At 65.0% G+C, this 107,792-nt stretch carries 119 protein-coding genes, 3 tRNA genes and 1 pseudogene (1 of these 123 running past the window's edge); 76 read left to right on the forward strand and 47 right to left on the reverse strand.

Going from position 1 to position 107,792, the window contains the following annotated elements:
• The 33 genes and pseudogenes from ACUTR7_RS24820 to ACUTR7_RS24980 all read left to right on the forward strand — a co-directional run.
• Nucleotides 1-291, forward strand: a pseudogene (locus ACUTR7_RS24820) (hypothetical protein); the annotation flags it as partial.
• Entirely contained in the window at nt 288-839 is a 552-nt protein-coding gene (locus tag ACUTR7_RS24825; RefSeq protein ID WP_445610047.1) for a hypothetical protein, read from the forward strand. The pseudogene ACUTR7_RS24820 and the gene ACUTR7_RS24825, both read left to right, overlap by 4 nt.
• On the forward strand, nt 836-1,822 hold the full coding sequence (locus ACUTR7_RS24830) for a hypothetical protein (protein ID WP_445610048.1): 987 nt from the start codon (nt 836-838) through the stop codon (nt 1,820-1,822). The genes ACUTR7_RS24825 and ACUTR7_RS24830 overlap by 4 nt, the downstream gene beginning before the upstream one ends.
• Nucleotides 1,819-2,181 carry a head-tail connector protein gene (locus tag ACUTR7_RS24835; protein ID WP_445610049.1) on the forward strand — a complete coding sequence of 121 codons (363 nt, stop codon included), beginning with the start codon at nt 1,819-1,821 and terminating at the stop codon, nt 2,179-2,181. Before ACUTR7_RS24830 ends, ACUTR7_RS24835 begins: the two co-directional genes overlap by 4 nt.
• The gene (locus ACUTR7_RS24840) at nt 2,181-2,561 is read left to right on the forward strand and encodes a phage head closure protein (protein ID WP_445610050.1); all 381 of its coding nucleotides are present in this window, start codon (nt 2,181-2,183) and stop codon (nt 2,559-2,561) included. The genes ACUTR7_RS24835 and ACUTR7_RS24840 overlap by 1 nt, the downstream gene beginning before the upstream one ends.
• Nucleotides 2,558-3,097, forward strand: coding sequence for a hypothetical protein (locus ACUTR7_RS24845; protein WP_445610051.1), 540 nt, complete (start codon nt 2,558-2,560; stop codon nt 3,095-3,097). Before ACUTR7_RS24840 ends, ACUTR7_RS24845 begins: the two co-directional genes overlap by 4 nt.
• A gap of 439 nt (nt 3,098-3,536) precedes the next feature.
• Nucleotides 3,537-3,761: a hypothetical protein gene (locus ACUTR7_RS24850; RefSeq protein WP_445610052.1), complete on the forward strand. Its 225-nt coding sequence runs from the start codon at nt 3,537-3,539 to the stop codon at nt 3,759-3,761.
• A complete protein-coding gene (locus tag ACUTR7_RS24855; RefSeq protein WP_445610053.1) occupies nt 3,758-4,597 on the forward strand; it encodes a hypothetical protein in 840 nt (279 codons plus the stop codon). Before ACUTR7_RS24850 ends, ACUTR7_RS24855 begins: the two co-directional genes overlap by 4 nt.
• Complete coding sequence (locus ACUTR7_RS24860) at nt 4,579-5,343, forward strand: hypothetical protein (RefSeq protein WP_445610054.1); 765 nt, start codon at nt 4,579-4,581, stop codon at nt 5,341-5,343. The genes ACUTR7_RS24855 and ACUTR7_RS24860 overlap by 19 nt, the downstream gene beginning before the upstream one ends.
• Complete coding sequence (locus ACUTR7_RS24865) at nt 5,313-5,840, forward strand: class I SAM-dependent methyltransferase (RefSeq protein ID WP_445610055.1); 528 nt, start codon at nt 5,313-5,315, stop codon at nt 5,838-5,840. The genes ACUTR7_RS24860 and ACUTR7_RS24865 overlap by 31 nt, the downstream gene beginning before the upstream one ends.
• Entirely contained in the window at nt 5,837-6,511 is a 675-nt protein-coding gene (locus ACUTR7_RS24870; protein WP_445610056.1) for a glycosyltransferase, read from the forward strand. Before ACUTR7_RS24865 ends, ACUTR7_RS24870 begins: the two co-directional genes overlap by 4 nt.
• The gene (locus ACUTR7_RS24875) at nt 6,501-6,977 is read left to right on the forward strand and encodes an HK97-gp10 family putative phage morphogenesis protein (protein WP_445610057.1); all 477 of its coding nucleotides are present in this window, start codon (nt 6,501-6,503) and stop codon (nt 6,975-6,977) included. Before ACUTR7_RS24870 ends, ACUTR7_RS24875 begins: the two co-directional genes overlap by 11 nt.
• Nucleotides 6,974-7,354, forward strand: coding sequence for a DUF3168 domain-containing protein (locus ACUTR7_RS24880; RefSeq protein WP_445610058.1), 381 nt, complete (start codon nt 6,974-6,976; stop codon nt 7,352-7,354). The genes ACUTR7_RS24875 and ACUTR7_RS24880 overlap by 4 nt, the downstream gene beginning before the upstream one ends.
• A gap of 170 nt (nt 7,355-7,524) precedes the next feature.
• Nucleotides 7,525-8,298, forward strand: coding sequence for a KilA-N domain-containing protein (locus ACUTR7_RS24885; RefSeq protein WP_445610059.1), 774 nt, complete (start codon nt 7,525-7,527; stop codon nt 8,296-8,298).
• A complete protein-coding gene (locus ACUTR7_RS24890) occupies nt 8,298-8,570 on the forward strand; it encodes a hypothetical protein (protein ID WP_445610060.1) in 273 nt (90 codons plus the stop codon). Before ACUTR7_RS24885 ends, ACUTR7_RS24890 begins: the two co-directional genes overlap by 1 nt.
• Nucleotides 8,571-8,656: 86 nt before the next feature.
• A complete protein-coding gene (locus ACUTR7_RS24895; protein ID WP_445610061.1) occupies nt 8,657-9,151 on the forward strand; it encodes a phage tail tube protein in 495 nt (164 codons plus the stop codon).
• 3 nt (nt 9,152-9,154) lie between these two features.
• Entirely contained in the window at nt 9,155-9,577 is a 423-nt protein-coding gene (locus ACUTR7_RS24900; protein ID WP_445610062.1) for a phage tail assembly chaperone family protein, TAC, read from the forward strand.
• 86 nt (nt 9,578-9,663) lie between these two features.
• Nucleotides 9,664-9,876, forward strand: coding sequence for a hypothetical protein (locus ACUTR7_RS24905; RefSeq protein WP_445610063.1), 213 nt, complete (start codon nt 9,664-9,666; stop codon nt 9,874-9,876).
• Nucleotides 9,877-9,915: 39 nt separating this feature from the next.
• The gene (locus ACUTR7_RS24910; protein WP_445610064.1) at nt 9,916-12,525 is read left to right on the forward strand and encodes a phage tail length tape measure family protein; all 2,610 of its coding nucleotides are present in this window, start codon (nt 9,916-9,918) and stop codon (nt 12,523-12,525) included.
• On the forward strand, nt 12,525-13,145 hold the full coding sequence (locus ACUTR7_RS24915; RefSeq protein ID WP_445610065.1) for a DUF2460 domain-containing protein: 621 nt from the start codon (nt 12,525-12,527) through the stop codon (nt 13,143-13,145). Before ACUTR7_RS24910 ends, ACUTR7_RS24915 begins: the two co-directional genes overlap by 1 nt.
• Nucleotides 13,145-14,092, forward strand: a complete 948-nt coding sequence (locus tag ACUTR7_RS24920) for a DUF2163 domain-containing protein (protein WP_445610066.1) — start codon at nt 13,145-13,147, stop codon at nt 14,090-14,092. The genes ACUTR7_RS24915 and ACUTR7_RS24920 overlap by 1 nt, the downstream gene beginning before the upstream one ends.
• A complete protein-coding gene (locus ACUTR7_RS24925; RefSeq protein WP_445610067.1) occupies nt 14,089-14,499 on the forward strand; it encodes a C40 family peptidase in 411 nt (136 codons plus the stop codon). The genes ACUTR7_RS24920 and ACUTR7_RS24925 overlap by 4 nt, the downstream gene beginning before the upstream one ends.
• Nucleotides 14,499-18,599: a phage tail protein gene (locus tag ACUTR7_RS24930; protein ID WP_445610068.1), complete on the forward strand. Its 4,101-nt coding sequence runs from the start codon at nt 14,499-14,501 to the stop codon at nt 18,597-18,599. Before ACUTR7_RS24925 ends, ACUTR7_RS24930 begins: the two co-directional genes overlap by 1 nt.
• The gene (locus ACUTR7_RS24935; RefSeq protein WP_445610069.1) at nt 18,596-19,297 is read left to right on the forward strand and encodes a DUF2793 domain-containing protein; all 702 of its coding nucleotides are present in this window, start codon (nt 18,596-18,598) and stop codon (nt 19,295-19,297) included. Before ACUTR7_RS24930 ends, ACUTR7_RS24935 begins: the two co-directional genes overlap by 4 nt.
• Nucleotides 19,294-19,980, forward strand: a complete 687-nt coding sequence (locus tag ACUTR7_RS24940) for a LamG-like jellyroll fold domain-containing protein (RefSeq protein WP_445610070.1) — start codon at nt 19,294-19,296, stop codon at nt 19,978-19,980. The genes ACUTR7_RS24935 and ACUTR7_RS24940 overlap by 4 nt, the downstream gene beginning before the upstream one ends.
• A gap of 75 nt (nt 19,981-20,055) precedes the next feature.
• Nucleotides 20,056-20,376, forward strand: a complete 321-nt coding sequence (locus ACUTR7_RS24945) for a hypothetical protein (RefSeq protein ID WP_445610071.1) — start codon at nt 20,056-20,058, stop codon at nt 20,374-20,376.
• A complete protein-coding gene (locus ACUTR7_RS24950; protein WP_445610072.1) occupies nt 20,373-20,843 on the forward strand; it encodes a lysozyme in 471 nt (156 codons plus the stop codon). The genes ACUTR7_RS24945 and ACUTR7_RS24950 overlap by 4 nt, the downstream gene beginning before the upstream one ends.
• Nucleotides 20,840-21,088, forward strand: coding sequence for a hypothetical protein (locus ACUTR7_RS24955; RefSeq protein WP_445610073.1), 249 nt, complete (start codon nt 20,840-20,842; stop codon nt 21,086-21,088). The genes ACUTR7_RS24950 and ACUTR7_RS24955 overlap by 4 nt, the downstream gene beginning before the upstream one ends.
• A complete protein-coding gene (locus ACUTR7_RS24960; RefSeq protein ID WP_445610074.1) occupies nt 21,085-21,594 on the forward strand; it encodes a hypothetical protein in 510 nt (169 codons plus the stop codon). The genes ACUTR7_RS24955 and ACUTR7_RS24960 overlap by 4 nt, the downstream gene beginning before the upstream one ends.
• A 98-nt stretch (nt 21,595-21,692) precedes the next feature.
• Nucleotides 21,693-21,947: a hypothetical protein gene (locus tag ACUTR7_RS24965; protein ID WP_445610075.1), complete on the forward strand. Its 255-nt coding sequence runs from the start codon at nt 21,693-21,695 to the stop codon at nt 21,945-21,947.
• A gap of 156 nt (nt 21,948-22,103) precedes the next feature.
• Nucleotides 22,104-22,739: a hypothetical protein gene (locus tag ACUTR7_RS24970; RefSeq protein ID WP_445610076.1), complete on the forward strand. Its 636-nt coding sequence runs from the start codon at nt 22,104-22,106 to the stop codon at nt 22,737-22,739.
• Nucleotides 22,736-23,176 carry a hypothetical protein gene (locus tag ACUTR7_RS24975; protein WP_445610077.1) on the forward strand — a complete coding sequence of 147 codons (441 nt, stop codon included), beginning with the start codon at nt 22,736-22,738 and terminating at the stop codon, nt 23,174-23,176. Before ACUTR7_RS24970 ends, ACUTR7_RS24975 begins: the two co-directional genes overlap by 4 nt.
• Nucleotides 23,176-23,382 carry a hypothetical protein gene (locus ACUTR7_RS24980; protein WP_445610078.1) on the forward strand — a complete coding sequence of 69 codons (207 nt, stop codon included), beginning with the start codon at nt 23,176-23,178 and terminating at the stop codon, nt 23,380-23,382. Before ACUTR7_RS24975 ends, ACUTR7_RS24980 begins: the two co-directional genes overlap by 1 nt.
• A gap of 291 nt (nt 23,383-23,673) precedes the next feature.
• On the opposite strand, the gene ACUTR7_RS24985 is transcribed toward ACUTR7_RS24980, so the two are convergent.
• Both ACUTR7_RS24985 and ACUTR7_RS24990 read right to left on the reverse strand, forming a co-directional pair.
• On the reverse strand, nt 23,674-23,892 hold the full coding sequence (locus ACUTR7_RS24985; RefSeq protein WP_013801634.1) for a hypothetical protein: 219 nt from the start codon (nt 23,890-23,892) through the stop codon (nt 23,674-23,676).
• 97 nt (nt 23,893-23,989) lie between these two features.
• Nucleotides 23,990-24,286 (reverse strand): H-NS histone family protein, encoded by a 297-nt coding sequence (locus ACUTR7_RS24990; RefSeq protein ID WP_065345049.1) that lies wholly within the window; start codon nt 24,284-24,286, stop codon nt 23,990-23,992.
• Between the two features lie 457 nt (nt 24,287-24,743).
• On the opposite strand from ACUTR7_RS24990, the gene ACUTR7_RS24995 reads away from it, so the two are divergent.
• Both ACUTR7_RS24995 and ACUTR7_RS25000 read left to right on the forward strand, forming a co-directional pair.
• Nucleotides 24,744-28,562 carry an ExeM/NucH family extracellular endonuclease gene (locus ACUTR7_RS24995; protein WP_445610079.1) on the forward strand — a complete coding sequence of 1,273 codons (3,819 nt, stop codon included), beginning with the start codon at nt 24,744-24,746 and terminating at the stop codon, nt 28,560-28,562.
• Between the two features lie 986 nt (nt 28,563-29,548).
• The gene (locus ACUTR7_RS25000; RefSeq protein ID WP_445610080.1) at nt 29,549-29,875 is read left to right on the forward strand and encodes a tetratricopeptide repeat protein; all 327 of its coding nucleotides are present in this window, start codon (nt 29,549-29,551) and stop codon (nt 29,873-29,875) included.
• Between the two features lie 55 nt (nt 29,876-29,930).
• On the opposite strand, the gene ACUTR7_RS25005 is transcribed toward ACUTR7_RS25000, so the two are convergent.
• Nucleotides 29,931-30,395 (reverse strand): ribonuclease HI family protein, encoded by a 465-nt coding sequence (locus ACUTR7_RS25005; RefSeq protein WP_445610081.1) that lies wholly within the window; start codon nt 30,393-30,395, stop codon nt 29,931-29,933.
• Nucleotides 30,396-30,496: 101 nt separating this feature from the next.
• Here ACUTR7_RS25005 and ACUTR7_RS25010 point away from each other — a divergent pair, with 101 nt between their 5' ends.
• Nucleotides 30,497-31,120: a glutathione S-transferase family protein gene (locus ACUTR7_RS25010; protein ID WP_445610153.1), complete on the forward strand. Its 624-nt coding sequence runs from the start codon at nt 30,497-30,499 to the stop codon at nt 31,118-31,120.
• A gap of 71 nt (nt 31,121-31,191) precedes the next feature.
• On the opposite strand, the gene ACUTR7_RS25015 is transcribed toward ACUTR7_RS25010, so the two are convergent.
• From ACUTR7_RS25015 to infA, 3 genes are all read right to left on the reverse strand, one after another.
• Nucleotides 31,192-31,626 (reverse strand): YbaY family lipoprotein, encoded by a 435-nt coding sequence (locus tag ACUTR7_RS25015; RefSeq protein WP_123695798.1) that lies wholly within the window; start codon nt 31,624-31,626, stop codon nt 31,192-31,194.
• A 258-nt stretch (nt 31,627-31,884) separates the two neighbouring features.
• A tRNA-Pro gene (locus ACUTR7_RS25020) sits at nt 31,885-31,961 on the reverse strand.
• Nucleotides 31,962-32,021: 60 nt separating this feature from the next.
• Nucleotides 32,022-32,270 (reverse strand): translation initiation factor IF-1, encoded by a 249-nt coding sequence (gene infA, locus ACUTR7_RS25025; RefSeq protein ID WP_012206460.1) that lies wholly within the window; start codon nt 32,268-32,270, stop codon nt 32,022-32,024.
• A 450-nt stretch (nt 32,271-32,720) separates the two neighbouring features.
• Here infA and asd point away from each other — a divergent pair, with 450 nt between their 5' ends.
• Nucleotides 32,721-33,575, forward strand: coding sequence for an archaetidylserine decarboxylase (asd, locus tag ACUTR7_RS25030; RefSeq protein ID WP_065345055.1), 855 nt, complete (start codon nt 32,721-32,723; stop codon nt 33,573-33,575).
• 45 nt (nt 33,576-33,620) lie between these two features.
• Here the strand turns inward: asd and ACUTR7_RS25035 are convergent, their stop codons facing one another.
• The 8 genes from ACUTR7_RS25035 to ACUTR7_RS25070 form a co-directional block, all read right to left on the reverse strand.
• Nucleotides 33,621-33,893 (reverse strand): hypothetical protein, encoded by a 273-nt coding sequence (locus ACUTR7_RS25035; RefSeq protein WP_224986237.1) that lies wholly within the window; start codon nt 33,891-33,893, stop codon nt 33,621-33,623.
• Between the two features lie 87 nt (nt 33,894-33,980).
• On the reverse strand, nt 33,981-35,033 hold the full coding sequence (locus tag ACUTR7_RS25040) for an NAD(P)/FAD-dependent oxidoreductase (protein WP_445610082.1): 1,053 nt from the start codon (nt 35,031-35,033) through the stop codon (nt 33,981-33,983).
• A gap of 13 nt (nt 35,034-35,046) precedes the next feature.
• Nucleotides 35,047-35,376 (reverse strand): ferredoxin FdxA, encoded by a 330-nt coding sequence (fdxA, locus tag ACUTR7_RS25045; protein ID WP_013801644.1) that lies wholly within the window; start codon nt 35,374-35,376, stop codon nt 35,047-35,049.
• A 164-nt stretch (nt 35,377-35,540) separates the two neighbouring features.
• Nucleotides 35,541-36,932, reverse strand: coding sequence for a sulfate adenylyltransferase subunit 1 (locus tag ACUTR7_RS25050; protein ID WP_012206455.1), 1,392 nt, complete (start codon nt 36,930-36,932; stop codon nt 35,541-35,543).
• Nucleotides 36,932-37,864 carry a sulfate adenylyltransferase subunit CysD gene (cysD, locus tag ACUTR7_RS25055; protein WP_013801646.1) on the reverse strand — a complete coding sequence of 311 codons (933 nt, stop codon included), beginning with the start codon at nt 37,862-37,864 and terminating at the stop codon, nt 36,932-36,934. The genes ACUTR7_RS25050 and cysD overlap by 1 nt, the downstream gene beginning before the upstream one ends.
• Before the next feature lie 41 nt (nt 37,865-37,905).
• Complete coding sequence (locus ACUTR7_RS25060; protein ID WP_013801647.1) at nt 37,906-38,664, reverse strand: phosphoadenylyl-sulfate reductase; 759 nt, start codon at nt 38,662-38,664, stop codon at nt 37,906-37,908.
• 1 nt (nt 38,665) lies between these two features.
• Nucleotides 38,666-39,049, reverse strand: coding sequence for a DUF934 domain-containing protein (locus ACUTR7_RS25065; RefSeq protein WP_012206452.1), 384 nt, complete (start codon nt 39,047-39,049; stop codon nt 38,666-38,668).
• A 28-nt stretch (nt 39,050-39,077) separates the two neighbouring features.
• On the reverse strand, nt 39,078-40,910 hold the full coding sequence (locus ACUTR7_RS25070) for a nitrite/sulfite reductase (protein ID WP_013801649.1): 1,833 nt from the start codon (nt 40,908-40,910) through the stop codon (nt 39,078-39,080).
• 450 nt (nt 40,911-41,360) lie between these two features.
• On the opposite strand from ACUTR7_RS25070, the gene ACUTR7_RS25075 reads away from it, so the two are divergent.
• A complete protein-coding gene (locus tag ACUTR7_RS25075; RefSeq protein ID WP_445610083.1) occupies nt 41,361-42,218 on the forward strand; it encodes a hypothetical protein in 858 nt (285 codons plus the stop codon).
• Here ACUTR7_RS25075 and ACUTR7_RS25080 read toward each other — a convergent pair.
• The 9 genes from ACUTR7_RS25080 to ACUTR7_RS25120 all read right to left on the reverse strand — a co-directional run bounded on the left by ACUTR7_RS25080 (nt 42,215) and on the right by ACUTR7_RS25120 (nt 51,916).
• On the reverse strand, nt 42,215-43,000 hold the full coding sequence (locus ACUTR7_RS25080; protein WP_198820246.1) for an ABC transporter ATP-binding protein: 786 nt from the start codon (nt 42,998-43,000) through the stop codon (nt 42,215-42,217). The genes ACUTR7_RS25075 and ACUTR7_RS25080 overlap by 4 nt on opposite strands.
• Before the next feature lies 1 nt (nt 43,001).
• On the reverse strand, nt 43,002-44,015 hold the full coding sequence (locus tag ACUTR7_RS25085) for a FecCD family ABC transporter permease (RefSeq protein WP_445610084.1): 1,014 nt from the start codon (nt 44,013-44,015) through the stop codon (nt 43,002-43,004).
• Nucleotides 44,015-45,076, reverse strand: a complete 1,062-nt coding sequence (locus ACUTR7_RS25090; protein ID WP_313236161.1) for an iron ABC transporter substrate-binding protein — start codon at nt 45,074-45,076, stop codon at nt 44,015-44,017. Before ACUTR7_RS25090 ends, ACUTR7_RS25085 begins: the two co-directional genes overlap by 1 nt.
• A 5-nt stretch (nt 45,077-45,081) precedes the next feature.
• Nucleotides 45,082-45,630 (reverse strand): DUF2478 domain-containing protein, encoded by a 549-nt coding sequence (locus tag ACUTR7_RS25095; RefSeq protein ID WP_034395316.1) that lies wholly within the window; start codon nt 45,628-45,630, stop codon nt 45,082-45,084.
• A 33-nt stretch (nt 45,631-45,663) separates the two neighbouring features.
• Nucleotides 45,664-46,551, reverse strand: a complete 888-nt coding sequence (locus ACUTR7_RS25100; RefSeq protein ID WP_445610085.1) for a tungsten ABC transporter permease — start codon at nt 46,549-46,551, stop codon at nt 45,664-45,666.
• Nucleotides 46,552-46,573: 22 nt separating this feature from the next.
• Complete coding sequence (locus ACUTR7_RS25105; protein ID WP_445610086.1) at nt 46,574-48,655, reverse strand: TonB-dependent receptor plug domain-containing protein; 2,082 nt, start codon at nt 48,653-48,655, stop codon at nt 46,574-46,576.
• 191 nt (nt 48,656-48,846) lie between these two features.
• Nucleotides 48,847-50,787, reverse strand: coding sequence for an FAD-dependent 5-carboxymethylaminomethyl-2-thiouridine(34) oxidoreductase MnmC (gene mnmC, locus ACUTR7_RS25110; protein ID WP_445610087.1), 1,941 nt, complete (start codon nt 50,785-50,787; stop codon nt 48,847-48,849).
• Nucleotides 50,788-50,802: 15 nt separating this feature from the next.
• Nucleotides 50,803-51,471: a trimeric intracellular cation channel family protein gene (locus ACUTR7_RS25115; protein ID WP_063325758.1), complete on the reverse strand. Its 669-nt coding sequence runs from the start codon at nt 51,469-51,471 to the stop codon at nt 50,803-50,805.
• Between the two features lie 172 nt (nt 51,472-51,643).
• Nucleotides 51,644-51,916: an oxidative damage protection protein gene (locus ACUTR7_RS25120; protein ID WP_012206441.1), complete on the reverse strand. Its 273-nt coding sequence runs from the start codon at nt 51,914-51,916 to the stop codon at nt 51,644-51,646.
• 144 nt (nt 51,917-52,060) lie between these two features.
• On the opposite strand from ACUTR7_RS25120, the gene ACUTR7_RS25125 reads away from it, so the two are divergent.
• The 8 genes from ACUTR7_RS25125 (at nt 52,061) to ACUTR7_RS25160 (ending at nt 58,909) form a co-directional block, all read left to right on the forward strand.
• Nucleotides 52,061-53,083 carry a sulfate ABC transporter substrate-binding protein gene (locus ACUTR7_RS25125; RefSeq protein WP_013801660.1) on the forward strand — a complete coding sequence of 341 codons (1,023 nt, stop codon included), beginning with the start codon at nt 52,061-52,063 and terminating at the stop codon, nt 53,081-53,083.
• Between the two features lie 81 nt (nt 53,084-53,164).
• Nucleotides 53,165-53,344: a hypothetical protein gene (locus ACUTR7_RS25130; protein ID WP_445610088.1), complete on the forward strand. Its 180-nt coding sequence runs from the start codon at nt 53,165-53,167 to the stop codon at nt 53,342-53,344.
• Between the two features lie 156 nt (nt 53,345-53,500).
• On the forward strand, nt 53,501-54,502 hold the full coding sequence (locus ACUTR7_RS25135) for a sulfonate ABC transporter substrate-binding protein (protein ID WP_016448337.1): 1,002 nt from the start codon (nt 53,501-53,503) through the stop codon (nt 54,500-54,502).
• 23 nt (nt 54,503-54,525) lie between these two features.
• Nucleotides 54,526-55,581, forward strand: a complete 1,056-nt coding sequence (locus tag ACUTR7_RS25140) for an aliphatic sulfonate ABC transporter substrate-binding protein (protein ID WP_034395332.1) — start codon at nt 54,526-54,528, stop codon at nt 55,579-55,581.
• Nucleotides 55,582-55,619: 38 nt separating this feature from the next.
• Entirely contained in the window at nt 55,620-56,780 is a 1,161-nt protein-coding gene (ssuD, locus tag ACUTR7_RS25145) for an FMNH2-dependent alkanesulfonate monooxygenase (protein WP_445610089.1), read from the forward strand.
• 11 nt (nt 56,781-56,791) lie between these two features.
• Nucleotides 56,792-57,643 carry an aliphatic sulfonate ABC transporter permease SsuC gene (gene ssuC / locus ACUTR7_RS25150; RefSeq protein WP_047218080.1) on the forward strand — a complete coding sequence of 284 codons (852 nt, stop codon included), beginning with the start codon at nt 56,792-56,794 and terminating at the stop codon, nt 57,641-57,643.
• Between the two features lie 15 nt (nt 57,644-57,658).
• Nucleotides 57,659-58,639, forward strand: coding sequence for an ATP-binding cassette domain-containing protein (locus ACUTR7_RS25155; RefSeq protein ID WP_012206435.1), 981 nt, complete (start codon nt 57,659-57,661; stop codon nt 58,637-58,639).
• Between the two features lie 54 nt (nt 58,640-58,693).
• A complete protein-coding gene (locus ACUTR7_RS25160) occupies nt 58,694-58,909 on the forward strand; it encodes a TOBE domain-containing protein (protein ID WP_012206434.1) in 216 nt (71 codons plus the stop codon).
• Nucleotides 58,910-58,937: 28 nt separating this feature from the next.
• Here ACUTR7_RS25160 and ACUTR7_RS25165 read toward each other — a convergent pair whose 3' ends face one another.
• The 4 genes from ACUTR7_RS25165 to ACUTR7_RS25180 are packed head-to-tail and all read right to left on the reverse strand — an operon-like array spanning nt 58,938 to nt 61,273.
• The gene (locus tag ACUTR7_RS25165; protein ID WP_012206433.1) at nt 58,938-59,417 is read right to left on the reverse strand and encodes a DUF2269 family protein; all 480 of its coding nucleotides are present in this window, start codon (nt 59,415-59,417) and stop codon (nt 58,938-58,940) included.
• Nucleotides 59,414-59,818 (reverse strand): DoxX-like family protein, encoded by a 405-nt coding sequence (locus ACUTR7_RS25170; RefSeq protein ID WP_353176026.1) that lies wholly within the window; start codon nt 59,816-59,818, stop codon nt 59,414-59,416. The genes ACUTR7_RS25165 and ACUTR7_RS25170 overlap by 4 nt, the downstream gene beginning before the upstream one ends.
• A complete protein-coding gene (locus tag ACUTR7_RS25175) occupies nt 59,811-60,680 on the reverse strand; it encodes an NAD-dependent epimerase/dehydratase family protein (protein ID WP_353176028.1) in 870 nt (289 codons plus the stop codon). Before ACUTR7_RS25175 ends, ACUTR7_RS25170 begins: the two co-directional genes overlap by 8 nt.
• A 32-nt stretch (nt 60,681-60,712) precedes the next feature.
• The gene (locus ACUTR7_RS25180; RefSeq protein ID WP_445610090.1) at nt 60,713-61,273 is read right to left on the reverse strand and encodes a GbsR/MarR family transcriptional regulator; all 561 of its coding nucleotides are present in this window, start codon (nt 61,271-61,273) and stop codon (nt 60,713-60,715) included.
• Between the two features lie 187 nt (nt 61,274-61,460).
• On the opposite strand from ACUTR7_RS25180, the gene ACUTR7_RS25185 reads away from it, so the two are divergent.
• On the forward strand, nt 61,461-61,778 hold the full coding sequence (locus ACUTR7_RS25185; protein WP_013801667.1) for a hypothetical protein: 318 nt from the start codon (nt 61,461-61,463) through the stop codon (nt 61,776-61,778).
• 76 nt (nt 61,779-61,854) lie between these two features.
• Nucleotides 61,855-63,327, forward strand: a complete 1,473-nt coding sequence (gene rlmD, locus ACUTR7_RS25190) for a 23S rRNA (uracil(1939)-C(5))-methyltransferase RlmD (protein WP_445610091.1) — start codon at nt 61,855-61,857, stop codon at nt 63,325-63,327.
• Nucleotides 63,328-63,428: 101 nt separating this feature from the next.
• Here rlmD and ACUTR7_RS25195 read toward each other — a convergent pair whose 3' ends face one another.
• Complete coding sequence (locus tag ACUTR7_RS25195; protein ID WP_012206427.1) at nt 63,429-63,857, reverse strand: hypothetical protein; 429 nt, start codon at nt 63,855-63,857, stop codon at nt 63,429-63,431.
• A gap of 66 nt (nt 63,858-63,923) precedes the next feature.
• The gene (locus ACUTR7_RS25200) at nt 63,924-64,616 is read right to left on the reverse strand and encodes a Bax inhibitor-1/YccA family protein (RefSeq protein ID WP_012206426.1); all 693 of its coding nucleotides are present in this window, start codon (nt 64,614-64,616) and stop codon (nt 63,924-63,926) included.
• A 190-nt stretch (nt 64,617-64,806) separates the two neighbouring features.
• Between ACUTR7_RS25200 and ACUTR7_RS25205 the strand changes: the two genes are divergently transcribed.
• On the forward strand, nt 64,807-65,214 hold the full coding sequence (locus ACUTR7_RS25205; protein ID WP_063325750.1) for a GlcG/HbpS family heme-binding protein: 408 nt from the start codon (nt 64,807-64,809) through the stop codon (nt 65,212-65,214).
• Nucleotides 65,215-65,475: 261 nt separating this feature from the next.
• Here the strand turns inward: ACUTR7_RS25205 and hemP are convergent, their stop codons facing one another.
• From hemP to ACUTR7_RS25245, 8 genes are all read right to left on the reverse strand, one after another.
• The gene (hemP, locus tag ACUTR7_RS25210) at nt 65,476-65,697 is read right to left on the reverse strand and encodes a hemin uptake protein HemP (protein WP_012206424.1); all 222 of its coding nucleotides are present in this window, start codon (nt 65,695-65,697) and stop codon (nt 65,476-65,478) included.
• A gap of 200 nt (nt 65,698-65,897) precedes the next feature.
• Nucleotides 65,898-66,311 carry an ExbD/TolR family protein gene (locus tag ACUTR7_RS25215; RefSeq protein ID WP_013801671.1) on the reverse strand — a complete coding sequence of 138 codons (414 nt, stop codon included), beginning with the start codon at nt 66,309-66,311 and terminating at the stop codon, nt 65,898-65,900.
• Between the two features lie 3 nt (nt 66,312-66,314).
• Nucleotides 66,315-67,037, reverse strand: coding sequence for a MotA/TolQ/ExbB proton channel family protein (locus ACUTR7_RS25220; RefSeq protein ID WP_012206422.1), 723 nt, complete (start codon nt 67,035-67,037; stop codon nt 66,315-66,317).
• A gap of 15 nt (nt 67,038-67,052) precedes the next feature.
• Nucleotides 67,053-67,754, reverse strand: a complete 702-nt coding sequence (locus tag ACUTR7_RS25225; protein ID WP_013801672.1) for an energy transducer TonB — start codon at nt 67,752-67,754, stop codon at nt 67,053-67,055.
• 101 nt (nt 67,755-67,855) lie between these two features.
• Entirely contained in the window at nt 67,856-68,128 is a 273-nt protein-coding gene (locus ACUTR7_RS25230; RefSeq protein ID WP_012206420.1) for a (2Fe-2S)-binding protein, read from the reverse strand.
• Nucleotides 68,129-68,234: 106 nt separating this feature from the next.
• On the reverse strand, nt 68,235-69,362 hold the full coding sequence (locus ACUTR7_RS25235; RefSeq protein ID WP_445610092.1) for an alpha-hydroxy acid oxidase: 1,128 nt from the start codon (nt 69,360-69,362) through the stop codon (nt 68,235-68,237).
• Nucleotides 69,363-69,479: 117 nt separating this feature from the next.
• Complete coding sequence (locus ACUTR7_RS25240; protein ID WP_012206418.1) at nt 69,480-69,779, reverse strand: SWIB/MDM2 domain-containing protein; 300 nt, start codon at nt 69,777-69,779, stop codon at nt 69,480-69,482.
• A gap of 216 nt (nt 69,780-69,995) precedes the next feature.
• The gene (locus ACUTR7_RS25245; RefSeq protein WP_445610093.1) at nt 69,996-70,946 is read right to left on the reverse strand and encodes a DMT family transporter; all 951 of its coding nucleotides are present in this window, start codon (nt 70,944-70,946) and stop codon (nt 69,996-69,998) included.
• A 362-nt stretch (nt 70,947-71,308) separates the two neighbouring features.
• On the opposite strand from ACUTR7_RS25245, the gene aceA reads away from it, so the two are divergent.
• The 10 genes from aceA (at nt 71,309) to ACUTR7_RS25295 (ending at nt 81,129) form a co-directional block, all read left to right on the forward strand.
• Nucleotides 71,309-72,640 carry an isocitrate lyase gene (aceA, locus tag ACUTR7_RS25250; protein WP_013801675.1) on the forward strand — a complete coding sequence of 444 codons (1,332 nt, stop codon included), beginning with the start codon at nt 71,309-71,311 and terminating at the stop codon, nt 72,638-72,640.
• Between the two features lie 308 nt (nt 72,641-72,948).
• Nucleotides 72,949-74,880 (forward strand): threonine--tRNA ligase, encoded by a 1,932-nt coding sequence (thrS, locus tag ACUTR7_RS25255; RefSeq protein ID WP_034395367.1) that lies wholly within the window; start codon nt 72,949-72,951, stop codon nt 74,878-74,880.
• A gap of 80 nt (nt 74,881-74,960) precedes the next feature.
• Entirely contained in the window at nt 74,961-75,578 is a 618-nt protein-coding gene (infC, locus tag ACUTR7_RS25260; protein ID WP_012206414.1) for a translation initiation factor IF-3, read from the forward strand.
• A 203-nt stretch (nt 75,579-75,781) separates the two neighbouring features.
• Nucleotides 75,782-75,985 carry a 50S ribosomal protein L35 gene (gene rpmI / locus ACUTR7_RS25265; RefSeq protein ID WP_012206413.1) on the forward strand — a complete coding sequence of 68 codons (204 nt, stop codon included), beginning with the start codon at nt 75,782-75,784 and terminating at the stop codon, nt 75,983-75,985.
• 26 nt (nt 75,986-76,011) lie between these two features.
• Nucleotides 76,012-76,371 (forward strand): 50S ribosomal protein L20, encoded by a 360-nt coding sequence (gene rplT, locus ACUTR7_RS25270; protein ID WP_012206412.1) that lies wholly within the window; start codon nt 76,012-76,014, stop codon nt 76,369-76,371.
• Nucleotides 76,372-76,481: 110 nt separating this feature from the next.
• Entirely contained in the window at nt 76,482-77,534 is a 1,053-nt protein-coding gene (pheS, locus tag ACUTR7_RS25275; RefSeq protein ID WP_012206411.1) for a phenylalanine--tRNA ligase subunit alpha, read from the forward strand.
• Nucleotides 77,535-77,609: 75 nt separating this feature from the next.
• The gene (gene pheT / locus ACUTR7_RS25280) at nt 77,610-80,057 is read left to right on the forward strand and encodes a phenylalanine--tRNA ligase subunit beta (RefSeq protein WP_445610094.1); all 2,448 of its coding nucleotides are present in this window, start codon (nt 77,610-77,612) and stop codon (nt 80,055-80,057) included.
• A gap of 33 nt (nt 80,058-80,090) precedes the next feature.
• Nucleotides 80,091-80,423 (forward strand): integration host factor subunit alpha, encoded by a 333-nt coding sequence (locus tag ACUTR7_RS25285; RefSeq protein ID WP_012206409.1) that lies wholly within the window; start codon nt 80,091-80,093, stop codon nt 80,421-80,423.
• A gap of 188 nt (nt 80,424-80,611) precedes the next feature.
• Nucleotides 80,612-81,022, forward strand: coding sequence for a MerR family transcriptional regulator (locus ACUTR7_RS25290; protein WP_013801679.1), 411 nt, complete (start codon nt 80,612-80,614; stop codon nt 81,020-81,022).
• Nucleotides 81,023-81,052: 30 nt separating this feature from the next.
• Nucleotides 81,053-81,129, forward strand: a tRNA-Pro gene (locus ACUTR7_RS25295).
• A 90-nt stretch (nt 81,130-81,219) separates the two neighbouring features.
• On the opposite strand, the gene ACUTR7_RS25300 is transcribed toward ACUTR7_RS25295, so the two are convergent.
• Nucleotides 81,220-82,218 (reverse strand): LysR substrate-binding domain-containing protein, encoded by a 999-nt coding sequence (locus ACUTR7_RS25300; protein WP_313236102.1) that lies wholly within the window; start codon nt 82,216-82,218, stop codon nt 81,220-81,222.
• A 53-nt stretch (nt 82,219-82,271) separates the two neighbouring features.
• Here ACUTR7_RS25300 and ydiJ point away from each other — a divergent pair, with 53 nt between their 5' ends.
• From ydiJ to ACUTR7_RS25320, 4 genes are all read left to right on the forward strand, one after another.
• Nucleotides 82,272-85,325 carry a D-2-hydroxyglutarate dehydrogenase YdiJ gene (gene ydiJ / locus ACUTR7_RS25305; protein ID WP_445610095.1) on the forward strand — a complete coding sequence of 1,018 codons (3,054 nt, stop codon included), beginning with the start codon at nt 82,272-82,274 and terminating at the stop codon, nt 85,323-85,325.
• A gap of 107 nt (nt 85,326-85,432) precedes the next feature.
• A tRNA-Pro gene (locus ACUTR7_RS25310) sits at nt 85,433-85,509 on the forward strand.
• Nucleotides 85,510-85,739: 230 nt separating this feature from the next.
• On the forward strand, nt 85,740-86,090 hold the full coding sequence (locus ACUTR7_RS25315; RefSeq protein WP_012206405.1) for a single-stranded DNA-binding protein: 351 nt from the start codon (nt 85,740-85,742) through the stop codon (nt 86,088-86,090).
• 134 nt (nt 86,091-86,224) lie between these two features.
• On the forward strand, nt 86,225-87,043 hold the full coding sequence (locus ACUTR7_RS25320; RefSeq protein WP_123695209.1) for a MetQ/NlpA family ABC transporter substrate-binding protein: 819 nt from the start codon (nt 86,225-86,227) through the stop codon (nt 87,041-87,043).
• 183 nt (nt 87,044-87,226) lie between these two features.
• Here ACUTR7_RS25320 and ACUTR7_RS25325 read toward each other — a convergent pair whose 3' ends face one another.
• The 6 genes from ACUTR7_RS25325 to ACUTR7_RS25350 all read right to left on the reverse strand — a co-directional run bounded on the left by ACUTR7_RS25325 (nt 87,227) and on the right by ACUTR7_RS25350 (nt 92,675).
• Nucleotides 87,227-87,952: a nitroreductase gene (locus ACUTR7_RS25325; protein WP_445610096.1), complete on the reverse strand. Its 726-nt coding sequence runs from the start codon at nt 87,950-87,952 to the stop codon at nt 87,227-87,229.
• 4 nt (nt 87,953-87,956) lie between these two features.
• Entirely contained in the window at nt 87,957-89,156 is a 1,200-nt protein-coding gene (locus ACUTR7_RS25330; RefSeq protein WP_445610097.1) for a thiolase family protein, read from the reverse strand.
• Nucleotides 89,153-90,667, reverse strand: a complete 1,515-nt coding sequence (locus ACUTR7_RS25335) for an AMP-binding protein (RefSeq protein ID WP_445610098.1) — start codon at nt 90,665-90,667, stop codon at nt 89,153-89,155. The genes ACUTR7_RS25330 and ACUTR7_RS25335 overlap by 4 nt, the downstream gene beginning before the upstream one ends.
• Nucleotides 90,660-91,253 carry a biotin transporter BioY gene (locus ACUTR7_RS25340; protein ID WP_013801685.1) on the reverse strand — a complete coding sequence of 198 codons (594 nt, stop codon included), beginning with the start codon at nt 91,251-91,253 and terminating at the stop codon, nt 90,660-90,662. Before ACUTR7_RS25340 ends, ACUTR7_RS25335 begins: the two co-directional genes overlap by 8 nt.
• Nucleotides 91,254-91,323: 70 nt before the next feature.
• Nucleotides 91,324-91,917: an energy-coupling factor transporter transmembrane component T family protein gene (locus tag ACUTR7_RS25345; protein WP_043820550.1), complete on the reverse strand. Its 594-nt coding sequence runs from the start codon at nt 91,915-91,917 to the stop codon at nt 91,324-91,326.
• Between the two features lie 17 nt (nt 91,918-91,934).
• Nucleotides 91,935-92,675, reverse strand: coding sequence for an energy-coupling factor ABC transporter ATP-binding protein (locus tag ACUTR7_RS25350; RefSeq protein WP_428145709.1), 741 nt, complete (start codon nt 92,673-92,675; stop codon nt 91,935-91,937).
• Between the two features lie 386 nt (nt 92,676-93,061).
• Here ACUTR7_RS25350 and ACUTR7_RS25355 point away from each other — a divergent pair, with 386 nt between their 5' ends.
• From ACUTR7_RS25355 to ACUTR7_RS25370, 4 genes are all read left to right on the forward strand, one after another.
• Nucleotides 93,062-93,943, forward strand: coding sequence for a methionine ABC transporter ATP-binding protein (locus ACUTR7_RS25355; RefSeq protein WP_034395395.1), 882 nt, complete (start codon nt 93,062-93,064; stop codon nt 93,941-93,943).
• A 51-nt stretch (nt 93,944-93,994) separates the two neighbouring features.
• Nucleotides 93,995-94,660 (forward strand): methionine ABC transporter permease, encoded by a 666-nt coding sequence (locus ACUTR7_RS25360; RefSeq protein ID WP_012206396.1) that lies wholly within the window; start codon nt 93,995-93,997, stop codon nt 94,658-94,660.
• 62 nt (nt 94,661-94,722) lie between these two features.
• Nucleotides 94,723-95,553: a MetQ/NlpA family ABC transporter substrate-binding protein gene (locus ACUTR7_RS25365; protein WP_013801689.1), complete on the forward strand. Its 831-nt coding sequence runs from the start codon at nt 94,723-94,725 to the stop codon at nt 95,551-95,553.
• 95 nt (nt 95,554-95,648) lie between these two features.
• The gene (locus tag ACUTR7_RS25370) at nt 95,649-96,197 is read left to right on the forward strand and encodes an NADPH-dependent FMN reductase (protein ID WP_012206394.1); all 549 of its coding nucleotides are present in this window, start codon (nt 95,649-95,651) and stop codon (nt 96,195-96,197) included.
• Nucleotides 96,198-96,297: 100 nt separating this feature from the next.
• Here ACUTR7_RS25370 and ACUTR7_RS25375 read toward each other — a convergent pair whose 3' ends face one another.
• Nucleotides 96,298-96,780, reverse strand: coding sequence for a hypothetical protein (locus tag ACUTR7_RS25375; protein ID WP_445610099.1), 483 nt, complete (start codon nt 96,778-96,780; stop codon nt 96,298-96,300).
• 336 nt (nt 96,781-97,116) lie between these two features.
• The gene (locus tag ACUTR7_RS25380; protein WP_012206392.1) at nt 97,117-97,755 is read right to left on the reverse strand and encodes an FMN-dependent NADH-azoreductase; all 639 of its coding nucleotides are present in this window, start codon (nt 97,753-97,755) and stop codon (nt 97,117-97,119) included.
• A gap of 176 nt (nt 97,756-97,931) precedes the next feature.
• Here ACUTR7_RS25380 and ACUTR7_RS25385 point away from each other — a divergent pair, with 176 nt between their 5' ends.
• The 7 genes from ACUTR7_RS25385 to ACUTR7_RS25415 all read left to right on the forward strand — a co-directional run bounded on the left by ACUTR7_RS25385 (nt 97,932) and on the right by ACUTR7_RS25415 (nt 104,564).
• The gene (locus ACUTR7_RS25385; RefSeq protein ID WP_445610100.1) at nt 97,932-98,861 is read left to right on the forward strand and encodes a LysR family transcriptional regulator; all 930 of its coding nucleotides are present in this window, start codon (nt 97,932-97,934) and stop codon (nt 98,859-98,861) included.
• A 115-nt stretch (nt 98,862-98,976) separates the two neighbouring features.
• A complete protein-coding gene (locus tag ACUTR7_RS25390; RefSeq protein ID WP_445610101.1) occupies nt 98,977-99,636 on the forward strand; it encodes an RBBP9/YdeN family alpha/beta hydrolase in 660 nt (219 codons plus the stop codon).
• Nucleotides 99,637-99,794: 158 nt separating this feature from the next.
• Nucleotides 99,795-100,796 carry a sulfate ABC transporter substrate-binding protein gene (locus ACUTR7_RS25395; RefSeq protein WP_013801695.1) on the forward strand — a complete coding sequence of 334 codons (1,002 nt, stop codon included), beginning with the start codon at nt 99,795-99,797 and terminating at the stop codon, nt 100,794-100,796.
• Nucleotides 100,797-100,870: 74 nt separating this feature from the next.
• Nucleotides 100,871-101,776 carry a sulfate ABC transporter permease subunit CysT gene (gene cysT, locus ACUTR7_RS25400; protein WP_013801696.1) on the forward strand — a complete coding sequence of 302 codons (906 nt, stop codon included), beginning with the start codon at nt 100,871-100,873 and terminating at the stop codon, nt 101,774-101,776.
• A 1-nt stretch (nt 101,777) separates the two neighbouring features.
• Nucleotides 101,778-102,794 carry a sulfate ABC transporter permease subunit CysW gene (gene cysW, locus ACUTR7_RS25405; protein WP_445610102.1) on the forward strand — a complete coding sequence of 339 codons (1,017 nt, stop codon included), beginning with the start codon at nt 101,778-101,780 and terminating at the stop codon, nt 102,792-102,794.
• A 37-nt stretch (nt 102,795-102,831) separates the two neighbouring features.
• Complete coding sequence (locus ACUTR7_RS25410; protein WP_013801698.1) at nt 102,832-103,959, forward strand: sulfate/molybdate ABC transporter ATP-binding protein; 1,128 nt, start codon at nt 102,832-102,834, stop codon at nt 103,957-103,959.
• A gap of 98 nt (nt 103,960-104,057) precedes the next feature.
• On the forward strand, nt 104,058-104,564 hold the full coding sequence (locus tag ACUTR7_RS25415) for a disulfide bond formation protein B (protein WP_445610103.1): 507 nt from the start codon (nt 104,058-104,060) through the stop codon (nt 104,562-104,564).
• Between the two features lie 3 nt (nt 104,565-104,567).
• On the opposite strand, the gene dhaL is transcribed toward ACUTR7_RS25415, so the two are convergent.
• Complete coding sequence (gene dhaL / locus ACUTR7_RS25420; RefSeq protein ID WP_445610104.1) at nt 104,568-106,364, reverse strand: dihydroxyacetone kinase subunit DhaL; 1,797 nt, start codon at nt 106,362-106,364, stop codon at nt 104,568-104,570.
• 294 nt (nt 106,365-106,658) lie between these two features.
• Here dhaL and rpiB point away from each other — a divergent pair, with 294 nt between their 5' ends.
• Nucleotides 106,659-107,132 carry a ribose 5-phosphate isomerase B gene (rpiB, locus tag ACUTR7_RS25425; RefSeq protein ID WP_012206383.1) on the forward strand — a complete coding sequence of 158 codons (474 nt, stop codon included), beginning with the start codon at nt 106,659-106,661 and terminating at the stop codon, nt 107,130-107,132.
• Nucleotides 107,133-107,134: 2 nt separating this feature from the next.
• On the forward strand, nt 107,135-107,792 hold the beginning of the coding sequence (locus ACUTR7_RS25430) for a sugar ABC transporter ATP-binding protein (RefSeq protein ID WP_445610154.1). 839 nt of this gene lie beyond the right edge of the window; the window shows 658 of its 1,497 coding nt (coding positions 1-658); its start codon is at nt 107,135-107,137; the stop codon falls past the right edge of the window.

A 107,792-nucleotide genomic window follows, 5' to 3' on the forward strand; every position in this document is an offset into this window, starting at 1 on the left:
ACGGCGCAAATCATTGGCAACGCCCCATCCTTTGCAAACCTCGATAACGGATACCTCGACATCACACTTGTGGCGTTCACTCTTACTGGGTCGCGAACTTTTTCGTCGGCGTTTATCTACGCTGGATCTCTTAGCTACGCACGTGTCGTTCTCCCAACATTCACGGGTTCCGCAACCGGTTCACGTTTCGCCACTGTGGGCAATTCGATGATCAACGTGAATGGCGCGGGGGACAGCTTCCTACCAGGCAATGCGGCGGGGACTAGGGCCAGCGGGGGTGAATACGCATGATCAGCTACCAGTTGTCGAGCGAAGCGGGGCACGTATTTCGCTGGCGCGATGGCGTGCGAGCAACCATCCCATTGGTCGATGCCCCAGGACTGCCGTCCAATCCCGATGCCGTCGAATACCGCGCCTGGCTCGCAGCCGGAGGCGTGCCGCTACCTGCCGAGCTGTGGTCGGCAGCCGAGATCGCGGCGGGAATGCGCGGGGCTCTGGCCGCAGAGTACCGGCGCCGCATGCAAGTCATCGCCGCAGGTTACCCGCTGAGCGAGCGCGAATCATGGTCTGTGCAGACGGAAGAGGCGAGGGAACTGGAAGCTGATACGGCGGCGTCCACGCCCTGGATCAATGCAGCCGCTGCCGCGCGTGGGCTTGACCGCCTGGTGCTGGCCAAGCGCATCCTGGCGAAAGACGCGAAGTATCGCCAGATCCACGGAGAACTCACAGGAACACGCCAGCGCATCGAAGACCAGATAGATGCTCTCGCTGGGGATGCGGAAGCACTTTCAAAAATTGACGTGACGGTCGGATGGCCGTCATTTGAGGAAGACGCATGAACATCAAAGCCGTCACAGACGCACTGTTGGAGGTCTTGAGGCCATTTTCCGATCGCATCAAGGCTCTCGAAGATGCCAAGCCACGCGATGGAGTGGATGGGAAAGATGGCGTGGATGGATTGCCTGGCCGTGACGGAGCAGACGGAGCTCCCGGCCGCGATGGCGCAGATGGCAAGGATGGCGCTCCTGGTGCAGATGGCAGAGATGGAGCGCCCGGGGAAAAGGGTGCCGATGGCCGCGACGGAATTGATGGTGCACCGGGTAAAGATGGCGAGCGCGGCGTAGATGGCGCCAATGGCGTTGACGGCGCACCCGGGAGAGACGGGGTAGATGGCGCTCCTGGCCGAGACGGGCAAGACGGGGCGCCTGGGAAGGATGGAGAGCGCGGACCTGAAGGCCCCCTGGGAAAAGATGGCGTCAATGGTCGAGACGGCGTCGATGGAAAAGACGGCAAGGACGGAATCGACGGGAAAGATGGGGAACCAGGGCGTGATGGCCGTGATGGGATGAAGGGTGATCCGGGGCGAGACGCTCTACAACTGGAGATCAACCCCGCGATTGACCCTGAAAAATCCTATCCGCGCGGCACCTACGCCAAGCACCTGGGCGGCCTGTGGCGCAGCTTCGAGGCTACGACCGGCATGAAGGGCTGGGAATGCATCGTGGAAGGCGTGGCGGGCATGGAAGTCAATCATGACGGGCGCAAGTTTGCCGTCACTACTCGCCTGTCCAGCGGCGTGCAATTCATCAAGGAAGTCTCGCTGCCTGTGGTCATCGACAAGGGCATCTTCCGCGATGGAGAAGCCTACGAGGCTGGAGACGGCGTAACTTGGGCGGGATCGTTCTGGATCGCCCAGAAGGATTCCAAGGCCAAGCCGGACACTTCAGACAGCGGCTGGCGCCTTGCAGTCAAGCGTGGGCGTGATGGCAAGGATGGGCGCAACGGCATCGACAAGACCGCACCAGTGAGGATCCAAGCATGATGCTCGTCACGCTGGCGCAGGCGCGCGACCACATCCGCAGCGACACCGATGCGGACGATGCGGATCTGACGCTGAAGATCGAGGCTGCGAGCTCCATGGTCGTCAGCTACCTAGGCTCATTTCTGGAACTTGACTCTGAGGGAGAACCATTCCAGGACAGCCAGGGAGAACTCATAGGTTTGAAGGATCGCCACAAGAGGCGCTTGCAGATGGCGACGTTGCTGCAAGTGGCATTCTTGTACCGGGAACGTGATGGATCTCAGGAGCATGCAGTGCCATCTCAGTATGGCTACGGGTATGGGCTTTGCCTTGGCGCCCTTACTCAGCTCTACGATCTCAGAAAGCCAACGGTGGCCTGATGGCGCTCGAATCTGGAAAGCTGCGGCATCGTATCCGCATTGAGGCATATGCCGAGCAACGCGACAGCAATGGAGAGGTGATCCAGAACCAGGAGACTGGTGAAGTGCTGATGGCCTGGCAGGAGCTGGCTACTGTCTGGGCGGCAGTCGAGCCACTGTCAGCGCGCGAATTCATCCAGTCGTCTGCCACGCAATCCCAGGTCACGGCGCGGATCACCATCCGCCAGCGCGATGACCTGCTGCCTTCGATGAGGTTGGTCCATGTGCGCAGTGCGCGCCCAGAAGTGTTCTACAACCCGCATGCATTCCTTGAAGACAAGGAATCTGGCCTGGAATACATGACGATCCCTTGCTCGCGTGGGGTCGGCGAAGGGCAATGACCTGGGTGGTACTGGCAACAGGCCCGAGCATGTCTCAGGAATTGGCCGAGTCGGTGCGTGGCCGCGGCTTTGTGGTTGCAGTGAGCGACGCCTACAGGCTTGCGCCGTGGGCTGATGCCGTGGTTTCTACCGATGCGGCATGGTGGGCGCATCACCCTGGAGCAAAAGAGCTGGCAGGGCGGAAATTCACAGCTGCGCCGGCGCACCAGAAGATCGAAGGCGTGGAACGCTTGACGGTGGCCAGCAGCACGAATTCTGGGCTTCTGGGGGTCATGGCGGCGGTGCACATGGGGGCAAAGCGAGTCCTGCTGTGCGGCTTCGACATGCGCGCGCCAGGCCAACATTTTTTCGGGCTCCATCCGAGGCCGCTGAAGACGACAACAACGGAGCGGATGGAGATATTCAAGAAGCAGTTTCGAGCCTATCGGCCGGCAGGGGTGGAGATCATCAACTGCACGTCAGGCTCACATCTGCTGGCATATCCGTTCGGCGACCTTGAAGACTGCTTGGCTCAATCTCCGGTACTCGATACCTGAACGCATCCAGGCGTTTCGACTGGGCCTGGAGCGGCATGGATACGAGGTCCGCCACGGGATCAGCCAGAACCCAGGCGCGCGCGATGTGCTTGTGACCTGGAACAGGGTTGGTCAGGTTGACCAGATTGCTTGCAGATATGGTCAGGTTCTGGTTGCTGAGAACGCGGCGTGGGGCAACGGCCTAGCCGGCAGACGATGGATGTCCCTAGCGCGCGACAGGCACAACACTGCTGGGATGTTCCCGCTGGGTGGCGCCGAGCGGTGGGATTCGCTGGGGGTTGAGCTACAGCCCTGGCGATCAGAAGGTGAAACAGTCCTGCTTCCGCAGCGTGGCATCGGTAGCGCTCCGACCGCTATGCCGCGAGATTGGCTGGTTGGCGCTCAGGCGAGGTTCCCGGGCCGCGTGCGACGTCACCCAGGGCGTGGCGCTGCGAAGCCTTTGGAAGAGGATCTGGCGCATTGCGGTCGTGTTGTGACCTGGGGTAGCGGAGCCGCTGTGCAGGCGCTGATGTGGGGTATCCCGGTGGTTTCCGAAATGCCTAACTGGATCGGCGCTCAGGACAACACGGACGCTGGTCGGCTGGAGATGTTCAGGCAGATCGCGTGGGCGCAGTGGACATTGGAAGAGGTCGCGGCCGGCGTGCCGTTCGAAAGGCTGCTGTGAGGATTCTGTTCACCGGCAAGGGCACATCGGGCAGCTGGCAAATCCGAGGCGTCCAGATGGCCCAGGCTCTGGGTGCAGTGGCCACGCCGTTGGCGACGCTGGAGCAGTGTGCTGCAGCGGATGTGATCGTGGCCGTGAAACGCATCCCCGACCAGTTGCTGGCGACGATCCGCAGAAGCGCTAAGCCGTGGGCCTGGGACTGTGTGGATGCCTACCCTCAACCTGCATGCTCAGGCTGGGGTCGAGAACAGTCCATGCGCTGGCTGCGTGCCGAGGTGGAGCGGCTCAAGCCTGATCTGGTGATCTGGCCGAACGCGCGCATGCAAGAGGATGCGGGGCATGGCGAGGTGATCTACCACCATCATCGTCCTGGCATCGAGATCAACCCCATCCGTGATCGGATCGAGGTGATCGGATACGAGGGAAGCGAGAAATTCGTTCAGAGCTGGCGCCCGGCCATTGAAGCCGAGTGCCGGCGCATCGGCGCGCGGTTCGTGGTCAACCCGCCGCAGCTTGCTGATGTGGATGTGGTACTGGCACTGCGCGGAGACGGCTGGAACGGCTACCCGCAGGCCAGATGGAAGTCGAATGTGAAGCTTGCCAATGCCCACGGCTCGGGAGCGCCATTCATCGGCGCGCCAGAGGATGGCTACACCGAGACAGCTTGTGGCGCCGAGTACTGGGCCACCAATGTGGAGCAACTGAGGATGTCCCTGGAATGGCTGGCGCCGAGAGAAACGCGGGCAGAGGTGCAGAGCAGATTCCTGCGCGCCGCGTTGCCCATCGAGAAAGCCGTGAAACGATATGAAGAGGTGCTGTGCGCGCTGAGATCCTGACCGACCCGAGCATGTGCGCAATGGGCGCCAGGATGCTGCAGGCGATGATCGCCGCGGCTCCTATCCCGATAACGATCGGAACGGTATACCGAGGCGACTCGGATCTCCTGATGACCTACGGCATGGGCCACTTGGTGCGGCGCAAATGGTGGATGGAGCACCTGCGAAAAGGGGGCCATTGCATCGGCTGGGATCTGGGGTACTGGGGTAGAGCACACGGCGCTATGCGTGTGAGCATTGACCATGACCACCCCCAGGCGTGGCTCCGGAGCGAGTCGGCCGAGCGCTGGGATTCCCAGGGCATCCAGCTGCGAAGCGATGCGCGAAAGGGACCTGTGCTTGTAGTCGGCCTGGGTTTGAAAAGCTCCAAGGCCCTAGGCCTGCGACACGGCGACTGGGAGCGCCAGACCATCCAGAAGCTGCGCCGAGAAGGGCGTGCAGTGCTGTTCCGGCCGAAGAAAGAGCGCGATGCCATCGGTGGCGTCAAGACTTCAACCGGGCCGATTGAAAAGGCGCTGCAGGGCATCTCTCTGGTGGTCTGCAGACACTCGAACGTTGCTGTGGACGCCTGCATCGCTGGAGTGCCTGTGCGCTGCGAAGACGGGGCAGCCATGGCGCTCTACCAGAACAACCCCAACCCGACAGAACACGAACGGCGCCAATTTCTCAGGTCTCTGGCCTGGTGGAACTGGCGCCCTGATGAAGCGAGTGAAGCATGGAAATACCTTCTGGGCAGATTAAGCTGAACATCGGTTGCGGCGGGCGCAAGCTCCCTGGCTATCTCGGGGTGGACGCGGTTGCAGATCGCACGGCTGCGGACATCGTGGCGCGTGCCGATGTGATTGATATGGCTGATGGCACGGTCTCGGAGATCATCGCTATCCACCTGTTCGAGCACTTCTACCGCTTCGAGTGCGACGCCGTGATCAAGGAATGGTGGCGACTGCTCGTCAAAGGTGGTCGCCTGGTGCTGGAGCTGCCCGACCTCAAGAAGTGCTGCGAGAACATCCTGAATGGCCGCCATGTTCCGGGTAAGGACCCCGACCAGTTGGGCATGTGGGGACTTTTCGGCGATCCGCGTGGCGGTGACCCGTTCATGGCTCACCGCTGGGGCTGGACTCCTGAGAGCCTGACGGCATTTCTGAAGGAGCATGGCTTCATCAAGATCAAGCAGGCGCCCACGCAATTTCATCCTGCCGGGCGCGCACACCGAGACATGCGGATTGAGGCGGTGAAAGCATGATCCATCTTTTTTGCGGGTTTGACCCGCGCGAATCGGTAGGTTTCCACACATTCGTGTCCAGCGTGCTCAAGCGCGCCAGTCAGCCGGTATCCATCGTCCCTCTGTCCACCATGGGGCTGCCAGAGGGAACCAACAATTTCACGATCTCTCGCTTCCTCGTGCCACACCTCATGGGCTATGCGGGCCGCGCGATCTTCGTGGACGCCTGCGACATGATCTGCCTGGGCGATGTGGCCGAGCTGGACGCTGAATTCGATGAGACGAAGGCTGTGCAGGTCGTCAAGCACCCCGTCTACCAGAGCCAACACGCCCGAAAGTATGTCGGCACCGATATGGAGTGCGACCAGTCGAACTACCCACGCAAGAACTGGGCAAGCGTGATGCTCTTCAACTGTGGGCATGCTGCTTGGTGGCATACCACGCCGGCCGCTCTCGCAAAAGCGTCGGCGCTGGAACTGCTGACGTTCGCGGACCTGGATGATGCCGACATCGGGGAGTTGCCGGCCGAGTGGAACGTGATGGTGGACGAAGGCCAGGACGATGCCGGCGCAAAGATCCTCCACTGGACAGCGGGCATCCCAACGTTCCGCCACTACCGCAACGCGCGCCGCTCCATCGACTGGTTCGAGGAGCACAAAGCGATCAGCAGGGGGATGCAAGATGGTCGTTGAGTTCTCCATCCTAGGCCTGGACCCCATTCTGGAAAAGATGCGGTCTATCCCTGTGGAGCTTCGCAAGAAGCCCGGCCGCTCGGCGTTGGGATCTGCGGCGCGTGTGGTTGCCAATGCGGCTAAGCAAAACGCCCTCTCCATTGACGATGCAGAGACTGGCCGCAGGATCGCGGACAACGTGACGCAGCGCTTCCGGTCGAGGTATTTCAAGCAGACCGGGGATCTGAAGATCAGCGTCGGTGTCGGGACTGAGAAGGGCCGGATTCCAAAGGGCAACCCGGACACAGGAGCCAAGGGCAACACCCCGCACTGGCACCTTGTCGAGCTTGGCACGGAAAAGATGCGCGCCGAGCCCTACCTGCAGCCGGCGCTTGAGCAGAACATCGGAAAGGCCACAGACACCTTTGTGACCCAACTCGATTTGCAACTGGACAAGATCATCAAGAAGCAGGGTGGAGCAACATGACACCGCCTATCTTCTCTGCCGTCAATGTCCCGCCTGTGCAGGCGCTCCTGAAGTCTGGGGCAGGCCCGCTGCGCTTCTACCTGTTCGGCATGGCGCCTCAGGACGTGACCTATCCCTATGCCGTCTGGCGGCAGGTTTCCGGCACGCCAGAGAACTACATCAGCGACCGTCCAGATGTGGACAGCTTCACTCTTCAGGTCGAGGTCTACGCGAATCCATCGCAGGGATCTGCAGTGACCCGAAGCATTGCGAACGCTCTGGCCACGGCCATCGAAGGCCACGCGCACGTCACGGCCTGGCTCGGAGAGAGCCGAGACCCGGACACCAAAAATTACGTCTCCCGATTCCAGCTTGACTGGTGGGTGAACAGGACCTAGCAGGCACAGACCTGCAACCAACTAGACCGCCCGAGAGGCGGTTTTCTTTTGCCCATAGCCCGCTGGTCGCGGGCCTTTGTGTTTCTGCACCAGCTAGGCTGATCCCCGAAAAGTGGCGTAACTGACCCCTAGCGCCGCCTGCTGGTGCCCCTTAAAACTAGGGGTGGGGTATGACGATGAACAGCATCATCAAGCAAGATTTCGAAGGCCATCTTTACAGCTTCAACGAAGCTGGATGGTTCAATGCCACCGAGGCGGCAAAGCGTTTCAACCGCAAGCCTTCCCATTGGCTGGAGTTGCCCGGCACGGCCGGCTACATAGCCGCCCTGGCCAAGGCGCTTGGGTTTGATGCCGGAAAATCCGGCATCAAAGGCGACAGGGAGCGCGGAGAGCTTGTGCGCACGTCCAAGGTACGCGGACAGGCCGGAACGTGGCTACATCCGAAACTGGCCGTGGCCTTTGCGCGCTGGCTGTCGGATGACTTCGGCGTCTGGTGCGACCTTCAGATCGACGCCATCATCCGCAGCGGTATCCGCGCCGAGGGCAATGCCAATCTGCTGCCGCTGCTCCTGCGTGACTCAGCCGGCGTCTGGGAGCTGCGCTTCAAGCCTGAGTACTACCAGGCCCTGGCCAAGCTCACTGGCACGATCTACACCGGCCACGCCGGTGGTACTTGCCCGCTCTACGGCCAGATCACTGACCGCTGGGTCTACGGTTGCCTGCTGCCCGAAGAGGTCCACGCCGAACTCAAGGCTCGACGCAGCGAGTCCCAGAAGATGCACCAGTGGCTTACGGAAGGCGGTCAGACCCTGCTGGACCAGCAGATCAACCTGGTGCAGAGCATCGCCAACACCTCCGCTGACCGGCGCGACTTCGAGGCGCGAATGATGCTCATCTCTGGCCGGCGCGGCCAACTCGGCTTCGTCTACCCGAAGGCCGCCTGATGCGCGCCGACATGGAAGCTGTGGCTGCAGCAGCCATCGCCTGGAACCGCGCGCGCCTGCAGCGCATCACCGCGGCAAAGGCTGTGCCGGCCGGCGCCCTCTGCTACACGGCTGAGGAACACACGATGAGGCTGGCCAAGCAGGCCGAAGCCAGGGCAAAAGCCCAACTGCGCAAGATGTGCGCGAAGGCAGATCCCACCTGTGTGGTGCTGGAAACCGAGGCTCGTTCTCCAAAGCCGCGCCTGCCTTCAGCTGACATCATCGATATCTGAGCCCGCCCAGAGCGGGCTTTTTTTATTCCCGATTCCCCACCAACCGGCCGCTCTGCGGCTTTTTTTTCGTCCGAAAGGAAATCAAGATGAGCGTTAAGACCCAGGGGACCGACCTGTTCGGAATTGACCCCGAAACCAATGCAATCCTGGATGTCGGCTGTGTCACTGCTATCGATGGCGTGGATTCCACCCGGGACCAGATCGAGACCACGTGTCTGAACAGTGGAGACCGTGAATATGAGGCCGGCCTTGGAACGCCTGGCACGGCGACGTTCACCATCAACATCGATCCCAGCAACCCTGTGCATGTGCGTCTGTACGAGCTCAAGCAGAAGGGCCTGACCATGAAGTGGGCCATTGGCTGGGGCGACGGCCCGCGCAACGCTGATGGCACCATCACCATGCCGCCGACCGGCGTGGACAGCGATGGCGACTTCATCCTGCCAGATGGCCGCTCCTGGCTCACCTTCCAAGGATACCTGTCGAGTTTCCCATTCAGCTTCGCGCTGAACGCCGTGGTGACCTCTGCCGTCGGCATCCAGATCAGCGGATCTCAGGTCCTGATCCCGAAGGTCGCGTAATCCATGGCCGAAAAGCTGAAAGGACTGGCGGCCCTGAAAGCCGCTGGAGCGATCCGCTCCAACGAGCCGGTGGCGGAAGTGGTGAAGTGGACGAATCGCGCAGGCGAGGAGTTCGAGTTCGAGGTGCACTTTGCGCAACTCGACTTCGGCACGGCCATGGACATGCAATCCGACGAGAACCAGGACCGCAAGGCCGCCTTCATTGGCCGCGTGGTGCTGGTTGAGGACGAGGCCGGCGCGCTGGTGCCGCTGGGCGCCGAGAACGCGCGCCGGCTCGATCCGCGACTCGGGTTCGCCCTGGTGAGCGCATTCAACCGCTTGAACTCGGTTGAGCCAAAAAACTCACAGCCGCCGACGAGTTCCTCTGCGAACTCGTCCGAGGAGGAATCGGCGGCGACTCCCTCGCAGAAGCCAGAGGGCGCCTGAGCGTCAACGAGGTTGGCGTCTGGTCCGCGTACCGCCAGTTGCGCGGTCCGCTGGATCTTGGCATGCGCCTGGAGTATCTGTTCGCCATGTCCGACTACCGCATGCACGGGTTGATTCGGATGCTGGCGCAGGTGCTTGGAGGCAAGCCGGAAGAGATGCCGCCTTTCTCTCAATTCATCAGGTTCCACGACATCCAAGAGCCCGCAGCGGAGCTTGAGGCAATCGCCAAAAAGCTCGGTGTGCCCTATGAGGTGCGTGAGAACAAGCACAGCAAGCGGGCCAGGCCCAAGGCAAGTTGACCAGCCACCTCCGGGTGGCTTTTTCATGGGTAACGCACTATGGCATCACGCAGCCTGGGCACACTTACGCTCGACCTGATTGCGAAAATCGGCGGCTTCACGGCCGGCCTGACGCAAGCCGAGCGCGAGGCCGACAAAAAGGCCAAAGCCATCGCCGCGAAGGCGAAGCAGATCCAAAAGGAATGGGATGCTGTCGGCAAGGCCATCGGCGGCGCCATTGCTGCCATCGGCATTGGCAGCATCTTCGCGAAGTTCATCGATGAGTCGCGCAACGCTCAGAACGAGCAGGCGCAGCTAGCGGCAGTCATCAAGTCAACAGGCCAGGCTGCCGGCTACTCTGCCCAACAACTGAACGACATGGCCGCGGCCATTGCCGGGAAGAGCATCTTCGCCGAAGGTGACATCAATCGTGCCCAGACGCGCCTGCTGAGCTACACCAACGTCGTCGGCGAGCAGTTCCCAGAGGCTTTGCAGGCCGCCATTGACATGGCAACGCGCCTGGGCATGACGGTGGAGCAGGCCGCCGAGACGGTGGGTAAGGCTCTGGACGTTCCGGCCGAGGGTCTGACCGCTCTATCCAAGCAGGGATTCAGGTTCACTGAAGACCAGAAGAAGCTGGTGGCCAGCCTGCAAGACACGGGTCGCACGGCAGAGGCCCAGAAGATCATCCTGGACTCGCTGAAGTCTTCCTATGGCGGCGCTGCAGAGGCTGCGCGCAACACATTCGGCGGCGCAATTGCTGGTCTGCAAAACCAGCTCAACTCGCTCATGACGGGCGACGATGGCAGCCTGGAAGGCGCAACCAAGGCCATCAACGATTTGACTGATGTGCTGGGCTCCAGCGAGACCAAGCAGGCCTTCGCAACGTTCCTCACAGGCCTTGCAAACATCATAAAGCTGCTGGCCGAAGGTACTACGGCTTTCATCAATTTCGGCAAATTTGCTGGTGAGTCGATTGGTCGCGCGCTACACGGATCAGATGACACCATAGAGAGGACAGACGCGCGCATCAAGGAGCTTACGACAGATATAGATAATCTGAATAAGGAAATAGCAAAGCCTAGGAACTTCAAATCAGGCAATGGCTACTCAAGTGTTGATGATCTTAAATCGGAGCGCGATAAGCTAAAAAAAGAGCTAAACATCCTGATTGCAGACAGAAACAGCATTGTGGATATGAGGCTCAACCCAGGAGCAACACCCACATCTACGAGCACCCTGCCCAAGCCCGGGCGCGTAGCCGTCAAGAAAACTGGAAGCGACGACGACACCAAGAAACTGCTTGAAAACGAGTTGAAGGAATTCCAGCGCATCATCACGGCGCAGACGGGCCTTATGGCAGACCGCAACCGGATGCTGGACCTGTACAACAGCCAGGGCCTCATCTCGATAAAGGATTACTACGACGCTCAGCGCGCGATCATTGATGAGTCCACGGACGCCCAGGTCAAGGCCTATGACGCCCAGATCAAGGCCCTTAGGGACTACCAGGCCAACGCATCCAAGAAGACTGACCGTGCAGAAGCCGAATGGAAGATCAACGACCTTTTGGACAAGCGCAGGAAGCTGCTCCAGGACTCTGGCCTTGCCCAGATCGAGCTGGACATCAAGCAGGAGCAGTCCGCAAAGGATCTTGAGGACTCGCTGAAAAAGGTCAACGCTCAGTTGTTGGAGTTGCGCGGACAGACCGCAGAGGCTGCCGCCATCAACTTCGATATGGCGAACGAGAAACTTCAGGACTTGTTCAAAGCAAATAACAGCGAAGAGGGGCAAAAAGCGCTGGCAACACTGAGAGAAAGTGTCATAGCTCAAGCTCAGTTGAACAAAGTTACCGGGGATTTCGCTCGGATCATGGGCGACCTGCAAATTGCAGAGCAGAGAATAAATATAGATCGTGAATCTGGCGTATTTGGTGAAATTGGTGCATTGCAGAGAATTGGCGAGGCTAGGCGAGAGAAGCTTGTGCTTTTGGATGAAGAGCTTAAGAAGCTAGAATCCCTTCGGACAATGGTTGTTCTTACTCCTGAGCAAGAGCAAGCAATTGAACGCCTTAAAGTTCAAATTAAGGACCTAAGAGCATCTGCTGATCCAATAGCAAATAAAGTTAATTCAGAGATATCTGATGCGACTGGTCGGTTTTTCTCAGATATAGCCAGTGGAGCAAAAAGCGCAAAGGATGCTTTTAAGGACTTGGGAGATTCTATCTTTCAAACATTCAACAAAATAATCGCACAGAAGTTGGGAGAATCCCTTTTCGAATCTCTTTTCACCAGTTCTTCATCTGGCGGAAGCATAGGTAGTTGGTTTTCCGGTTTGATAGGAACTAATGGAGGAAAGTCGTCCGGAGGCGGATTCCTCGACTTTCTCGGCGGCCTGTTCGGCGGCTTCCGCGCCAACGGCGGCCCCGTCCAGGCCGGCAAGTTCTACGAAGTGAACGAGAACGAAAACGAGCTTTTCACCCAGGGTGGCCGGACCTTCCTGATGTCGTCCGGTGGGGGGCGCGTGGACCCGATTCGCGGCGGCATGGGCGGCGGCTTCAACCAGGTCAATAACTTCACAGTGCAGGGGCGAATGGACCGTAGGACGCAGAACCAACTGGCCGATGAGACCAGGCGCCGCACAAACACTGCAGTAGCGAGGCTTAGCTGATGGCATACCTTGACGCATACCTTCAGCCGTGCCCTGGCTTTGGCTGGCAGGGCGGTCCTGAGTTCAACACTCGGATCGTTGATCTGGCCAGCGGGCGGGAGCGGCGCAATGCGGAATGGGCGCAAGCTCGCCACAAGTACGAGGCTCCGTTCAACAACATCTCGCGCGATGCGTATCGGAACGTGAAGCAGATGCACCTGGTCTGCAAAGGCCGGCTGCACTGCTTCCGCTTCCGCGACGAGTTGGACTACTCGGCGGCCAATGACGTGTTCGGCTTCGGTGATGGCGTTGCCACAGATTTCCAGTTGGGCAAGGTCTCGACCATCGACGGTATCAGCTACGACCGCGAGTGCTTTGCCATCTTGGCCGGTGCATCCGTGACGGTCGATGGCGCGGCTTCATCGCCCGCTATTGACCTGCTGCGCGGCATCGTGACCTTCGCATCTGCGCCGGCCGATGGAGCAGTGCTGCGCTGGTCTGGAGAGTTCGACGTGTGGGTGCGCTTTGACCAGGACTACCTGCCGTTCAGCATTGACAACAGTGATGGCGGAGACCGGCGCTATATCAACGGAAGCATCACGCTGCTGGAAGTGCCGCCACCAGAGCCGGAGGGAACCTGATGCCCCGAGTGATACCCATTGCCCTCCAGCAGCATCTGGACCAAGACGCCACTACCGTCTGCCTTTGCGTCCGCATTGAACCAGCCGCACCAGGCTATGCGCCGGTCGGCGTGACAACGCTGGACCGAGACCTGATCGTAGAACTGGACGGCGACAGCAACGGCTCAGGGCTGCTGACCTACCGCGCTGCCATTGGCCTGAACTCCAGCGCGCGCGTCTCGTCCAGTGATATGTCCGTGGACAACGCCGAGGGCACAAGCCTTGTGCCGGAGTTCGACGTGCCGGTGAGCGAAAGCGAATTGATCGCCGGCGCCTACGACTATGCCAAGTGGACGAGCTACCTGGTCAACTTCGAAGACACCACGCAGTTCGTGGAGTTGGCGCGCGGAGAGCTGGGCCAGGTGCGCGTGCTGCAGGGCATGTCGTTCACCTTCGAGATGCTCGGCATGACCAAGCGTCTCAAGCAGACTATCGTAGAGAAGGACTCCCTACGCTGCCGCGCGATCTTTGGCAGCCAGCCGCTGGGCACGCCGGGCGCGGAGGTCACGCAGCGGTTTCCCTGCGGTCGCGAGGTTGCAGGCCTGTTTGTTGGCTCACATGTTGTTGAGCCGGGCGAGGAAAACACCGTCAGCTTCAGCACTGCGCTGTCGGAGCCGGACGGCTATTTCAAGCCCGGCATGCTGAGGTGGGTGACTGGCGCCAACGCTGGCCGCGTGTACGAGGTCGAGGAGCACAAGGATGGCGTGCTGTCGCTCACCTTTGCCTCCATGTTCCCGGTCCAGGCCGGCGATCAGTTCTTTGTGCGTCCCGACTGCACGAAGTGGAAGGACGGCCCCAACGGCTGCAAGACCTGGTTTGGTGCGAACTGGGTTTTGCACTACCGGGGCGAGCCCTACATCCCGGTCGGCGACACCGGCCAGGTCAACGCACCAGGGGCCAGCATATGAGCGCGCTCGTTGACTCTGCCCGCAAGTACCTGGGCGTGCCATTCCGCCATCGCGGCCGCACGGCATCAGGCCTGGATTGCGCCGGTCTCGGATGGATCGCATACCGCGACCTCGGCATTGAGCTGCCCGACGTGCGGGCATATGGCCGCGAACCGTTCAAGAACGGGCTCATGGAAGGCCTGCGCGCGGCCCTGGGAGATCCCGTTGAAGACGGCCCACTGCCTGGCGATGTAGTCGTCATGCGCTTTGACAAAGACCCGCACCATGTCGCCCTGATCGCCAAGGCGCCGTATGCGGACGAATTGACCCTGATCCACGCCGACAGCATGCATGGCCGTGTCGTAGAGCACCGTCTGTCTGATGACTGGCGCGCGCGGATCGTCGCTGTGTACCGGAGGACGGTGTAATGGCACGTCTTGCATTGGCCGTTGGCGGCGCTGTTGCCGGCTTTATTGTTGGCGGCCCCGCAGGCGCTCAGGTCGGATGGATGGCCGGCAGCATCGCAGGCAGTCTCATCCCGCAGACAGTGCGCGGCCCAAGCATCGAGGAAGCCGGCACCCAAACAACCGCTGAGGGTGCTCCGCGCGCCATCGTGTACGGCACGGCAATGGTCTCGGGCAACGTCATCGACGCCGGCCGCACGCGCAAGATCACGCGCAAGGAGCGCCAGGGTAAAGGCGGGGCCTCCGTTGAGACCGAGGCGCTGCTGCGTACCTACGCCGTGCGGATCTGCGAAGGCCCCATCGCGGCCGTGTTGATGGCAAAGAAGGACGGGAAGATCGTCTACGACATTCGCCCAGGAGCAGACTTCGAGGCCGATAGCACCAAATTTCTGACCGGCTGCCGCATCTATCTGGGCGACGAGGAACAAATGCCCGACCCGGACCTGGAAGCCATCAGGGGTGTGGGCGAAGTGCCGGCGCACCGGGGCAGCGCGTACATCGTGTTCATTGATGACGATGTGACAGACCGGCGCGGCTCTGTCCCTCAGTACGAGTTCGTCGTGGCGCGCAAAGTGTCGCAATCGGGTGGAAGTCTGGTGGCTGGGCCTGAGCTGGCGTCGCCAACGACCTGGATTGACGTGGATGCTGACGGCCTGCCCTATGCAATAACGGGCCGGGAGCAGCTGATACCTGGCCTGGACGAGGTGCGCGTGGGCGGCGCGCTCACGATCACGAAATGGGAGAAGGAGTTCAGCGACCCAACGGAATTCAGTTGGGTAAATGCCGGGGACTCCGCGGGCTCTGACCGGCTGTGGGTCATGGCTGCCAGAGACAATGGAATTGCCGTATCGTACGACGGCAATAACGGGCTGCTGAAGCTCATCAACAATGGAGGAATCTTGGGCTATGTCGCGCCAGATGCCTCCGCACCGCCGCCGTGGTACTTCAACGAGCCTGGCTACTCATCCCCAGACCGTCGCGGCGCTATGGTCTGGATGACGGACTCAGCCTGGTACATCGGGATTCGGCAGACATCGGTGGCCCGCTGGAATCGGGTCTGCAAATTTGGCTATGAGCCCAGCACCGAGGAGGCCCGGAGCCTGCCATCCGCAACGATCTTTGACGTCAATGCCGATCCGGAAGCGGACGAAGACTTTGCCCTCCACCTGAGCCGTCAGGGCAAGCTGCGCATCCTGAACCGCGCCCCATCCCTGCGCCGCTACTCGCAAAACTTGGTGTGGGAGGCCGACGAAATCGTGCCTGCAGAAGTTGCGGGCATCACTGCGCTGGCATTTGGCGCTGATGATGAGCGTGACTTGCTGCTGGTGCTCACGGCCGCCACTCCAACTGCATCCCTGCTCAGGATGTTCCGGTTGTCTTCCGGCGAGCTGCTGGCGACACATGAGGTTGCGGGAGCGCCAACGGCATTCAGTCGCATCGTTTTTTCCTCTACGGACGCATACATCCAGTACGGGCTGAGCCTCTACCGCCTTGGGCTGGGGTCGAGCCAGGGTGAACCTGAGCTGCTGTCGGAGATCGTGGCCGATATCCACGCGCGCTGCGGTATCCCGGCCGCCGACTATGACGTGACAGAGTTGACCGACAGCGTGGACGGACTGGTGTTGGCCAGCGCGGGCTACTCTGGCGCAGACGCCATCGGAACTCTGCGTGTGCCGTACTTTTTCGACCTGGCGGAATGGGGCGGCAAGATGCGCTACATCAAGCGCGGCAAGCCTTCCGTGGCCACCATCGTGCTGGATGACCTGGTGGAGGAGCCAGACGAAAGCGAGCGGCAGGCCCAGATCGAGTACCCGCGCAAGATGCACCTGACGTACCAGTCGGCGGCCGTCAACTACGAGACGGCCCAGGCGACGAGCGAGCGCGGATCTCCGGATGTACGCGTCACGGGCGAAGCCTCTCTGCAGGTCCCCGTTGTGCTCACGCCGGCGCGTGCTGCAGAGATGACGGCCATGCTGCACAAAGTCAGTTGGACAGAGGCAGATGGGGAGGTCAAATTTGCCGTTCCCGACAGCTGGCTGCGGCTGGTGCCATCCGACTGCGTGGCGTTGCAGCTGCGCGGCACCTCGCGCCGGCTGCGGATTGACGGCATCGAGATGTCGGGCGGCATCATGCAGCTCACCACCCATGTGGACCGGCAGAGCGCATATGCATCGACAACAGGATATGTGCCGCTGCCCACGCCAACGCCCCCGGCGTCCGGTGTTGTGGGAGACAGCGTGCTTGCGGTGCTCGACGTGCCCACACTGCGAGACGATGACGATGCGCTCTACTACTACGCTGCCGCCACGGGCGAGCGCGATGCATGGCGCGGTGCGCAACTGCAGCGCAGCATGGACGGAGGTGCGTCGTATGTCGATGCGCTGGGGCTGGACTTTGCTGCGACTCTGGGGCGCCTCGCATCGGCCGTGCCCGCTGCGTCACCTTGGTACACCGACCGCACCAATGTCATCGAGGTAGACCTGATCCGCCCAGGGGACAGCCTGGACAGCGTGACCGATGCGCAGTTTTTGCAGCGTGCTGGCGCCATCGCCTTGCAGCTGCCGGATGGATCGTGGGAGGTTGCGCAGTACCGGGATGCCGTGCACGTCAGCGGCGCGCGCTGGCAGCTGTCAACGCTGCACCGTGGCCAGCTCAACACGCCTGCAGCCGAGCATGCGGCTGGCGCGCTGCTGGTGTTGCTGGATGACGTGAGCCGCGTAACTGCGCAGTCTGCGTGGCTGCAGCGCGTGCTCACGCATCGCGCGCCGAGCTACGGGGGCACTGTTGAGAGTGCTGTTCCCCAGATGATGACCTACGCGGGCCGCGCACAAAGGGAGTGGCCTGTGGCGTCGTTGCGCCTTGTCGCCAGTGGCGGTCCGGTGGGCGGCAGCATCGTTGCCAGCTGGGCGCCTCGGCACCGGCTTGGCACCGATGTTTCGCCAGTGGCCAGCCAGCATTTCCGGGGCTTCCGGGTGTACGCGACCGACATTGGTGGCCAGTCGATGACAGCCGATGTGACGGCTCAGACACACACCCTGCAGCTGAGCGCGATGACCTGGCCGATACGGGTGCATGTCGCGGCCGTCAATGCGGTCACGGGCACAGGCCCCTGGCGCTGGGTCAGCACGGACGGAACAGCAGGGGACGGCGACGGCCCGCCAGAGGAAGAGCAGCCGGGTGGCGAGACACCCATCGGCGATGGCACGTTCCAGCGTGGAATTGCGATGTACGGCGCGGCGCGTGCCGGGGCCTATGGCCAGTTGATGGGCGGCGACTTGTTTGCAGCACAGAACTCGGGAGCAAGCTGGCAGCTATTCAAGCTCCGTGCGGACACTCTTGAGGTGGTGAGGGCGGCCTATGCCGGACCATTCCTCTTCACGCTCATCAACGATGGGACGAGTCTCTACGGCGGAAGCGACGGGCTGGTGCGCAAATGGGACGCGGACCTCAATGAAGTGGCTCAAATGCGCGTGGGTGGTACAGGTGATGCCCAGGGATTGGCGCTGTCAGGCGGCAGCCTATGGGTTTCAGTGCCATATGAGCCGGCTCTCAAAAAACTGGAACCAGCCACGCTGGCTGTGCAGGCAACAGTGACCGGCCTGCGGATCAACAGCCTGGTGTCCGATGGCTCATATCTGTACGGTGCGAGTCGGGCAGACAACTGCATATACAAGCTCGATGGGTCTACTGGAGCGCTTGTGGCGACCTTCCCGACTGCAGGCTACCCGGCGGATCTCGTGTTCCACGGCGGCAAGCTCTGGGTAATTTGCCTTCACGACCTGCCGGTGCGTCTCTACAAGCACGACGCCGGCACGGGTGCGAAAGAGGCATTTGAGCTGGAAGTGACATCGACGCCAGGTCGGCTGGCTATTGCGGGCGATGTTTTGGGTGTTGGCGGCCGCGTGAGCTTCGCAATCGACACCCTGACGGATTCCGTGATCGGCAGTTTCTCGATACCGCTGGACAACCCAAATCAGGTGCAGCCACCCACTGCATCGCTCATCACGCCCACGCGATTCGTCGCGGGGGGACTTGACTGGACTGCTTACTACGACTTGATATGAGCACACCTATCTTGCCTTTCGCCGTGTGGGAGGCTGGCACCAACCAGGCCTCCATACCAGCCAACGACAATGCCCTGCGTTCCGAGATCCTCGCGGGCCGGATCATCAGCAAGACAACGACCGCCCAGCCGGCCGGCGTGGAGGGCGCGATCTACATCATCCCGGCCGGAGCTACGGGGGCGATGTGGGCCACCTTCACTGCCGGCGATCTCGCCCTCTTTCGCGGCGGCACCTGGTACGCGTTCGCACCCGTGACGGGCCTCGTCGTGCACATGCTCGGCAGTCTGCAGCAGTGGACCGGCTCGGCCTGGGAAGAGATGGCCGGCGGCGGTGGTGGGGCGCTGCAGAGCATCTGTGTTGCAGCCAGCGACGAGACCACCGCGCTGACCGTGGGTGCTGGGAAAGTGACGTTCCGCATGCCCTACGCATTCGCGCTTTCCGGCGTGCGCGCATCGCTGACCACGGCCCAGGCCAGCGGCTCGTTGCTCACTGTGGATATCAACGAGTCAGGGGCGTCGATCCTCTCGACAAAGCTGACCATCGACAACACCGAAAAGACCAGCACCACCGCCGCCGCGCCCCCGGTCATCAGCGACGTCAACCTTGCGGATGATGCCGAGATCACGATCGACATCGACCAGGTGGGAGACGGTAGCGCAAAAGGCCTGAAGGTCTACCTGATCGGAGAGCCGGCATGAAACGCCATCTTCAGCGCGGGTTCTTGCTCAACCCATACCGATTCGGTGGCGGGGGCGGCGGCACGGACCCGCTTTATTCGCATGTCGCGCTGCATGTCGTCGGCAACGGCGTGAGCATCAGCGACGTGTCGCAAAACGGCATTGCTCTGGACGTTGGCGCTGGCGTTGGCCAGTCCAGCGCGGATCTGCCTGGGGGCATGGTTTTCAACGGCGCGGCCGATTCCCGCATCAAGACGCCTGCGTCCGCGCTGCTGTCGCTCGGCTCGGGGGATTTTTGCATTGATGGTTTTCTGCGCACAACGGTTACCGGGTCGCACCAGACGATCCTTGATACACGCGGCAGCAGCGTGCAGGGGATCGGGCTCTATGCCGGTGAGACAGGGAAATTTCTGTACACGAATAACTCGATCTCGCTCATCGACAGCAGTGTCAATTTCCCGCTGACTGCATTTCATTGGGCTGTGGAGCGAGTGAGTGGAGTCGTGACGGTCTATCTCAACGGCGCGGCCCGAGGCTCTGCTACAGACTCGCGAACGCTCGGTGCGTTGCCCGAATATGTGATCGGCCAGAACTACATCGGCAGTCAGCCACTGACCGGAACGGCATCCGACATACGGGTGACGCTGGTGGCGCGGTTCATGGGGAACTTCACCCCGCCCACGCCGCCTCTGCCGACATCTTGATTGCGGCGGCAAGCTGCACCACAACAACCCGCTTCGGCGGGTTTTCTTTTTGCAAAACAGCCTGGAGGATGGCGAATGAAAAGAATGCTGCTCGCAATGATCGGCGTGCATGAAGGACTCAGCGCGCAACAGAAGCAGGACCTTGTCGGAGCTGCGATTCACACGGCCCCGGGGGCGTCGGCAGGAGGCGCTTTCAAACTGTCGGACATGCCACTGAGTGAATGGCTCGTGGTCGCATCGATCGCCTTTGTGATCCTGCAGGCCTTGTACCTGATCTGGAAGTGGCGCCGCGACTACAAGCGTCAGCTACAGCGTGAAGAGGACCGAGCTTTGCTGCATGGCAAGGAGAGATATCAGCATTCCCATCAGCCGGATACCGATCTGGGGGCGCTATGAGCAATAAAGCAAAACTGATCGCCGCCATCGGCGCCGCCGTGGCTGCCCTGGCCGTGCCCCTGGTTGCCAAGTACGAGGGAACGGTGCAGACCACATACCGCGACCCCGTGGGCATCGTGACCGCATGCACAGGCCACACAGGGCCAGAGCTGCAGATGGGCCAGGCATTCACGCGCGAGCAGTGCGAAGACATTCTCTACAGCGATCTACTCAAGCACACGGCCGCGCTGGAGTGCGTAAGAGCGCCCATGACGGACGGGCAGAAGGCCGCATTCCTGAGTTTCGCATTCAACGTTGGAAACGCGGCATTTTGCTCCAGCACGCTGGCGCGCAAGGCGAACGCGGGCGACATGCTTGGCGCCTGCGCGGAGCTGAGCCGCTGGACCTATGCCGGTGGCAAGCAGCTGCCGGGCTTGGTCAACCGGCGCGCGGCTGAGCGGCAACTGTGCGAAAAGGGTCTGTCATGAAATCTCTTTTGATTGCCGCAGCCGTCGCGCTTGTCGGCTGCACCGTGGTCCCGGCTGACACCGCGTACCAAGCCTGCCGCGTGATCGAAGTCGCAGCAGCCGAGGCCGAGATGGCGCCGGCCTGGTACATCAGCGCCGGGAAAGTGCTGGACCGCTGCGGCGTTTCTGAGGCCCGCGAGCGCGCAGAGGAATCCGCATGCGCGGCCCATCGCCGCAATGGCTACCAGTGCGAGGGCCAGCAATGATCTCCGCGCTCTACACCCATCTGGCCGCCGCCAGCGCAGCCCTGGCCATCGGAGCGGGCGGCGCCTGGTGGGCCCAGGGCCAGCGCTACGGCCTGCAGATCGAGCAGCTGCAGCACCAACAAACCAGCGCTGCACTGGTAAGCACGCAACAGGCCGTCAGGGACATGGCCGGATTCCAGAAAGGACTGACCGATGCACTCGCCAATTTCCAGGCCACGGGCCAGCGCAACCAGGCCGCGCAGCAGGATATGGACCGCAGCCTGCGTGAGCTGCGCACTGCTACTGCAGGCCTGCGGGGCGACTTTGCCGGCCTCCCCGAGCGCATCGCTGGAGCTGCCCAGCCCGCCCTCGCTCAGTACGCCTCAACCTGCACAGCCGTACTCCAAGAGCTGGCAGACCGAGGTGGACGCATGGCAGAGCGCGGTGCAGACATCGCGCGAGCGGCTGATGGCCACGCCGCTGACGCCGCGCTGATGCGGGATGCGTGGCCAAAGGTTGTGCGCTAAAAAAGGTGTTGACGAAGTACGGAATCCGTACTACATTAATACCCATGGCAGCAAATTGCGGCCACCCGCACCGCAGGGCATAGTGGTAGGAGATAAAAATGAATGCTCGCAATGAGTTCAAGGCAGCTTGGAAATTCATCCGCGCCAACCGCATTGCTGCCACCGCAATCATTGACAAGTTCTGGAACTCGGAGGACTACGTCACAGAAGATGCCGCATACCGGAGTCTGGGCTGCGCAAGCTCGATGCTGTGGCCTGCCATCCGTTCCGTGCGCATGAGAGAGCATGTTGCACCTTCACTGGCCAAGCGGCTGGAAGCACGCACCGACCGCGATGTGTACAACTACAACTGAACGGGGAAATTCTTCGTGGCCGGACCTGTTCTTCCTCGAAACCATCCCTTGTTTTTGCACATCATGATGGGCGGTAAGCCATGGGCTCCAAGGGAGACTAGCAGCATCACGCGAGTCTATTTTGAGGCGAGCCACATCAGGGGCGGCGATTGGTGGATGCTGTCGAGCGACTGGAAGCGACAAGGGCCGGCTCAGTTCCGCGAACTTACGGACTCGCAACGCCTATTTTTCCCTATTGGCTACTGGGATGTGGCTACCCAGGCGTGGGTACTCGACCCGCGCCAAAAAATGCAAGTGGAGCGCGGATGGACGCCTCAGGCGTATTCCGACTTCATGTCCGCCGCGCTGAAGCGGCGCACGTTCGCCCCTATGCGTCCTCCTGCGGAAGTTCTGACGCTAGACGGGTTCATCATGGAAGAAAACCTGGAAGTCATGTTTGTTGGGGGGAAAGTTTTGCACCGACATCACTGGGACACAAGAAGGTTGCTTGGCCGAAAAATGATCGCTTGGCATAGATTTGGATCGTGGCATCTCCGCGGCAATTCAATGATGAGCTATGGAGACGGATACATCAAAGTTCTTGAGCATGGCCCTCACTCCACCCCGTTGGCCTGGTGTGTCGTGCCAGATGATGAAGATGATCCTTTTCTCATCGAGGGACGAAGTTTCGTTTCGGAGTTCAGCTACCTCTACATAGAAGATCCTGGCATCTCCCTAATGACAATTGACGGGCGGCGGATATCTCCTGTCCGCCGTCCTGCCCCGCAAACAGAACTACCAGTATCAGCATGAGCCATCTGCTCTATATCGCCCTCAATGACCAGCTCCGTGAACGCGTGCAGCCAGAAGACTGTGACGCCGTGGAGCAGGCCGGTATTATCGACCGCACACTGCTGCCAGTGCTTCATGCCGGGCAGGGATGGGCAAACAGCCGCAAGAGCGGGTACACCGTGCGCGGCGAGATCCACGCTAACGCGGCCAGTTTCGAGCTGCTGGACGAGGGGGTTTCTATCGCCGTGCTGGCTGTCGCGCTGCACTCCAAGACCAGCGGCCGTATGTGGAGCTGGTTGCATGAGCACTCGCCGCGACCGTTGCCAGAAAATGGCGAGGCACCGCCTCCGGCATGGGTGGCGTTGCGCTATGACGTTCCCGAGGTGGCGCTGCCAGACTGGATCGATTGGTGGGCGAAGCATGTGGGATATGCATTGCTGATGAGGGAGGGGTGGTGATGACTGCAAGCGACCTCCGAGCCTGGCAGGCCCGCCACAGTTACACCTACAACACTGCGGCCGAGGCGCTCGGGATGGGCCGCACCACGTTCGCAGAGTACCTCAAGCGCGAGGGCCAGTTGCCGCGCTGGCTGGCGTTGGCCTGCGCTGCGGTAGATGCCGGCTTGCTCCCGGTTGGCGATTCTGCCTCAGCATCGGCCGCGTGAGGCCAACGGAAAAGCCCCTCGGCAGCCAACAAGGCGCCGAGGGGCTTTTCCGTTTCCAGACCACGAGAATGCACGGATAGTGCACGGATTCTGCTAACTCTTTGTCATCTCACGATCTGACGCGGGTTCAATTCCCGCCAGCTCCACCATCCAAGACACCGCCACACACTGATGACCTCAGCGTGTGGCGGTTTTTTTTGCCTTCAAGTGTCCTGCGGTGTCGTCGGAATCGCGCGGATTTCGCACGGGCTGCGGGAACGGGTTCGGCAAGGAGGCTGGCCCAGGGTTGATTCAGCTACTGCCCATGTCTGGCATGGGCTGTTGCGACAATTCCTGGATCAGCGTGAGGCGGAAATGCGCCAGGGCCTTGGCGCCATGCTGTATGTGGTGCAGGTCTGCCACCCCGCCGATGCCCGAGACCAACAGCTCTGGTTTGTTGGACAGGATGACTTCTATGAAGTGGTCAGCCAGTTCTGCTGCCAACAGGGTTTCTGTGCTCTGTTTGCTCATGTGCGTTTCCTCCTTGTGTTGGAAATCGCATGGTATGGCAACGCGGCGAAATAGGGGGCGCCGACTGGGGGGTATGGCCGGCGCCCGGTGTCGATTCTCAGATGGCGAGGCTTGCGCGGTCCTTGCCTTCTATCCACTTGGGCGGCTTGCCGCGGCCTGTCCAGGTGGCGCCGGTTTCTGGGTTGCGGAATTTGGGCTCTCCCACGCTGTGCTTGCTGGCCTTGCCGGATTTGCTCTTGGCGGAGGGGAAGACATCCTCCTTCGTCAAACCATATTGCTGCACCATCGCCTTTGCTTCAGCGATCGCATCGGTTTTCGCATTCTGGATGAGGGCGTCGATTTTTTTCTCAAGCTCGGCTTTTTGTTGCAGCAGGGCCTTGTAGTCGGATGTCATGGCAATGATGATTTTCAGTGGGAGATGCGCGTGTATATCACGGGTATGAATATTTTGTAAGTTATCAGTAAGAAAAAGAGTGTGCAGATGCAGGAACGGTCACCAGCGACGTGGCGCGTTAAGAACAGGTGATGGGGATGGTTTGGGCGACGAGGTGCGCCCAAGAAAAAGGCCAGCGGCTTGCGCTGGCCTGGGAAGAAAGAGCCGGTGCTTTTTGAAAGCTTCCTGGGGGAATGAGAGGGAGGGAGGAGGAAATGCCCCAGACCCGGCAATGAAACGGTGCAGAAACTGAAGGCGATGATGCCTGCCTTGCGCAGGCCGGCCGATGGGTGAGAGGCGAGTCTGCTCGTAGGACGGGGGAGCATCTGCCGAGTCACAGGCTGGTCATCTCCATGCGCGATAAACCGGGAGTTGCGCAACCATGGGGGGGAGCGCATTGTTTTTTTATTGCGCATCCATGTCCATTGCTGCCACGCTGATTCCATTTGTTTTCAACCCGGCCAATCCGATGAGTGCGCCATTGCAGCGCCATCGTTGGCGCCTGTATGGTGCGGGCCTGCTTCTTTCGGCGTCTGCCGGGGTATGGGCGCAGGTTCCCTTCAACGGCACCTACACGCAGAATTTCGACACCCTGTCCGCGTCCGGGGCGGGGCTGGCCTGGGCCAATAACAGCACCTTGCCGGGCTGGTTTCTCTTCAACAAGAACCTGGCATCCATCACCTCTTACGTCGCTGGCAATGGTGCCTCCAACACCGGCAGCTTCTACAGCCTGGGGCTGAGCGCGGACCGTGCCTTGGGGGGCGTGGCATCAGGCGGGGCCTACTTTGGCAGCCCGGCCCAGGGGGCTGTAGCGGGTTGGATTGCGCTGGCAGTGCGCAATGACACGGGTGGCTCGGTCGATGGCATCACCTTGCGATTCAACGGCGAGCAATGGCGCAACGGTGGCAATACGGAACGGCAGCCCATGGTGCTGGAGTACGGCATGGGAGCCACCTTTGCCGACGTGCCTGAATGGCTGCCTGCCGGCGCGAACTTCAATTGGCAATCGCCTGTTGCCACCGGCACTGCTGCCGCCGTGGACGGCAATGTGGCCGGGCGGGTGAACAATGTGGGCGGGGATCTGCGCGGCCTGGGCTGGGCGCCAGGTGCCACGCTGTGGCTGCGTTGGGTAGAGCTCAATGATGTGGGCAACGACCACGGCCTGGCCATTGATGACGTCTCCATCACCCTGGCGCTGCCGGACACCACGGCGCCCACGCTGCAGGCAAGCATTCCCGCGGCGGCGGCGACCGGGGTGGCGCTGAATCCCGAAATCAAGCTGAGTTTCGATGAGGCGGTGAAGCCCGGTAGCGGCAGCTTCGAACTGCGCCAGGGCACCACGGTCGTGGCAACGCTGCAGGCTGGCGATGCAGCGCAGGTGAAATTCAGTGGCTCGACCATCACGCTCAACGCGGGTGTGCGGCTGGCGGTCAATACGCCCTACAGCCTGGTTTCCGTGGGCGAGCCGGTGTTGGATACCTCGGGCAATGCGTGGACCGGCACGACGCTGGGCTTCACGACGGGAGACGAGCCTCCGGTCACCAGGATTTCTGCTGTCCAGGGCTCTGGCGATCAGTCTCCGCTGGTGGGGCAGAAGGTGACGGTGAGTGCCGTGGTGACGGCCTATATGCCTGGACTGAGCGGCTTCTTCGTGCAGGAAGAGGCGGCAGACTCCGATGGCGATGCTGCTACCTCGGAAGGCATCTTTGTCTACTACGGCAACGCCAATCCTGGCGTGGACGAGAGCACGGTGGGCAAGCTGGTGCAGATTTCCGCCTCGGTGAGCGAGTTCCGCAATCAGACCCAGCTCAGCGCCATCACGGACTTCGTGGTCCGCGGCGCGGCGGCCTTGCCGGAGCCGGTGCGCATCGCACTGCCTGTCAGCGACATGGGGCAATGGGAGCGTCTGGAAGGCATGCGTGTGGAGGTGGCATCCGCCACCGCAGGCGGCAAGCTGGTGGTGAGCGATAACCGCACGCTGGGCCGCTACGGCAATGTCACGCTGTCTGCCGATACGCCGTTGGCGCAGTACACCGAAGTCAACGCTCCCAGCGTGGCGGGCTATGCAGCCTACGTGCAGACGCTGCAGCGCAGCCAGATCATTCTCGATGATCGCTCCGGGGCCCAGAATCCCGAGTTCGTGCCGGGTCGTGGCGGCTTGCCGCTGTCGGCGTCCAACACGCTGCGGGCTGGCGATGGCGTGGACCGCGTCATCGGCGTGCTCGACCAGTTCTTTGATGCTGCCGCCAGCGAGCCCTATCTGACCAGCTACCGCGTGCAGCCCACGCAGACGCCGCAGTTCACGGGGGCCGCGCGACCTTCAGCTGCTGAATTGCAGCAGGCCGTGGGAGCGGCTACGCTCAAGATCGCATCGGCCAACGTTCTCAATTTCTTCAACCTGACCGGAGCCACAAGCGGCTCTTCCCAGGTGATGTTCAACACGCCGCTGGGCAACCAGCAGGGCATTCGCGGTGCCAACAGCATTGCCGAGCTGGACAGGCAGCGCGCCAAGATCGTGGCCAATCTGCTGGGGCTGGGCGCCGATGTGTACGGCCTGATGGAGGTACAGAACAATGGCTTTGGCCCGGGCAGTGCCATCCAGGATCTGGCCGACGCCTTGAACGCGAGTGCGGACAAGCCTGCCGGCGCCGTGTATGCGGTGGTCAAGGCACCCTTCAGTGAGGCTGCAGGCACGGTGCCAGGCGCGGGCACGGATGCCATTACCGTGGCCATCCTCTATCGCAGCGACCGCGTCACGCCGGTGGGCAGCGCAGCGGCACCCAATGTCTCTACCTACGATGCCTTCAACGGAAGCATCGGCGGAGCCCGGGTGCCGATTGCGCAGACCTTTGCCGTGGGCGGCAGCACGGAGCAATTCACCCTGGTGGTGAACCATTTCAAATCCAAGGGCAGCGTGCTCGGTGGCGCGGGCAATGCGGACGTGCTCGACGGCCAGGGCGCCAACAACGCGGCGCGCGTGAAGACGGCCCAGCAACTGAGCAGTTGGCTGGCAACCCGGCCCACAGGCGCGACCAGCCCCCACGTGGTGCTGGTGGGCGATTTCAACGCCTATGCAAAGGAAGACCCCATCACCACGCTGGAGACCGGCGGCTATGTCAAGGTCTCCCAGGGTCTGTCCTATGCATTCGACGGAATGTGGGGTTCGCTGGACCATGTGCTGGTGAGCACCAGTCTGCAGCCCAGCGTGGGGCGTGCGGTCAAGTGGGCCATCAATGCCGAGGAGCCCGAGGTGCTCGACTACAACGTCGAGTTCAAGTCGCTGGATCAGCAGGCCAGCTTCTATGCGCCCACTGCTTATCGTTCCAGTGACCACAACCCCATCCTCCTGGGCCTGAATTTCGGTGGCCGGGCGCCCTCGTTCAGTGGCGTGCCTGCCAATGCGCAGGCCGTGGTGGTGGGGCAGGCGGCCGATCTGGCGGACGTGGTGGTGGCCGATGCCGACAGCCCCGTCGTCACACTGTCCATCGTCGCCAGCGGCGGACAGGTGCTGGGCCTGGAGGATGCAGATGCTGCACAGCCCGGCATACAACTGCGCGGCAGCCCCGAACAGGTGTCGCAGCAATTGCGCGCCGCCATGTACATGGCTTCGGTGGCCGGCCCGGCCAGCCTGCAACTGAGCGTGAGCGATGGTGTCCATGCGGCTGTGACGGCCAGCTATCCGCTGATGGCGACCGCAGCGGGCGCGGTGGACCCGGCCAATCGATTCAACATCACCGGAGCAAGCCAGATTGCGGTTGCGGGCGAGGTCGTGGGCGGTGGTGCCAACTGCCGCCTGACCGAGCCGCCGCAGGTCGTGGCGGCACCGGGTACTCCACGTCCTGGGGCCGTGGTGCCACACGGGCTGCTGAAGCTCAATACCGATGGCTGTGATGCGGGTGCGCTCGTGACGGTCAGGCTGACCTATCCGAACGATTTGCCCAGTGGTGCTGAATACTGGAAGTGGGGCCGCACGGCAGATAACACCACGCAGCACTGGTACCGCATACCTGCAACGCTGCAGGGGCGCGTCGTCTCCTTCGTGCTGCGCGATGGCGGCCTGGGCGATGACGATCTTCTGGCCAATGGCCGTGTGGAAGACCCTTCGGCCCTGGTGCTGCCTGCAGCGGTCGGTGGCGGTACGCCAGCGGCGATTCCGTCACTGAGCGAGTGGGCGGTCGCGCTGCTGAGTCTGATGATGGGTGGGCTGGCCATCCGTCTGCGCCGCCGCAACCCTTGATGCTGCCGTGAAAAAAGCCCGGTCTGCACCACGTGCAGGCCGGGCTTTTTGCATTGGGGCAGGGGAAACTGCGGACAGGCATTTGCCCGACTGCGTGCAAGAGGGATAGGTGGGAGAGGATCTTGGTGTGCAACCGCAGGCCGATGCTTGATGATGGCCGGGTTGGGTGCGAAAGTGGCGCGTCTGCTGCTGCGGGCGCCGTCTCGGTGCGAGGAATGAGAGAGATATCCAGAAACGATCGTGCTTGAAAAAGAGCCTGGCTAACCGGCATACCGCTGGCTGGCAAAAACGACTGCAGGCTGAACTGGCCTGACGAGTCGCCCCACGATGAAACTGAACTGCTGCAACACCACGAATGCTGCAGCATGGGTTGAATGATATACGCAAACAAGAATCATTCTCAAATAAACCCAGAACTTTCTCTGGAATTAGAAAAAGCTTGTGTTTTGCGGTTTTCGCCTGCTGGGCTGGTATCTGACGTGGTATCGCTCAAGAAAAAACGCCCCGGCTGCGGAGGCGGCCGGGGCGCTGAATGGAGCGTTCCATGCGATCAATCCAGGAAGGACACATGCTAGGGGTTTTGAATGAGAGCGCTTGCGTCTGCGTCTCCGGTCCTTCCTGGTTGTCAAGTGTAAATTGAAACAAGGTGCTTGATGGGGTCAAAGCAGCCGAAGTTGCATGCATCTGAGCCGTAACGCTGTTTTTTTGTATTCCGATGCAACCGCCTCAAGCCAAATGCGCCGTGCAATGCAAAAAGCCCGCTGTGGAGCGGGCTTTTTTCTGGGAATGTGGACGATGGCTCTTACGCGACCATCGTTTTACGGCAGAACGTCTCTGCGGCTGTCACCGTTGTTTTTTTCGTCGTAGTGCACGACGCGCCGGCGTGAGATACAGCATTGCCTGCGCAGACAACCACGGGATTATAGCAGAGGCAGAATTTGCCGCTGGAGCCATGGGCCTGTGTTGCCGCTGAAAGGGGTTTGAAGATGAATGAAATGACGCAAAGGCTTGAGGGCCTGCTCGCATCCGGCAAGGACTCGGCCCTGTTGCGCTGTACCTTGGGCAAGACCTATCTTGAAAACGAGGCGCCTGAGGTGGCCCATTCACACCTGGAGCGGGCCATTGAGCTTGATCCCGGCTATTCGGTGGCGTGGAAGCTGCTGGGCCGGGCATTGCTGGCGCTGGGCGACGCTGCTGGAGCGCGGCGGGCGTGGAATACGGGATTGGCCTGCGCGCAGCAGAAGGGGGATGCCCAGGTCGTAAAGGAGATTGGGGTGTTCCTCAAGCGCCTGGACAGGCAGCAGGCGGGCTGAGTCGAGATCCTGCGAAAGGGTGTGTGTGGGTACGGGTGCGGGTGCGGAGCGGGATTCACGCCTGCAAAAGAGCTTCCCTGGCCAGGGCGTCGGCCTCGGTGTTGCGGTGGCGGGGTATCCAGCGCAGTTGCACGTGCTCGAATCCCGCCAGCATGGTGCGGGCCTCATCAAAGAGGTCTGCCAGGCGCACGATGGGCTTGATGGGGCGTGGCGATGGAGTCAACTGCTCCACCAGGATGCTGCTGTCCGTGAAGATGTTCAGGCGGCGCGCCTGCAGGACTTGCAGGGCCTGCAGCGCGGCCATCAGGGCGCGCAGTTCGGCTTCGTTGTTGCAGCCTCGCTCGGGGCAGGGCTCGGACAGAAGGTGGCGGCGTCCGTCGGGTGCGGTGATGACGGCGCCCATGGCCATGCGTCCGGGGTTGGGTACGGCGCTTGCATCGATGTAGGCAGTCCAGAGGTCGGCATCTGAGAGCGCGGGGTCGCAGGCGCTTGGGCGTGATGGGGGCTTTTCCAGAGGCATGCCTGCATCATGCGGCAGCGGTGGAGGTTCGGTCGCATTTCTTGTCGGATGGCGCGGGACAATGCAGGTCTGCAAATCACCGAAACCGAAGAAGGCAGCGAATGATCAGGATTCTGGGCAAGTCATCGTCCATCAATGTGCGCAAGGTGCTGTGGCTTTGCGTGGAGTTGGGAATTTCTTTCGACCAGGAGGAATGGGGTTCAGGCCATCGATCGACGCAAGAGCCGGGATTTCTGGCGCTCAATCCGAATGCGATGGTTCCGGTGCTGCTTGATGGACCGCTGGTGCTGTGGGAGTCCAATACCATCTGCCGCTACCTGGCGGCCCGCCATGACCGGCAGGACCTGCTGCCGGCAGCGCCCGCCGAGCGCGCGCTTGTCGAGCAGTGGATGGATTGGCAGGCCACCGAGCTGAACAATGCCTGGCGCTATGCCTTCATGGGATTGGTGAGAAAAAGTCCGGAGCATCAGGACCCCGCGCAACTGGCTGGCAGCATGGCGAACTGGCATCGCCACATGCGCATTCTGGAAGACCAGTTGTCGCGCACCGGCGCCTTTGCTGCTGGCACGCAATTGAGCCTGGCCGATATCGTGCTGGGTCTGTCCACGCACCGCTGGATGTCGGCGCCCATGGAGCGCCCTGAATTGCCTGCAGTCCGCGCCTACTACGAACGGCTTTGCGAGCGGCCGGGCTTTCGCCTGCATGGCGCCAACGGCATGCCTTGACGGCGGTCTGGCGCCCTGCGTGACAAAGCCCGCCAAGTTTCCTGCGGGCTTTGGTTGTTGAAAGCGTGGGGTCAGGGGGCGACGCGCACCAGCATCATGTCGGCCTTCGAGCCTGCACCACGGGTCAGGACCGGGTGGACGGTGTCATTGATGAAGATGAGTTGGTTACCCTGGGTAATGCGTGAGGTGACCGTGTACTGCGAGGCAGGATTCAGGCGGCTGGGCTCGACGGGCAGCTTGAAGCTGTAGGGCGGCTTGAGGCCTTCTAGCCGCATGGACTGCTGGGATATCACCGGGGCGGGAGCATCGGCGCGCGAGGTGTCCTGCAATTCGACGACCAGCACGGCATCGGGCGCAAGCGGAGCGGGCTCCCTCAGGTCAACCGTTCCCATGACCGCAGTGACGGGCGCATTGGGCGCCGGCTGGGTCTGGGCGCATGCACCCAGCAGTGCTGCGGACATCACGAGGGCCAGGGTTGTGCGGCGCTGAAGGCTGTTGGAATTCATTGGAGCTCCTTCTTGATTTGGGAGACCCAGTCTGGCCTGACGCGGCTTGAGGGGCTGTAGGAGCAGACTCAACGCAAGCTGCTGCCATTTCCCAAAGTCTCATGGGCCGATCTGCTGGCTGGTTGCCAGTCTTGGAGGCAAGGGTGTGAAAGGTTTGTGCCCGTGCTGCGGGCGCTGCGCTGGCGACGCTCGATTGAACACTTGCGATCTGGACAGACAAAAGCCCCTGGCTCTTTCGAACCAGGGGCTTGAATCATTTGGTCGGAGCGGCGGGATTCGAACTCGCGACCCTCTGCTCCCAAAGCAGATGCGCTACCAGGCTGCGCTACGCTCCGACTAAAACGCTATTGTAGCGTCAAAAAAATGGGTATTTTCGCAATGGGCGAATTTTTTGCTTAACGCGAGCCAGGTCCCGGGCCGCGGTTGGCCAGGTGGCGGAAGGTGATGCGGCCCTTGGTCAGGTCGTAGGGCGACATCTCCAGCGACACCTTGTCGCCAGCCAGGATGCGGATGTGGTGCTTGCGCATCTTGCCGCCGGTGTAGGCGATCAGCTGGTGTCCGTTTTCCAGCGTCACACGAAAGCGAGAGTCAGGCAGGACTTCCGTGACGGAACCCTGCATTTCAATCAGTTCTTCTTTGGCCATGTGTTCAATCTCTCAGGTCTGGGTCGGTTGCGGCACTCACTTGTCGGAACCACGAAGGCCTTGCCTGGCCCACAGAACATGGGGTACGTGGGCCGAGGCTGAAAAAGCAGTGGATGTTCTGCGCAAGAGGCGCAGACCGAACGGAAGGCCAGGTCACAATGGTGTCGCAAAGGCAAAGCCCGGCAACAGCTAAACCTCCCAATTCTACAGCGTTGCATTCCCGCGCGTGTGCGGCCCAATGCGGTCGTCGCACGCAAAACACAGGTTGGATTTTTGCTGGAACGGTGCTGCCTTTGTCATCTGCGTTTCATCCGCGGCCTCCGGAAAGCGTGCGCTTGGCTTCGAGGCGGGCGTGACAAGTGCTGAAAGCGGCGGGAGGAGTTGAGGGCGAGGGGTGTGGGTTGGCTAGAATCCGCCCACAACTTCTATTACTTTCATAGCAAAACCTCGATGTCTGATCGACTTGCCGTTCTCTCCCAGTATCTTTTGCCCAAGCAGGCGCTGACTGCCGTCATGGGGCGCCTGGCCCAGGCGCGTGCTGGCGACCTGACCACGGCAGTCATCCGGCGCTTCATTGCACGCTATGGCGTGGACATGTCGGAGGCGGCCGATTCCGATCCTGCGGCCTATGCCAGCTTCAACGAGTTCTTCACGCGGGCGCTCAAGCCCGGTGTGCGGCCGCTGGCTTCGGCTGACTGGGTCTGTCCGGTGGATGGGGCCATCAGCCAGATCGGCGCCATCGAGGGCGAGCAGATCTTCCAGGCCAAGGGGCACAGCTACAGCGCCACGGCGCTGGTCGGCGGCGATGCGCAGTTGGCACGGCAGTTCGACAACGGGCATTTCGCCACCATCTACCTGAGCCCGCGCGACTACCACCGCATCCACATGCCCTGTGCAGGCCGGCTGCGGCGCATGATCTATGTGCCGGGCGAACTGTTCTCGGTCAACCCGGTCACGGCGCGCGGCGTGCCGGGCCTGTTTGCGCGCAACGAGCGCGTGGTCTGCGTTTTCGATACCGACCATGGCCCCATGGTGCTGGTGCTGGTGGGGGCCACCATCGTGGGCAGCATGGGAACGGTGTGGCACGGCATCGTCAATCCGCCCCGTCCCGGACGCATCCAGGACTGGCGCTATGACGACCAGTCCATCGTCCTGGGCCAGGGCGAGGAAATGGGGCGCTTCCAGCTGGGCTCCACCGTCGTCATGCTGTTTCCCGCATCGGCAGGGCTTCGCTTCAACGAGCAGTGGACGCATGCTGCGCCCGTGCGCCTGGGCCAGAAGATGGCCGGGCGCAACGAGGCCTGAGCCTGGATGGATGATCGATGAAACCGGGCCCAGGCCCGGTTTCTTTCAAAGGATCCAGCTCAGGGCTTCAGGGCGCCGCTGTGTGGTGAACATCGAAGGCGTGATGCTCAGCCGTTCAGGCCTGACGGGGTCTTCATGGCCGACCAGGTAGACCATCAGTTCGCGGCGACGCAGTATCACGTGGCTGACCTTCTCGGCCTTGCCGTTTTGCGTGACATGCGTGCCGGGGCGAAACAGCGGCATCTGGAAGGTGAAGCTGCGCGGATCGGCCGGTGGCGCGATCGCGGTGCTGGGAGGGGCTTCGAGTGTGGCAACCATAGGCTTGATGTGCATGAGTGGACGCTGCCAACACTATCGACACTGCCGCGCCAAACTGTAGGGCCGCCGGGGTGCGGCCACGAGCAATCATGCCTGCGGGTGGGAAACGCCGAGGATGGCGTGCAGACGTGCGCTGGTCGTCGTGTACTGCAGCAGCGGTTTTTCGCCCTGCAGATACTCGGCGGCGGCAAAGGCCGCCATGGTGGCTTCATGGAAGCCGCACAGGATCAGCTTGTGCTTGCCCGGGTAGCTGACGATGTCGCCAATCGCATAGATGCCTGGCGCATCGGTGGCCTGGGTTGCAGGGTTCACCAGCAGCTGCTTGCGTTCCATGGCCAGGCCCCATTCGGCGACCGGGCCCAGGCGGGGGGAGATACCCAGGCAGACGACCAGTTGCTGCGCCGCCAGTTCGTGCTCCTGGCCTTCGCCATCCATCCATTGGACGGCGCGCAGTTGGCCTGCATCGGCATGCAGTTGCGTGATCTGGCCGATCACCACGCGGATGGCGCCGCTGTCGCGCAGCTCCTGCAGGCGCTCCAGCAGTGCGGCCGAAGCCTGGAAGGCGTCGCGGCGGTAGAGCAGGTAGGTGGCCTGGGCCTTGTCGGCGCAGGCAATGGCCGCGGCCACGGCCTCTTCGTCGCCACCGTGGACGATGGCGGTCCGGCCGCGCACCATTTCCAGATCGGCAGGATGGTAGTGAAGCTGGCCTGCAGCCAGCAGCTCCACGCCGGGCACCTTCAGCGCCTTGGGCACAAAGGCGCCCACGCCAGCTGCAATGAAGACGCTGCGCGCATGTAGTTCAAGGCCGTGCGTGGTCTGCGCCAGCCAGCGGCCATCGTCCATGCGCTGCAGCTGGGAGACCTGCTGGGAAAGGTGCAGCTGCGCGTCCATGGGCGCGACCTGCCGCTGCAGCAGCTGGACCAGTTCATGGCCTGTGCATACCGGAATGCCGGGAATGTCGTAGATGGGCTTGTCGCCGTACAGCTGCGCGCACTGCCCGCCCACATGGGGCAGGGCATCGACGACATGGCAGCGAATGCCTTGCAGGCCCAGCTGGAACACCTGGAACAGGCCCGCCGGGCCCGCGCCTATGACGAGGGCATCGGTCTGGATCGGTTGCGTGCCGGAGGTGTCTTGCATGGGCTGCGCGGCTTCAGCGTTCGAGCTGGTCGATCTTGCCGGGCTTGCCGTTCCAGTCGTCGGCGTCGGGCAGCGAGGCCTTGCGCTTGGTGATGCTCTTCCAGCCCTTTTCCAGCGACAGCTCGGCATTGAGCTTGATGAAGGCCAGTTGGTCGGCGGGGACGTCTTCCTCGGCAAAGATGGCATTGGCCGGGCATTCGGGAATGCACACGGCGCAGTCGATGCACTCGTCAGGATCGATCACGAGGAAGTTGGGGCCTTCGCGGAAGCAGTCCACGGGGCAGACATCCACACAATCTGTGTATTTGCACTTGATGCAGTTTTCGGTGACGACGTGAGTCATGGGAGTCTTTTATGGCAGTGTGAATGTCGGTATCAACCCGGGATTCTAAAATTTTTCAGGAGCCAGTCCCGCACATGGCAAGGATTCTGGCGCGGACTGCTGCGGTTTTCCGAAAGCCCACGAGCCGGCATGTGCCGGCTCGCGAAGCGGGACTGTCCAGTTGCTCAATCCAGCAGTGCAGCGCCTGCGGTAGCGTGGCTGGCCGTGTCCACAAGGATCAGCGCACCCAGCTGGCGGGCCTGGGCGAAGGGCGCTGCGGGAATGCTTTCCTGCAGCAGCAGCTCCACGCGGCCGATGGCGTTGGGCTCCAGCTGGGTGGCCTCTTCCTGGGCCAGCGTGTGGATGTTCAGGCGGTGCACCACGCGGCGGGCCTTGGCCTTGATCCAGCGGTGACCATGCAGCGCCAGGTAGGTGCGGCCGGGGACCAGCGGCTGCTCGTCCATCCAGGCCACGGTGGCGGTCAGCTCGCGCTTGCTGGGCCATGCGGGCTGCGCTTGCGGGGCGTCGAAGTCGTCATCGGCAGCGGCCGCTGCAGCCGCAGGGGCTGCGACGAGCCAGTCGCCGCGCGAGACGTCGACCTCGCGGTCCAGCGTGATGCCGGCCGACAGGCCTGCGTCGATGGAGCCGGGAACGCGGGCATGGTCCAGCACCTGGGCAATCACGGCCTGCTGGCCGCTGGGCAGGATCTGCACCGCGTCGCCCACGCGTGCGCGGCCTGCGGCCACGCGGCCCCAGAACACGCGGCGGCCCTGGCTGGTATCGGCCGAGGACGAGAATTTCTCCACCCATTGCACGGGAAAGGCCAGCGCCAGGCCGGTGTCGGTCGGCGTGTTGGGCAACTGCTCCAGCAGTTGCAGCAGGCTGGGGCCGTCGTAGCCGGCCCAGCCGGGCTCGGCGTTGACCACATTGAAGCCCTTGAGGGCCGAGACGGGCACGGTGGCTGCGGAGGCAATGCCGGCCTCGGCCGTGAAGCGCTCCAGCGCGCCGCGGATGTGGACGAAGGCCTGTTGCGGGTCTTCGACGGCGTCGAGCTTGTTGACGGCAAACACCAGCGAGTGCACGCGCAGCAGGTGGGCCAGCAGGCTGTGGCGGCGTGTCTGCGGCAGCAGGGTGAGCTGCGGGTTCTTCCAGTCGAGCTTGGTGGCATCGACCAGCACCACGGCGGCGTCGGCGCTGCTGGCGGCGGTGACCATGTTGCGCGTGTACTGCTCATGGCCCGGCGCGTCGCCGATGATGAACTTGCGGCTTTCGGTGGCGAAGTAGCGGTAGGCCACGTCGATGGTGATGCCCTGCTCGCGCTCGGCCGACAGGCCGTCGGTCAGCAGCGCCAGGTCGGTCTCGCCGCTCTTGGTGACGCCGGCCAGCTGGTCCTGCAGCACGGCGCGCGTGTCCACCAGCAGGCGGCCGATCAGCGTGCTCTTGCCGTCATCGACGGAGCCGCAGGTGATGAAGCGCAAGGCCGAGGCGTTGGCGGCGGTCTGCTGTGTGGCCTGGCTGGCCTGGGTGGCCGTGGAATCCGCGACGGCTGCGTCGGCGGCAATGCTTGCGGTGGTCATCAGAAATATCCGTCCTTCTTGCGCTTTTCCATGGAGGCGTCGCTGGTCTTGTCGTCCATGCGCGTGGCGCCGCGTTCGCTGACTTCGGCGGCCAGGGTTTCGAGCACGATGTCGGCTGCCGTGGCGGCTTCGCTTTCCACGGGGCAGGTGCAGGTGATGTCGCCCACGGTGCGAAAGCGCACGTCGCGCACCACGACTTCCTCGCCGTCGCGCGGGGGCGTGAGTTCGGTCACGGGCACCAGCAGGCCGCGGCGCTCCACCACTTCGCGCTTGTGCGTGTAGTAGATGCTGGGCAGGGCGATCTGCTCGCGCTCGATGTATTGCCAGACATCGAGTTCAGTCCAGTTGCTGATGGGGAACACGCGGAAGTGCTCGCCGGGGGCCAGACGCGTGTTGAACAGCGTCCACAGCTCGGGGCGCTGGGCCTTGGGCTGCCATTGGCCGAAGCTGTCGCGGTGGCTGAAGATGCGTTCCTTGGCGCGGGCCTTTTCCTCGTCGCGGCGGGCTCCGCCGATCAGGGCGTCGAAGCGGAATTCATCGATGGCCTCCAGCAGTGTTACCGACTGGTGGACGTTGCGGCTTTCGCCCGGATGGGCCAGGCGCACTGTGCCGCGTGCCATGGAGTCCTCGACGCTGCGCACGATGAGTTCGGCGCCGAGCTCCTTGGCGCGCAGGTCGCGGAAATCGGTCACTTCCGGGAAGTTGTGGCCAGTGTCGATCATCAGCAGCGGATAGGGGATGCGGCCCTTGCCGAAGGCCTTTTCGGCGCAGCGCAGCATGACCAGCGAGTCCTTGCCGCCCGAAAACAGCAGGGTGGGGCGCTCGAAGGCGGCGGCCACTTCGCGCAGCACGAAGATGGTTTCCTCTTCAAGGGCGTCGAGGTGGCGGTTGCTGAGATGGCTCAGCACGGAGGTGTCCACACGGGCATTCATTTCTTGGTTTCCAATCAGATCGGTGTCAAACCCTGCAGGCTTCACTTCTTGGCATGCAGGCCGCATTCCTTGGCCGCTTCATCCTCCCACCACCAGCGGCCGGCGCGGAAGTCCTCGCCAAGGCTGACGGCGCGCGTGCAGGGTGCGCAGCCGATGCTGGGATAGAACTGGTCGTGCAGGGGGTTGTAGTCCACGCCGTGGCTGGCGATGTAGTGCCAGACATCGCCCTGGGTCCAGTCGGTCAGCGGGTTGAACTTGGTCAGGCCCTTGGTCTCGACCTCGCTGCGGTCCACGGCGGGCACGTCGGCGCGGGCATTGGACTGCTCGCGGCGCAGGCCCGTGATCCAGGCGCTCTTGCCGGCCAGCGCACGCGCCAGCGGCTCCATCTTGCGCACGCCGCAGCAGGCCTTGCGCAGCTCGATGCTGCGGTACATGGCGTCCTGGCCGTTGTCGCGGATGAAGTGGATCACCGATTCGAGCTGCGGCCGGTAGACCTTGACGCTCAGGCCGGGCAGCGACTGGGTGCGCTCCAGCAGGGCCAGGGTCTCGGTGTGCAGCGCGCCGGTGTCCAGCACGAAGACGGGGATGTCCAGGCCCAGGCGGTGGATGATGTCGGTGATCACCACATCCTCGGCGCCCAGGCTGGAGGCCTGCGTCACGGCCTCGGCGCCCAGCGCCGCAGCCTCGCGCAGCAAGGCCTCGGTGGCGGCCAGCTTGTCGGCAAAGCCGCTGCTGGCACGGCCGTTGACCTCGGTGGCCTTGGCCGATGCCTGTCGCGACAGAAAGCTTTGCGCACCCATGTCAGGCCGCCTTGACGAAGTGGGGCTCGGGATGCACGGCATCACCCTGGTAGAAGCCGTGGAAGCGGTCGAGCTGGCGCTGGGCGTCGGCGATGTCCACGCCTTCGCGCAGCACGGCCACGTCGAAGCCGCAGCGCTGCATCTGCACCAGCTGGTCGATCAGCACGTCGCCCGTGGCGCGGATCTCGCCCTGGAAGCCCAGGCGCTTGCGCAGCAGGCGGGCCTGGCTGAAGGCGCGGCCATCGGTGAACTTGGGAAAGTTGAGGTCGATGCGCTGCACGCCGGTCAGATCCAGCGTGAAGGGATCGGCGTCATTGGCCGGGGCGATGATGGTCTGCTGGCCTTCGGCCGGGCTTTGGTGCTCTTGGGCGGCGATGATTTTCATGGGGATCTCCTGCGGCTCTCACCTGGGGTTAGGCGGCCGCTTCCTCGGTGTGCTTGGCGGGGTGGCGGGCGGCATTGCCGGCGGCCTTGAACGGGTCGATGCCCACGCGGCGCACGGTGGCGATGAAGGTCTCGAAACGGCCGCCTTCGCTTTGGCGCTGCTCGCGGTAGGTGGCCAGCAGGGCTTCGATCACGCCGGGCACTTCGGCGGCGCTGAACGAGGGGCCGATGATCTTGCCGGGCGTGGCCGGGCCGGACAGGTGGGAGCCGTCGGCGCCGCCCAGCGTGATCTGGTACCACTCCTTGCCGTCCTTGTCCACGCCCAGGATGCCGATGTGGCCGCTGTGGTGGTGGCCGCAGCTGTTGATGCAGCCGCTGATGTGCAGGTCGATCTCGCCCAGGTCCCACAGCTCGTCCAGGTCCTGGTAGCGCTCGGTGATGGCCTCGGCAATGGGCAGGGAGCGTGCATTGGCCAGCGAGCAGAAGTCGCCGCCGGGGCAGGCGATCATGTCGGTCAGCAGGCCGATGTTGGGCTTGGCCAGGCCCAGGGCCTTGGCCGCCTTGTACAGCTGGGGCAGCTGGTCGCGGCGCACCCAGGGCAGCAGCAGGTTCTGCTCATGGGTGACGCGCATCTCGCCGGCCGAGAACTGGTCGGCCAGCGCGGCGGCGGCATCCATCTGGTCGGCCGTGGCGTCGCCGGGCGCGTAGCCCAGGCGCTTGAACGACAGCAGCACGGCGCGCAGTTGCGGGTGGCGGTGCGGGCGCACGTTGCTGATCAGCCAGCGGCCGAAGTCCTTGTCTTCCTCGGCGGCCGTGCGCAGCAGGGCCAGGGTCTCGGCCTCGGCATTGGCGGGCGACAGGTCCAGCTCGGGCTCGCGGAAATTGGCGGCCACCCGGTCGTACTCGGCTTGCGTGATGGTGTGGGGACCACCCTCGACCTCGACGATCTGGCGGAATTCCTCATCGACCTGGTCGATGAAATTCTGTCCTTCGGACTTCACGAGGATCTTGATGCGCGCCTTCCAGGCGTTGTCGCGGCGGCCGTAGCGGTTGTAGACGCGGATCACGGCTTCCAGGTAGTTCATCAGCTGGTTCCAGGGCAGGAACTCGCGCAGCACCGGGCTGATGGTGGGCGTGCGGCCCATGCCGCCGCCCACGCGCACCTTGAAGCCCAGCTCGCCAGCCTCGTTCTTGAGCAACTGCAGGCCCACGTCGTACCAGCCCAGCGCGGCGCGGTCTTCCTCGGCGCCGCTGATGGAGACCTTGAACTTGCGCGGCAGGAAGCTGAACTCGGGGTGCAGCGTGCTCCACTGGCGCAGGATTTCGGTGAAGGGGCGGGGGTCGGCGATCTCGTCGATGGCAATGCCCGCCAGCGCGTCGCTGTTGATGTTGCGGATGCAGTTGCCGCTGGTCTGGATGCCGTGCAGGTTCACGCTGGCCAGCAGGTCCATCACGTCGGCGGCCTTGGACAGCGGAATCCAGTTGTATTGGACGTTGGTGCGCGTGGTGAAGTGGCCGTAGCCGAACTTCAGGTCGGAGCCGATGCGGCGGCCGTCGTGCAGCGGGATGTCGCCCAGCCGGTCCTGGGTGGCGCGGGCCTCGGCCAGCAGGGCGGCGTCGGGCTGGTCGTACTCGCGGGCCACGCGGGCCAGCACGCGCAACTGGGCGCTGGACAGTTCGCCGTAAGGCACGGCCACGCGCAGCATGGGCGCGTAGCGCTGCACATACCAGCCGTTTTGCAGGCGCAGGGGCTTGAACTCATCCTCCGAGAGCTTGCCGGCCTGCCAGCGTTCGAGCTGGTCACGGAACTGCTCGGCGCGCAGGCGGATGAACTGTTTGTCGAATTCGGTGTATTGGTACATGGCGCTTCGGATGTGGGGTCTTCGACTGCCGCCAGTGGCGGCGGTGCAGGGGTTCATTGCGTGGCACCGAGGCACTTGCGGGAAACGCGCGCAGAACCCTGCATGGACGGAAATGTAAGCAATGGCCTTATAGAAGCAAACGATTGTTTTGTCCTGCAAGTATGTGGATATGGATATAAGTGAATGGCAGCAGGCTTTGTGGGGCTGGGCATGTCAAACGCATGGGCGGTCGATATGCTTTCCGGCCAGAGGGAGGATTTCAGAATGCGAAACCGTTGTGCTGCCATCGGGCTGGCCTTGGCATTGGCAACCGCTGCTCAGGCGCAGGTCCAGAAGCCGGCACAGCCGCCGTCCCCGTTGTCAGCAGCGCACACAGCTGACACGCCTGAACCCGACGAATCCGCACGGGAATCAGCCTGGGATGCGTATCTGCATCGCGTGGCGGCGCAGTTGGCCGGTTCTGGCAGCGGGCGCGATCTGGCCTTTGCGGCCATCCTGATCAATCTGTCGGTCCCACCCTTCCTGCAAGAGGATGCCGACAGCCGAGCCCCGCAATGGCGCCAGGCCGCCTTGGAGCGGGCCGGGCAGGACGTGCTGGCCTACCAACTGCTGGCTGCCAGGGCGCCTGAACGTGAAGGCGAGTTGCGGTCGCAGGCTGCGCGCCGCTGGCTGGCGCTGGAACCCAGCAATCTCACTGCGCTGATGTGGCAGGCGCTGGGGCCGCAGGAGTTGCTGACTGCCGCGCGCGACAGCCGCTATGCGGACCTGCACATGTATGAGGGCGTGCGCTGGATGCAGTCGGTGCTGCTGAAACACCCGCCCACGGCCGAGGAGTTGCAGGCGTTTGGAGGTGGGCAGCCCTACCGCCCCGAGGAAGGCGCTGCCATCACGGCCATGGGCATCTGGGCGGCCTTTGAACTGCCCGGCTACCGGACCTTGATCGATGCCTGCAAGCCCGAAAAGCGGGGCGATGCCCCGGCGCGAGATGCCGACTGCCTGCATGTGGCGCACCTGATGACGGAACGCTCGTCCACCGTGCTGGATGAGGCCTTTGGGCTGGCGATACGGCGCTGGCTTGCCAGAACCCCGGCCGAGCGCGCAGCAGTGCAATCCCGGCGGCATCAGCTGGACTGGCTGATGCACGAGTCCAACCCACTGAGCATGCAGGCGGGTGGCGATCCGTTTGTCCGGCTGTTGTCCGATTCCTCCATCCACAGCGAACAGCAACTGCTGGAGCGCATGCTCAAGGACGCAGGCCGCCCGCTGCAGCCCCCGCCTGGCTGGAGGCTGCCCGTTCCCAAGCACTAGATGCCAACGCTGCGCCTGTCCAGGTCTGCGGGCAGCCGCGCCGCCACCGCCGCCTCGCTCACCCCATAGAGCGCAGCCAGCGCGGCCGGTGTCGCCACTTGCGCCGCCGCACCGCAGGCCTGCAGGCCGCCGCGGCCCAGTAGGGCGATGCGGTCGGCCACCTGCAGCGCATGCTCGGGCTGGTGGGTGGACAGCAGCACGGCCATGCCGCGTGCACGCAGCGCGGCAATCTGGTCCAGCACGCGGATCTGGTTGCCGAAGTCCAGGCTGGCCGTGGGCTCGTCCATGACCAGCAGCGCGGGCTCCTGGGCCAGGGCGCGTGCGATCAGCACCAGCTGGCGCTCGCCGCCGCTCAGCTCGGTATAGGGGCGCAGCGCCAGATGGGCGATGCCCAACTGCTCCAGGCAGCCCAGCGCCAGGGCACGGTCGGCACTTGAAGGCCGGGCCAGCGCAGGCAGGCGCGCGGCACGGCCCATGAGCACCATGTCCAGCGCTTCGAAGCCGAAGACGCCGGCTTGAGCCTGGGGCACATAGCCCACGCGCCGCGCAAACTCGGCACGCGGCCAGCTGTGCACGGGCTGGCCCTGCACGCGCACCTCTCCGGCCAGCGGCGCCAGCAGGCCCAGCACGGTGCGGAACAACGTGGTCTTGCCGCAGCCGTTGGGGCCCAGCAGGCACAGCACCTCGCCTGCGGCAATGGCCAGGTCCAGCCCCTGGCTGACGCGCCGCCGCCCATGGCCCGTAGCCAGGGCCAGCGTCTGCAGCACGGGCGCCGTCGGCATTTCAGTCATTGCGGCCCGTGCGCGACAGCAGGTAGAGAAAGAAGGGCGCGCCGACCAGGGCCGTGAGAATGCCCAGCGGCAGCTCGATGCGCGTCGCGCTGCGCGCCAGGGTGTCGGCCGCAACCACGAAGCCCGCGCCCAGCAGCGCCGAGGCCGGCAGCAGGCGCACGAAATTGGGGCCGACCAGCAGGCGCGCCACATGCGGCACCACCAGCCCCACCCAGCCGACGATGCCGGCCAGCGACACGGCCGCCGCCGTGCCCAGCGTGGCACAGGCCACCAGCAGCAGGCGCAGGCGTGCCACGGGCACGCCCAGGGCCAGCGCCTCCTCGTCAGGCAGGCCCAGCAGGTTGATGCGCCAGCGCAGCAGCATCAGGGGCAGCAGGGCGCACAGCATCACGGGTGCCGTGGCACCCAGCTCGGGCAGGGTCACGGCGCTCAGGCCGCCCATGAGCCAGAAGGTGATGGATGGCAGCTGCGTATTGGGGTCGGCCAGCGTCTTGACCAGGGCGATGCCCGCGCCCAGCAGCGCGCCCAGCGCAATGCCGGCCAGCACCAGGACCAGCACCGGGTCATGGCGGCGCACGCTGGCGCTGATGGCCACCACCACGGCCACGGCGGCCAGCCCGCCGCCAAAGGCCAGGGCCTGCACGGCCGCCATGGTCCAGCCCAGGAAGATGCCCAGCACCGCGCCCAGGCCGGCACCGGCCGAGACGCCCAGGATGTCGGGCGAGACCAGCGGGTTGCGGAACATGCCCTGGTAGGCCGCACCCGCCGCCGCCAGCGTGGCGCCCACGGCCAGGCCTGCGGCGATGCGTGGCAGGCGGATGTTCCAGAGCACGGTCTCGGCGCTGGCGGACAAGGGCGAGGCAGTGCCCATTGCGCGCGCCAGCAGCGACTGCCACAGCTGCTGCGGCGCGATGGAGAACTGACCTGCCGCCAGCGCCCACAGCAGCACGGCGGCCAGCAAGGCCAGCGCGAGCACCCACCCCATGCGGCCGCCTGTGGCAGGCATCAACGCGCAGTCTCCATCAGCCTGCCCAGCGCTGCGGGCGACAGGTCGGCGCCGTAGAACAGGCGGTAGAAGTCGCGCACCTCGCGTTCCAACGGCGGCAGTCCCTGCAGGGCCGGCGCCTGTGGGTGGAGTTTTTCCAGCAGCCAGCGCACACCGATCAGCCGGTTGACGCCGGGCGGCCCGTCCAGCCAGCCGAAGGGCCAGACCGGCGCGCAGTGCACGCGGCCCGAGCGCACGGCGGCCACGCCGCGCCACAGCGGGTCCTGGCGCATGCGCTCGGCAAGACCGGGTTCCTGCGTGACGATGACCTGCGGGTCCCAGGCCAGGATCTGCTCCATGGACACGCGCGTCAGTCCGCCGCGCCCTGCATCGGCGGCCACATTGCGCCCGCCCGCATATTCGACGGCTTCCACATTGATGGAGCCCGCCAGCCCTGTCTCCAGGCCATTGGCGCTGCGCGCGAAGTACACGCGCGGCCGGTCGGCAGGGCGCATGTTCAGAGTGGCACGCTGCGCCAGCGCCGCCACGGCATCGGCATGGCGGGCCAGGGTTTCGCCGCGTGCGGCCTCGCCCAGCAAGGCGCCGACCTCGCGCAACTGGCGTGCGTGGTCGGCCAGCGAGCCCTGGATCAGCACGCAGGGCAGGCCGGTCTGGCGCGCCAGCCGCTCGGTGGCCGAGATATAGGTGGCATCGGCCGTGCCGGCGTCCAGCACCAGGTCGGGCTGCAGCTTCAGCAGCGACTCCAGCGGCATGGTGCTGCCGCGCCCGGACAGGCGGCCCAGGTGCGGCAGCGCCTGCAGTGTGGGCCCCAGATAGGCGCGCGAGACATCGTCCAGCTGCTGGGGCCAGCCCAGCAGCTTGTGCGGTGCCAGCGTGGCCACCAGCACGCCTGCGGGCGGTCCGGCCGCGAATACGCGGCGCAGCCTGGCGGGGTCCGGCATCTGTCCCATGCGGGCGGCAATCGTGGTTGCCTGGGCATGGCCGGGAACAAGAGCCGATGAGGCCAGTGCCGCCATGGCCTGGCCCAGCCAGCGGCGGCGGGTGAACAGAAGATCGGTCATGAAAATCAGGGGATGGGGCTGGCGCAGCCACGGCGCTCAAGCTGTGCCTGGCACCATTGCTCTATCTGCACCTCATCGGCTGCCAGCTCGGCATGCAGGCTGCCGGTGTACCTGCGCCAGTCTTCAAGATGGCGGGCTGCGACGGCCGTGAGCACGGGCGTGCCGGCCTCGACAAAGGCCGCGAATTCGGCGGCAAAGCCTTGCCCCGAGGCCTCGACGATGCCGAAGCGGTTGATCACCACCAGATCCACGCCATCGTCCAGCGCCTGGCGCAGCACGGCGCTGGCCTGGGCCAGGGCCTGGGGGTTGAGGCTGCAGGCGCGCGAGGCACAGCCCAGGTCCTGGGACAGCTCGAATTGGCGGTCACTGCGCAGGTCGAACAGCTGCATGCGCTTGTTGCCGTTGGCATAGCGGTCCTGGCGATGCACCAGCCCGCCCACCCGCCAGCCCGCTCCTTGCAGGCGGCGTGCCACGCGTTCGAGCAGCAGCTCCATTGCATGTTCGTCGTCGGGATGGACCAGGGCGGCCAGGGGCAGGGTGGCAGGTGAGTTCATGGCATGCGGTGCTTGTGGGATCCAGGCAGGTTTTTACTCCTGGCCGCCGCCGGTGTCGTTGACCAGGGGCATGCTGTCGCGCCCGAAGATCCAGGGACCTCCGGCTGCCACATTGGCCAGCGCCAGTTCCTGCTGGCCCGGTGCGGACAGCAGATGCTCGGCCAGCCGTTGCGCGCTGCGGCGCTGGCCAGCGTTGGCCGGGTGGCGCGGCCCGGGCGTGAGCAGCACATAGGGCCGGCGCATCAGCGGGTCGCCGTGCAGCAGCAGCTCGATGCCGGGCGCGCCCATCTTGCCGAAATGCAGCGGGATATGGCCGACCACGGCATAGGCCTGGAGCTCGGCCGCCAACTGCAGCACGGCCTGGGGGCGCGGCCCGGTATCGGCGCGCAGCCAGCGGGCGTCCGGCCGTATGCCGGCGCGGCGCCACAGCCGCTGGACCACGGTATAGCTGCCGGGGTCGCGCAGCGCGATGAAGGGCGAGCCGCTGGCAACGATGCGGCGCATGGGCTGCACCCCATCGGCCGCACTACGCACCCCGGCCGGATCATGCGCTGGGCCGGCGAACACATGCTCGTTCCAGCCCCAGACCCGCGCGGCCGATGCCAGGCCGGCAGCCTCCAGCGACATGGCTTCGTCGCTGGCGTGGATGAGCAGCAGCTGGGCGCGGCCCTGGGCCATGGCGGGGATCACGCCCTCCTTGGGCGCGGCAACGGCGGTGCGCACGGACAGGCCCAGGCTGCGGCCCGCCGCGTCGGCCAGGCGCGGCCACACACCGCACAGCGACAGGCCGCCGACCACGGCCACGTTCACGCTGGCAGGTTCGGCCGGCTGGGCGGCGCAGCCGCTCAGGGCGGCCAGCGCGGGCAGGGCGCCCAGCAGGCGGCGGCGAGGGTGGCAGATCGGTTCCATGGAATCGGGCACGGGCACAGTCTCCGACCCGGCTTCAGAAGCGATAGCCCAGGTTGACATACCAGCTGCGGCCCGGCATGGGCAGGCCGTCATCGAACTGGTACCACTTGTCGCCGATATTGGCCACGCCAAAGTCCACGGTGATGTCGCTGCGCGGCTTGTAGCGTGCGCGCAGGTTGGCAATGCCGTAGCCGGGCAGCTTGAGCGTCTGCAACTGGCCGCTGCCCGACAGCGGCACGTAGCGGCCCTTCTCGGTCTCGACCTCGGCATTGAATTCCCACTGCGCCAGCGGACGCCACTGGACACCGGCCAGCAGGCGGTGGCGCGGCGTGTTGGTCAGCGTGATGCTGGAGTCGCTGGTGTTGCGGCGGTTCAGGTAGGTGTAGCCGGCGTTCACGCCCCATTGCGCGGACAGTTGCTGGGCCAGGGACAGCTCCATGCCGATGTTGCGCGTGCGCCCCACGTTCTGCGCCTGGTTGCAGGTGGTGCCGCCGCATTCGGCCGAGGCCACGACCACGGTCTGGATCTGGTTGCGCACGCGGCTGTAGAACAGCGCGGCCTGGCCCTGGCCGCCCTGCCAGGGCGAGCCGCTGACGCCCAGCTCCAGGTGGTTGGCGGTCTCGGGCTGCAGGTCGGGGTTGGCCAGGGCCGTGCCCATGCGTGCCGAGTAGCGGTCCTTGATGGTAGGAAAGCGCGTCTTGTGCGAGGCGATGAAATACGCCTCGCTGCCGCCGCCCAGCGCATAGCCGAGCTTGGCCACGCCATTGGTGGCGCTGGCGGAGCCCGTGGGCCACTGGTAGACCTCGCGCGCATCGCGCTGGTCGTGGCTGAGCGCCAGGTTCAGGCTCCAGCGCTCGGCCAGGGAGATCGTGTCCTCGACGACCAGGGAGCGCGTCACGTCGCGGTAGTGCTTGCTGGGGTCCTTGGCCGAGGCAGCATCGGTGTGCTCGTCGATCTTGTAGTGCGCGCCCAGGCGCAGCGCATGGCCCTTGAAGCTGTAGTTGGCCCACTCGACGCTGGCGCCCTGGCTCACGTCCTTGTAGCTGCTGGTGGGGTCATGGCGCGTGTAGCTCGCGTCCGTGTACATGTCCAGGCCGTTTTGGTAGGTGTCGTGGTAGATGCGCGTCTTGAGCAGGTTGTCGGCATTGATGCGCGTGGTGCTCAGGAAGTACACGCTGTCTTTGTCCCAGTAGGGCCAGCGCCAGTAGCGGATGACGTTCTTGCCCGTGGCGCTGCCGGTATACACGGGGTTGCCCTTCTCGCCTTCCTGGCGCACATAGCCCAGCGCGTATTCGTCCGTGGCATTGGGCGTGAGGCCCAGCTTGAACGACAGCCGCTTGTCCGTGCGGTAGGCGTTGTCGCGGTAGTTGCCCGTGTCGGTGGGCTGCTTCTTGAAGTCCTTGAAGCCCTTGGGCAGCGGAAAACTGTCCGCGTCCAGGTAGGAGGCGCCAAGCTGGTAGTACCAGGTGCCCAGGTTGCCGCCCAGGTTCACGGCGGCCTTGCGTTCGCCGCCTGCGCCTGCGCCGATGCGCGCATCGCCCTCGAAGGATTTGACCGGCTTGCGCGTGACCAGGTTGATGGCGCCGCCCAGCGTATTGGGGCCATACATCAGCGATGCGCCGGCCTTGGCCACGCGGATCTCGGACAGGTCGAAGGTGGTGAAGCGGCCGAAGTCCACATAGCCGTCATAGGGCACGTACAGCGGCACGCCGTCCACGAAGACCGGCACCTGGCGCGGATCGAAGCCGCGCAGGTAGATCATTTCCTCGTTGCGATTGTTGCGTGACAGCGTGGCGCCCGGCAGCAGGCGCACGGCGTCGGCCACGGTGTCGGCATTGCGCTGGCGCATCTCGGCGGCGTCCAGTCGCTGTTCATCGCCGGATATGGCCTCTGCTTCATCACGCGCACCGTGCACATCGACCGTGCCCAACTGGAAGGTCTGCGAAGCCTGTGCTGCAGGTGCACCCGATGGGGCCTCGACCTGGGCTTGCGCCTGCGTGCTGGCGGCCAGGCCTGCGAGCAGCAGGGCTTGTGTCAGTGCGGAGCGAAGGCGGAACGAGGGTGAGCAGAGGGCGGGTGAGGATGCGGGAGCGCAGGAGCAGGGCTGGCGGGTCACGGTTTCAGGTTCTTGTGTGGTTGAACGCGGGGAGCGGCTGGTTGTTTCCTTTTGAAAACAGGTTCCGGATTCTATCGATATGCACTAGCAAACATAACGAGTGACAAAAAACCGTCTGCGGGAAGACTCGGGTTTTCTTTCAGGCCGTTGTGTGAATGCCCGGTCGTTCAGCGGCCGGGCGGTTCAACGGCTCAGCGCCTGCGGCCCAGGCGTTCGCTGGCCAGGGCAGCCGCCAGCCTGGCATCCAGGGGCAGCGGTTCGTCGTGCAGGCGTGCTGCCAGCAGCTCGCCGCACAGCAGCGACAGCGTGAGCCCGCGCGAGCCCATGGCCGTCAGCGCCCACAGGCCAGGAGCCTGATCGGACACCGGTCCGACCACGGGCAGCCGGTCTGGCGAGGCCACGCGCACGGCGCCCCAGGTGGCGCGCGGTGGCGCGTCGAAGAAGCCTTGCAGGCCCTGGTAGGCACGTGGCAGCAGCTGCGCCAGCTTGGCGCCATTGGCTGCATGGGCTGCGGCCTGGTCTTCGGGACTTGGCGGCAGCGCGGTCTGGTCGCGCTCGAAGGTCGATCCCATGACCCAGCATGGCCCGGCTGCATCGCCGGGCAGCGGCATGGCAGGCACCAGGTTGCCATGGCCGTTGACGGGAAAGGGCGGCATGGCCTGTGCGCTGGCTGGGGTGTGCACATCCCAGCTGACCTGGCCGCGTATGGGCTGCAGCGGCCAGGTGGCCTGCGCACCCAGGCTGTGCTCCAGCAGCGCATTGGTTGCGGGGCCCAGTGCGAGAACGACCAGTTCAGCCTCGGCCAGCAGATTGCCCTGTGCATCCAGGGCCTGCCAGACGGGCGCGCCACCTGCTGTGTCGGTGCATGCAAGACGCGCCACGCAGGCACGGCCCTGCCAGCGCACGCCCGGCAGCGCCAGCTGCGCCTGCACCAGCCGCGCCGGGCGCACCCAGCCGGCCTGCACATGCCAGCAGGCCGGGGCGTCGGCGGGCAGGCCGGCCGCCGAGAGTTGATCGGCGCTGGCGGGCCGACTCCAGTGGTCGCCCGGGCCGGGGGATTGCCAGTCGCGCGGCAGCCGCGGGGGGGCTTCCACGCCGTGCTCCAGCACGCCGGTATCGCACCAGTCCGTGCCCGGTTGCAGCAGGCCCTGGCCGGAGAGCATTTGCAGCTGCGCCAGGGTCAGGCGTGCGCCGTCGCGGCTCAGGCGGGACAGCAGGCTGTCATCGGGCGAGACATGTGGGCAGAACAGGCCCGCGGGCAGGGCCGAGGCGCCCGCTGCAGGCGCGTCGGCAGCATCCAGCACGGTGACCTGCCAGCCACGGCGCGACAGGCTGGCGGCGGCGGCCGCACCGGCGATGCCTGCACCCAGCACCATGCAGCGCCGTGGGGTGATGGGTTCCTGCGGCTGTGCACGCGGCCCGCGCGGCCCACGCGGTTGCCAGGCCGGGTCAAAGACGGCATGCAGGTTGTGGCGCTTGGGGCGCACGCCATCCACCTTGCGGACCTGAAAGCCGTGCTGGGCCAGGCCATCGCGCACCGTGCGCGCCACGCACCAGGTGGACAGCTGCGTACCGCGCCGGCAATGGCGTGCCAGCGCGCGCAGGGTGTCGGCGCTCCAGAGGTCGGGGTTGAGTTCCGGCGTGAAGCCGTCCAGGTAGATGCTGTCGGCCGTCAGCTGCTGGCGCCGCAGCATGGCCTGGGCATCACCGATGTACAGCGTCAGCAGCACGCGCCCCTGCTCGAAGGCGAGGCGGTGCACGCCGGGCAGCAGGCCCTGGAACCGGGTGGCCAGCTCCTCGGCCAGCAGGCGCAATCCTGGCTCGCGCGGCATGGCCTGGCGCATGGCGTCGGCACTGACGGGAAAGGCCTCGGCCGAGACGAAATGCAGCAGCCTCGGGCGCCGGGGATCGGCCTTCCAGGCTTCCCAGGCCACGAGGAAATTCAGCCCGAACCCGAAACCGGTCTCCAGGATGCGCCATTGCGGCGCATCGGCCCAGGCCGCCGGCAGGCCGCAGCCGCCCAGAAAGACATGGCGGGCCTGGTCCAGGCCGCCGAGTTCGCTGTGGTAGCGGTCGCCGAAGCGCGGGCTGTAGGGCGTGCCATCGGGCAGCCAGTCAATGGGTTCGGACATGGGCAAGGGGCAGAACTACTCCTCCCAGCGCTGCTGGTAGGAGAACACGGGCAGCCGCCACTTGAAGCGGATGGCAGCCAGGCGCAGCGTGAGTCCGCCGGCAAAGCAGACGACGGTGCTGAGGTTGGAGCCCACTTCCAGCGTGCGCAGTCCCAGGAACAGCAGGCACACGGTCAGGGACACGCTGGCGTACAGCTCGCGCCGGAAGACGACCGGCACCTGGTTGCACAGCACGTCGCGCAGAATGCCGCCGCTGATGCCGGTCAGCATGCCCGACATCACCACCACCACGGGCGGGTAGCCCAGCTCCAGCGCCACGTTGCAGCCGATCAGCGAGAAGGCGATCAGCCCCATGGCGTCCAGCAGCAGAAAGACCTGCTTGAGATGGTGCATGTGGCGCGCCACGACGATGGTCAGCAGCCCGGCCGAGATGACCAGGTAGACATATTCAGGGTGCTGCGTCCAGCCGATGGGGTAGTGGCCCAGCACCATGTCGCGGATGGTGCCGCCGCCCAGCGCGGTGACGAAGGCGATCACGGCCACGCCGAAGATGTCCATGTTGCGCCGGCCCGCCGCCAGCGCGCCCGACATGGCTTCGGCCGTGATGGCCACGAGGTAGATCACCAGCATGACGGTGAACTGCGATGCCTGGAACGATTCCAGCAGGGAGACGGATGGAAGCACGGAAAACCTCGGGTGAAGACCGGCCCGCGCCGCAGGGTGTGCGGCCACTGCGCCGCCCAGCGCAAGAAGGCGGGCATTGTAGGCGGTCTCTGGGCGGCGGCCGTTTGCGGCACCGCAAATGAAACCGCCCCCGGCGCGGTGCGACGGGGGCGGTGAAAGGGCGCGAAGCGGCTCAGGCCGTAGGAGGCACGTAGCCGGCCGCCGCATCGGCGCCGCCGCCGAAGAAGTGGTTTTCCATCTGGCGGGCCAGGTACTGGCGGGCGCGGGCGTCGGCCAGGTTCAGGCGGTTTTCGTTGACCAGCATCGTCTGGTGCTTGAGCCAGTCGGCCCAGGCCTGCTTGCTCACGCCTTCAAAAATGCGCTTGCCCAGCTCGCCGGGGTAGGGCGGGAAGTCCAGGCCTTCAGCGTCAACGCCAAGCTTGATGCAGTGAACGGTACGTGCCATGGGGAATTGAGTCCTTGTCTTGTGGAGATTCAGATGTTTTGGGAATAACAAACTGAAATCTTATTGGTTTGAGTTTTAAGAGTTGGCTTTGAGAATGCTTTCCACGGCACCAGACCGTCGTCTCCACTCTCTACCGACACTCCAATGAAAATTCGCCGCCACTTTATCAAGTTTCCTGTCGCCGCCGGCCTGATCGCGGGCTTGACCCTGTCGGCTCTGCCGGCGTTGGCCCAGTCGGTGCAACTGCTCAATGTCTCCTACGATCCGACGCGCGAGCTGTACGTGGAATACAACCAGGCCTTCGCCAAGCACTGGAAGGCCAAGAGCGGCCAGGACGTGAGCGTCAAGCAGTCGCATGGCGGCTCGGGCAAGCAGGCGCGTTCCATCATCGACGGCATCGACGCCGACGTGGCCACGCTGGCGCTGGCCGGCGACATCGACGCCCTGGTCAAGAACGGCAACCTGCTCAAGGCCGACTGGCAAAAGCGCCTGCCGCACAACTCGGCGCCCTACAGCTCCACCATCGTCTTCCTGGTGAAGAAGGGCAATCCCAAGAACCTCAAGGACTGGGACGATCTGGTCAAGCCCGGCGTGCAGGTGATCACGCCCAACCCCAAGACCAGCGGCGGTGCGCGCTGGAACTACCTGGCCGCCTGGGAATTCGCCAAGCGCAAGTACGGCGGCGACGCACAGGCCAAGGACTTCATCGGCAAGCTGTTCAAGAACGTGCCCGTGCTGGACACCGGCGCGCGCGGCGCCACCATCACCTTCGTGCAGCGCGGCGTGGGCGATGTGCTGCTGGCCTGGGAGAACGAGGCCTTCCTGGCACTCAAGGAGTTCGGTCCCGAGAAGTTCCAGATCGTCGTGCCTTCGCTGTCCATCCTGGCCGAGCCTTCGGTGGCCGTGGTCGACAAGGTCGTGGACAAGAAGGGCACGCGCGCCGTGGCCGAGGAGTACCTGAAGTACCTGTACTCCGAGGAAGGCCAGCGCATCGCCGGCCGCAACTACTACCGTCCCACGGATGCCAAGGTCAAGGCCGAGTTTGCGGACAAGTTCCCTAAGCTGGAGCTGGTCACCATCGACCAGGCCTTCGGCGGCTGGGCCAAGGCCGACAAGGACCACTTTGCCGACGGCGGCAGCTTCGACCAGATCTACACCAAGAAGTGAGTGCGGCGCGCCGGCCCGGCCGGCGCCCACCCACTGAATTCACCCGCTTTCCCAGACCCCTGCCAACTACCACGATCCGCCATGTCCATCTTCCTGACCTCCCGCCACTCTTTGCAGGCCGCGCGCCGCACGGCGCAGGCAGGCGTGCGGATGCACAAGGCAGGGGTGGCAGGCAAGGCAGGTGTGGCAGGCGTGGTGGCATCCAGCTCTTTTCTTTGCTTCGAGACCATGGCCTTCGCCAGCCGGCGATGTAGCACCTGACGACTTCGTGCGGTGCGCCTGCAGGCCTGGCCCTGCAGGCGGCCGCCCCTTGCTCCGCCTTCCCTTTTTTGTTTTCTGGCTGCATGCCGCGCGCATGCAGGGGCAGCGCTTTGCCTGCGCCACGCACCACGCACCACTCTTCCAAGGATGTCCGTCATGGTCTCGTTTGATTCTTTCCCCCGACACACAGCCAACTGGCGCCGACGCCAACTGCTGGGCGCGGGCCTTGCCGCAGCAGTCGCCACGGTGGGCGGCCCGGCCCTGGCCCAGGACAAGGCGGGTGACCGCGTGCTACGCGTCGGCCACCAAAAGGGCTGGCTGTCCATCCTGAAGAGCCGGGGCACGCTGGAAAAGCGGCTGGCGCCGCTGGGCGTGTCGGTGCGCTGGATCGAGTTCAACGCCGGCCCCGTGCAGCTGGAGGCGCTGAACGTGGGCTCCATCGACTTCGGCGATGTGGGCGAGGCCCCGCCCATCTTTGCGCAGGCCGCAGGCGCGCCTTTGGTCTATGCGGGCGCCACCGTGCCGCGCCCCGGGCTGGAGGCGGTGATCGTGCCCAAGGATTCGCCCATCCGCAGCGTGCAGGACCTCAAGGGCAAGCGCGTGGCCTACAACAAGGGCTCGAACGTGCAGTACTTCCTGGTCAAGCTGCTGGAAAAGCACGGCCTGAAGTACGGCGATGTGCAGTCCGTCTTCCTGGCGCCGGCCGATGCGCGCGCCGCCTTCGAGCGAGGCTCCGTCGATGCCTGGCTGATCTGGGACCCCTTCCTGGCTGCCGCGCAAAAGACGCTGGACGCCCGCCTGCTGGCCGATGCCACGGGCGTGGTCAACAACCGCGCCTATTACTTCACCTCGCGCGATTTCGCCACGCGCAATGCCGATGTGCTGCGCATTGCCATCGAAGAGGTCGATGGGATTGACCGCTGGGCCTCGAAGAACCAGACGGCGGCGGCCGCCGAGCTGTCCAGCATCCTGGGCCTGGACAAGTCCATCACCGAGCTGTACCTGAGCCGTGCCCGCTTCGGCACCTCGTCCGTGACGCGCGAGATCCTGGCCGAGCAGCAGCAGATCGCCGACACCTTCTTCGAGCTCAAGCTCATCCCCCGCAAGCTCAACCTGCTGCATGCCGCGCCGGTGGACCTGATCGCGTCGCGCCCCTGAGCCCACTGCAAGGAGTCCGCACCATGAATGCCAATTCCAAGAAGCCCCGCCTGGACCGCGTGCGCCGCCAGGCCCTGCAACTGCTGGGCACCACCGCCTTCAGCTGGAGCCTGGCCGGCCAGTACGCACGCGCCGAGACGCCGGCCGCCGTGGCCGGGCCCGAGCAGTTGCGCATCGGCTACCAGAAGTCGGCCGTCAACCTGGTCATCCTCAAGCAGCAGGGCGTGCTGGAAAAGCGCTTTGCGGGCACCAAGGTCAGCTGGCTGGAGTTTCCGGCCGGCCCCCAGCTGCTGGAGGCCCTGGCCGCCGGCAGCCTGGATTTCGGCCTGACCGGCGATTCACCCCCGGTCTTTGCCCAGGCCGCGGGCCGCGACCTGCTGTACGTCGGCGCCGAGCCGCCCAAGCCCGAGAGCTCGGCGATTCTCGTGCCATCGGACTCGCCGCTGCGCGCCCTGGCCGACCTCAAGGGCCGGCGCGTGGCGCTGCAAAAAGGCTCCAGCGCCCATTACCTGCTGGTGCGTGCGCTGGACAAGGCGGGCCTGGCCTGGAACGAGATCCAGCCCGTGTACCTGGCCCCGGCCGATGCGCGCGCCGCCTTCGAACGCAAGAGCGTGGACGCCTGGGCCATCTGGGACCCGTTCTACGCGGCCACCGAGCTGGCGATTCGCCCGCGCGTGCTGGCCAATGGCGAAGGCCTGTCGGGCAACGCCTCGTTCTACCTGGCCTCTCGCGGACTGGTGGAGCGCCATCCGCAGGTGCTGCGCGCGCTGTTCGACGAGCTCACGCGCGCCGATCGCCTGGCCCAGAGCGCGCGCCAGGAGGCCGTGGCCCTGGTGGCCGGCTTCAGCGGCCTGGATGCGGCGGTGGTCAGCCGCTTCATTGCGCGCCGGCCCAGCTCCCCCGTGGGCCTGCTGGCTGCGCAGACCGTGGTGGACCAGCAGCGCGTGGCCGATGCATTTTTTCGGCTGGGCCTGATTCCGCGCCAGGTACAGGTGGCCGACATCGTCTGGCGGCCCTCGGCGGCCGAGTACGCGCGGCTGGCCGAGCCTGCGGCGGCGCGGCCTTCTTCCGCCCTTTGATTTCCTTCCTCGATTCCGTCCCCTGACTGGAGCAGCGCATGCAGGTTTTCTGGTTCATTCCCACCCACGGCGACAGCCGCTACCTCGGCACGGCCGAGGGCGCCCGCCCGCTCAGCCACGACTATGTCAAGCAGGTCGCCATCGCGGCCGATAGCCTGGGCTACGAGGGCGTGCTGATTCCCACGGGCCGCTCCTGCGAGGACCCCTGGGTCGTCGCCTCCAGCCTGATTCCGGTCACCAAGCGCCTGAAGTTCCTGGTCGCCGTGCGTCCCGGCCTGCACCAGCCCAGCCTGGCGGCGCGCATGGCGGCCTCGTTCGACCGCCTGTCGGGCGGGCGGCTGCTGATCAACCTGGTCACGGGCGGCGACCGCGCCGAGCTGGAGGGCGACGGCGTCTTCCTCGACCATGCCCAGCGCTACGAGCAATCGGCCGAGTTCATCCGCATCTGGCGTGAGATCCTTGAGCGCAGCCATGAGGGCGGCACGCTCGACTACGAAGGTGAACACCTCTCGGTCAAGGGCGCCAAGCTGTTGTTCCCGCCGCTGCAAAAGCCGTATCCGCCCGTGTACTTCGGCGGTTCGTCCGAGGCCGCGCACGACCTGGCCGCCGAGCAGGTCGATGCCTACCTGACCTGGGGCGAGCCCCCGGCCGAGGTGGCCAAAAAGATTGCCGATGTGCGCGACAAGGCGGCTCGCCATGGCCGCAGCGTGAAGTTCGGCATCCGCCTGCACGTCATCGTGCGCGAGACCGAGGACGAGGCCTGGGCCGATGCCGATCGCCTGATCAGCCGCCTCAAGGACGAGACCGTGGTCCAGGCCCAGGCCGCCTTCGCGCGCATGGACTCGGAAGGCCAGCGCCGCATGGCCGCCCTGCATGCCGGCGGCAGCCGCCGCACGCGGGCCGAGCTGGAGATCAGCCCCAACCTCTGGGCCGGCGTGGGCCTGGTGCGCGGCGGCGCGGGCACGGCCCTGGTGGGCGATGCGCAGACCGTGGCCGACCGCATCAAGGAGTACGCGGACCTGGGCATAGACACCTTCGTGCTGTCCGGCTATCCGCACCTGGAAGAGGCCTACCGCTTTGCCGAGCTGGTCTTCCCGCTGCTGCCGCTGTCCGTGCGCGACAGGCTGGCTGGCGGCGTGGGCGGGCCCCTGGGCGAGACCGTTGCCAACCTGTACTCGCCGCGCGCGTCGCAAAGCTGAGGGAGTCACGCATGTCCGATGCACGTACCGTTACTGCGCTGCCGGCCTCCTCGGCTCCCCCGGCCGGCGATTCCTGGTCGCCGCTGCTGCGCTTTGCGGCCGGCGTGGGCCGCCGCCTGGTGCCCTGGCTGGTGCCGCTGGCGCTGATCGCCGTCTGGCAGGCCGCCTCGGCCTTCGGCTGGCTGTCCACGCGGGTGCTGCCCGCTCCGCTGGATGTGCTGCGCGCCGCGCAGGCGCTGGCCGAGTCGGGAGAGCTGCTCAAGCATGTGCAGGTGAGCGCGGGCCGCGCGCTGGGAGGCCTGGCCATCGGCGGCGGCCTGGGCCTGGCGCTGGGCCTGCTCACGGGTTCGCTGCGCTGGGCCGAAACGCTGCTGGACTCCACCATCCAGATGGTGCGCAACATCCCCGCTCTGGCGCTGATTCCGCTGGTCATCCTGTGGTTCGGCATCGACGAGAGCGCCAAGCTGTTCCTGATCAGCGTGTCGGTGTTCTTTCCCATCTACCTGAACACCTTCCACGGCATACGCAATGTGGACCCCGCGCTGATCGAGATGGGGCGCAGCTACGGCCTCACGCGCTGGCAGCTGTACCGCGAGGTCATCCTGCCGGGCGCGCTGTCCTCCATCCTCGTCGGCCTGCGTTTTTCGCTGGGCCTGATGTGGGTGATCCTCATCGTGGCCGAGACCATCTCGGCCCAGTCGGGTATCGGCTACCTGACCATGAACGCCCGCGAGTTCCTGCAGACCGACGTGGTGCTGGTCGGCATCCTGCTGTACGCCCTGCTGGGCAAGCTGGCCGACTGGTTTGCGCGTGCGCTGGAGCACTGGTGGCTGCGCTGGCATCCGGGCTACCAGCCCAAGTGACACAAGGAGCACGACATGAGCCGATGGAACCGCATGAAGACCACGCTGGCACAGGCCGTGGAGCTGAACACCACCGCGCCGGCGATGGCCTGGGAGGCCTCGTTCGATGCCGATGGCCTGGACGTCAGCGACCGCCTGGCCCAGAACGACGATGCGCCGCAGTCCGCATCCCCCCAATCCGCACCACGCCGTGGCGTGCGCCTGCAGGCCGGCGGGCTGACCAAGCGCTACGGCCAGCGCGAGGTGCTGCACGAAGTGCAGCTGCAGGTGGAGCCTGGCGAATTCGTCGCCATCGTGGGCCGCAGCGGCTGCGGCAAGAGCACCTTGCTGCGCCTGGTCGCAGGCCTGGAGCAGGCCACGGCCGGCACCTTGCTGCTGGACGGCGAGCCCGCCCGCGCCGTGCAGGGCGCGCAGGGCGGCACGCGCATCATGTTCCAGGACGCGCGCCTGCTGCCCTGGCGGCGCGTGCTGGCCAATGTGACGCTGGGCCTGCCCGCCTCGGCCCAGGAACGCGGCCGCGAAGTGCTGGCCCAGGTCGGCCTGGCCGACCGCGAGGGCGAATGGCCGGCGCGCCTGTCCGGCGGCCAGCGCCAGCGCGTGGCCCTGGCGCGCGCCCTGGTGCACCGCCCGCAACTGCTGCTGCTGGACGAGCCGCTGGGCGCGCTCGATGCGCTCACCCGCATAGAGATGCACCGCCTGATCGAAGGCCTGTGGCAGCGCCACGGCTTCACGGCCCTGCTGGTCACGCATGACGTGCAGGAGGCCGTAGCTCTGGCCGACCGCGTGGTGCTGATCGAGGACGGCCGCATTGCGCTGGATGAACGCATCGCCCTGCCACGGCCGCGCGTGCACGGCAGCGTGGCGCTGGCGGCCATCGAGCAACGCATCCTCGACCGCGTGCTGCAAAAGCCCGCCGCCGAGCCAGAAGCCAATCCGCTGACCGACACCACGGCCTGGCCCGGCGTACCTGCCCATGGCCTGCGCTGGGCCGTCTGACTTTCCGTTTTCCCCAACCTTCCTTTGATTCCTTTTGATCCCCAGGAGAAAAACATGTCCATTCAAGCCATCAACGTGCGCAACCAGTTCAAGGGCCAGGTGCGCGAAATCATCCGTGGCGATGTCGTCTCCGAAGTCGATGTGCAAACGCCCTGGGGCGTGGTCACCTCGGTGATCACCACGCGCTCGGTGGACGAGCTGGGCCTGGTCGTGGGCTCCGATGTGGTGGCCCTGGTCAAGTCCACCGAAGTGTCCATTGCCAAGCTCTGAGGCCAGGCACTGAAGGCACTGCCGATGCTCAACCGCCCCAGAGCATCGGCTTGTTGACCATGAGGTAGTAGGTCACGGCCATGGCAATGAAGGCCGGGTAGCCCAGCGCCTCCCAGCGCCGGGCGTAGACGGCATACAGCGCGGGCAGGGCGGCCTGCGCTGCGTGCGCGCCGCGCGCCATGGCGGCCATGCGCACCTGCAGCCAGACCACGGGCAGCCAGCAGGCGCCGGCCAGCAGGTACAGGCCCAGCGACAGTGCCAGCCACGGCGTGGTCAACGGCCAGCCCGCCATATGGGCCAGGGCAATGCCGCTCACAGGCTGTATGACCACGCAGGGCGTGGTGAACCACCAGTCCGCACGCACCACCAGGCGGCTGACCACGGCCTGGGCAGCGACGCTGCCGCTGCGGTTGGCGAAGAACATGTAGAAGGCCGAGCCCAGGCCGGTGCCGACCAGCAGCACGCTGGACGCGATATGCAGCGTCTTGAGCAACAGGTAGAGATTCATGCGGACTCCTTGGACGTGACGGGCGCCGACATCAGGTGCAGCAGCATGGCTGCGATCGGCAGGTTCTTGAGCAGCGGCCCCAGCGGGTGCAGCCACAGCGTGGGCTGCAGCACCGTGGCCAGCACGGTCATGGCGGCCATCAGCAGCAAGGCCGCCAGATAGCTCTCCCGGCCGGGCCGCAGCCACAGCGCCAGGCCCACGGCCAGGTCGGCGAGCAGGCCGCTCCAGATCAGGAATGTCTGCCAGCGCGCATCGTGGATGCCGGCATCGGCCAGCACCTGCACGCTCAGGCCGCGGTGCTCGATGGCGCTGACCAGGGCCGTGCCCAGCCAGACGGCGATCAGGCTGAGGTGCATGGCGCGCTGTGAAGGGGGAACCTGGCGCAGGCGGTGTTCACCCATGGCTCAGCGTGGCCAGCAACTGGGCGGGAGCAATGCCGGGCCGGCCCAGCAGGGCTTGCAATCCCGCCGGATCGGTGACGTTGTCGCTGGCCAGCATGGCCAGTGTCTCGCTGCACCACGGTGAGGCGCTGACCCAGTCGCCAGCGCGTGCGCTGGCGCGGGTGAGCCAGCCGGGCAGCGTGCCCACGCGGGCCGGGGCGCGGCCCATCTGCGCGCGCAGGCTGGCAATCAGTGCGGCCAGCGGCAAGGGCAGGGGGCCACCGATCTCGATCATGCCCACGGGCTCGGGGCGCGTCACCAGGCCGGCCACGGCCTCGGCCAGGTCGCGCACGGCCACCGGCTGCACGCGTGCCTGCAGCACGGGGCGCGGCAGCAGCAGCGCCGGCAGGCGCGCCATGGACAGGAACATCTCGCTGCTGGCGCCGCCAGCGCCGAACACCACGCTGGGGCGGACCACGCAGCCTTGCAGATGGCCGGCTGCCGTGAGTGCCAGCAGATGCTCGTCAGCGGTGCGTTTGGTGGTGGCGTAGCGCGTGGCACTGCCCTCTATGCCCAGGGCCGATATCTGCACCACGCGCCGCACGCCGGCCGCCGCGCAGGCATCGAACAGGGCGATGGGGGCCTGGGCGTGCATGGCATCGATGGGCCGGGAGGCGCTGTCGCGCAGCACGCCCACGGCATTGACCACGGCATCCACGCCCGCCAGGTGCGGCAGCCAGGCGTCGGGCGTGGTGGCCTTGGCGTAGTCGAGCGCAGGCAGAGAATGGCGGCTGCGCGCCACGGGATCATGGCCGGCCAGGGCCAGCAGGTTGACGATATGGCGGCCGATGAAGCCGTTGCCGCCGCAGACCAGAATGCGCATGGTGACCTCCAGTTTCTCTTGTGACGGAAATTTCAGGCTTGGCGTCCGCGCTTGACGCGGGTGTCAGCGGCCTCGGAGCGCACGAAGCGCTGCACGCTCGCGCCCAGGCGCAGCAGCTTGTCCAGCGTGGAGGGCGACAGCCGCAGCATCTCATCGGTCCAGATGCCCAGTGACTCCATGAGGCGCAGCGTCTCGTGCACGCGGTCCTGGGTGTCGGGGGATTCGTCGTCGAAGCCAGGCTCGGCGATCAATTCCCGCAGCATCTCGGAGGTCGGGTCGAACTCGCGCTGCTTGCGCTCTCGCACGATGGTGCGCAGCAGCTCCCAGACATCGGACGAGGTCTCGAAGTAGTCGCGGCGGTCGCCAGGCCTGCGGCTGGTGCGGATCAGCTCCCAGCCCTGCAGCTCCTTGAGGCTGTTGCTCACGTTGGAGCGAGCGGCGCCCAACGTGTCGGCAATCTCTTCCGCGTTGAGCGGGCGGCCATGGAAAAACAGCAGGGCGTGGATCTGGGCGACCGTGCGGTTCACTCCCCAGGAGCTGCCCATGTCGCCCCAATGGTGGATGAAACGGTGTGCGATGGGACTCAGTTGCATGGCCTCAGTGTCTGCAGGCCTGAAATTTCTGTCAAGAGAGAAATTTGTGATAACTGAAAAATCAAAACCGGCTGCAGCGCGGAGGCGGCGCCTGGCGGGGCGCGGCATGTGCTGCTCCATAATGCTGGGCAGCCTGGCCTGCCACCCAGTACATACACAGGCGGGCCGCCGTTTTGAGGGGAACACCATGACTGCTGTGCAAAACCTGCGTGCCATCACCGTGCTGGCCGCCTGCGCGCTGGCGCAGGCCGCGTCTGCCGCCTGCTATTCCGTCTACACGCCCGAGCAAGAGCTGATCTACCGCTCCAACCGCCCGCCGGTGGACCTGACCTTGCCGCTGCACCAGACCGTGGACAAGATCGAGCGCGGCGCCACCATGGTGTTCACGCTGGACGAATTCAACTGCATCACCGAAATCAACCTGCTGGCCGAACGCGAGCAACTGGCCCGGGCGCGCCAGGAGCGGCAGCGGGACCTGGGCCGCAGCAGCACTCCGCGGTCCTGAGAGGCAAAAGCGAGTTGGGGGCTTTTTTGGGGAGCCGCCAACAGGGCAAGGGGAGAGCCTGAGACAATCGTGCCCCATGAGTGAACCCCGCGACAACAAGATCCCCGACAACCTGCCCGAAGCCGACATCGACGCCCCTGCACTGCCCGAAGGCTGGCTGCAGGTGCTGTCCATGGATATGGACGCCCAGGGCGTGGCCCGCAAGAGCGATGGCAAGGTGGTATTCATCGACGGCGCCCTGCCTACCGAACTGGTCAGCGCCAACACCCATCGCAAGAAAAACAACTGGGAAGCCGCCAGCCTGACGGCCATCCACCGCGAATCTTCCCAGCGCGTGCGCCCCGGCTGCCCGAATTTCGGTCTGCACGCCGGTGCCTGCGGCGGCTGCAAGATGCAGCATCTGCACGTGGGCGCCCAGGTGGCCATCAAGCAGCGCGTGCTGGAAGACAATCTCTGGCATCTGGCCAAGGTCAAGCCCGAGACGCTGCTGCGCCCCATCGAAGGTCCGTCCTGGGCCTACCGTTTCCGCTCGCGCCTGTCGGTGCGCTATGTGGCCAAGAAGGGCAAGGTGCTGGTGGGCTTTCACGAGCGCAAGAGCCGCTACATCGCCGACATGGAGACCTGCAAGATCCTGCCGCCCCATGTGGACGCCATGCTGCTGCCCATGCGCGCGCTGATCGCCTCCATGGATGCGCGCGAAACCTGCCCGCAGATCGAGGTTGCCTGCGGCGACTCCGTCACGGCCCTGGTGCTGCGCCATCTGGAGCCGCTGTCCGAGGACGACCAGGCCCGGCTGCGGGCCTTCGCAGTCGAGCACAACGTGCAGTGGTGGCTGCAGCCCAAGGGCCCGGACACCGTGCACCTCATGGAGCAGGGAGGCGCCCAGCTCGACTACGGCCTGCCCGATTTCGGCATCACCATGCCGTTCAAGCCCACGGACTTCACCCAGGTCAATCCGCACATCAACCGCGTGCTGGTCACGCGCGCGCTGCGCCTGCTGGATGTCAAGAAGGGCGAGCGCGTGATCGACTGGTTCTGCGGTCTGGGCAACTTCACCCTGCCCCTGGCCACGCAGGCGCGCGAGGTGTTGGGCATCGAGGGCAGCGATACCCTGGTCAAGCGCTCCCATGAAAACTACGCGGCCAACAACGCACAGCGCGCAGAGGGCGACAAGCTCGCGCCCACGCGCTTTGTGGCGCGCAACCTGTTCGAGATGACGCCCGAGATGCTGTTCGCCGACGGCGTGGCCGGCAAGTGGCTGGTGGATCCGCCGCGCGAAGGCGCGTTTGCGCTGTCCAAGGCCCTGGCCGACATCCACCAGGCGCGCATCGGTGCCGAAGGCGCCGAGCCACTGCCGGCAGGGTATGAGGCCTGGCGCTTTCCCGAGCGCATCGTCTATGTCAGCTGCAATCCCGCAACGCTGGCGCGCGATGCCGGCCTTCTGGTGCATCTGGCCGGCTATCGCTGTGTGTCGGCAGGCGTGGTCAACATGTTCCCGCACACGGCCCACGTGGAGAGCATGGCGGTGTTCGAGCGCTGCGCAGACTGACGGCCTGGCTGCCCGTGCCATGAAAAAAGCCGTGGAGCCCTCGGGCGGCCACGGCTTTTTAACGGGCGGATCCAGATCTCAAAACCGGATCTCAAAAGGGGTCAGCTGCGATTGCGGCCTGAGGTCGGCTCGGCAGGCGCCTCGTCCTTGTCGCTGCGGCGGCGGTCGCTCTGGCCCAGGACCGAAGGCGTGCCCTCCATCTTGTTGGCGCGCATGTATTCGTCCATATCCTTCCAGCCTGCAAACACCAGGGCCTTGGACGATTTGGGGTTGAGCGTGTAGCAATCCTCGAGCCCGCGCAGGGCATGGCGGCACGCCCCGCCGATGGCCTTGGCCTCGGCCTCCTTGGCGACGGTGCGGGGGTCCGGTCCCAGGCCCGGAATATCATCCAGCTTGCAGCCGGCGAGCAGCGTGGGCAGCAGCAGGATGGCGAAGGTGCGGGGAAGATTAGGCATGGTCATCTTGAGGAGATTATCGGCAGGCCCTGGAAGAAGTTGAGTCCGCTTTGCACAAATGATGATCCCGGACATGCAAAAGGCCTCCCGAAGGAGGCCTTTGGTGTGCAGCAGGGAAGGCGAAGCCTTCCGCGTGCGGCATCAGTCGCGTTCGCCGCCCATGATGCCCAGCAGGGCCAGCAGGCTCTGGAACACGTTGAACAGGTCCAGGTACAGAGCCAGCGTGGCGCTGATGTAGTTGGTCTCGCCGCCGTCCATGATCTGCTTGAGGTCATAGAGCATGTAGGCGCTGAAGATGCCGATGGCCGCCACCGAGATCGCCATCATGCCGGCCGTGGAGCCGATGAAGACGTTGATGATGGAGCCCACGAACAGCACCAGCACGCCGACGAACAGGAACTTGCCCATGCCCGACAGGTCGCGCTTGATCACCGTGGCCAGCGAGGCCATGACCAGGAACACGCCGGCCGTGCCTGCAAAGGCGGTCATGATCAGCTCGGAGCCGTTCTTGAAGCCCAGGATCATGCCGATCATGCGCGACAGCATCAGGCCCATGAAGAACGTGAAGCCCAGGAGCACGGGAATGCCGGCTGCCGAGTGCTTTGTCTTCTCGATGGCGAACATGAAGCCGAAGGCGCCGCCCAGGAAGACGATGAGCCCCAACCCGCCGCTCAGCGAGCGCGTGATGCCCGTGGCCACGCCCAGCCAAGCGCCCAGCACGGTGGGGAGAAGACTCAGGGCCAGCAGCCAGTAGGTGTTGCGCAATACGCGATTGCGCTCTTGCTGCGAGACACCGTAGCCCGCAGAGCCCAGTGTGGTGACTTGATCATTCATGTGGCCAGTCCTCCGAAGGAGTGTTGTTGCGACTTGCCCATTCTAGGTGGCGGCTTGCGCGCGACTTGCAATACCCCGAGCCGCCGCCATGGTTTGGTTTCGAATGTTTTGTTCTGCGCATGCATTGTCAGTCCTCATACGATTGCTATGCTTATAGGACATTTGTGATGGAATGGATAATTGGAATCTTATGAAGACCAAGCATGAACTCGAACTGGCCGACGTGAAGGCCATTGCCGCCGCCGCAGAAGCCGAGGCGCTGAAGAACAAGTGGGCCGTGACCATTGCCATCGTCGATGACGGCGGCCACCTGCTGTGGCTGCAGCGCCTGGATGGCGCCGCCGCCGTGTCGGCCCACATCGCTCCGTCCAAGGCCCGCTCGGCGGCCCTGGGCCGCCGCGATACCAAGGGCTATGAAGACATGATCAACAACGGCCGCACGGCCTTCCTGAGCGCGCCCACGCTGGACGGCCTGCTCGAAGGTGGCGTGGCCATCATGAAGGACGGCCAATGCCTGGGCGCCGTGGGCGTCAGCGGCGTCAAGGCCAGCGAGGATGCGCAGGTTGCTAGCGCCGGCATTGCTGCTCTGGGCCTGTAATAGCCCCTGGTGCACCCATGCTGCATGAATCGGTCCCTGGGGACTGATCCATGCAGCCAAGAAAAAGCCCCTGTGCCGATGTACAGGGGCTTTTTCTTTGGTCAATCTGCGCTGCAGCGCGGGGAAAAAATGCTTGGCTACGCAAAATCCGAAGATTTTGTTGGCTGGCTAATCGACCTCTGAGACTGGAAGTCCCAAGGTCGCCCCACGATGAAACGAAGAAGCCGCCGGTCGGGCATCCGACGACGGCCGGAATCTTGCTTATTTGGTCAGAATGAGCTTACCCAGCTTGGTGGCCTGCAGGCGGTAGGGCGTGCCGTTGTGCACGATGGTCACAGCCTTTTGTCCATTGAGCAGCAAGGTGCTGTCGAGTCCGCTGGCGGCCCCGGTCAGGGCTGCAGATGCTGCGGCCTGCAGCGCTGCAAAGGCCTGGGCGTTGGAGTTGCCGGACAGATGCGAGGTGGCGGCGGAAGTGGCAGACATGCAGGGAATTCCTCAAAAATTGGAAAGTTTTGTGAATGATAACAATTCTCAATTGAAAATCAAGTGAGACTTACTCGCATTGTGGTTTCTGGGACCAGTCCTATCCCTGCGACTCGATGCACTGCCAGCGTAAAGAGAATGAAAAACGGCCCCGAAGGGCCGTTGTCGTTGATCGCCAGGCAAGGAATGCCTGCCACGGCCTACTTGGCCGGGTCCGTCACGAAGCCGATCTTGCGCACGCCTGCACGCTGTGCGGCAGCCATGGCCTGGGCCACGCGCTCGTAGCGCACTTCCTTGTCACCCTGGATATGCAGGTCAGGTTGCGGCTCCTTGGCCGCCTCGGCCTTGAGGTTCTCCTCGAACTGCGTATCGCTGACGGCAACGCCATTCCAGTGGTACTGGCCATCGGCGGAGACGGCCAGGCGCACGGTGGCGGGCTTGACGTCCTCGGGCTGGTTGGTGGCGCGGGGCAGGTCCACGTTCACCGAATGCTTCATCACCGGCACGGTGATGATGAAGATGATCAGGAGCACCAGCATGACGTCGACCAGCGGCGTCATGTTGATCTCGTTCATCACCTCTTCGCCGTCATCGTCCATTGTTCCGAATGCCATGGCTTACGCGCCTTTCTTCAGCGGCAGCACGTTGCCGGCTTCCTTGCCGTCGATGGACACGCGGGCGCCGGTCACGAAGTAGGCGTGCATGTCGTGGGCAAAGCTGTTGAGGGCGTTGAGGATGGACTTGTTGCCACGCACCACGGCGTTGTAGCCGAGCACGGCGGGAATCGCCACGGCCAGGCCCAGGGCGGTCATGATCAGCGCTTCACCGATGGGGCCCGCGACCTTGTCGATCGAGGACTGGCCGGACAGGCCGATGGCGACCAGCGCGTGGTAGATGCCCCAGACGGTGCCGAACAGGCCGATGAAGGGAGCGGTCGAGCCCACGGAAGCCAGAATGGCCAGGCCCGATTGCAGGCGGGCGGTGAACTCGCTGATGCCGTTGCGCATGCAGCGGGTCACCCAGTCGCTGATGTCCAGCGTGTCATGCAGGTGGGCGCTGGTCTTGCGGTGGTGGGCGGTGGCTTCGCGGCCTTCGAGCACCAGGTAGCGGAAGGGGTTGGAGCGGTCATCGCCCAGCTTTTCCAGGCCGCTGGCCAGGTCGGGGCTGTGCCAGAAGTCCTGGGCGTTGCGCGCCAGCTTCTTGAACTTCACGATGTCCAGGGCCTTGATGATCATCACGAGCCAAGAGGCCACCGACATGGCCAGCAGGATGATGGCGACGGCACGGGTGACGAAGTCTCCCTGCGTCCAGACGTGGGCAATGCCGAATTGGGAATCCATGGATACTCCTGAGAATCAATTGAGGGTGAATTTGACCGGGACGGTGACCCACATGGGGGTTGGCGTGCCGTTGCTCTTGCCGGGGACGAATTTCCAGTTCTTGACGCCGTCCACGGCCTGCTGGTCCAGACGGTCGTAGCCGCTGGATTTGCTGACCTCGATCTTTTGAGGCAGGCCTTGCGCGTCCACGAAGATGCGCAGCGTGACCGTTCCCTGTTCCCCCATGCGCCTGCTGATGGCGGGGTAGTTGGGGGCCGGGTTGTTGAGGTAGGCCGCGTTGTTGGACGGCAATTCGATCTTGGGCGGAGCCGGTGGCGCCGGGGGAGCGGGAGGCGCTGGCGGCGCAGGAGGGGCGGGCGGTGCCGGCGGTGCTTCCACCACGGGCTTGGGCTCGTCGTCCAGCGTGCCGCGCGGCGCCGCGGGTGCAGGCTTGGGGTCGGCAATGGCCTTGGGCAGCGGCGGTGCCTTCTTCACGACCGGCTGCGGTTTGGGAGGTGGTGGCGGAGGAGGGGGCTTGGGTGCCTCGGGCTCGGGAGCGGGTGGCGAAATGAATTCCGCAATCACCTGGGCTGGCACGATGACCTCTTCGGGTGCGCGCTGGAGCAGGCCATGCTGCATCGCCCAAAGGGTTGCTGCATGCAAGACCACGACTGAACCCGCGATGGCCACGTTACGGCCAAGGCCCCCGGGGGGGCCAAAACGATCAGACTGGGACATAGAGACAGAAGGAGCGGTCAGCGTATGGGAGCCGGGTGCTGTCGCTCGGAAGACGGAGTATCAGCTGCGCAGAATCCACCAGGTGCATGTAACGACGAGGATCAGGCTGCCGACAAGTGCTGAGAGGAGGACCATGCTTTGCTCTCCAGAATGTTGTTGGCAAGCTGGACGGTCTGGGCCGCGACCTCGTTGTGGATGGCCGCCACGGGCTGGCTGGCGCAGCATTGCGCCACCACATCCCGGGCGCAGCTTTCGCAGCGGCCGCACTGCATGGCGATACCCAATTCAAATTGGATCTCGTCAAAGCTCATGCCCGCATGAGCGTGGCGTGCGATCTCACGGTCGGAAACCCGGCGGCATACACAGACGATCATGGCTACAGGCAGTAGTGGCTGGCTATTGATAGGATGAAAAATTATAAATGAGAATTCATCGCATTTGCAATTCTTGGTTGTCTGTAGGGCTGTATGGCGCTCGGCTTTACTCGGTATCCAGTAGTTCCACAGTGGCCTGGGCAAGGGTGGCACACCCTGTCAGCGCCATGGCGATCTCCAGTTCATCGCGCAGCAACCTGAGCACATGGGCCACGCCGGCGGCGCCCGCATTGGCCAGCCCCCAGAGTACGGGGCGGCCTATCAGAACCGCCGTCGCACCGAGGGCGATCGCCTTGAGCACGTCTGTGCCGCGCCGTATGCCCCCGTCGGCCAGCAAGGGGAGCTCGTGGCCCGCGCCGCGCACGGCCCTGGCCACGCGGGCAAGGGCTGTTGCCGTTGCCGGTGCGGTGTCCAGCGTGCGCCCTCCATGGTTGGAGACGATGATGCCCGCTACTCCCAATCTCGCGGCCTGCAGCGCATCGGCCGGGTGGAGCACGCCCTTGAGCAGCAGTGGCAGCCGTGTCTGCTGCTGCAGCCAGGCAACGTCATCCCAGGTGGGTGCATGGTGCAAAAGGCCGTCGAACAGGGGGCTCTGGCCTGGTGCGAGTTGCATGGCTGCAAGTGGCGCCATCCCCTGCAGATTGACGGCAGACACTCCCGGCGGAAGACAAAAGCGCGCGCGGCGTTCACGGTCCCGCACACCGCTGGTGGGCGCGTCCACCGTCAGCACCAGCGCTTCGTAGCCTGCGGCCTCTGCGCGCTTGATCAGTTGCGTGGTGAAGCCACGGTCATGCTGCAGATAGAGTTGGAACCACAAAGGGCCATGGCCAGGCGTGAGCCGTGCTGCCTGTGCCACTGTCTCCAGCGGCAGGCTGGCCTGTGTGCTGAGCACTATGCCCGCGCCCAGCGCCGCAGCGGCATAGGCCGTTGCAAGCTCTGCGTCCTCATGGGCCATGCGCTGGAAGGCCATGGGGGCCACCAGCAGCGGGCAGGCCAGCTCCCTGCCCAGCAACTGCAGCCGGGTATGACCGCCTGCAAGGGGGCGGAGCACGCGCGGCCACAGTGTGAGCGCGTCCCAGGCGCTGCGGTTGGCCGCAAGACTGCGCTCATCGGCCGCGCCGCCCGAGAAATAGGCCCAGGCGTTGTCGTCCATCCGCTGCCGCGCATGCGCCTCGTGGTCGGCCAGATTGATGATGCCGTCGGGAACGGCTTGCAGCGCGGGCACTTGGCTCATGGCATTGGAATGTTGTCGGTGTGCAGCATCTCCGGCAAGAAGAGGAGATGGCATCCCGGAAAAAAGAAAAGCCGGCCCAGGGGCCGGCTTTCGTCCGTCGTGGCGCAGGCCCGAGGATTACTTGACGTGCTTGCCGATCAGGCCAGCCATCTCGAACATCGAGACTTGGGGCTTGCCGAACACTTCCTTGAGCTTCGCGTCGGCGTTGATCATGCGCTTGTTGGCAGCGTCTTGCAGCTTGTTGGCCTTGATGTAGACCCACAGCTTGCTGATGATCTCGGTGCGGGGCAGGGGAGTGGAACCCACCACGGCAGCCAGAGCGGGGCTGGGGGTGAGGGGTTTCATGAAGGCGGCGTTGGGAGTGCGCTTCTTTGCGGGAGCTGCCGGAGCAGCCGTTGCCTTCTTTGCAGTTGCCATGTTGCTTGTTCCTAGTATGGAGTGGATTCTTTACCAGCGAAAAACCGTCGCTATCCACTGGCAGGCTGATGCTAATGGGAAAAAAACGCTCTTCCAAGCTTACCCGTCAAATTTTTGCCTCGATTTGTTGCTGTGGCGCTGTTTTTTGAGGAGTTTTTGCATTCTGGCCCGCTTTCGAGGGCCGCACTGGCAGGTTGGCCGTCGGCGGCAGCGTTTTCAGAAGGGGCTGGCACCGCTCGCGGAAGGGTGTTGTGGAAGGCGTTTTCTGCCCGGCCAGGTGGCCACGAGAATGCCCAGCAGGGCGATCGCAAACGCCAGCGCCTGCATGGATGTGACCCGTTCGCCCAGCACGCACATGCCGACCACGGCAGCGCTGATCGGCAGCAGTACCGTAAAGGTGCCGGCCTGGGAGGCTGGCACGTTGCGCAAGCCTGTCATCCACAACCACACGGTCCACACGCAGGCGGCAAGGGCGTAGAACAGCAACAGGCCCCAGATGCTCCATGCCACGCTGCCGAAGTCGAAGCGCCACGCCAGATACAGCCCGAAGGGCGTTGACAGCGCAAATCCCCAGAGATTGACGATGGATGTGATGCGCTTGGGCCCCAGGGACGTGGTCAGGCGCTTGCCGATGACGGCGTAGAACGCCTCGCAAAGCACGGCGCCGACCAGCAGCATCTGCCCCAGCCACGCCTGCGGTGAGGCTGATGCTGCCGAGGCGGCGCCAGCGTCCGGGCGGGACAGTGCATACAGGCCGATGCCCGCCACGGCCAGCGCAATGGCCAGCCAAGTGCGCGCCGCCACGCGCTCGCGCAGAAACAGCCAGCTCATCAAGGCCACGGCAGCAGGGATGGCCGCCATCGTCACGCCGGCCGTGACGGCGCTTGTCAGGCTCACGCCAGTCACCATGCAGATGGTGAAGAGAAAGTTGCCGAACAGCGACTCAAGAAACAGCAGGCCCTGCGTGCGCCGAGACAGGGTGGGCTCGTCAGCCGGCTTGCGCAGCCAGCGCAGCATGGCGATGGCCCCGATGCCAAAGCGCAGCCAGGCCAGCAGCAGCACCGGAAAAATGGCCGCCAGAGGCTTGGAGAGGGCGACATAGCTGCCGACCAGGGACATGCTCAGCGCCAGGCAGGCATAGGCAGATCTGCGATGGGAGGTGTTCACGGCAAGTGCTGGTTTGAGAGGCGGGAGCGCCGCCTGAACGCGCGATGGTACCTGTGAGCGCGTCCGGCGTGCGTGACATGTGCCTGTCGCGGACGCTTGCCATGCTGTGGTGACTTTTCATGGCATGGAATTCATGTTTTGCATTGTGAAATATTGAAATGCTGCATTGCGCCAATTTTTCTCAATACGAGAAATGTGATTTCATATTGAAAAATATGAAAATAACTCGTTGATTTATATGATGAAAAAATTAGTCTTGTATAAGACACAAGATGTTGATGAGGTCTTCTATAAGACTTAAATTTGATCCCAAGGCCGACGCAAGAAAGCCGCTTGTTTCAACCACCTCCCAGGAGAGCAACATGCCCCAATCCCTGACCCAGCAACTGAGCCGTGAACAGCAGATTTCCGCCCTTGAGAAAGACTGGGCGCAGAACCCCCGTTGGAAGGGCGTCAAGCGCGGCTACAGCGCCGCCGACGTGGTGCGTCTGCGCGGCAGCCTGCAGCCCGAGTACACGCTGGCCCAGCGTGGCGCGGAACTGCTCTGGGACAGGATCAACGGCGGTGCCAAGAAAGGCTATGTGAATGCCTTTGGCGCCATCTCCGCAGGCCAGGCCATGCAACAGGCCAAGGCTGGCCTGGAGGCGGTGTACCTGTCGGGCTGGCAGGTGGCTGCAGATGGCAACACCAGCGAAACCATGTACCCCGACCAGTCGCTGTACGCCTATGACTCGGTGCCCACCATGGTGCGCCGCATCAACAACACCTTCAAGCGTGCCGACGAAATCCAGTGGGGCCGTGGCATCAACCCCGGCGACAAGGAATTCATCGACTACTTCCTGCCTATCGTCGCCGATGCGGAAGCCGGTTTTGGCGGCGTGCTCAACGCTTTCGAACTGATGAAGAACATGATTGCCGCTGGCGCAGCCGGCGTGCACTTCGAGGACCAACTGGCTGCCGTGAAGAAGTGCGGCCACATGGGCGGCAAGGTTCTGGTGCCCACCCAGGAAGCCGTCGAGAAGCTGATCTCCGCCCGCTTTGCCGCTGACGTGATGGGCGTGCCTACCATCGTGCTGGCCCGCACCGATGCTGAAGCCGCCAACCTGATCACCTCGGATCACGACGCCAACGACAAGCCGTTCCTGACCGGCGAGCGCACACAGGAAGGCTTCTACCGTGTCCGCAATGGCATGGAGCAGTCCATCAGCCGCGGTGTGGCCTATGCGCCCTATGCCGACCTGGTGTGGTGCGAAACCGGCGTGCCCGACATCGGCTTTGCCCGCGAGTTCGCCCAGGCCGTGCATGCCGCCTGCCCAGGCAAGCTGCTGAGCTACAACTGCTCGCCTTCGTTCAACTGGAAGAAGAACCTCAACGACAGCCAGATCGCCTCCTTCCAGGAAGACCTGTCTGCGCTGGGCTACAAGTTCCAGTTCATCACGCTGGCCGGCATTCACATCAACTGGTTCAACACGTTCAAGTTTGCCCACGCCTACGCCAACGGCGAAGGCATGAAGCACTACGTGAACATGGTGCAGGAGCCCGAATTCGCAGCCCGCGAACAAGGCTACACCTTCGTGTCGCACCAGCAGGAAGTGGGTGCAGGCTACTTCGACGACGTGACCACGGTGATCCAGGGCGGCTCGTCCAGCGTGAAGGCGCTGACCGGCTCCACGGAAGAGGAGCAATTCCACTGAAGCGCGGCTTCGGTGAGTGCAACTTCAGGTAGATAGGGGTGAGAAAGCGTCCGGGGCCTTGTGCTTCGGGCGCTTTTTCTTTGCTGGGGTTAAAATGGCGGAAGTTTTCAATTGACAACAACTGACAAGGGCGAGAAAGGCATCATGGTTATGACACCGCGAACTACATCGGAGATGTACACCGGCCGCTAGCGGCTGGCGGTTCGCGCCTGCACGAGATTCACTCGACCCCAAGAAAGCGCGGACCTGGCTCCGCGCTTTTTGCTTTTGGGGGATGCGCGCCCCCTGAGAAATATTTTAGGAATCCCATGATCCACATTACGCTTCCCGATGGTTCGCAACGTGAGTACCCCGGCCCGGTCACCGTGGCCGAAGTGGCCGCATCCATAGGCACGGGCCTTGCCAAAGCGGCACTGGCCGGCAAGGTGGGGGCTGGCGAGGACGCCAAGGTGGTGGACACCAGCTTCGTCATCGACAAGGACATGCCCTTGTCCATCGTGACGGCCAAGGACGCCGATGGCTTGGAGGTGATCCGCCATTCCACGGCCCACTTGCTGGCCTATGCGGTCAAGGAACTGTTCCCGGAGGCCCAGGTCACCATCGGTCCCGTGATCGAGAACGGCTTCTACTACGACTTCTCGTACAAGCGCCCCTTCACGCCCGAGGACCTGGTTGCCATCGAAAAGCGCATGGCCGAACTGGCCGCCAAGGACGAGCCCGTGGTGCGCCGCGTACTGCCGCGCGACGAGGCCGTTGCGTACTTCAAGGGCATCGGCGAGAACTACAAGGCCGAGATCATCGCCAGCATCCCCTCCAATGAGGATGTGAGCCTGTACCGCGAAGGCAGCTTCGAGGATCTGTGCCGCGGCCCGCACGTGCCCAGCACCGGCAAGCTCAAGTTCTTCAAGCTGATGAAGGTGGCTGGCGCCTACTGGCGTGGCGACCATCGCAACGAGATGCTGCAGCGCGTGTACGGCACGGCCTGGGCATCGAAAGACGACCTGCAGCAGTACCTGCACATGCTGGAGGAGGCTGAAAAGCGCGACCACCGCAAGCTGGGCCGTGAACTGGATCTGTTCCACATCGACGAGCATTCGCCGGGCACCGTGTTCTGGCACCCGAAGGGCTGGTCCCTGTGGCAAGAGGTCGAGCAGTACATGCGCCGCGTGTACCGCGACAACGGCTATCAGGAAGTCAAGGGTCCGCAGATCCTGGACAAGACCCTGTGGGAGAAGACTGGCCACTGGGACAAGTACCGCGAGAACATGTTCACGACCGAGTCGGAAAAGCGCGACTACGCGCTCAAGCCGATGAACTGCCCTGGCCACATCCTGATCTTCAAGCAGGGCATCAAGAGCTACCGCGACCTGCCGCTGCGCTACGGCGAATTCGGCCAGTGCCACCGCAACGAGCCCACGGGCGGCCTGCACGGCATCATGCGCGTGCGCGGCTTCACGCAGGATGACGGCCACGTCTTCTGTACCGAAGACCAGATCCAGCCCGAGGTGCTGGCCTTCACCACGCTGCTGCAAAAGGTCTACGCGGACTTCGGTTTCAGCGACATCATCTACAAGGTCGCCACGCGCCCTGAGGCGCGCATCGGCTCTGATGAAAGCTGGGACAAGGCAGAAGCTGCGCTGATCAACAGCCTGGAGGCTTCGGGCTGCGAGTACGTGATCTCGCCCGGCGATGGCGCGTTCTACGGCCCCAAGATCGAGTACACGCTCAAGGACGCCATCGGCCGTCAGTGGCAGTGCGGAACCATCCAGGTGGATTTCTCCATGCCCGAGCGCCTGGATGCGGAGTACGTGGGCGAGGATGGCGACCGCCATCGCCCCGTGATGCTGCACCGTGCCATCGTTGGCAGCCTGGAGCGTTTCATCGGCATTCTCATCGAGCAGCACGCTGGCGCCATGCCGACGTGGCTGGCTCCCGTGCAGGCCGCCGTGCTCAATATCACCGATGCGCAGGCGGACTATGTGCGGGAAGTCGCACAAAAGCTGCAAAAAGCATTTCCGAATCAAGGCCTTAGGGTGGCGACAGATCTGCGCAACGAAAAGATTACGTATAAAATACGGGAGCATTCGTTGCAAAAGCTGCCTTACATCCTTGTTGCTGGCGACAAGGAGAAGGCCGCTGGTGCAGTGGCAGTGCGCGCACGGGGCAACAAGGACCTCGGTGTGATGTCGGTTGATGCGTTCATTGAACTCGTGGCCAAGGACATCGCGGCGAAGGCCTGATGGAGCATCTCCAAAGGCGGTAGCCGCTTGCGTGTACTGCACACAAGCGGCTACGCTGTTGTAGCAACTTAAATCCAAGGGTGAGAACCATAGCTACTGAATTTCGTGATCGGCGCCACCGTGAAGAGCGCAAGCATCGTCTCAACCGTGAAATCATGGCGCCTGAAGTGCGTCTGTCCGGCCCGGAGAACGAGCCGCTGGGCATCGTGCCTCTGCAGGAAGCGCTGCGCATGGCGGGCGAGCTGGACGTGGACCTGGTGGAAATTGCCGCCACTGCCACTCCACCTGTCTGCCGGTTGATGGACTATGGCAAGTTCAAGTACCTTGAACAGAAGAAGGCTGCCGAAGCCAAGGCCAAGCAGACCGTCATCGAAATCAAGGAAGTGAAATTCCGCCCTGGTACCGACGACGGCGACTACAACATCAAGCTGCGCAACATCCGCCGTTTCCTGGCCGATGGTGACAAGTGCAAGATCACGCTGCGGTTCCGCGGCCGTGAAATCACGCACCAGCAGATTGGTCTGGACCTGCTGAACCGTCTGCGTGACGATCTGGCGGATTCCATCCAGGTGGAGCAGTTCCCCAAGCTGGAAGGCCGCCAGATGGTGATGATGATCGCCCCTGCGCGCAAGAAGCCCACAGCTGGCGGCAAGCCGGCAGAAGTTTCTGCTGCACCTGCGGTGGCTGATAAGGCATAATCGCGGTTTCGCCCTTCGTTGAGGGGCGACAGAATTTGCAGGCCGTGCGCGAGTTGATTGCGCGAGGCGTGCGATGCAAGGGACATGGTTTCCATGTCCCTTGTTCTTGCCGGCCTCCGGGCTGGCACAGAAGTGTCTCGGGGCCAGCAAGTGCGCGCAGTGTTGCGAGCCGCCTCACGAGCACAAACAACAGGAGCATTCAAATGCCCAAAATGAAGACCAAGAGCAGCGCGAAGAAGCGTTTTCGCGTTCGTCCCGGTGGCACCGTCAAGCGCGGTCAAGCCTTCAAGCGTCACATCTTGACCAAGAAGACCACCAAGAACAAGCGTCACCTGCGTGGTGCAGTGTCTGTGCATGAGACCAACATGGGCTCTATCGCACAAATGCTGCCGATGGCTGGCCTGTAATTCACTGACGAACAAGGAGAAAACACATGCCTCGCGTCAAACGTGGTGTAACGGCCCGCGCCCGTCACAAAAAAGTTCTGGCCCTTTCCAAGGGTTTCCGCGGCCGCCGCGGCAATGTCTTCCGCATCGCCAAGCAGGCGGTGATGAAGGCTGGGCAATATGCCTACCGTGACCGCCGTGCCAAGAAGCGCGTGTTCCGCCGTCTGTGGATCGCCCGTATCAACGCCGCTGCACGTGAACTGGGCCTGACATACAGCCAGTTCGCCAACGGCCTGAAGAAGGCAGCCATCGAGATCGACCGCAAGATGCTGGCCGATATCGCGGTGCACGACAAGGCTGCATTTAGCAGCATCGTTGATCAAGTCAAGGCCAAGCTGGCTGCTTGAGATAACGGTCTGCGGCCATCCTCGTGATGGTCTGCAGCGCAAACAGCAAGGGCTAGGGCTTGAAAAGGCTGCTAGCCCTTGTTTCTTTTCACAGTCGATAAAGAGTCGATATGAACGAGTTGGATTCTCTGGTCGAGAGCGCGCAGCAGCTGTTCGCGCAGGCACAAACCCCCGCTGATCTGGAAAACGCCAAGGCGCAGTTTCTGGGCAAGTCGGGCAAGGTGACCGAGCTCATGAAGGGCATGGCGCAGCTTTCCGTCGAAGAGAAGAAGTCGCGCGGAGCCGCCATCAACGTGGCCAAGCAAGGCATCGAGGCCGCGCTGACCGCGCGCCGCAAGGCCCTGGCCGATGCCGAACTGCAGGCCCACCTGAAGGCCGAGGTGCTGGATGTGACCTTGCCGGGCCGCCGCCGTGGCCAGGGTGGCCTGCACCCCGTGTCGCTGACGCTGGAGCGCATCGAGGGCATCTTCGGCTCCATGGGCTTCGATGTGGCCGAGGGCCCCGAGATCGAGTCCGACTGGTTCAACTTCACGGCGCTGAACACGCCCGAAGACCATCCCGCCCGTTCCATGCACGACACCTTCTACGTGGAAGGCGGCACGGAACAGGCCCCCAATCTGCTGCGCACGCACACCAGCCCCATGCAGGTGCGCCATGCCGTGCAGCACGTCAAGAAATACCGTGAGCGGCTGGACGCCGGCCAGGGCATGCCCGAGATCCGCGTGATCGCGCCGGGCCGCACCTACCGCGTGGACAGCGATGCCACGCACTCGCCCATGTTCCACCAGTGCGAAGGCCTGTGGATCGGTGAGAACGTCAGCTTCAAGGACCTGAAGGTGGTCTTCACCGACTTCTGCAAGACCTTCTTCGAGAGCGACGACCTGGTGCTGCGCTTCCGTCCCAGCTTCTTCCCCTTTACCGAGCCCAGCGCCGAGATCGACATCCAGTTCCAGAGCGGCCCGTTGGCCGGCCGCTGGCTGGAAGTGGCCGGCTCCGGCCAGGTGCACCCCAACGTGGTGCGCAACATGGGGCTGGACCCCGAAAAGTACATCGGCTTTGCCTTTGGCATGGGGCCTGACCGCCTGACCATGCTGCGCTATGGCGTCAACGATCTGCGACTGTTTTTTGACGGCGATATCCGCTTCCTGTCGCAATTCCGTTGATCCGGCTGCAAGCCTTCGCCAAAGAGTCCGCCAGCGCCACGGCGCGCGGACTGAACCAACGCCAAAGAGTCTGATATGCAATTTCCCGAATCCTGGCTGCGCGAGTTCTGCAATCCGCCGCTGACCACCCAAGAACTGGCCGACACCCTGACCATGGCCGGCCTGGAGGTGGAGGAGCTGGAGCCCGTGGCGCCGCCGTTCACCAAGATCGTCGTCGGTGAGATCAAGGCTGCCGAGCAGCATCCCAATGCCGATCGCCTGCGCGTGTGCCAGGTCGATGTGGGCGGACCCGAGCTGCTGACCATCGTCTGCGGCGCGCCCAACGCGCGCGTGGGCATCCGCGTGCCCTGCGCCACGGTGGGCGCCGAGCTGCCGCCCGGTGAAGATGGCAAGCCTTTCCTGATCAAGATCGGCAAGCTGCGCGGTGTGGAGAGCTTCGGCATGCTGTGCTCGGCACGCGAGCTCAAGCTGTCCGAGGACCATGGCGGCCTGATGGAGCTGCCGCTGGACGCGCCCCTGGGCCAGAACATCCGCGAATACCTGAACCTGGACGACACGCTGCTCACGCTCAAGCTCACGCCCAATCTGGCGCATTGCCTGAGCGTCTACGGCGTGGCGCGCGAAGTGGCTGCGCTGACCGGCGCGCCGCTCAAGCCCCAGTCGTTCACGCCTGCCGCCGTGGGCGTGCAGGACAGGCTGGCCGTGAAGATCGAGGCGCCCGACCTGTGCGGCCGCTTCTCGGGCCGCGTGGTGCGCAATGTCAACACCCAGGCGAAGACGCCGCAGTGGATGGTCGATCGCCTGGCGCGCTGCGGCCAGCGCAGCGTGGCGCCGCTGGTGGACATCTCCAACTATGTGATGTTCGAGCTGGGCCGTCCTTCGCACATCTTCGACCTGGACAAGATCCACGGCGGCCTGCAGGTGCGCTGGGGTAAGGAAGGCGAGCAGCTCAAGCTGCTCAACGGCAACACCGTCACCGTGGATGGACAGGTGGGCGTGATCGCCGATGAGCGCGAAGTCGAGTCGCTGGCCGGCATCATGGGCGGCGACGCCACGGCCGTGTCCGACGACACGCGCCACATCTACATCGAGGCCGCATTCTGGTGGCCCAAGTCGATTGCCGGCCGTTCGCGCCGCTACAACTTCTCCACCGATGCGGGCCACCGCTTCGAGCGGGGCGTCGATCCCGAACTGACGGTCGAGCACATCGAGCGCATCACCGAGCTGGTGCTGCAGATCTGCGGCACGCCCGAGACCGTCTGCGGCCCCATCGACGACCAGAAGTCCAACATGCCCCAGCCCAAGCCCGTCACGCTGCGCGTGGCGCGTGCGGCCAAGGTCATCGGCATGCCGCTCACGCAGCAGCAGTGCCACGATGCGCTGGCCGGCCTGGGCCTGCCGGTGGAGCAGGGCGATGGCGTGCTCACCGTCACGCCGCCCAGCTTCCGCTTCGACATCAACATCGAGGAAGACCTGATCGAGGAAGTGGCGCGCATGGTGGGTTACGAGAACCTGCCCACGACCAAGCCGCTGGCGCCCATTGCGCCCAAGCTGCGCGCCGAAAACCGCCGCAGCCAGTTCGCCGTGCGCCGCGCGCTGGCCGATCTGGGCTACCAGGAAACCATCAACTTCAGCTTTGTGGAAGCCGCATGGGAGAAGGATCTGGCCGGCAACGCCAATCCCATCCAGCTGCTCAACCCCATCGCAAGCCAGCTCAGCGTGATGCGCTCCAGCCTCATCGGCTCGCTCATGCAGGTGCTCAAGTTCAATGCCGACCGCAAGGCCGAGCGCGTGCGCGTGTTCGAGCTGGGCCGTGTCTTCCTCAAGGATGACAGCGTTGTTGACAGCGACACCACGGTCAAGGGCTTCTACCAGCCCATGCGCGTGGCGGGCCTGGCCTGGGGCGCTGGAGAGCAGCTGCAATGGGGCCGCGCCGAAGCCAAGGTGGACTTCTACGACGTCAAGGGCGATGTCGAGGCGCTGCTGGCGCCGCGCAAGCCCGTGTTCGAGCCGGCCGAGCATCCGGCCATGCACCCGGGCCGCTGCGCGCGCGTGCTGCTCGATGGCCAGTCCATCGGCTTCATCGGCGAGCTGCATCCCCAGTGGCGCCAGCAATGGGATCTGGCCCAGGCGCCCGTGCTGTTCGAGCTGGAGCTCGATGCCGTGCTGGCGCGCGAGGTGCCGGTGTTCAAGCCCGTGGCCAAGCACCAGGCCGTGGAGCGCGACATTGCCGTGGTCGTGAACGAAAAGGCCACGCATGCCCAGCTCATGCAGGCGGTGGAAGCTGCCCAGACAGGCGGCCTGCTGCGCTCTGCCGTGCTGTTCGATGTGTTCCGTCCCAAGGCGCTCAAGGCCGGTGAGACAGCGGCACCGGGCGCGCTGGCGCAGGACGAAAAGAGCCTGGCCGTGCGCCTGACGCTGGGCAATGACGACAGCTCGCTGACCGATGTGCAGATCGAGCAGGCCGTGCAGGCCGTGCTCGAGCAGCTGCAGCAACGCCTGGGCGCGCGCCTGCGCGCCTGATGGAAGGCCCATGCCGTGAAAGGAGATCCCGTGATGGAACTGACGGTGGAAAGTCTTGATTCGCCCGCGCTGACCAAGGCGCAGCTGGCGGACCTGCTGTTCGACGAGATCGGCCTGAACAAGCGCGAATCCAAGGAAATGGTGGATGCGTTCTTCGAGCTGATCTCGCAAAGCCTGGTGACGGGCGAGGATGTGAAGCTGTCGGGCTTCGGCAACTTCCAGATCCGCACCAAGGCGCCGCGTCCGGGGCGCAACCCGCGCACGGGCGAGGCCATTCCGATCGAGGCGCGCCGCGTCGTGACCTTCCATGCGAGCAGCAAGCTCAAGGAGCAGATCCAGGAAGGCACGACGGGCTCCGCGTCCTGAAGGGTCGTCCCCGGGGCCCGGCTTGCCGTGGCCCAGCTGTCGTCAGCCTGTCTGCCTTGCGGTGGATGGGCTGTTTTTACGACAGGGTGCTGGCCTGCAAGCGAGCTGTGCAGTAGGCTCGGCCTTCTTCCCGGATCGGCGTCCGCGCACCAGCGGCATTGCACATCCTGACCTCATCCACATTTGCCATGGCTTCACTTCTGCCCCAGATTCCCGCCAAGCGCTACTTCACCATCGGTGAGGTCGCGGATCTGTGCGACGTCAAGCCGCATGTGCTGCGCTACTGGGAGCAGGAGTTCACGCAGCTGCGCCCCATGAAGCGGCGCGGCAACCGCCGCTACTACCAGCACCACGAAGTGCTGATGATCCGGCGCATCCGCGAGCTGCTCTACGAGCAGGGCTTCACCATCAACGGCGCGCGCAACCGCCTGCGTGAGGCCTCGGGGTCTGCCGTGGTTCCCGCGCTGCAGGCAGGTGTCGTGGTGTCGGCGCCGGCTGCCGCGCCGCTGCTCGGTGGCGATGCCGCGGCCAGCGTTCCGCTGGAGCCGGAGGCCGTGCGGGAGGAGCTTTTGCAGATTCGTGCGCTGCTTTCTATTTGAGAGCAAAAAGCTGTATATAATTGAATTCTTCGGCGTGTAGCGCAGCCTGGTAGCGCACTTGCATGGGGTGCAAGGGGTCGCGAGTTCGAATCCCGCCACGCCGACCATAAATGAATACGGACCACAGCTTCTGGCTGTGGTCCGTTTTTCTTTGTGCCATCGCCAACCTCTGAAGGAGAGCGGCCGTTGCGCAGAGATCAACCCTGAGCGCAGGTCTCAAGCAGCCATTGCCGGAAGGCTGCCAGCGCCGGCAGTGTCGCGTTCCTCTCGGGATAGACCAGGTAGTAGCTGCGCTGGCTGGGGATGGCATCTCCCACCACGTGCAGCTCACCGCGCGCCATCTCCTCTTCCACCAGTACCCGTGGCACCAGGCCCACGCCCATGCCTGCCAGCACGGCCTGTATCAGGTGCGAGGTCAGCTCGAAGCTCGGCCCTATCCGCATCTGCCGGTGATCGAGCCGATAGTGCGTGAACCACTCGCTCCAGGCCTGCCGGTTGCTGGCCACCGTGAGCAGCACCTGCTGGCCCGCCCAATCCGGCGAGGCTGCTGCCTGCCCGGCCTGCTGCAGTGCCTGCGGGCTGGCCACCGCCACCAGAAACTCGTGGTACAGGCGATGCGCGGTCAGCCCGGGCCAGTCTCCCGTGCCGACGGTGATGGCGGCGTCTATCTCTGCGCTGTCGAAATCGATATCGCCGATGCGCGAGTGGATGTGCATCGTCACCCCGGGCTGCGCCTGGTAGAAGCCATGCAGGTGCGGCAGCAGCCATTTGGAGCCGAAGGTGGGCAGGGTGGCCAGATTGAGGGTGCCACCGCCGGACTGGCGTGACATGGCCTGCAGGGTGGCGCTGCGTATGCGGCCCAGCGCGGCGCCCAGGTCGATGAAGTAGCGGCGTCCCACGTCGGTCAGGCGCACCGTGCGGCCCTCGCGGCGGAACAGGCTGATGCCCAGCTGCGCCTCCAGTGTCTGCACCTGCCGGCTGATGGCGCTCTGGCTGAGCGACAGCTCCTCGGCCGCACGCGCATAGCTTTCGTGGCGCGCGGCCGCCTCGAAGACCAGCAGCAGGGACATGGAGGGCGTCAGGCGTCGGTAATTCATGAGTTTTATGCAGTGTTTGCGGCAGCAATTTTCGTTTGTTCCAGAGGAAGAGTGTAGAGATACTTGCGGCCATGGTCGGCCTGAAATCGTGTATTGCATGCATGGGTTTTCTGGGCTGATCGCCTGCAACAAATCTCCCCACCTTGCCTTCCATGTCGATTGCCCCACTGCCCCACGCCAGCGCCCCCGTGCCTGCCCAATACCTTGAGTTTCTTGAAGCACTGAAGGCCGCCGGCTTCGAGGGCGACGTGGACACGGACCATGCCAGCCGCACCGTGCTGGCCACGGACAACTCCATCTACCAGCGCATGCCGCAGGCGGCCATCTACCCGCGTCACGCCGAGGATGTGGCCAGGGCGGCGCAGGTGCTGGCGCGGCCTGAGTTCCGCGATGTGGTGCTGACACCGCGCGGCGGCGGCACGGGCACGAACGGGCAGTCGCTCACGCATGGCGTGACCATGGACTTGTCGCGGCACATGAACGGCATCCTCGAAATCAATGCCGAGCAGCGCTGGGTGCGCGTGCAGGCCGGCGTGGTCAAGGACCAGCTCAACGCTGCGCTCAAGCCATACGGACTGTTCTTTGCCCCCGAGCTGTCCACCTCCAACCGCGCCACCATCGGCGGCATGATCAACACCGATGCCAGCGGGCAGGGCAGCTGCACCTATGGAAAGACGCGCGACCACGTGCTGGCGCTGGACTTCGTGCTGCTCGGCGGCGAGCGCCTGCACAGCGTGCCGCTGGATGCCGAGGCGCTGGAGCGCATGTGCGCCGATTCGGGGCGCATCGGCAAGGTGCACCGCACGGCGCGGCGCATCAGCGAGGATCAGGCGGAGTTGATCGAGGCCAGATTCCCCAAACTCAACCGCTGCCTCACCGGCTATGACCTGGCCCATCTGCGCGAAGGTGACGGGCGCTTCAACCTCAACAGCGTGCTGTGCGGCGCCGAAGGCTCGCTGGGCTTCGTTGTGGAGGCGCGGCTCAACGTGCTGCCCATTCCCCGCTATTCGGTGCTGGTCAACGTGCGCTATGCGGGCTTCATGGATGCGCTGCGCGATGCGCGCGCGCTGATGGCGCACCGGCCGCTGTCCATTGAGACGGTGGATTCCAAGGTGCTGTTGCTGGCCATGAAGGACTTCGTCTGGAGCAGCGTGGCCGAGTACTTTCCGCAGGACGGCCAGCGCCCTACGCTGGGCATCAACCTGGTGGAATTCAGCGGTGACGATCCGCAGGAGGTCGATGGCCGCGTGCAGGCCTTCCTCGCGCACCTGGGCGCCGACGCCTCGGTGGAGCGGCTGGGCCACACGCTGGCGGCGGGCAATGCAGCGGTGCAACGCGTCTATGCCATGCGCAAGCGCGCCGTGGGCCTGCTGGGCAACGTGGCGGGCGAGGCGCGGCCCCAGCCCTTTGTCGAAGACACGGCCGTGCCGCCCGAGAACCTGCCCGAGTTCATTGCCGAGTTCCGCGCGCTGCTGGACAGCCACGGCCTGCAGTACGGCATGTTCGGCCACGTCGATGCCGGCGTGCTGCATGTGCGCCCCATCCTGGACATGAAGAACCCCGTGGACGCCGCCCTGGTGCGCCCCATCTCCGACGCGGTGGCCGAACTCACGCAGCGCCATGGCGGCCTGCTGTGGGGCGAGCACGGCAAGGGCCTGCGCTCCGAATATGTGCCGGCCTTCTTCGGCGAGCTGTATCCCTCGCTGCAGCAGCTCAAGGCCGCCTTCGACCCGCACAACCAGCTCAACCCCGGCAAGATCGCCACGCCGCCGGCCAGCAAGACCTTGCTGCTCAAGGTGGACGGCGTCACCACGCGCGGCGAGCTGGACCGGCAGATCGACGAGCGCGTATGGCAAAGCTATGGCGCGGCCATGCACTGCAACGGCAATGGCGCCTGCTACAACTTCGACCCGGACGACGCCATGTGCCCTTCCTGGAAGGCCACGCGCCAGCGCGTGCATTCGCCCAAGGGCCGTGCCTCGCTGATGCGCGAATGGCTGCGCCTGCAGGGGCAGGCCGGCGTGAACGTGCTGGAGGTCGCGCAGCGGCCCCAGCCCTTCCTGTCCAGCCTGGCTGCGCGCTGGCGCAACAGCCGCGCGGCGCGCCGCGGCGAGGCCGATTTCTCTCACGAGGTCTATGACGCCATGGCCGGCTGCCTGGCCTGCAAGTCCTGCGCCGGGCAGTGTCCCGTCAAGGTCAACGTGCCCGAATTCCGCTCGCGCTTTCTGGAGCTCTACCACCGCCGCTACCTGCGGCCCGTGCGCGACTACCTGATCGGCTCGCTGGAGTTCACCATGCCGTGGCTGGCGCGCATGCCCGCGCTCTACAACGGGGTGATGGGCTCGCCATGGATGCGCGATGTGCTCAGCCGTCGCATCGGCATGGTCGATGGCCCGCTGCTGAGCCGGCTGGACCTGGCAGCCACCTTGCGGCAATGGAAGGTGCGCGCGGCCGATGCGCAGGCACTTGCTGCGCTCACGCCCGAGCAGCGCGCACGCAGCGTGGTCATCGTGCAGGACAGCTTTACCCGCTACTTCGAGACCGGCCAGCTGCAGGTGCTGATCGAGCTGGCCGCACGCCTGGGATTCCAGGTCTGGCTGGCGCCGCTGCTGCCCAATGGCAAGCCGCTGCATGTGCAGGGATTCATGGGCGCCTTTGCCAAGGCGGCCATCCGCAATGCCGCGCAGCTGGCGCAACTGGCGCAGTCCGGCGTTGCGCTGGTGGGGCTGGACCCGGCCATGACGCTGGCCTATCGGCAGGAATATCTCAAAGTGCCGGGCATGGGCGAGGTGCCGAAGGTCGCGCTGCCCCAGGAGTGGCTGCTGCAGGTGCTGCCCGGGGCGGTGACCAGCGTGGCCAGCGTGGCCTACCGGCTGCTGCCGCACTGCACTGAAAAGACCAATGCGCCCGACAGCGGCAAGCAGTGGACGCAGCTTTTCGAGCGACGGGGGCTGCGCCTGAGCGTGGAGGCCACGGGCTGCTGCGGCATGTCGGGCACCTACGGGCATGAGGCGCGCAACCTCGAAACCTCCAAGACCATCTATGCCCAGTCATGGGAGAAACAGATCGAGAGCAAGCAGAACCTGGGCGAGCCGCTGGCCACCGGCTATTCCTGCCGCAGCCAGGTCAAGCGACTGTCTGCACGGCAGCTGCGCCATCCGTTGGAGGCCTTGCTGGACCACGTGCGCGCCACGCATCAGGGGTGAGAAGATGCGGGGGCTGAACGTCGCCATTTCAGGAATTTGCAGACATTTTTGAAAAATCTCTGCGTTTTCCCTGAAGGCCTGTTTTTAGTCCCTATAATTCAATGCTTCGGCGTGTAGCGCAGCCTGGTAGCGCACTTGCATGGGGTGCAAGGGGTCGCGAGTTCGAATCCCGCCACGCCGACCAAAACGCAAAGCTCCTGACGGAAACGTCAGGAGCTTTTTGCTTTGTACGTTCGTTTTTTTGCGCGTTCGATTTTGCACGCGATGGCGCCTTGCCGCGAAGAGCAAGGGCAAGAGCAAGTGCAGCTTCGCCAGGCAGGTCCATCACGGATGGCGAGGGCAGCCAGCGCATGAAAAGTCCATGCACCGCGAAGATGCGCGTCCCGGTCTGGGCACGTAAAACCTGCACCTACAATGGCGTCTTTTGTAACTGACGATTTCTTCCTGGTCTCGCACATGATGGATGGACTGATTACCGGCAGACTCACCGGTACGCCCGAACACCGCAGCGACCGCAATCGGCGCCCCTTCATGGTGGCCCGCGTGCGTTCCGAGGCATCCGATGGCACCTCCATCCCGGTCAACGTGGTTGCATTCGATGCCCAGGCCTGTGAGGTGCTGCGCAATCTGATCGAAGGCGATGCCGTGGCGCTGCGTGGCAGCTTCACGCCCAAGGTCTGGATAGACCGCCAGGAACAACCCCACCCTGTGCTGGACGTCGTGGCCCACCAGGTGATGGCAACGCCCGAGTTCCAGGACCGCTGACGCCCGCGCTGCGGCGCCGGTTGTGAGCTACTGAAAAAACTGTCTAGCCGCAGTGTGCCGGTACGGCCGCCGGGCGCTGTGTTGGCGCTACAGTGTGCGCCTGTGTTTTTGACAGGTTACAAGGAACCGCATCCATGCCCACCAAGCGCCATTTCCTCCGCCGCACGCTCACGGCCGCCGCGATTGCCGGCACCGCAGCCATGACCCTGCTGGCCATGCCCGCGCAGGCGCAGGACAAGCCCATCAAGGTCGGCGTCACGGCCGGCCCGCACGCCCAGATCATGGAGCAGGTCAAGAAGGTCGCCGAGAAGAACGGCCTGAAGATCCAGATCGTGGAATTCGGCGACTACGTGCAGCCCAATGCCGCGCTGTCTGCCGGTGACCTGGACGCCAACAGCTACCAGCACCGCCCCTACCTCGACGCCCAGGTGCGCGACCGCGGCTACAAGATCGGCTGGGTGGCCGACACGGTGAATTTCCCCATCGGCATCTATTCCAAGAAGATCAAGCAGCTGGCCGACCTGCCCCAGGGCGCCAAGTTCGGCATCCCCAACGACCCCACCAACGGTGGCCGCGTGCTGCTGCTGCTGCAGGCCCAGGGCCTGATCAAGCTCAAGGAAAGCGCGGGCCTGAAGGCCACGCCGCTGGACGTGGTCTCCAACCCCAAGAAGCTGCGCTTCGTGGAGCTGGACGCAGCCCAGCTGCCACGCTCGCTGGATGACCTGGACGCCTCGGCCATCAACACCAACTTCGCGATCTCGGCGGGCCTGAACCCCAAGACCGATGCCATTGCGCAGGAAAACGCCAAGAACCCCTATGTGAACATCCTGGTCGCGCGCGATGCCGACAAGGGCAAGCCCTGGGTGGCGCAGCTGATCAAGGCCTACCACTCCGATGAAGTGCGCCAGTTCATCGATGTGCAGTTCAAGGGATCGGTGATCCCTGCATTTTGATAGGAAGCACCCCCTGAGCGGCTGACGCCGCTTCCCCCTCTCTCGCTTCGCGGGAGGGGGACGACGCCCTCGCCGCGAGGCGGCTCTTGCTCGGCGTCCCTGAGTTGGGCTGCGCCGGTTTCGGTCGCCGTGTTCAGTGCGAGCAAGGGCTGAATTGCAAAAGCTGCCATTAGCAGCTTTTTTTCATTCCCCCAGCACTCTGAAGTATTCGGTCAGCGGTGCGCGGGTGGTCTGGGTGCGGTTGACGGGGGCGGCCTCGTCGGGCCAGCCCAGGGCCAGGCCGCAGACGATGTGCTCGCCGGGCGGCAGGTCGAGCACGCGGCGCACGGTGTCGGGGTAGGAGGCCAGGGCGCCGATGGCGCAGCTGCCCAGGCCCTGGGCGGCTGCGGCCATTTGCAGGCCGTACAGGGTCATGCCCAGGTCCATGTAGCCGCCTGCGCCGAAGCGGGCGTCAATGCTCACGACCAGCGCCACGGGCGCATCGAAGAAGCGGTAGTTGCGGCCGAACTGCGCGTCGCGCCCTGCGCGGTCCTCGCGGGCCACGCCCAGGGCGCTGTACAGGGCCTGGGCCGACGCCACCTGGCGCTTGCGCAGCGCCATGGGCATGGGGCGGGGGAAGTAGCCGTAGTCCTCGCGCTCAGGTGCTCCGCCTTGCCAGTCGGCCAGCAGCGCCTGTGTGAGTGCGCCGCGCAGGCTGCCGCGCACCTGGATGAACTGGCCTGGCTGCAGGTTGCCGCCGCTGGGCGCGCGGCGGGCCGAGTGCAGCAACTGGTGCAGCAGCGCATCCGGCACGGGATCGGGCCGGTAGGCGCGCACGGAGCGGCGCGCGTGCACCAGGGCCTCATGCGAATCGCCAAAGGGAAGGGTGTCGGACGGTGGGTTGGCGGACATGGGAAATGCGGAGTCCATGGATTCAAAGCGCCTGCACCAGGCAGGCTGCGCCTATGCCGCCCGCACCGGCAATGGCGGCCAGGCCCAGGGCCGGCCTGTGGGCTGCTGGCGTGCGGTGCAGGTCGCAGAGCATGCGCACCAGCGCAACCGCGCCCGATGCGCCTATGGGATGACCGCGCGCCAGGCCACCGCCGCCGGTGTTGAGCTGCTGCAGCGGCAGGCCCAGGGTTTCGGCAAAGGCCAGGGCCTGCACGGCGAAGGCATCGTGCAGCTCCACAGCCTGGAGCTCTGCCGCAGTCAGGCGAGGAAGCTGCAGCGCTGCGGCTCCACGCTCCAGCACCTGCTGGGCCGCCAGTGCGGCGGCGACCAGCGGTGTTTCGGGCGCATGGCCCAGCGAGGCACTGGCCACCCAGCGGGCGCGTGGCTGCAGGCCCAGGCGTGCGCAGGCCTGCGGCGTGGCCAGCAGCACCAGGGCGGCGCCATCGGCCTTGGGCGAGATGGTGGGCGTGCTCAGCGCATGGCGCTGGCGTGCATGGGCGTCAACGGCGCCACCCGCTTCGGCAACCACGGGCATGCGGGCAACGCGGGCCGGGTTCAAGGCGCGCGGATAGGCGTCGTGGTCCAGCCCGGCCATGGGCACGATCTCTTGGGCCAGCCGGTCGCGGTGCGCGAGCGCCAGCGCGTGGCTGTGGATGGCATGGGCCTCCTGAACGGCGCGGGTGATGCCATGGGCCAGCGCGTGGTCGGCGGCCGATTGCAGCAGGTCCGGGTCACGTGCGGGGTCGGGAGCGAACGCGGGGCGGTCATAGGTGACGGGCAACTCGCCTGCATGGCGCGGGCGTGTCTGGCGGATGGGGGCGCGGCTCCAGGCCTCGGCACCCCCGGCCACCACGATATCGGCCTGGCCCGACAGCAGCAGGCCTGCAGCCAGGGCCACGCTGTCCAGGCCCGAGCAGCATTGGGTGTCCACGCTGTGGGCCGCGCAGCGCTCGGGCAAGCCCGCAGCCAGGGCCAGCATGCGGGCCGGGTTGCCGCCTGCGCCCAGGGCGTTGCCTAAGACCACGGCATCCACGGCCCGGGCAGGCAGGCCGGCCCGGGCCAGCAGGGCCTGGAGCACGAGCGCGCCCAGTTCGTGCGCGGCAAGTTCGCGCAGCGCACCGCCCACGGGGGCGACGGGGCTGCGCGCCCAGGCCAGGATGACGGGGGCGTCTTGCGGGTTCATGGCAGGGGCAGCAGCGCGGGTTCGCAGGGCAGTGCCCGGCCAGTGTCCGTGTCCGTGGCGGTGGCAGTGGCCGCCAGCGCGCGCGCCAGACGGCCGTGGTCGGTCTTGCCGCTGGCGGTCTGCGGCCAGTCGGTGCAGCTCCACCATTGGCGCGGCAGCTTGTAGCTTTCCAGGCGCTCGCGCAGCCAGGCCGCCAGCGCCTGTGCGGAGCCTGCGGGCGCGGCGCCGTGCCATTGCACGACGGCGTGCACCTGCATGCCGCGCAGGGCGTCGGGCAGGCCTTGGATGGAGACCTGGGCCACGCCCGGGTGCGCGGCCAGCAGGGTTTCGACTTCTTCGGGGAACAGGTTCTTGCCCTGGGTGACGAGCATGCGGCTCTGGCGCCCGGCCAGGCACAGCTGGCCGCCGGCATCGATATGGCCCATGTCGCGCACGGACAGCCATTCGCCGTCGCGCAGCGCGGCCGTGCCATCGCGCGCCTCGCCCACATAGTCCATGAACAGCATGGGGCTGCGCATGTAGATCAGGCCGTCCTCGCCCGGCTGCAGGGGCTGGTCGCCGGGCTGCTGCGTGGCGGGGCGGATCTGCAACTGCACATTGCTGAAGGGCCGGCCCACGGCCTGGGGCGGGGCCTGTTCGTCGGCCTCCATCCAGGCGATGAAGCTGGCCTCCGAGGCACCGTAGAACTCGATGATGCGTGCGCGCGGAAACAGCGCGCGCAGGGCCGGGGTCTGGGCGCGCATCCAGCGCGCGCCGCTGATCATGATCAGTTCCACCTCGGGGATGGGCGCCAGCGCGCGGTGTGCGGCCCATTGCAGCATCAGCAGCAACTGGCTGGGCACGGCGACCAGGCAGGGCGCCTCGCCGCGCGCCAGCGAGGCCAGGCAGCGCGCCGCCGAGAACCGCTCCTGCACCACGGCGCCTTCGCCGCACCACAGGCCCTGCATCACGCCGAACAGGAACAGCGAATGCGAGATGCGCCCGGGCGCCATGGTGCGCTGCGCGGCCACGGCGCCGAAGTCCTCGAGGCAGACGCGAAAGCTCTCTGTCCACGAACGGTGGTGGCGCATGAAGCCCTTGGGCAGCCCGGTGCTGCCCGAGGTGAAGCCGGTGTAGAAGGCGCCGGTGGCGGTGGCCTCGGCCAGAGCGCTGGGCGCCGTGGGTAGCCAGCCTTCGATGCGCTGGCGCACGGCCTCGGGCCAATCGGGGTCGGCCACGGCGGCGCAGCGGCCGCTGTGGAGGATGGCGAGGAATTCGACGATGGCATCCACGGTGCTGGCGCTGCCGCCCGTGTCCAGCAGCAGCATCTCTGGAGCCTGCCCGGCCACCAGCGCGGCCGAGCGCTGCAGCACGGCGGCATGCAGCGCGGCAAAGCTCCATTGGCCCGCCTCGCTTTGCAGCGCCAGCGCATCGGGGCGCTGCCGGGCCCAATGCTCCAGCGGGCCATGGACCAGGGTCCACGGGTGCTGCAGCGGCGCGGCCAGCGGGTGGGGCGCGAGTGGCTCAACCATGCTGGCGGCCTCCGAACGGCCAGTCCGGCATGCCGCGCGCCACCGTGTGCACCACCAGGGCGCACAGCACGCACTTGATCAGATCGCCGGGCACGAACAGCAAGGTGGCCATGAAGGCCTGCGACAGGCTGAGCTTGGCCATCAGCATGAGGCCCAGCACGCCAAAGGCATGCAGGGCCACCAGCCCGCCCAGCGCCGAGGCTGCAAAGGCGCTGAACGCCGCGCGCCGGGGCGAGCCCTGGGGCAGCGCACGCATGACCAGGCCGGCAATGCAGGCCGCCAGCGGGTAGCCCAGCAGGTAGCCGGCCGAGGGCGCCATGAAGACGGCAATGCCGCCGCGCCCGCCCGACAGCAGGGGCAGGCCCACGGCCACGGCCGCAAGGAACAGCAGCATGGACTGCATGCCGCGCCAGGGGCCGAGCATCACGCCGGCCAGCATCACGCCCAGCGACTGGATGGTGATGGGCACGCCCAGCGGCAGGTCGATCTTGGGAATCAGGCCCATGACCGCCATCAGCGCCGCAAACAGCGAGACCTGGGCCATGGAGCGCGCGGAGGCGCGTGAGACGGTGGAGGGGGCGGTCATGGACGGTTCTCGGAAGGTTCTCGCAAGGCTCTTGCGTATGGATCGGTCGGGAAATGGGGCAGGGCAGGCCTCAGCGGCCCAGGCGCGCCCACAGCGCGTCGGACACGCGGCGCGTGGCCTGCAGCATGTGGATGGTCAGCGGCGCAATCAGGCGCAGGCCGCCGGCGCGGCCCGTGCGCAGCCGGTGGGCATCGTCCATGCGCTTCCACTGCACAAAGAAATGCTCGGTGAAACGCAGCATCAATGCCAGCTGCAGGGCCACCTGTTCGGGGGAGATGCCGATGCGCTCCAGCGGCGCCAGCAGCCGCTCCAGCACATCGACCAGATCGCTGGGGCGTGTGCTCACGGTCAGCGCCATGCCCAGCGTGGAGGCGCAGACCAGGCGCAGCGCGCTGGCGGCGGCCAGGGCGTAGTGCTGCATCCACACATGGAAGGCGGCGACCAGCAAGGCGGCCACGGTGACCGACAGCATGAGCCGCCGTGCACCCTCGGTGGCACGGCCCAGCGACAGCCACAGCAGGCCGCAGGCGGCGCCGGCCAGGGCCAGCAGCCACGGTGAATCGATGAGGAACAGGCCCGTTCCCAGCAGCGCCATGAGCAGCAGCTTGCGGCCCGCGCTCCAGGCATGGAGCCAGCTGGTGTATTCGCTGTAGAGGCTTCCCATGGCGGCCGGCTCCTGCGTCAGTCCTGCGCTTGCAGCCGGCGTGCCACGTCGGCTTCATAGGCCGCGCAGACCTCATGGCCGGGGCCGTCTGCGCGCACTTGGCCGCGCTCCAGCCAGAGCACGCGGCCAAAGCTGCGCACGTGGTCCAGCACGTGGGTGGAGACCAGCACCTGCTGCTCGGCAGCCGCGATGTCGCGGGCCAGCCGCGCCTGGCCCGGCAAGTCCAGGCTGGCGAAGGGCTCGTCCAGCAGCAGCACGCGCGGCGCGGCAATGAGCAGGGCCAGCCAGCACACCTGCTGGCGCTGGCCCTGGCTGAGCCCGGCCACGGCGCGCGGTGCCCAGTCGGCCAGGCCGCGGCTGGCCAGCAGGGCACGGGCGCGCTCCGTGGCCTCGCGCCGCGAGATGCCCGAAGGGCGCAGACCCAGGGCCAGCTCTTCCTCCACGGTGGGGAAGATGATCTGGTCGTCGGGGTTCTGGAACATCAGCCCGACCTGGCCCGGGCGCTGTGCACGGGCCTCGTGCAGTTCGGTGCCGTCCAGCAGCACGCGCCCGGCCTCGGGCGCATCCAGGCCGCACAGCAGGCGGAACAGGCTGGTCTTGCCGGCGCCGTTGTCGCCGATGAGGCCCACGCGCGGCTCGTCCAGCCGCAGGTCGAGGCCGTCAAAGACTGTTGTGATGCCGCGCCGCAGGCGCACGGCTTCCACGCGCAGGCTGGCGGTGCTGGCAGGGCGGTCGGCAGTTCGAGAGGATTCGGGCATGGCAAAGGAAAGCGGGCACTTACCTGTAATGCACGCAACCGCAAGGGATCTTGCCGTTGTACAGGCCTGTCGGGGGCGGATTCTAGCAATGCCGTCCAGGCCGTACATCAAGGCTTGAAAGACGGCAATCGATATAAGCACCGTATTTTTTATTCTTTTGTTTGAACAACGTTTTGCAACACACTCGTTAGAACACTAATGACGGCAGATCCTGGGGATTCGCCTGTGCTTGGCGACGACGCAAGACAACGCATGCCCATCGGCTTGCAACTGCGTCCAACTCCTCAGCACAGGGCCCGGAAATTGCGCGCCATTGCCTGGAGATGGCGGTGCAAAGGCTGCCGTTGCCGATCCCAGGACCGTTTTCACTGCCGAACCGAGACTCCATGACCGTCCAGACCGCCCATTTGGCCCCGGAAAACGCGCTGATCCGCCTGCGCGACCTGCAAAAGAAATTTGTAACAGCCGATGGCAAGCACTTCGATGCCGTGCGTTCGGTATCACTGGACATCGGCCAGGGCACGGTCTTCGGCCTGATCGGCAAGAGTGGTGCGGGCAAGTCCACGCTGCTGCGCCTGATCAACCTTCTGGAGCGCCCCGACAGCGGCGAGGTGGTGGTGGCAGGCCAGCGCCTGACCGACCTGGGCCGCCGCGCGCTGCGCGAGGCGCGCCAGAACATCGGCATGATCTTTCAGCAGTTCAACCTGCTGCAGAACGCCACCGTGTTCGAGAACGTGGCCTTTCCGCTGCGCATTCACGGTGGCCATTCGCGTGCCCAGATCGAGCAGCGCGTGCGCGAGTGCCTGGACATCGTCGGCCTGACCGACAAGGCAGCCAGCCATCCTGCCCAGCTGTCGGGCGGCCAGAAGCAGCGCGTGGCGATTGCGCGCGCCCTGGCGCCGCGCCCGCAGGTGCTGCTGTGCGACGAGCCCACCTCGGCGCTGGACAGCGAGACCACGCGCTCCATCCTGGCCACGCTGGCCGACATCAACAGCCGCCTGGGCGTGACCATCGTCATCGTCACGCACGAGCTGGCCGTGGTCGATGCGCTGTGCAGCGAGGTGGCCATCATCGAGCAGGGCCAGGTGGCCGAACGCTTCACGCTGCCCGCCCTGCCGCAGGGCCGTGCCTACGAGGCGCCGCAGCGCGCCACGCTGCTGGGCAGCGAACTCGAGGCCCTGCGCGTGGAGCGCGCCGACAAGGCCCTGCGCGAGCGCGGCGCCACCCGCCCCGTGGTGCTGCGCGCCGTGGGTGGCTCCGAGCACTGATGGGGTCTTCGCCCCTTCCCGTTTTTCCCTTCTTTTCGATTCCGCATTCCCATGTCTGAAAACATCGTCGAAATCCTGCCCGAGCTGTGGCTGGCCATGGGCCAGACCCTTTTGATGCTGGGCATCGGCCTGTCGGCCGCCGTGCTCATTGGCGGCCCGCTGGGCGTGCTGCTGTTCCTGCTGGGACCCGGTCAGTCGCTGGACAACCGCCCGGCCTTCGCCGTGCTGAACTGGACGGTCAACACCGTGCGGTCCTTCCCCTTCATCATCTTGCTGGTCGCGCTGGTGCCCTTCACGCGCTGGCTGGCCGGCACCTCCATCGGCCCGCTGGCTGCGGCCGTGCCGCTGTCCGTGGCGGCCATTCCCTACCTGGCACGCCTGGTGGACCAGTGCCTGCGCGATGTGCCGCGCGGCGTGATCGAGGCCGCGCACGCCATGGGCGCCTCGGAGCTGCAGATCGTCTGGCGCGTGCTCATCGTCGAGGCGCGCTCGGGCTTGGTGCTGGCGCTGACCGTGCTGGCCGTGAGCTTTCTGTCGTACTCCGCCATTGCCGGCGTGGTGGGCGGCGGCGGCATTGGCGATCTGGCCATCCGCTACGGCTACTACCGCTTCCAGACCGATGTGATGGTGCTCACCGTGACCATCCTCGTGGCCATGGTCCAGGTCATCCAGTTCGTGGGCAACACGGCGGCCCGCCGCCTGGACAAGCGCGGCTGAGCGCGCTGTCCAGACCCGCTTTCTTCTTTCTTCCCGCTCTCTCCCAAAAAAAGGATTCCGACATGACCGCATCCCTTTCCTTCGTGCGCCGCCATCTGCTGGCCTCGGCCGCCGCCCTTGCCGCTGCCAGCGTGCTGGCGCTGCCCGCCCACGCCCAGGCCGACAAGAAGCAGCTGGTGATCGGCGGCACGGCAGGCTCCAACATCGACCAGCTCAAGCAGGGCATCGTGCCGCTGCTGCAAAAGAAGGGCTACCAGGTCAAGCTGGTGGAATTCAACGACTACGTGCAGCCCAACCTGGCGCTGGCCCAGGGCTCGCTGGACGCCAACTTCTTCCAGCACCGCGTCTACCTGCAGAAGTTCGCGGCCGACCAGAAGCTGGATCTGGTGGAGCTGGTGCAAGGCCCCATTGCCCCCCTGGGCGTGTATTCCAAGACCCGCAAGACCCTGGCCGAAGCCAAGGAAGGCGACCGCGTGACCCTGCCCAACGACCCGAGCAACCTGGCGCGTGCACTGGTGCTGCTGGAGCAGGCCGGGCTGATCAAGGCCAAGCCCGGCATCGATCCGCTGCGCGTGTCCGAAAAGGACCTGGCCGAGAATCCGCGCAAGCTCAAGTTCATCCCGCTGGAAGCCGCACAACTGCCGCGTTCGCTGGGCGACACCGAGTACGCCATCATCAACGGCAATTTCGCCATCTCTTCGGGCCTGAAGCTGACCGAGGCCGTCTCGCTGGAAAAGACCCCCGACCACTACCTGAACGTGGTGGCCATCAAGAAGAAGGACCAGGGCACGGCATGGGCCAAGGACCTGGCCGAGGTCTACCGCTCCGCCGAATTCAAGGCCGTGGTGGACAGCAAGTTCCAGGGCTACGCCAAGCCCTCCTTCCTACAGTGAGCCCGCTGAAGGCGGCCACATAATGGCTGCTTGCGGGAGGTGCCCCTCCCGCCTCTTTCCCGCCCGTTTCCCGCCATTTCCTCCAGGAGCAATGCATGAGCCAGATCAAGGTCGCTGTCATCGTGGGCAGCCTGCGCAAGGATTCCTTCAACCGCAAATTCGCCGACGCCATTGCGCGCCTGGCGCCCGAAGGCCTGGTCTTCGAGCAGGTCGCCATCGACAACCTGCCCCTGTACAACCAGGACCATGACGGCAATGAGGTGGACGTGGTCAAGCAGTTCCGCGCCCAGATCCAGTCGGCCCAGGCCGTGCTGTTCCTGACGCCCGAGTACAACCGCTCGATTCCCGGCGTGCTCAAGAATGCGCTGGACCAGGGCTCGCGCCCCTACGGCAAGAGCGTCTGGGCCGGCAAGCCCGCTGCCGTGGCCGGCGTCTCCGTGGGTGCCATCGGCACGGCGCTGGCGCAGCAGCACCTGCGCAATGTGCTGGCCTACCTGGACATGCCGACGCTGGCCCAGCCCGAAATCTTCATCCAGGCCAAGGACGGCCTGTTTGCCGAAGACGGCTCCATCGGCGCCGGCAGCCGTGATTTCGTGAACGGCTTCGTGCAGAAGTTCGCTGCCTGGGCGCGCAAGCACCAGTGAGCGGTGCGGCAAGGCCGCTCAAGACACAAAAAAGCCCGGCAATGCCGGGCTTTTGCGTTGCGGCTCCTGTGAGCGCAGAGGTCAGGAAGCGTCAGAAGCGTCAGGAAGCGGGAGACGGGTTGGCAATCGCCGCAGCAGGGCGTGCGGCGGACGATGCCTTCTCGCGCGCCTGGGCCTGGTCGATGGCGTCGATGATCACCACGCCCGTCGACTTGACGCCGGGCGCCGAAAAGCCGGCACCGGGCGTCACGCCGGGATGGGCCAGCAGCTTGCGCGTCATTTCCTGGTTCAGCTGCTGCTGGCTGGGCTTGGCGGGGGTGGGCGCGGCGGCGGCCTGCTCGGGCTCCTCGGGCGCAGGCGCCTCGTCGGTGTTGCGCACGTAGCTGCGGTAGACGCGCGAATTGAGCTGCTCCTGGTCCTGCTCGCGCTGGTACTGCATGAACTGGTAGACGCCGATGCCCAGCACGGTAATGGCCAGCAGGGACACGGCGATCACCGTGATCACCAGGTTTTCATCGGACGGCGGGCGGACATGGACAGGGCCGCGGGGCCGGGCATGGGGACGGTGGCTTGTGGCTGGCATGGATGGAAGGCAGTGAATGCAATAAGGCTGCCTGGATATCGGCAGGTCCGCCGTCCTTCTGAAATACAGACGGTTCGTGTCGGACAAGGCCGCGAATAGGGCGGTGATGGTTCAGCCTACCAGCTTCGTGTGTCTGCGAAAGCCCATCGCGCATTGCTTTTTTCAAAGGAGGTGCAGAGGCGGATACCTCTTTTATTCGCCACAGTCCATTGGGAGCATTCCGGACGGCCCGGCACGTCCGCTGTCGTGCCTCTGCAAAAGCAAAAAGCGCCTGGGCCGAAACCCAGGCGCTTGTCCATTCATTGAGCAGGCAGCCCATGCGGGCTGCAATGGCCCTCAGGCGGCGATGGCCGCTTCCTGATTGGCGGCAGCCGCTGCACGCACGATGTCGCTGCGGGCCGATTCCAGGGCCTTGGCCTTGGACTCATCGCCCATGGCCACGCCTTCTGCGCGCACGATGCTCACATCGGTGATGCCCAGGAAGCCGAACACCGTCTTCAGATAGCTTTCCTGGTGCTCCAGGGCCTGGCCCATTTCGCTGGTGGAGTACACGCCGCCGCGCGTGGAGGCCACGATGACCTTCTTGCCCTTGGCCAGGCCTTCGGGGCCGGCTGCGGTGTAGCGGAAGGTGCGGCCGCCCTGGGCGATGCGGTCGATCCAGGCCTTGAGCTGGCTGGAGATGGTGAAGTTGTAGAACGGGGCGCCGACCACGACCACATCGGCCGCCAGGAACTGGCTCACCAGGGCTTCGGAGATGGCGTTCTGTGCGCGCTCGGCTTCCGTCGTGGCGGCCTGGCCGGTGCGAAAGCCCATGGACACTGCGTTCAGGTGGTCGGGGGCGTTCACGGCCAGATCCAGGTATTCGACCTTGGCGCCGGGGTTGGCGGCCACCAGGGCAGCCACGGTCTGGGCGGTCAGCTGGCGGGACACCGAAGCGGCGCCGGTGATGGAAGAGTCGATGTGCAGAACTTGCATGAAAAAGCTCCTGGGATGTCGGTTGGGATCGCGGTTGGGATCGGCCACTCGGGAAAGCTTGTAGGGCCGACGATGGGATCAATTGTGAATTTGGACAGAGTCTTTGATAAGCCGCCGAAATTGCGATAGATTGTCCTGAATTTGCAGTCAATGAGCACAGGGGAGGGATGCGCGACATGATGGATCTCAACGACATGCTGTACTTCGCCGAGGTGGTGGAGCGCGGCGGCTTTGCCTCTGCCGGGCGGGCGCTGGGCATACCCAAGTCGCGGCTGTCGCGGCGGGTGGCGGAGCTGGAGGCTCGGCTGGGCGTGCGCCTGCTGCAGCGCACCACGCGCAAGCTCTCGCTGACCCAGGTGGGTGAGGCCTATCTGCGCCATTGCCAGGCCATGCGCGATGCGGCCCTGGCCGCCGCCGACACCGTGGCCGAGGTGCAGACCGAGCCGCGCGGCACCATCCGCGTGAGCTGCCCCGTGACCCTGGCCCAGACCGTGCTGGGCGAGCTCATGCCCCAGTTCCTGCAGCGCTGCCCGCTGGTGCATGTGGAGATGCAGGTGACCAACCGGCCCGTGAACCTGGTGGAGGAGGGCATCGACGTGGCGCTGCGCGTGCGCCCCAGCCTGGAGGACAGCGGCTCCATGGTCGTCAAGCGGCTGGATGTGGCGCGCCAGATCCTCGTGGCCAGCCCGGAGCTGCTGGAGCGCCAGGGCACGCCGCGTGCATTGGTCGACCTGCAGCACCTGGACAGCATGTCCATGTCGGCGGTGGATGGCCAGTCCAGCCTGCTGCTGGTCGGCCCCGAAGGCCGCGAGCAACGCCTGCAGCTGCAGCCGCGCTATGTGGTGGATGACCTGCTGACGCTGAAATTCGCAGCGCTGGCCGGCAGCGGCATGTGCTGGCTGCCTGACTACATGTGCCACGAGGAACTAGCCGAGGGCCGGCTCGTGCACCTGCTGCCGGGCTGGGAGCCGCCCCAGGGCATCGTGCACGCGGTCTTCCCCTCGCGGCGCGGCCTGGCGCCGGCCGTGCGGCATTTCCTGGACTTCCTCGGCGAGACCGTGCCGGGGCGCAACAGCCATGCCACGCGCGAGCCGGCGGTACGCTAGGGTTGGGTTGCACCTCGCCACGCCATAAGAAAACAACAAAACGTTCGTTGGGATAGTTGGCGGTGTTCTCCACAATCGGGGCCCATGTCCAGCAATGGACAGTCCAGGAGAACCCATGAATCCCCACCGCATCATCATCGTGCCCGGCTGGCGCAACTCCGGTCCTGACCACTGGCAAAGCCTGTGGGCGCAGCAGCTGCCGCATGCCGAGCGCGTGGAGCAGGACGACTGGCTGGTGCCCCACCGCGACCCCTGGGTGGCCGCGCTGGAGCAACTGGTGCTGTCCCGGCCCGAACCGGTGGTGCTGGCCGCCCACAGCCTGGGCTGCATCACGGCCGCGCACCTGGGCCCCGAGGCCAGTGCGCGCGTGCGCGGTGCGCTGCTGGTGGCGCCGGCCGATCCCGAGCGCCGTGCCCAGCTGGCCGACTTTGCGCCTGTGCCCTATGCGCCGCTGCCGTACCGCAGCGTGCTGGTGGCCAGCAGCAACGACCCCTACTGTCCGATCCGCCGGGCTGGCGCCTATGCGCGGGCCTGGGGAAGCGAGTTCGTGCGGCTGCAGAACGCGGGGCACATCAATGTCGAATCGGGCTTTGGCGACTGGCCCCTGGGCCTGGCGCTGCTGCAGTCGCTGATGCAGGGCGACAGCTGGCAGCCGGCCCAGCCCCGGCCTGCCGCGCGTTCGCCGCGCTCGCCGCGTCCGCCACGTGTGGCGGCTGCGCATGCCTCCGTCTCTGCGGGCACTGGCGCTGGCGCGCCATGGGCTGCCGGTCTGTGATGGGTCGGCGGGTGACCGCGGGCAGGGCAGGTTCTTTATATGGTGACAGGCCATTAACAAACAAAAATATATTCTTTTGAGTTTTAAGTCAGCGTTCGCACAATGTGACTGTCTGTGAATACACCGCAGAGATGTCCACTAATAAAAGGCAGCGAACCATGCATTCTTTGAAGCTCAAGACTTTGTTGGCCACCCTGGCGCTGGCCGCCGCGGGAACGGTATCGGCCCAGAACCAGCTGCTCAACGTTTCCTACGACGTGGCACGCGAGTTCTACAAGGACTACAACGCCGCCTTCGTCGCCCACTACAAGAAGACCAAGGGCGTGGACATCAAGGTGGACCAGTCGCACGGTGGCTCCAGCGCCCAGGCGCGTGCCGTCAACGACGGCCTGGCCGCCGACGTGGTGACCTTCAACACCACCACCGACGTGCAGTTCCTGGCCGACAGCGGCGTGGTCGCCAAGGACTGGGCCAAGAAATTCCCCAATGACGCCTCGCCCACCACATCGACCATGCTGTTCCTGGTGCGCAACGGCAATCCCAAGAACATCAAGGACTGGAGCGACCTGATCCGCCCCGACGTGAAGGTCGTGGTGGTCAATCCCAAGACCGGCGGCAATGGCCGCTACGCCTACCTGGCGGCCTGGGGTTCGGTGCGCGAGAAGGGCGGCACCGACGCGCAGGCGGCCGAGTTCGTGCAGCAGCTCTACAAGAACGTGCCCGTGCTGGGCAAGGGCGGCCGCGACGCGACCAGCATCTTCCTGCAGCGCAATATCGGCGACGTGCTGATCACCTTCGAATCCGAAGTGGTCTCCGTGGACCGCGAATTCGGCAAGGGCAAGGTCGATGCCGTCCATCCCTCGGTGTCCATCGTGGCCGAGAACCCCGTGGCCGTGGTCGAGCGCACCGTGGCCAAGAAGGGCACGGGCCAGCTGGCCCATGACTACCTGGCCTGGCTGTACTCCGACGAGGCCCAGGAAATCGCCGCACAGCACGCGCTGCGCCCCCGCTCCGAGGCCGTGCTCAAGAAGCATGCCGATGTGTTCAAGCCCATCAAGCAGTTCACCGTGGCCAAGTATTTCGGCTCGCTGTCCGAAGCCCAGAAGGTGCACTTCAACGACGGCGGACAGTTCGACAAGATCTACGTCCCCGGCAAGTAAGCACGCAAGCAGGCATGAAGGCGGCGCAGTCCGCCTGAGGCCACCTCCCCACATTGGCTGATTTGGAATCCAACATGGTGTCTGCCGTTCCGACCAGCCCAAGGCCTGGCGCCGACGCTCCTGTGCCCGCACCGTCCGGTGCGGCGCGCAAAGGGCGCGGCGCCAAGCGCGTTTTGCCCGGCTTCGGGCTGACCTTGGGCTATACGCTGTTTTATCTGAGCCTGATCGTGCTGATCCCGTTGTCGGCACTGCTGTTCAAGACCTTCTCGCTCACCTGGCCCCAGTTCTGGGAGGCCGTGGCCTCGCCGCGCGTGCTGGCCTCGTACCGGTTGACGTTTGGCGCCTCGTTTGCGGCGGCCTGCGTGAACCTGGTGTTCGGCCTGCTGATCGCCTGGGTGCTGGTGCGCTACAAGTTCCCGGGCAAGAAGATCGTCGATGCCCTGGTGGACCTGCCCTTTGCCCTGCCCACGGCCGTGGCCGGCATTTCGCTGACCGCCTTGCTGGCCGGCAACGGCTGGGTGGGTCAGTACCTGGAGCCCTACGGCATCCAGTTGGCCTTCAACCCGAACGGCGTGGTCATTGCGCTGATCTTCATCGGCCTGCCCTTTGTCGTGCGCACGGTGCAGCCGGTGCTGGAAGACTCCGAGAAGGAGCTGGAAGAGGCGGCCACCAGCCTGGGCGCCTCGCGCTGGCAGATCTTCTACAAGGTGATCCTGCCGGCCATCACGCCCGCGCTGCTCACGGGCTTTGCCATGGCGTTTGCACGCGCCATCGGCGAGTACGGATCGGTCATCTTCATCGCGGGCAACATGCCCATGATTTCTGAAATCACCCCGCTGATCATCATTGGCAAGCTGGAGCAATACGACTACGCAGGCGCCACGGCCGTGGCCGTGGTGATGCTGCTGTTCTCCTTCGTGATGCTGCTGGTCATCAACGCGCTGCAGGCATGGCAGCGCAAGCATTCGGGAGGGGCTTGAGATGGCGTTGTCTCCACAGGAAGCATTGCTTCTCAAGATCATTGGCGCGGTGCTGGTCGCCGTGCTGGTGCTGTACAGGCTCACCGCGCCCCCGAAGGGCCGGCGCGAAAAGCTCACCACCACCGAGCCGCGCGCCGTGCGCTGGATTCTCACGGGCATTGCGCTGATCTTCATCGGCCTGTTCCTCGTGCTGCCACTGGCGGCCGTGTTCACCGAGGCGCTGCGCAAGGGCTGGGACGCCTATGTCGCCGGCCTGCAGGAGCCCGATGCCTGGTCGGCCATCAAGCTGACCCTGATCACGGCGCTGATCGCCGTGCCGGTGAACCTGGTTTTCGGCGTGGCGGCGGCCTGGTGCATCGCCAAGTTCGAGTTCCGGGGCAAGGCCTTTCTGATCACTCTGATCGACCTGCCGTTCTCGATCTCGCCCGTGGTGGCGGGCCTGATGTACGTGCTGGTGTTCGGTGCCCATGGCTGGTTCGGCCCCTGGCTGGCCGAGCATGACATCAAGATCATCTTCGCCGTGCCCGGCATCGTGCTGGCCACCATCTTCGTGACCTTCCCCTTCATCGCCCGCGAGCTGATCCCGCTGATGCAGGCGCAGGGCAGCGACGAGGAGCAGGCCGCCATCGTGCTGGGTGCCACGGGCTGGCAGACCTTCTGGAAGGTCACCGTGCCCAACATCAAGTGGGGCCTGCTGTACGGCGTGATCCTGTGCAATGCGCGTGCCATGGGCGAGTTCGGCGCGGTGTCGGTGGTCTCGGGCCACATCCGCGGCCAGACCAACACCATTCCGCTGCATGTGGAGATCCTCTACAACGAGTACCAGTCCGTTGCCGCCTTCGCTGCCGCTTCGCTGCTGGCCCTGCTGGCGCTGGTGACCCTGGTCATCAAGTCGGTGGCCGAGTGGCGTGCCGAGCAGCAGGCCAAGGCCGCTGCCGACCTGCCTCCCGAGCGCCCCACGGCGTCTTCCCAGGCTTCCCAGGCATCCCAGGTGCCGCAGGTGCCGCAGGTGTCCTGAACCTCGGCCCCGACCAGACAAAAGCAAGAGCAAGACCATGAGCATTGAAATACGCAACGTCAGCAAGCAGTTCGGCGATTTCCAGGCCCTGCGCGATGTGAGCCTGGACATCCAGTCCGGCGAACTCATCGCACTGCTCGGCCCCTCGGGCTGCGGCAAGACCACGCTGCTGCGCATCATCGCGGGCCTGGAGACGCCCGACGTGGGCAGCATCCACTTCAGCGGCGAAGACACCACCGATGTCCATGTGCGCGAGCGCAACGTGGGCTTCGTGTTCCAGCACTACGCGCTGTTCCGCCACATGACCGTGTTCGAGAACGTGGCCTTCGGCCTGCGCGTGAAGCCGCGCAGCCAGCGCCCCAGCGAGGCCCAGATCCGCGAGAAGGTGATGAGCCTGCTCAAGCTGGTGCAGCTGGACTGGATTGCCGAACGCTTCCCGTCCCAGCTGTCGGGCGGCCAGCGCCAGCGCATTGCCCTGGCCCGCGCCCTGGCGGTGGAGCCCAAGGTGCTGCTGCTCGACGAGCCCTTCGGCGCGCTGGATGCCAAGGTGCGCAAGGAGCTGCGCCGCTGGCTGCGCCGCCTGCATGACGAGCTGCACGTGACCTCCATCTTCGTGACCCACGACCAGGAGGAGGCACTGGAAGTGGCCGACCGCGTGGTCGTCATCAACCAGGGCCGCATCGAGCAGGAGGGCACGCCCCAGCAGGTCTGGGACAACCCGGCCACGCCCTTCGTCTACGGCTTCCTGGGCGATGTCAACCTGTTCAAGGGCCGCGCCAGCGATGGCCGCGTCTACCTGGACGACGGCACCCAGCTGGACAGCCACGACGCCAAGGGCGCCAGCGACAGCAAGGCCTTCGCCTATGTGCGCCCGCACGATCTGGAGGTGGAGCGCTACTCGCCCGGCCAGAACCTGGACGTCCAGGGACGGCCCACGGGCATCGTCGTGCAGCTGGCCCGCGCCATCGTCGTGGGGCCCATTGCGCGCCTGGAACTTATTCCATCGGAGAGCACCGAAAGCACGGACAATGCCGAAGAGGGTGGCCTGATCGAGGCGCAGATTCCTGCGCAGCAGTTCAGGGACATGGCCCTGCGCGAGGGGGAAACCCTGGTGGTGACACCGCGCCGTGCCAAGGTGTTTCTGGACGAGGCGGCTGGCATCTGACGGCGCGGCAACGGCTTCCTGCACCCGCTGAACAGGGCTGCAGCGCCGGGCCGGCGCCGCAGCCCTGATTTCATTCAACCGGGTGACGAAAGACAAGAATGCTTCAATGGTTTGACAACGCTCCGCGCCGCATCCTGGCGCTCATCAGCCTGGCCTGCGTGGCCATGCTGGCCTTCGGCATGTATCTGCAGCATGTGGTCGGGCTGGAGCCCTGCCCGATGTGCATCGTGCAGCGCTATGCATTGATCGGCGTGGCCCTCTTCACGGGCCTGGGCAGTGTGCGCGGCGGTCGCGGCTGGCTGATCAGCTGGGGCGTGCTGGCGCTGGTGGCTGCAGGCTTTGGCGCCTTCGTCGCCGCGCGCCAGAGCTGGCTGCAGTGGTATCCGCCCGAGTTCGCCACCTGCGGCCGCGACTTCTACGGAATGATCGAGAACTACTCCATCAGCCGTGCCGTGCCCATGATCTTCCGTGGCTCGGGCGACTGCGCCGCCGTGGACTGGAGCTTTCTGGGCGGCTCCATCGCCAACTGGTCCTTCATCTGCTTCGCCATCATTAGCGTGGCCGTCTTGGTGCTGCTGGTGCGCGGCGCTGCCCGCAGGCGCTGAGCCCTAGGCTGAGGCTTGCGCCAGTCGCCGCTGCAGCGACTGCGCCAGGGTGCTCAGAATCAGCCAGCAGGACGTGGCGCCCGCGTCCAGCACGCCGATGGAGCGCGGCCCCAGCCGGGCCGAGCGCCCGATACGGGCCTGCAGGTGGCGCGTGGATTCCTTGCCCGCCTCGGCCGCGGCCTCCATGGCCTGCAGCGCCTCGCGGAAACCGGCGCCGGCCTGCAGCGATTGCCGGTAGGCCTGCAGGGCCGGGGCCAGCGTATCGATGAGGGTCTTGTCGCCCACCTGGGCCTTGCCCATCTCCTGCACATCGGCGACGGCCCGCGCCAGGGCCTGGCCGAACAGGGTGGCATCCATCTCCTGCTCCGGCCCAAGAACAGCGGCGAAGCCTTGGAAGAAGCTGCCGTACAGCGGGCCCATGGAGCCGCCGATATCGTCCATCAACGCCTGGGACAGCTGCTGAAGCGCTGCAGGCAGTTGCGCTGCCTGGCTGGCGTCCATGGCATCGAGCCGTGCGCCGCAGCCGGAAAAGCCCTTGGCCATGTTGATGCCGTGATCGCCATCGCCGATCAGGCCGTCGATCTCGCTCAGGAACTCCCGGTGGCCGACGATGGCCGTGATCAGCTCGCGCACGATGTTGCCCGCGCCATCGAGCGCGATGGCCGGCCCTTCGCTGGTGCGCCTTGCGGCTGGGGGGCGGGCGGTTTGTGCCTGTTCCTGGGTTTGTGCCGGCGTCCGTGCCGGAGCAGAGGGCGGCGTTGGAATGGCGTCCTGCGGCTGGGGCGGCAGCCCGCCGGCCAGGGTCAGGGCGACTGACTGGCAGGGTGCCTTGAGGCAGGCCAGCAGCTCGTCGTCCAGCTGCATCAGCGTGAGTGTGATGCCCATCATCTCCAGCGACGTGAAGAGATTGCCCACCAGCCGGAAGGCCACCTGAATGCCGCGTTCTTGCAGGCGCCGGGCCACCTCGCCATAGAGGATGTACTGCTCCATCAGCGGCGTGGCGCCCAGGCCGGACAGCAGCACGGCCACGCGGTCGCCCGGGGCGAAGGGCAGGTCGGGCAGCAGGGTGTCCAGCATGCGCTCGGCCATATCGGCCGCCGTGGCCGTGCGGTGCACGGACATGCCGGGCTCGCCATGGTGGCCTATGCCGACCTCCATGCTGCCGCGTTCGATATGGAAATTGGCCTTGCCCACGGCGGGAATGGTGCATGCCGACAGGCCGATGCCGATGCTGCGCGTGCGGGCCATGGCGTGCCGGGCGAGGGCGATCACTTCGTCGAGGCTGGCACCCATGGCCGCCCGGGCGCCCGCCACCTTCCACATCAGGATCTCGCCGGCCACGCCGCGGCGGCTGGCCTCGTCGCCCCGCGCGGCTGAAGGCACGTCGTCGTTGGCCACCACGGTCCTGACCGCCATGCCTTCGGCCGCAGCCATCTGCACGGCCATGGCCACGTTCATGTTGTCGCCTGCGTAGTTGCCATACAGGCAGGCCACGCCGGCGCCGCCATCGGCTGCGCGCATGGCGTCGTAGAAGCTTCTGGCCGTGGGGGACGAGAAGACCTCGCCCACGGCGGCGGCGTCGCACAGGCCTGCGCCCACATAGCCCAGAAAGGCTGGTTCGTGGCCCGACCCGCCGCCCGTCACGATGCCCACCTTGCCCCTGCGTGGCGCGCCATGCAGGCGCACGACGCGGGTATTGCCGGCGTCGATGCGCAGGGTGTCGCCATGGGCGGCGATCCAGCCCTGGAGCATGTCCTCCACCACCCGGTCGGGGTCGTTGATCACGCGGTTGGTCGTCATGCCTTTGTCTCCTCCAGGTGCGGTCCCGGCGGGTATGCCGAAGACTGTTCATATGATCATTTGGTGGTCATTTTTGATTTGTTGAAATTGGCATGTCAATGCCTTTTGACTATTCAATAGCCAAGGGAAAACGATAGGATTTGATGAATTTTGTAGAAAATTCAACAGGTTACGTATTCATCTTGCCGACTCACATAGCTATCGTTGTTTGACAACTGCTCTTCGATTGAGAAGACTCTCAAAAAACATTGATCAAATGATCATGTGGTGGTCTTTTGTAATGAAGGGGATGCCATGAAGCTGGCCATCGGCTGCGACGAAGCCGCCTGCGACCTCAAGAACGCCGTGAAGCAGCATCTGCTGGCCCAGGGCCACGAAGTGGCCGACTTCGGCACGCACGACGGCGAGCCGGTGCTCTACCCCGACATCGGCATCGCGGTGGCGCAGGCCATCGTTCAGGGCCGGCATGAGCGCGGCGTTCTCCTGTGCGGCACGGGCATAGGCATGGCCATTGCCGCCAACAAGGTGGCGGGCATCCGCGCCGCGCAGGCCCATGACACCTATTCGGCCGAGCGCGCCAGCCGCAGCAACGACGCGCAGATCATCACGCTGGGCTCGCGCGTGATCGGGGTGGAACTGGCCAAGGCCATCGTGGACCGCTTCCTTGCATCGCGCTTCGATGGCGGCAGCTCGGCCCTGAAGGTGGATGCCATCACCGGCTTCGAACGCTCGCAGGCCGCCGCGGCCGGGCGCGGGCAGGGCGCGTGACTATGGGCACCGGCACCGGCACCGCACTGCTGCAGGCGCGCGGGGTGGCCAAGAGCTTCGGCGGCGTGCCTGCGCTGCGCAACGGCTGCCTTGAGCTGCAGGCGGGCAGCGTGCACGCGCTGTGCGGCGGCAATGGCGCAGGCAAATCCACCTTCCTGAACATCGTGATGGGCCTGTTGCGGCGCGATGCCGGCGAGATATTGCTCAAGGGCCGGCCGGTGGATTTCGCCACGCCGCACGAGGCGCTGGCGCACCGCCTGTCCATCATCACGCAGGAGCTGTCGCCCATCCCGGGCATGAGCGTGGCCGAGAACATCTTCCTGGGCCGCGAGCCCCGGCGTGCCGGTGTGGTGGTCCGCCATGCCGCGCTGCTGGAGCAGGCGGATGCGCTGCTCAGGCAGCTGGGCTTCGATATCGATCCGCGCGCGCAGATGGGCCGCCTGAGCCTGGCGCAGACCCAGCTGGTGGAGATTGCCAAGGCCCTGAGCCGGCAAAGCGAGCTGATCATCATGGACGAGCCCACCTCGGCCATCGGCGAAAGCGAGACCGCCATCCTCTTCGACGCGATACGCCGCGTGACCGCGCAGGGCGCCGGCATCCTCTACGTGTCGCACCGCCTGACGGAGATCTTCACCATTGCCGACAGCTACACGGTGTTCC

The sequence above is a fragment of the Delftia sp. NA_296.1 genome, from assembly GCF_052692095.1.

Excerpts from the sequence above, each read along its gene's own strand:
- ACUTR7_RS24895 (WP_445610061.1), top strand. The coding sequence starts at position 8,657 with ATGAGCGTTAAGACCCAGGGGACCGACCTGTTCGGAATTGACCCCGAA.
- pheT (WP_445610094.1), top strand. The coding sequence starts at position 77,610 with ATGCAATTTCCCGAATCCTGGCTGCGCGAGTTCTGCAATCCGCCGCTG.
- ACUTR7_RS25325 (WP_445610096.1), bottom strand. The coding sequence starts at position 87,952 with ATGGACTCCGCATTTCCCATGTCCGCCAACCCACCGTCCGACACCCTT.
- ACUTR7_RS24870 (WP_445610056.1), top strand. The coding sequence starts at position 5,837 with ATGATCCATCTTTTTTGCGGGTTTGACCCGCGCGAATCGGTAGGTTTC.
- cysT (WP_013801696.1), top strand. The coding sequence starts at position 100,871 with ATGGTGTCTGCCGTTCCGACCAGCCCAAGGCCTGGCGCCGACGCTCCT.
- ACUTR7_RS25345 (WP_043820550.1), bottom strand. The coding sequence starts at position 91,917 with ATGGGAAGCCTCTACAGCGAATACACCAGCTGGCTCCATGCCTGGAGC.
- infA (WP_012206460.1), bottom strand. The coding sequence starts at position 32,270 with ATGGCCAAAGAAGAACTGATTGAAATGCAGGGTTCCGTCACGGAAGTC.
- ACUTR7_RS25065 (WP_012206452.1), bottom strand. The coding sequence starts at position 39,049 with ATGAAAATCATCGCCGCCCAAGAGCACCAAAGCCCGGCCGAAGGCCAG.
- ACUTR7_RS25070 (WP_013801649.1), bottom strand. The coding sequence starts at position 40,910 with ATGTACCAATACACCGAATTCGACAAACAGTTCATCCGCCTGCGCGCC.
- ACUTR7_RS24990 (WP_065345049.1), bottom strand. The coding sequence starts at position 24,286 with ATGACATCCGACTACAAGGCCCTGCTGCAACAAAAAGCCGAGCTTGAG.
- ACUTR7_RS25080 (WP_198820246.1), bottom strand. The coding sequence starts at position 43,000 with ATGCCGACGGCGCCCGTGCTGCAGACGCTGGCCCTGGCTACGGGCCAT.
- ACUTR7_RS24875 (WP_445610057.1), top strand. The coding sequence starts at position 6,501 with ATGGTCGTTGAGTTCTCCATCCTAGGCCTGGACCCCATTCTGGAAAAG.
- rpiB (WP_012206383.1), top strand. The coding sequence starts at position 106,659 with ATGAAGCTGGCCATCGGCTGCGACGAAGCCGCCTGCGACCTCAAGAAC.
- ACUTR7_RS25130 (WP_445610088.1), top strand. The coding sequence starts at position 53,165 with ATGTCCATCTTCCTGACCTCCCGCCACTCTTTGCAGGCCGCGCGCCGC.
- ACUTR7_RS24970 (WP_445610076.1), top strand. The coding sequence starts at position 22,104 with ATGCTGTCGAGCGACTGGAAGCGACAAGGGCCGGCTCAGTTCCGCGAA.
- ACUTR7_RS24890 (WP_445610060.1), top strand. The coding sequence starts at position 8,298 with ATGCGCGCCGACATGGAAGCTGTGGCTGCAGCAGCCATCGCCTGGAAC.
- ACUTR7_RS25415 (WP_445610103.1), top strand. The coding sequence starts at position 104,058 with ATGCTTCAATGGTTTGACAACGCTCCGCGCCGCATCCTGGCGCTCATC.
- ACUTR7_RS25285 (WP_012206409.1), top strand. The coding sequence starts at position 80,091 with ATGGAACTGACGGTGGAAAGTCTTGATTCGCCCGCGCTGACCAAGGCG.
- ACUTR7_RS25175 (WP_353176028.1), bottom strand. The coding sequence starts at position 60,680 with ATGCGCATTCTGGTCTGCGGCGGCAACGGCTTCATCGGCCGCCATATC.
- ACUTR7_RS24910 (WP_445610064.1), top strand. The coding sequence starts at position 9,916 with ATGGCATCACGCAGCCTGGGCACACTTACGCTCGACCTGATTGCGAAA.
- ACUTR7_RS24915 (WP_445610065.1), top strand. The coding sequence starts at position 12,525 with ATGGCATACCTTGACGCATACCTTCAGCCGTGCCCTGGCTTTGGCTGG.
- ACUTR7_RS25215 (WP_013801671.1), bottom strand. The coding sequence starts at position 66,311 with ATGGCATTCGGAACAATGGACGATGACGGCGAAGAGGTGATGAACGAG.
- ACUTR7_RS24920 (WP_445610066.1), top strand. The coding sequence starts at position 13,145 with ATGCCCCGAGTGATACCCATTGCCCTCCAGCAGCATCTGGACCAAGAC.
- ACUTR7_RS25195 (WP_012206427.1), bottom strand. The coding sequence starts at position 63,857 with ATGTCCGGGATCATCATTTGTGCAAAGCGGACTCAACTTCTTCCAGGG.
- ACUTR7_RS25205 (WP_063325750.1), top strand. The coding sequence starts at position 64,807 with ATGAAGACCAAGCATGAACTCGAACTGGCCGACGTGAAGGCCATTGCC.
- ACUTR7_RS24965 (WP_445610075.1), top strand. The coding sequence starts at position 21,693 with ATGAATGCTCGCAATGAGTTCAAGGCAGCTTGGAAATTCATCCGCGCC.
- ACUTR7_RS24905 (WP_445610063.1), top strand. The coding sequence starts at position 9,664 with ATGTCCGACTACCGCATGCACGGGTTGATTCGGATGCTGGCGCAGGTG.
- ACUTR7_RS25390 (WP_445610101.1), top strand. The coding sequence starts at position 98,977 with ATGAATCCCCACCGCATCATCATCGTGCCCGGCTGGCGCAACTCCGGT.
- fdxA (WP_013801644.1), bottom strand. The coding sequence starts at position 35,376 with ATGACTCACGTCGTCACCGAAAACTGCATCAAGTGCAAATACACAGAT.
- ACUTR7_RS25410 (WP_013801698.1), top strand. The coding sequence starts at position 102,832 with ATGAGCATTGAAATACGCAACGTCAGCAAGCAGTTCGGCGATTTCCAG.
- ACUTR7_RS25200 (WP_012206426.1), bottom strand. The coding sequence starts at position 64,616 with ATGAATGATCAAGTCACCACACTGGGCTCTGCGGGCTACGGTGTCTCG.
- ACUTR7_RS25380 (WP_012206392.1), bottom strand. The coding sequence starts at position 97,755 with ATGCAAGTTCTGCACATCGACTCTTCCATCACCGGCGCCGCTTCGGTG.
- ACUTR7_RS25170 (WP_353176026.1), bottom strand. The coding sequence starts at position 59,818 with ATGGGTGAACACCGCCTGCGCCAGGTTCCCCCTTCACAGCGCGCCATG.
- ACUTR7_RS25350 (WP_428145709.1), bottom strand. The coding sequence starts at position 92,675 with ATGCCCGAATCCTCTCGAACTGCCGACCGCCCTGCCAGCACCGCCAGC.
- pheS (WP_012206411.1), top strand. The coding sequence starts at position 76,482 with ATGAACGAGTTGGATTCTCTGGTCGAGAGCGCGCAGCAGCTGTTCGCG.
- rlmD (WP_445610091.1), top strand. The coding sequence starts at position 61,855 with ATGAGTGAACCCCGCGACAACAAGATCCCCGACAACCTGCCCGAAGCC.
- cysD (WP_013801646.1), bottom strand. The coding sequence starts at position 37,864 with ATGAATGCCCGTGTGGACACCTCCGTGCTGAGCCATCTCAGCAACCGC.
- rpmI (WP_012206413.1), top strand. The coding sequence starts at position 75,782 with ATGCCCAAAATGAAGACCAAGAGCAGCGCGAAGAAGCGTTTTCGCGTT.
- ACUTR7_RS24950 (WP_445610072.1), top strand. The coding sequence starts at position 20,373 with ATGAGCAATAAAGCAAAACTGATCGCCGCCATCGGCGCCGCCGTGGCT.
- ACUTR7_RS24845 (WP_445610051.1), top strand. The coding sequence starts at position 2,558 with ATGACCTGGGTGGTACTGGCAACAGGCCCGAGCATGTCTCAGGAATTG.
- hemP (WP_012206424.1), bottom strand. The coding sequence starts at position 65,697 with ATGTCTGCCACTTCCGCCGCCACCTCGCATCTGTCCGGCAACTCCAAC.
- thrS (WP_034395367.1), top strand. The coding sequence starts at position 72,949 with ATGATCCACATTACGCTTCCCGATGGTTCGCAACGTGAGTACCCCGGC.
- ACUTR7_RS25395 (WP_013801695.1), top strand. The coding sequence starts at position 99,795 with ATGCATTCTTTGAAGCTCAAGACTTTGTTGGCCACCCTGGCGCTGGCC.
- ACUTR7_RS24885 (WP_445610059.1), top strand. The coding sequence starts at position 7,525 with ATGACGATGAACAGCATCATCAAGCAAGATTTCGAAGGCCATCTTTAC.
- ACUTR7_RS24835 (WP_445610049.1), top strand. The coding sequence starts at position 1,819 with ATGATGCTCGTCACGCTGGCGCAGGCGCGCGACCACATCCGCAGCGAC.
- ACUTR7_RS25060 (WP_013801647.1), bottom strand. The coding sequence starts at position 38,664 with ATGGGTGCGCAAAGCTTTCTGTCGCGACAGGCATCGGCCAAGGCCACC.
- rplT (WP_012206412.1), top strand. The coding sequence starts at position 76,012 with ATGCCTCGCGTCAAACGTGGTGTAACGGCCCGCGCCCGTCACAAAAAA.
- ACUTR7_RS25035 (WP_224986237.1), bottom strand. The coding sequence starts at position 33,893 with ATGGTTGCCACACTCGAAGCCCCTCCCAGCACCGCGATCGCGCCACCG.
- ACUTR7_RS25180 (WP_445610090.1), bottom strand. The coding sequence starts at position 61,273 with ATGCAACTGAGTCCCATCGCACACCGTTTCATCCACCATTGGGGCGAC.
- ACUTR7_RS24935 (WP_445610069.1), top strand. The coding sequence starts at position 18,596 with ATGAGCACACCTATCTTGCCTTTCGCCGTGTGGGAGGCTGGCACCAAC.
- ACUTR7_RS24865 (WP_445610055.1), top strand. The coding sequence starts at position 5,313 with ATGGAAATACCTTCTGGGCAGATTAAGCTGAACATCGGTTGCGGCGGG.
- mnmC (WP_445610087.1), bottom strand. The coding sequence starts at position 50,787 with ATGTCCGAACCCATTGACTGGCTGCCCGATGGCACGCCCTACAGCCCG.
- ACUTR7_RS25240 (WP_012206418.1), bottom strand. The coding sequence starts at position 69,779 with ATGGCAACTGCAAAGAAGGCAACGGCTGCTCCGGCAGCTCCCGCAAAG.
- ACUTR7_RS25365 (WP_013801689.1), top strand. The coding sequence starts at position 94,723 with ATGACCGCATCCCTTTCCTTCGTGCGCCGCCATCTGCTGGCCTCGGCC.
- cysW (WP_445610102.1), top strand. The coding sequence starts at position 101,778 with ATGGCGTTGTCTCCACAGGAAGCATTGCTTCTCAAGATCATTGGCGCG.
- ydiJ (WP_445610095.1), top strand. The coding sequence starts at position 82,272 with ATGTCGATTGCCCCACTGCCCCACGCCAGCGCCCCCGTGCCTGCCCAA.
- ACUTR7_RS25225 (WP_013801672.1), bottom strand. The coding sequence starts at position 67,754 with ATGTCCCAGTCTGATCGTTTTGGCCCCCCCGGGGGCCTTGGCCGTAAC.
- ACUTR7_RS24955 (WP_445610073.1), top strand. The coding sequence starts at position 20,840 with ATGAAATCTCTTTTGATTGCCGCAGCCGTCGCGCTTGTCGGCTGCACC.
- ACUTR7_RS25135 (WP_016448337.1), top strand. The coding sequence starts at position 53,501 with ATGGTCTCGTTTGATTCTTTCCCCCGACACACAGCCAACTGGCGCCGA.
- aceA (WP_013801675.1), top strand. The coding sequence starts at position 71,309 with ATGCCCCAATCCCTGACCCAGCAACTGAGCCGTGAACAGCAGATTTCC.
- ssuD (WP_445610089.1), top strand. The coding sequence starts at position 55,620 with ATGCAGGTTTTCTGGTTCATTCCCACCCACGGCGACAGCCGCTACCTC.
- ACUTR7_RS25015 (WP_123695798.1), bottom strand. The coding sequence starts at position 31,626 with ATGAATTCCAACAGCCTTCAGCGCCGCACAACCCTGGCCCTCGTGATG.
- ACUTR7_RS25005 (WP_445610081.1), bottom strand. The coding sequence starts at position 30,395 with ATGCCTCTGGAAAAGCCCCCATCACGCCCAAGCGCCTGCGACCCCGCG.
- ACUTR7_RS25160 (WP_012206434.1), top strand. The coding sequence starts at position 58,694 with ATGTCCATTCAAGCCATCAACGTGCGCAACCAGTTCAAGGGCCAGGTG.
- ACUTR7_RS25140 (WP_034395332.1), top strand. The coding sequence starts at position 54,526 with ATGAATGCCAATTCCAAGAAGCCCCGCCTGGACCGCGTGCGCCGCCAG.
- ACUTR7_RS25120 (WP_012206441.1), bottom strand. The coding sequence starts at position 51,916 with ATGGCACGTACCGTTCACTGCATCAAGCTTGGCGTTGACGCTGAAGGC.
- ACUTR7_RS25235 (WP_445610092.1), bottom strand. The coding sequence starts at position 69,362 with ATGAGCCAAGTGCCCGCGCTGCAAGCCGTTCCCGACGGCATCATCAAT.
- ACUTR7_RS25300 (WP_313236102.1), bottom strand. The coding sequence starts at position 82,218 with ATGCAATACACGATTTCAGGCCGACCATGGCCGCAAGTATCTCTACAC.
- ACUTR7_RS25230 (WP_012206420.1), bottom strand. The coding sequence starts at position 68,128 with ATGATCGTCTGTGTATGCCGCCGGGTTTCCGACCGTGAGATCGCACGC.
- ACUTR7_RS24930 (WP_445610068.1), top strand. The coding sequence starts at position 14,499 with ATGGCACGTCTTGCATTGGCCGTTGGCGGCGCTGTTGCCGGCTTTATT.
- ACUTR7_RS24995 (WP_445610079.1), top strand. The coding sequence starts at position 24,744 with ATGTCCATTGCTGCCACGCTGATTCCATTTGTTTTCAACCCGGCCAAT.
- ACUTR7_RS25165 (WP_012206433.1), bottom strand. The coding sequence starts at position 59,417 with ATGAATCTCTACCTGTTGCTCAAGACGCTGCATATCGCGTCCAGCGTG.
- ACUTR7_RS25360 (WP_012206396.1), top strand. The coding sequence starts at position 93,995 with ATGTCTGAAAACATCGTCGAAATCCTGCCCGAGCTGTGGCTGGCCATG.
- ACUTR7_RS25340 (WP_013801685.1), bottom strand. The coding sequence starts at position 91,253 with ATGACCGCCCCCTCCACCGTCTCACGCGCCTCCGCGCGCTCCATGGCC.
- ACUTR7_RS24980 (WP_445610078.1), top strand. The coding sequence starts at position 23,176 with ATGACTGCAAGCGACCTCCGAGCCTGGCAGGCCCGCCACAGTTACACC.
- ssuC (WP_047218080.1), top strand. The coding sequence starts at position 56,792 with ATGTCCGATGCACGTACCGTTACTGCGCTGCCGGCCTCCTCGGCTCCC.
- dhaL (WP_445610104.1), bottom strand. The coding sequence starts at position 106,364 with ATGACGACCAACCGCGTGATCAACGACCCCGACCGGGTGGTGGAGGAC.
- ACUTR7_RS24925 (WP_445610067.1), top strand. The coding sequence starts at position 14,089 with ATGAGCGCGCTCGTTGACTCTGCCCGCAAGTACCTGGGCGTGCCATTC.
- ACUTR7_RS24960 (WP_445610074.1), top strand. The coding sequence starts at position 21,085 with ATGATCTCCGCGCTCTACACCCATCTGGCCGCCGCCAGCGCAGCCCTG.
- ACUTR7_RS25040 (WP_445610082.1), bottom strand. The coding sequence starts at position 35,033 with ATGCAAGACACCTCCGGCACGCAACCGATCCAGACCGATGCCCTCGTC.
- ACUTR7_RS25335 (WP_445610098.1), bottom strand. The coding sequence starts at position 90,667 with ATGGTTGAGCCACTCGCGCCCCACCCGCTGGCCGCGCCGCTGCAGCAC.
- ACUTR7_RS25370 (WP_012206394.1), top strand. The coding sequence starts at position 95,649 with ATGAGCCAGATCAAGGTCGCTGTCATCGTGGGCAGCCTGCGCAAGGAT.
- ACUTR7_RS25290 (WP_013801679.1), top strand. The coding sequence starts at position 80,612 with ATGGCTTCACTTCTGCCCCAGATTCCCGCCAAGCGCTACTTCACCATC.
- ACUTR7_RS25010 (WP_445610153.1), top strand. The coding sequence starts at position 30,497 with ATGATCAGGATTCTGGGCAAGTCATCGTCCATCAATGTGCGCAAGGTG.
- ACUTR7_RS24985 (WP_013801634.1), bottom strand. The coding sequence starts at position 23,892 with ATGAGCAAACAGAGCACAGAAACCCTGTTGGCAGCAGAACTGGCTGAC.
- ACUTR7_RS24830 (WP_445610048.1), top strand. The coding sequence starts at position 836 with ATGAACATCAAAGCCGTCACAGACGCACTGTTGGAGGTCTTGAGGCCA.
- ACUTR7_RS25095 (WP_034395316.1), bottom strand. The coding sequence starts at position 45,630 with ATGAACTCACCTGCCACCCTGCCCCTGGCCGCCCTGGTCCATCCCGAC.
- ACUTR7_RS24900 (WP_445610062.1), top strand. The coding sequence starts at position 9,155 with ATGGCCGAAAAGCTGAAAGGACTGGCGGCCCTGAAAGCCGCTGGAGCG.
- ACUTR7_RS25185 (WP_013801667.1), top strand. The coding sequence starts at position 61,461 with ATGACTGCTGTGCAAAACCTGCGTGCCATCACCGTGCTGGCCGCCTGC.
- ACUTR7_RS24840 (WP_445610050.1), top strand. The coding sequence starts at position 2,181 with ATGGCGCTCGAATCTGGAAAGCTGCGGCATCGTATCCGCATTGAGGCA.
- ACUTR7_RS25330 (WP_445610097.1), bottom strand. The coding sequence starts at position 89,156 with ATGAACCCGCAAGACGCCCCCGTCATCCTGGCCTGGGCGCGCAGCCCC.
- ACUTR7_RS25000 (WP_445610080.1), top strand. The coding sequence starts at position 29,549 with ATGAATGAAATGACGCAAAGGCTTGAGGGCCTGCTCGCATCCGGCAAG.
- ACUTR7_RS25090 (WP_313236161.1), bottom strand. The coding sequence starts at position 45,076 with ATGACCGATCTTCTGTTCACCCGCCGCCGCTGGCTGGGCCAGGCCATG.
- ACUTR7_RS24975 (WP_445610077.1), top strand. The coding sequence starts at position 22,736 with ATGAGCCATCTGCTCTATATCGCCCTCAATGACCAGCTCCGTGAACGC.
- ACUTR7_RS24825 (WP_445610047.1), top strand. The coding sequence starts at position 288 with ATGATCAGCTACCAGTTGTCGAGCGAAGCGGGGCACGTATTTCGCTGG.
- ACUTR7_RS25375 (WP_445610099.1), bottom strand. The coding sequence starts at position 96,780 with ATGCCAGCCACAAGCCACCGTCCCCATGCCCGGCCCCGCGGCCCTGTC.
- ACUTR7_RS25320 (WP_123695209.1), top strand. The coding sequence starts at position 86,225 with ATGCCCACCAAGCGCCATTTCCTCCGCCGCACGCTCACGGCCGCCGCG.
- ACUTR7_RS25355 (WP_034395395.1), top strand. The coding sequence starts at position 93,062 with ATGACCGTCCAGACCGCCCATTTGGCCCCGGAAAACGCGCTGATCCGC.
- ACUTR7_RS25315 (WP_012206405.1), top strand. The coding sequence starts at position 85,740 with ATGGCGTCTTTTGTAACTGACGATTTCTTCCTGGTCTCGCACATGATG.
- ACUTR7_RS24880 (WP_445610058.1), top strand. The coding sequence starts at position 6,974 with ATGACACCGCCTATCTTCTCTGCCGTCAATGTCCCGCCTGTGCAGGCG.
- ACUTR7_RS25050 (WP_012206455.1), bottom strand. The coding sequence starts at position 36,932 with ATGACCACCGCAAGCATTGCCGCCGACGCAGCCGTCGCGGATTCCACG.
- ACUTR7_RS25220 (WP_012206422.1), bottom strand. The coding sequence starts at position 67,037 with ATGGATTCCCAATTCGGCATTGCCCACGTCTGGACGCAGGGAGACTTC.
- ACUTR7_RS25155 (WP_012206435.1), top strand. The coding sequence starts at position 57,659 with ATGAGCCGATGGAACCGCATGAAGACCACGCTGGCACAGGCCGTGGAG.
- ACUTR7_RS25385 (WP_445610100.1), top strand. The coding sequence starts at position 97,932 with ATGATGGATCTCAACGACATGCTGTACTTCGCCGAGGTGGTGGAGCGC.
- ACUTR7_RS25125 (WP_013801660.1), top strand. The coding sequence starts at position 52,061 with ATGAAAATTCGCCGCCACTTTATCAAGTTTCCTGTCGCCGCCGGCCTG.
- asd (WP_065345055.1), top strand. The coding sequence starts at position 32,721 with ATGTCTGATCGACTTGCCGTTCTCTCCCAGTATCTTTTGCCCAAGCAG.
- ACUTR7_RS25085 (WP_445610084.1), bottom strand. The coding sequence starts at position 44,015 with ATGCCTGCCACAGGCGGCCGCATGGGGTGGGTGCTCGCGCTGGCCTTG.
- ACUTR7_RS24940 (WP_445610070.1), top strand. The coding sequence starts at position 19,294 with ATGAAACGCCATCTTCAGCGCGGGTTCTTGCTCAACCCATACCGATTC.
- ACUTR7_RS24945 (WP_445610071.1), top strand. The coding sequence starts at position 20,056 with ATGAAAAGAATGCTGCTCGCAATGATCGGCGTGCATGAAGGACTCAGC.